A 94,687-nucleotide genomic window follows, 5' to 3' on the forward strand; every position below is an offset into this window, starting at 1 on the left:
CGTCACCGAGGACGTCCCGCCGTACGCCACCGGTCTGGCCGGCCAGGTCGCCGCGGACGGCACCGGCACGGTCCTGCCGCCCGTCGCCGACACCGCCGTCCACGGCGTCGTGCCGGTCGCCGGGCAGGCCGTGGCGGACGCGGACTGGCTGGCCTACGGCGTGGCGGGTGACGTGCAGCCGTTCGCGGGCGGTGTCGTCGGTCAGGTCGACCCCTTCGTGTACGGGGTCGCCGGGCAGGCCGCCCCGTTCGCCGAGGGCGTCGCCGCCCACGCGCAGCCGTTCGCGTACGGCGTCACCGGCGCCGTCCAGCCCCTCGTGGACACGGTCATGGACACGGTCCAGCCGCTCGTGCAGGGCGTCGGCGGCAGCGCCACGACCCTGGCGTACGGCGTGGCGGGTGACGTGCAGCCGTTCGCGGGCGGTGTCGTCGGTCAGGTCGACCCCTTCGCGCACGGGGTCGCCGGACAGGCCGCGCCCTTCGCCGGGGACCTGACCGGCACGGTCCAGCACTCGGCGGGCCCGCTGGCCGGTAACGCCGTCGGCGGCGCGCAGCAGGTCGCCGGGTCGGTCACGCCGGGTTACGCGCAGGACCTCCAGCAGGGCTTCCAGCAGGACCTGCACCAGAACCTCCGCGACGGCGGCGCGTACCGCATCTGACGCGCCACCCACACCGACTCCGCGGGGCGGACGGCCCCGGACGGTCGAAAGCCGTCGGCCGGTTCCGACCGGAACTCCGCGGAAGGGCCGGGTGGTCCCCATTGGGGTGGGGATCACCCGGCCGAGGCCCACAGGGGCGGCCCATTCGTGCCCCTTCGGGCTGGTCAAGGGACCTCGCCGGGTCAACCCCAGCCCGGCGAGGTCCTGGCCCGATACACGACCGGCACGACCGGCTTACATGACCGGCGTACATGACCGGAACATCACCGGCACCTCACCGTCGGCACGCCGTGCCAGTGATCACCGCTGATCGCGGCATCATGTGACAGGTATCACCGCTCAGGTGTGACCCTCGATTTAGGGGCCCTACGCAAGCAGAGATAACCTGCGAGACGGACATGCCGCGCGCTCGGACACCGTGTGCGCCTCCCTTGTGACAGCGGACGTCACGTTGCCCTTCGCGGCACGCCCACGCATCCAACGAACCGCGAGATCACTGATAGGGACGGAAGCGCGTGGACCTGTTCGAGTACCAGGCGAGGGACCTCTTCGCCAAGCACGATGTACCGGTGCTGGCCGGTGAAGTCATCGACACGCCTGAGGCGGCCCGCGCAGCCACCGAGCGCCTCGGTGGCAAGTCCGTCGTCAAGGCTCAGGTGAAGGTCGGTGGCCGTGGCAAGGCCGGCGGCGTCAAGCTGGCCGCGACCCCGGACGAGGCCGTCGCCCGCGCGACGGACATCCTCGGCATGGACATCAAGGGCCACACGGTCCACAAGGTGATGATCGCCGAGACGGCCCCGGAGATCCTGGAGGAGTACTACGTCTCCTTCCTCCTCGACCGTGCCAACCGCACCTTCCTCTCCATCGCCTCCGTCGAGGGCGGCATGGAGATCGAGGAGGTGGCGGCCACCCGTCCGGACGCCGTCGCCAAGATCGCGATCGACGCCATCGACGGCGTGGACGAGGCCAAGGCCCGCGAGATCGTCGAGGCCGCCAAGTTCCCGGCCGAGGTCGCGGACAAGGTCGTGAACGTCCTCATCACCCTGTGGGACACCTTCATCAAGTCGGACGCCCTCCTCGTCGAGGTCAACCCGCTCGCGAAGGTCGCCTCCGGTGACGTCATCGCCCTCGACGGCAAGGTGTCGCTCGACGACAACGCCGAGTTCCGTCACGACTGGGACGAGCTGCACGACAAGGAAGCGGCCAACCCGCTTGAGGCCGCCGCCAAGGAGAAGAACCTCAACTACGTCAAGCTCGACGGCGAGGTCGGCATCATCGGTAACGGTGCCGGTCTGGTCATGTCGACCCTCGACGTCGTCGCGTACGCCGGTGAGAACCACGGCAACGTCAAGCCGGCCAACTTCCTGGACATCGGCGGTGGCGCCTCCGCCCAGGTCATGGCCAACGGCCTGGAGATCATCCTCGGCGACCCGGACGTCAAGTCCGTCTTCGTCAACGTCTTCGGTGGCATCACCGCCTGTGACGAGGTCGCCAACGGCATCGTCCAGGCCCTGAAGCTCCTTGAGGACCGCGGCGAGAACGTCACCAAGCCGCTCGTCGTCCGCCTCGACGGCAACAACGCCGAGCTCGGCCGGCAGATCCTCACCGACGCCAACCACCCGCTGGTCCAGCGCGTCGACACCATGGACGGCGCGGCCGACAAGGCCGCCGAACTGGCTCACGCCGCCAAGTAAGCACTCAGGACGAGGACACAACACACCATGGCTATCTGGCTCAACAAGGACAGCAAGGTCATCGTCCAGGGCATGACCGGCGCCACGGGCATGAAGCACACCAAGCTCATGCTCGGTGACGGCACCGAGGTCGTGGGCGGCGTGAACCCGCGCAAGGCGGGTCAGACCGTGGACTTCGACGGCACCGAGGTACCCGTCTTCGGGACCGTCAAGGAGGCCATCGAGCAGACCGGCGCCAACGTCTCCGTCATCTTCGTGCCGGAGAAGTTCACCAAGGACGCGGTCATCGAGGCCATCGACGCCGAGATCGCGCTGGCCGTCGTGATCACCGAGGGCATCGCGGTGCACGACTCCGCGAACTTCTGGGCGTACGCCGGCAAGAAGGGCAACAAGACCCGGATCATCGGCCCGAACTGCCCCGGCATCATCACTCCGGGCCAGTCGAACGTCGGCATCATCCCGGGCGACATCACCAAGCCGGGCCGTATCGGCCTGGTCTCGAAGTCCGGCACGCTGACGTACCAGATGATGTACGAGCTGCGTGACATCGGCTTCTCGACCGCCGTCGGCATCGGTGGCGACCCGATCATCGGCACCACGCACATCGACGCGCTCGCCGCGTTCGAGGCCGACCCCGAGACCGACCTGATCGTCATGATCGGCGAGATCGGTGGCGACGCCGAGGAGCGGGCCGCGGACTTCATCGCGAAGAACGTGACCAAGCCGGTCGTCGGCTACGTCGCGGGCTTCACCGCGCCCGAGGGCAAGACCATGGGTCACGCCGGCGCCATCGTCTCCGGTTCGTCGGGCACCGCCCAGGCGAAGAAGGAGGCCCTGGAGGCCGCGGGCGTCAAGGTCGGCAAGACGCCGACCGAGACCGCCAAGCTGGCGCGCGAGATCCTCGGCGGCTGAATCGGCCGAGTTGGCTGAGCCGATCGAGGTAAACGGCTGAGTTTCGGTGGGCCTGCTCCCTGCTTGGGGGGCGGGCCCACCGGCGTTTACGGCGGATGCTCCCCGTCGCCGTTCAGCCGGTCTGCGGTACGAGTCTCTCCGGGCCGCTCGCGGTCGATGCCCGCAGCTTCTCCCGCAGTTCCAGCTCCTTCTCCGACAACGGCCCCGGCGCCAGCCTCGGCGGAACCCCCCGCACCGTCTCCCCGGGCGGCACCGGCGGCTCGTACTGGGTCGGAGCCGTGCGCAGTGTCAGCGCCGTCGTGCCGATGAGGGCCACCGTGAACGCGATCGCGGCCCGGGTCCAGAACCGGGCCCGGCGTTCGCCGCCGCTGCGCACCTCCGGGGGCCGGGCGGCACGGAGGCGTTCCGCGGAGGCCAGTTCGGCCAGCCGGTCGTGGAGCTCGGTGGGATCGGACAGGGCCGGCAGCCGGTCGGCGACGGCGGCACGGGCGTGCAGGAGACGCCTCGCGGTCGCCGGAGTGCTCGCCTCCGACTCCGCCGCCGTCTCGGGCAGGTCGAGGCCCACACCGTCGTAGAGGAGAAGCGTGCGGCGCTGGGGCGGCGGGAGTTTGAGGAGTACGTCGAGCAGGGCGCGGTCGGAGGCGTCGGCGGGCGGGGGTTCGGGGTGCCGGTAGCGGGGGCGGAACCGGTGCCAGGGGGAGAGGGCGAAGTCGTACGCCGTCGCCCGCACCCAGCCCGCCGGGTCCCGGTCGCGGGCCACCTCCGGCCAGCGCTGCCAGGCGAGCTGGAAGGCCCGCTCGACCGACTCCCGGGCCAGCTCGCGGCGCCCGGTGAGCAGGTAGGTCTGCCGGACGAGGGCGGGGGCGCAGAAGGCGTAGAGAGCGTCGAAGGCCTGGGCCGGGGTGAGGGCCCGTTCCTTCGTCACCTTGCGCTCCGCCGCGCCCTCCTGAGCCGCCGTCTCTTTCGCCAGGGTGTAGAGCAGTTGGGCGTACGCGTCCCTTCTGATGCCGCGCGGAGTCGTACGGCCGGTCTCCCACGCGCGTACCGTCTCGCGGCTGACGCCCACCCGCGACGCGACCTGAGCCTGCGTCAAGGAACCGGCCTCGCGCAGGCGTCGGCGGTCCTCGGGCGGGGGGAGCTGGGGTGCAGAGCTCTGCGTCACCGGGCGCCCTTCCGTGCGAAAAGGTACATAAACATATATTGGGCGACACTTCGGAGGTTCGCCTGTTACGACGGGAAAGCGCGTGTCGTTGGGAGCATGGCGAGCGTGACCGAACTGACCGCTCGCCGAAGGCCCCCGTCGTCCCCGCTCACGCACCTGCACGGCCGAAGGCCCGGGCTCGGTGTGAGCTTCCTGGGCGGTGCGGTGGCGGCAGGGCTGGGGCTCGGGATGTTCGCCGTACTGGTGATGGTGCTGTGGGTCAGTTCGCCGTATCCGGACAGCGGGCCGGGCGGTGCGCTGCGGATCGCCGCCGTGCTGTGGTTGCTGGCGCACGGCGCCGAACTGGTCCGCGCCGACACCCTCTCCGGCGTCCCCGCGCCGATTGGTGTCACGCCGTTGCTGCTGTTCGCGCTGCCGATGCTGCTGGTGCACCGGGCGGCCCGGGACGCGGCGGCCGACGGCGGCGAGGGGGAGCCGCTCGTGCCCGGGCCCACGGTGTGGGCGGGCGTCGTGCTCGGGTACCTCGGGGTCGGGGCGGCGGCAGCGGCGTTCGCGGCGCGGGGTGAGCTGCGGCCCGACTGGTGGTGGACCGTGCTGTGGGTGCCGGTGGTCGTGACGGTCGCCGCGGGGGCGGGCGTGTGGACGGCGTGCGGGCAGCCGCCCGAGGCGGTGGAGCGGGTGCTGGTCGCGTTGCCGCGATGGGTACGGCGGCTGGTGCCCGGGGTGGCGGCGCGCGCCCGTCTCGGTGTGGCGGCGCGGGCCGGGGGCGCCGGAGTGGCGGTGCTCGTCGGGGGCGGGGCGGTACTGGTGGGTGCGTCCCTGGTGTGGCACGGCGCGGCGGCGCGGGGGTCGTTTCTGCACCTGACGGAGGGGTGGTCGGGGCGGTTCGCGGTACTGCTGCTGTGCGCGGCGCTCGTGCCCAACGCGGCGGTGTGGGCGGCGTCGTACGCCCTGGGGCCGGGGTTCGTGCTCGGGGCGGGGCATGTGGTGGGGCCGGCGTCCGCTGCCCCGGCGCCGCTGCTGCCGCCGTTCCCGCTGCTGGAGGCGGTGCCCGGGGCGGGGGTCGAGGGACCGGTTCGGTGGGGGATCGGGGCGCTGCCTGTTGTCGCCGGGCTGGTGGTGGGGTGGTTCGTGGCTCGGGCTGCGGTGTGGGACGGGGACGTGGGGATCGAGGAGGAGACGGCCGTAGGTGAGGGTGGGTCGGCTTCTGGTGGGGCTCGGACCCGGGGCGGCCGGGCGGTTGAGGGAGTTCGGACGAAGGGCGGGGGAGCCTCTGAGGGTGCTCGGACCCAGGCTGGGCGAGCCTCTGGGGCGGCCGGAGGGCAGGCCGGGCGGGTGCCCGTGGTGCTCTGGTCAGGTGCGCGTACCGCGGGGATCGCCGTGCAGGCCTCCGTCTTCTGCGGGGTCGCCTTCGCTCTGCTGGGCGCGCTGTCGGGTGGGCCGTTGGGGGTCGGGGTGCTCGCGCGGTTCGGGCCGGTGTGGTGGCAGGTGGGGGGCGCGGCACTGGGGTGGGTCCTGGTGACCGCGGTTCCCGTGGCCGTGGCGGTGCGGGGGTGGCGGTGCCGGTCGGGACGGGCGGTGTCGGCGGTGCCGGTTCGCGAGGCGCCGGGGGCGCTGATCGGCTGGCCCTGTGTGGAGGGGTTGGGGGAGCGCGTCTCGGGTGGCGGTGCGCGGCGGTTGCTGGGGAGGCTGCCGCTGGTCGGCGGGTGGCTGTCGCGGGACTCCGGGGCGGGGGAGAGCGACGGTGCGTCTGCCGGGACGGCATCGCGGGCGGGGCGCACCATCTACGACCAGGAGGTGGCGCCGGACCAGGCCGTTCCGCGTCAGGGGGCCGGCGACCAGGGTCAGGACGGTCGGTCCGGGGAGGGCGGCCAGGGCCTTGCGGACGATGCCGACGACGATGAGATCCCGTACGTGGAGTACGACCACGACACCACGTTCGAGCCGTACGACTTCCCGTCCAGCGAGCCGCCCCCGGAGCCGCCGCCTTCACTGCCGTCGGAGCCGTCGGAGCCGCCGGTCACTGTTGAGGACTCGGAGCCGCCGGAGTCGTCGAACACTGTCGAGGACTCGCGGCCGTCTGGCGCCGTTGACGACTCGGAGCCGTCGGACGCCATCGAGACCTCGGACGTGCCGGACGTGCCGGATGCCCCGGAGGCCTCTCAGGATCAGGAGCGCCCCGACCCGCCCAAGGGCACGGCATCGCCGTGAACGATGAGGGGCCCGCCCGGCCCGCCCCTCACTCCGTGTTCCCCAGAACCCCCCGCAACTGCTCCGGCAGAAGCTCATTGCACGACTGCTTGGCCTCGTTGGTCAGCGCGTCATTCGTGCACGTGTAGTAGTCGCTGTACACCATCTGCGCCGTGAACCCGGCCGCCACCACCGCGATCGCGAGGGACGCGGTGACGAGGCCGCTCACCGCCGCCGTCGTCTGGGGGCGGCCGGAGGTCTGAGGTGCCGGGGAGTCCGGGTCGGGGGTGCGCGGCTTGGTGCGCAGGCTGCTGATGCCCCAGTAGAGGGCCAGCGCGCCGAGGAGCAGGGCCACGTACGGCCAGCTGAACAGGGCGAAGAAGAAGGCCCACATGCCGGAGAGCAGGGCGAACCGGGCCCGGCGCTGGGCGGGGTCGGTCGGGTCCCAGCGCATGCCCGTGCCGGGGCTGCCGCCGCCGGGGCCGTCCTGGCCGCCGCGGGGACGGTCGCCGAAGCCGCCGGGGGAGCGGCCCGGCTGGCGGTCGCTCCACTGGTTGCCCCAGGGGGACTCGTCGCCGTCGCCCTCCCCCGAGCTGCCTTGCGGCCGAGGCTGCCAGGGGCGGTCCGGGGTGCCCTCCGGCGGCGGTGCGAAGGGGTTGTCCTGCTGCTTCTGGCCGTCACGGCCCCGCTCGTCGCCGTTCTGCCCGCCCGAGGGCGCGTCCGGCGGTGAGGCGGGGCGCTCCCGCAGCAGCATGCCGCTGTGCTCCCCTCCCTGTACCGACTGCGGGGGGAGCAGGTGGAGTCGCAGGCTGCGGTCCGGCATCAAGTGAGCGTCTTCCCCTTGTGAACTGGTGTCTCGCGTCGAGCTGTCACTTCGTGAACGCACCGCACACCGACCGCGTTCCCGAGCCCGCTCGTCGCAGACGCTACCTTCCGGCCACGCCCCCGTCCCATGGGGGCCGCCCGGTGTGCCGGTATCGTTGCTGACGGTCGGCTGCTTCGTAGACTTCCCCGTATCCCGGGGCGCGATGCATTCGTATGAACATACAGACCGGCCGCACGAAGAACGCACCCCCGAGAAAGGGCCCCACCGTGGCCGCCAAGCCCGTGGCCGAGCGTGCCAAGCGCCTGGTCGTGCTGGTCTCCGGATCCGGCACCAACCTTCAGGCGCTGCTCGACGAGATCGCCGCCGTCGGCACCGAGGCGTACGGCGCGCAGATCGTGGCCGTGGGCGCCGACCGCGCGGACATCGAGGGGCTGGCACGGGCCGAGCGTGCCGGGCTGCCGACCTTCGTGTGCAAGGTCAAGGACCACGGCAGCCGGGAGGAGTGGGACGCGGCGCTCGCGGAGGCGGTCTCCGCCCACGAGCCCGACCTCGTCGTCTCCGCCGGGTTCATGAAGATCGTGGGGAAGGAGTTCCTCGCGCGTTTCGGCGGGCGGTTCGTCAACACCCACCCCGCCCTGCTCCCCAGTTTTCCCGGCGCCCACGGCGTCCGCGACGCCCTCGCGTACGGCGCCAAGGTCACCGGCTGCACCGTCCACTTCGTCGACGACGGCGTCGACACCGGGCCGATCATCGCTCAGGGCGTGGTCGAGGTCCGCAACGAGGACGACGAGAGCGCTCTGCACGAGCGCATCAAGGAAGTCGAGCGAAGGCTGCTCGTCGAGGTCGTGGGGCGGCTCGCCCGCAACGGCTATCGCATTGAGGGACGAAAGGTAGTTATCCAGTGACCGCCGACAGCACTGTCACGGCCGAGAGCAAGCGGGTCATCCGTCGCGCGCTCGTCAGCGTCTACGACAAGACGGGTCTCGAAGACCTCGCGCGCGGGCTGCACGAGGCGGGCGTCGAGCTCGTGTCGACCGGCTCCACGGCCGGCCGTATCGCCGCCGCCGGTGTCCCCGTCACCAAGGTCGAGGAGCTCACCGGCTTCCCGGAGTGCCTGGACGGCCGCGTCAAGACGCTGCACCCGCGCGTGCACGCGGGCATCCTCGCCGACCTGCGGCTGGAAAGCCACCGGCAGCAGCTGGACGAGCTGGGCGTGGCGCCCTTCGACCTCGTCGTCGTCAACCTCTACCCGTTCCGCGAGACCGTCGCCTCGGGCGCCTCGCCCGACGAGTGCGTGGAGCAGATCGACATCGGCGGCCCGTCCATGGTGCGCGCCGCCGCCAAGAACCACCCGTCCGTGGCGGTCGTCACCAGCCCTGCCCGTTACGCCGATGTGCTGGAGGCCGTGCAGAGCGGCGGCTTCGACCTCGGCACCCGCAAGCGGCTCGCGGCGGAGGCCTTCCAGCACACGGCCGCGTACGACGTCGCGGTCGCGAGCTGGTTCGCCTCCTCCTACGCCCCCGTCGACGAGTCGCAGTTCCCCGACTTCCTCGGCGCCACCTGGGAGCGCGAGAACACCCTCCGCTACGGCGAGAACCCGCACCAGCCCGCGGCCCTCTACGTGTCCGGCACCGGCGGCCTCGCCGAGGCCGAGCAGCTGCACGGCAAGGAGATGTCGTACAACAACTACACGGACACGGACGCCGCCCGCCGTGCCGCGTACGACCACGCCGAGCCGGCCGTCGCGATCATCAAGCACGCCAACCCCTGCGGTATCGCGGTCGGCGCGGACGTCGCCGAGGCGCACCGCAAGGCACACGCGTGTGACCCGCTGTCGGCGTTCGGCGGTGTGATCGCCGTCAACCGGCCGGTCAGCAAGGAGATGGCGGAGCAGGTCGCCGAGATCTTCACCGAGGTCATCGTCGCGCCGGACTACGAGGACGGCGCGCTGGAGGCCCTGGCCAAGAAGAAGAACATCCGCGTCCTCAAGGCCCCCGCAGCGCCCGCCAACCCGGTCGAGGTCAAGCCCATCGACGGCGGCGCCCTCCTCCAGGTCACCGACCGCCTCCAGGCCGACGGCGACGACCCGGCCAACTGGACCCTCGCGACCGGCGAAGCCCTCTCCGCCGAGGAGCTGGCGGAGCTGGCCTTCGCGTGGAAGGCATGCCGGGCCGTCAAGTCCAACGCGATCCTGCTCGCCAAGGACGGCGCCTCGGTCGGCGTCGGCATGGGGCAGGTCAACCGGGTCGACTCCGCGAAGCTGGCGGTGGAGCGGGCCGGTGCCGAGCGCGCGCAGGGGGCGTACGCCGCCTCGGACGCGTTCTTCCCCTTCCCCGACGGCCTGGAGATCCTCACCGCGGCCGGCGTCAAGGCCGTGGTCCAGCCCGGCGGTTCGGTCCGTGACGAGCTGGTGGTCGAGGCCGCGCAGAAGGCGGGCGTGACGATGTACTTCACCGGGACCCGGCACTTCTTCCACTGACGGAACACCAGCCTGGGCGGCGCTCCGGCGGTACGACGCTACGTCGAACCGCGCAGCGCCGCCCAGGTGTTGGGCCCGACCTGACCGTCGACCTCCAGCCCCTTGGCGCCCTGGAACTTCTTGACCGCCGAGTCGGTCTCCGCGCCGAACTCACCGTCCACGCCCGCACCGCCCACGCTGTAGCCGCGCTGGGTCAGCATGCACTGCACCTGCACGACGCGCTGTCCACGGTCGCCGCGTTGGGTCAGTTCGCTGCCGGAGTAGTAGGTGCACTGGGAGATCCACGGCGGGGTGGCGGGCTCGGTCGCCGTCTGGGTGGGGGTGGGGGTCGGGGCGCTGCCGCCACCGTCGCCGCCGCCCGCGTCGCCGTCGGAGGTCGCGGAGGGTTTGTCGGCGGGAGTGGCCTGCGTTCCGCCCGCACCGCCTCCGGATGCGTTCGGGCTCTCCGACTCCTTCCCTTCCTGCTTCCCCGGGGCCGTTTCCTTCCCCTTGTCCTTGTCGCCGGAGGGTGAGGCGGAGGAGCTGTGGGTGGGGGAGGCCTCGGCGTCGCCCGGAGTGGCGCTGGCGCTCGCCGTCGGTGTGGCGGAGGCCGTTTCGTCGGCGGCCGGGCGGGTGAGGAAGAAGGCCCCCGCGGCGACGGCGCACACGGCGAGGCTCGCGACGACGGCGAGGGCGACCCTGCGCTTGCGCCGCCTGCCGTCGTCGTCCGGCGTCGGTCCCTGCGCGGGCGTGGCGTACGGCTCCGGCGGTGTCGGCGGCCCATAGGCAGGGGTGGGACCGGGGGCGGCGACGGATGCGGTCGCGGCCGTACTGAACGGCGGCGCGGGCTGAGCGGGCGCGCGCAACTGGACGGTCCCCTGGACGGAGACCTGTTCCAGTACGTCGCAGGCCTGCCGTCGGTCGACCAGCCGGGCATTCAGCGGCTCGTGCCAGGCGGCGGCGCGGCCGTGACCGGCGGCCGTCGCGGCGTCGAGGAGCTGCCGCGGGGTGGGACGCCCGACGGGGTCCTTGGCGAGGCAGGCGGCCAGGAGGGCGGCCAACGCCGGGTCCACGGCGGAGAGTTCGGCCATGATCTCCGGCTTGGGTTCCTCGAACGCGACCCGGTGCATCACGTCGACGCCGGTCCCGTCGCCGAAGGGCGCGTGCCCGGTGGCGGCGTAGCTCAGGCTCCCGGCCAGCGAGAACACGTCCGAGGCGGTGTCGCAGTTGCCCTCGCGCAGATACTCGGGCGACATGAAGGCGGGCGTGCCGACCCGGGCGCCGGTCGTCGTTATGGCGCTGCTGTCGGCGGCCTGCGCGATACCGAAGTCGATGACGTGCGCGCCCTGCAGGGACAGGATCACGTTGGACGGCTTGAGGTCGCGGTGTACGACGTCGGCGGCGGACAGCGCCGACAGGGCCTGCCCCAGCTCCGCCACCAGCCGCCACACCCCGGCGGCGCCGAGCGTGCCGCACTCGCGGACGGCGTCGGCGAGGTTCAGTCCCGGCAGGTACTGCGTCGCCATCCACAGCAGCGAGTCGTCGAACCCGGTGCCGAGCAGATCCGGAGTGCGCGGCGTGTGCACCCGGCCGTGCACGGCGGCCTCCCGCTCGAAGCGCTTGCGGAAGCGGACGTCCTCGGCGTACTCGGGCCGGATCACCTTGACGGCGGCGAGGCCGGGGGCGTTGTCGGCGGGACGGGCCAGGTAGACGTGGCCCATCCCGCCGCTGCCGAGGAGGCCGATCGGGATGTAGGAGCCGATCCGCCCCGGGTCCCTGGACCCCAGCGGACGTGCTCCGGCCTGCTGCAACGCGTCGCCCTCGGACGCGGGAGGGTGCGGCGGCGTCGGCCGTTCGTCTGACATGGGTCCCCCGAAGTGCTGCCTTCTCACAACGCACGCTTGCGTCACGCCAGTCGGCAGAAGGCTACCGCCCCCGACCTCAGGGCCGCTCAGTCGGCAGCTCGCACCACACCGTCTTGCCCGCCGGGGTCAGCCACACGCCCCACCGCCGCGTGATCGCGTCCAGCAGCAGAAGCCCACGGCCGGTCTCGTCGTCCTCGCCGGGATGCCGTGCGATGAGCCACGCGTGGGCATCCGGGTCGGTTACCTCCAGCCGCGTACAGCCGTCCGGGGCGCGGAACAGACGGACGGTCACCGGTGTCGCCTCGCCGACATGGTCGATCACGTTCGTCAGTAACTCGCTGACACAGAGCTGGACTTCGGAACAGGGTGCGCCCAGGTACTCGCGAACGGTGCGACGTACCTCCGGTACGGCCTTGGGGAGCGCGAGCAGTTCGAGGACGAGGGGTGGTCGACTCACCGTTCGGCCGCCCTGCGGAGCGCGGCGGCCAGCGCCTCGGCGGTGGCGAGATTGCAGTTTCCGAGCGCGATGAGAGGGCGTGTGGGCAGCGCGGTGAAGGAGGGCAGGTCGACACCGAGGGAGGGGAGGGTGATGCCGTTCGCCGTGAGCGCGGCGCGGAGTTCTTCGAGGTGGGGGTCGGGCATGGGGGAGGCCTCCGTGTTGCGTTCCGTAGTGAATCGCTCACAGAGTGACGGCAAGTTGCGTACCGTGAAAGGGGTTTCGGCTGTGCATGAGCAAGTAAGAAACGGTGGTGGTGGGTTGTGCCCGCGAAGAAGGACCCTGATGCGTCCACGAGCGTTCCCTGCTTCTACGGCGCCGAGTTGCGCTGGAAGAGGGAGCAAGCGGGGTTGACGCTGGAGCAGTTGGTGGAGGGGAGTTTCCGGGGGATCTCGTTCCTGAGCCAGATTGAGCGAGGGGAGCGGGGGATGCCGCTGGACTTCGCTCGGCATGCGGACGAGCGGCTGGGGACCGACGGGTTTTTCCAGCGGCGGTGTGAAGATGCGGCGAAGGCGCGGCGTGCGGGGCACCCGCTGTACTTCGCGGACGTGCCGGACCTAGAGAAGCAGGCTGAGACCCTGGAGGAGTGGCAGCCCAATGTTGTTCCCGGGTTGCTTCAAACTGCGGGGTACATGCGGGGGCTCATTAAGTACGAGGCGCCGTTTACGCCACCGGAGGTGGCCGAGCAACGAATCAGCGCTCGGATGGCGCGTGCAGAGCTGTGGGAAAGGGAGGATCGCCCGACCTACTGGGTGATCCTGCGAGAGTCGGTCATCCGAAGAGCACCGCACTCACCGGCAGTGATGGCCGAGCAGTTGGAGCACATCGCGGACGTGATCCGGTCCACGCAGAGCATTCTCCAGATCGTGCCGGAAACGACTCCCATGCATCCCCTCCAGCACGGTATGGCCAAGATCATGACCTTTGCTGATGCGCCTCCGCTGGTGTGGGTGGACCGTAACTACGACGGCCAGGCCATCGACTTTCCGGCCCTCGTGAAGGGATACCAGCGCGACTACGATCTGCTCAGGGCCGTCGCACTCCCACCGGAGACGTCCCTTGCCCTGATCGATGAAGCAGCGAGGACCTACAGACATGAAGCGCAGCAAGGGGATTGACCTGAGCCTCGTCGTATGGCGCAAGAGCAGCTACAGCGATGCACAGGGCGCCGACTGCGTCGAAGTGGCCGACAACCTCCCCGGCGCCGTCGTCCCCGTCCGCGACTCCAAGAACCCCAAGGGCCCAGCCCTGGTGTTCCCCCACCAGTCCTGGGCCCTCTTCCTGGATTCCCTCAAGGCGTCCTAGCAGTTCTTGCTGACGACGTCCGTCCACACCTTCCCCGCGCCCGTGTACTGCTTGCCGTTGAAGTGCACGGGCTTGCGGTTGGCCTCGGTCGGGATGCCGTTCGTCTTGTAGCGCTGCTCGTAGTGCATGTGGGCCCAGCCGCCGCTGTTGCTGCCCGTCGCGCCGATGCGGCCGATCTTGGTGTTCGCCTTGACGTTGTCGCCCTTCTTGACGTACTTGTCGTGCCTGTCCTTGAGGTGGTAGTAGGCCGTGTACCAGCCGCCTCCGTGCTTGATGATGATGACGTTCCCGGCACCCCGGTCCCAGAAGGTCTTGGCGACCGTGCCCTTGTAGCCGGGGTACACCGCCAGGCCCGAGGATCCGGGGTTGCCCTTCTTCACGATGTCCAGCGCCGGGTTGTGTCCGCTGTCGTACGTGTTGAGCTGCCAGTGGGTGTTGCAGGCGAACGGCATCTGGAACTTGGGCTTGGCCGCCGCGACCACATCGGCCGCCGCCCGGTCGGTGTTCGGTGCGGCCGTCGCCGTGGCGGCGAGCTGCGCGCCGAGCGTGAGGGCGAGGGCGCCGGTCGTGAGCGCCATGGTCGTCCTGCGGCGGGCGGTCAGGGCAGGTGTCTTCATCACTTGTCTCCCCGTGGTCGTTCTTGGTTGCGGACACGCCAAGCATTGGGCGCCCGTCGCGAGTGCGGTACCTGCAAAGTTGTAGGGAGCCCGTCTCAGCAGGCCGGCACCCACACATGAGAGCGGATCACCAGACCACCCGGGTCAGGGAAATTGATCTTCTGGAGTTCCTGGAGGCAGCCGAACGGCTCCTTCCTGTTGGCCTCGCGGTACAGCTTGACGTCGTGGTGGGGGTCGCCGGTGTAACCGTTGTTGAAGGCCGACCTCGGCCGGGTGGTCTTCGCCCAGTCGCAGGTGACGATGCCGCCGATCCAGTCGTCGTCGTACTCGTACCAGGCGCACATCTCGCCCTGTCCGTCCGGCTTCGTGAAGAAGCAGACGTCGCCCTGGTCGCAGCGCGCGTACCCCTGCGGCGCGGGCTCGCGCAGGGCGAGGAGGCCGGCGGCGGCCAGTGACACCGCCGCGATCGCCGCGAGTGTGCCGAGCACGGCAGGATGCGGGCCGCGCCTCGGCTTCAGCCGGGGCAGACGTGGGGAACGGGCCGCTCCGGCCGCCGACTCGACCCGGCGGAGCAGGGACTGCGCGGTGTGCGCGGCGCGCTCGGCGTGGGTGGGGGCGAGGCAGTCGGTGACGATCTGCCGCCAGACGTCCGGGAGTTCGGACGACAGCCGCAGCTCGTCCCGGCCCTTGGCGTAGCGCTGGACGGCCTCCCGGCGTGCTGTCGGGTTCGTTCCGGGGAACGGCAGGCTGCCGGTCAGCACCAGGTGGGCGAGGACGCCGAAGGCCCAGATGTCGGCGGTGAGGCGGGTCTGGTGGCCGCGTTCGCCGACCTCGGCCCACAGGAGCTCGGGCGGGGTGTAGTCGGAGGTCGTGAACGCGGGGGAGTAGGCATGGGTGCCGTCCAGCTCGGCGGCCAGGTTGAAGTCGGCGAGCCGGACCGAACCGTCCGCCATCAGCAGCACGTTGGCCGGTTTGAGGTCGCCGTGCACCCAGCCCGCGTGATGCAGATGGGCCACCCCCTCGCAGATCTGGGCGACCAGGGACGGCCCGCCCGGGACGGCCACGGCATGGTCGGTCTGTGCCCCGCGACGGCCCCGCAGCCGGGCCGACAGCTGATCGAGCAGCTGGTCGAGGGAGCCCTCTGCGCGTTCCAGTACGAGGACCGTGGCGCCGTCGAGACCGGGGCGGTCGGGGTCGTCCACGGTCAGCGCCTCGTACATCCGGATGAGGCGCGGACGCTGGAGCCGACGCAGCAACTCGGTCTCCCGCTCGGCGAGTTCACGCAGGTGGCGCAGCTGGCGCGGGGTGCGTGTGCCGGTGGGCAGGAACTTCAGCGCGACCTCGTCCGGCCGGTCCTCGGCGGGTTCGGCGCACCGGGCGGCGTACACGCTGCCGAAGCCGCCGGACGCGATGGCCTCGCGCACCTCCCAGGCGCCGACGCGGTAGCCACGTGGCACCTCCACAGCGTGCGCCGACGACTCGCCGCTCATCGGACGACGCTCCGGTCCGCGTCCAGCCGGTCCCCGTTCAGCCGGTTCGCGTCCAGCAGGGCCAGGTCGTCCTCGCGTACGAGGTCGAAGCGCAGGGCCAGGGAGACCAGGCGCTCCTTCTTGCCGTTGAGGCGCGGTCCGCCGCCCGGCACGGTGTCCGGGGCCGGTTTGAGGCGCAGCTTGACCGCGAGGTAGTCGATGTTCCACGCCACCGACGTACGGGAGGCCGCGGGCCACAGCGGGCGCAACTGCTCGGCCAGTTCCTCGGCGGTCGGCAGCGGGGCGTGCGGTTCGCCGCGCAGACGGGCGGCGCACAGGGCGACCAGGACGTGGAAGTACCGCTTGCCACGGTCGAGCGGGAAGGCGCACGTGGTGGGCACCCCGTCCCGTGGACCGGCGCGGTCCAGGAAGTCGTGGCGCGGAGCCCACACGTCGAAGCTCAGCAGCTCGTTCCCGGCGGGCAGCACCACACGGGCGAACTCGAACGGCACCGGGGCGTCGAGCCGGCCCGGCGCGACCTTGATGTGCTCGCCCGCGCCCTCCGGGTTCTCGACCACGTACGTCTGCGCGCTGCTCAGATTGCTGATCCGCCAGTAGGCACCCGCGGCGGTGATCTCACCAGCCGTCCGCGAGACGCCCTCGTGGGCGATGGTCAGATGCGGGCCGTGCGGTCCTGCCACACGGCCGAACGGCAGGGAGTCACCCGGCTCCAGGCGAAGATGATCGTCCGGGCGCGTGCTGTGCATGGGCACGACGATGATGCTGTGCATGGCTGTTTCCTCCCCCGACAGAAACTGCGGTCAGAGTAGGAGGAGACCCCACCGGCATCGCAAGGGCATGCAGAAACGGCGTGTCATGCACAAAGAGTGCGGCCTCCTGCGATGGCTCCCTATAACTCTTCAGGTACCGCTCCCGTGCGTGCCCCCCGAAACTCATCTGTGTCAACGCACGACCACTGAGTTGAACGGGGAAGCACATGCGATCAAGCCTCCTGACGAGGACGCTCGTCAGCGCCGTCACCGTCGTCGGCATCGCCGCCGGGAGCCTGGCGACCGCCGGTACCAGCGTTGCGGCGTCCGAGCCGGTCGCGAAGCCGGCGGCGGTTTCCGGGGACGTCAGCACGCTCGCGGTGAACAACTTCGGCCTGAACGCCACGCAGGCGAAGAAGGTCCAGGCCTGGCTGAAGAAGTACCACGGCTACAGGGGCTCGCTCGACGGGAAGCTCGCCGGCAGCAGCTGGAAGTCGTTCCAGAAGCCCCTCAAACGGTACTGGGGTTACAGTGGCGCGCTCGACGGGAAGCCCGGCAAGAACACGGTGAAGGCGCTGCAGCGCATGCTGAAGAAGGGCTACGGCTACCGCGGCGCGATCGACGGTATCGCCGGATCGGGCACCAAGGCCGCGTTCAAGCGGTTCGCCGACAAGGCCCCCTCCGCCAAGCCGAACGGGCTCCGCTAGCCAACCGCAGTCGAGTGGTGCGCCCCTCGGTGACGGGACCGGGGTCGCGCCACTCGGCAGTCGGTCAGCCGTTCAGTTCGTCCGCACTGTGCCTGACCGCGGCTCCGAGGCTTTCCCGTGGCATGGCGCGGCGCGGCCTCCGACCCTCCCCCGAGGGAGCCGGAGACCGCCGCTCTACGCCGGGTCAGCAGGTCGCCAGGCCCGGAACCGGCTCGTAGTTGTTGCCGCCCGACACCTTCGTCGCCGGGAACCAGCCCCAGCCGCCGTCCGAGTAGGCCTTGTCGCCCTGGGTGTAGAGCCACCAGTTGTTGCGGGCGTCGCCCACCGGCGGGTTCTCGCCGTACTTGACCTGGCAGACGAACCAGTTGTCCCCGGCGTACAGATAGCCGGTGTCGGTGTCGCCGAAGCCGACGACGCCGGCCTGGTAGTTGTGGCAGTAGCGGGCGGTGTACGTCTTGCCGCCCGGCCCCTGCTTCTGGCCCGCGTTCCCCCAGCAGCCGTCCGCCGCCAAGGCGCTCGTCGGCGTCAGGGCGACCGCCCCCGTGGCGAGTACGGCTGCCGCGCCCAGCGAAGCGAGGATGCGCTTCATCGTCGGTGTCCTTCCGGTCCTGCCACCCCCGTTGGTGGACAGGACCACGATGCCGTCGGCCGCTCGCGCGCGGTACCTCAGACGTCTCAGGGTCACTTCTTGCCGGGCGGCGTGTACTCCTTGAGGTAGTGAGCGACGCGGGCGGCGTAGTCGCGGTACTTCGGGGGAACCCCGCCCGCGTTGTTCACCACCTTGGTCGACGTCCGGTACGCCGCCGCCAGCAGCACCTGGCGGTCGCCGGACAGCCCCTTTTTGTCGAGGAGCGGTTGCATGTAGCAGAGGTAGCGGCCGACGGCCGGGATGGACTCGGCGGGAGTGATGGGCGGCCTGGGGGTCTCGGTCGCGGGTACGCCGTCGTCGCGGATCCACCAGCGCAGCAGGCTCGGCGTCCAGCGCGCGATGCCGTACTCGCCCTCCTTGCCCTCGGAGGGGTCGGAGAGGTCCGGGTCGAAGTTGCTCTCCGCCTTCAGCAGGGCGGCGATCAGCGCGGGCGTGACCTCCTCGTGGACGCAGTTGTGGGCCGAGTCGACGATGAGGCGCCGGTAGGTCACCGGGATGCCCTTGTCGGTACGGAGTTCGGCGGCGCCGTAGGAGGCGGCCGTGACCTTGGTGGGCCCGCTGCCCGGCGTGCCACCGCCGCCGTCCGTGCCGTCGCCGGCCCAGGTGCTGATGCCGTAGCCGAGGGCGGACACGGCGACGACGGCGGCCGCGGCGGCCGCCACTGCCGTACGGCGGGAGCGGCGACGGGGGAGGAGGGCCCGCGGCAGGCGCGGTGAGCGACCCGTGCCGGCCACGGCCTCCACACGCCGCAGCAGGTCCTGGGTGTCGACGCGGTCCTCGTGCGTGCGGGTCAGACAGTCGCGGACGATCTCCCGCCAGGCGTCGGGGAGTTCGGAGGACAGACGCAGTTCGTCGGTGCCGCGGGCGTAGGCGGCGGCGGCGTCGCGGCGGGCCGAAGGGGTGGCGCCGGGGAGCGGGAAGGAGTCGGTGAGGAGCAGATGGGCCAGGACACCGAACGCCCAGACGTCCGCCGAGGGACGGATCCGCCGGCCGCGCTCGCCGATCTCCGACCAGAGCAGCTCGGGCGGCGTGTAGTCGGGGGTGGAGAAGGCGGGCGTGTACGCGTGTGTGCCCTCCAGCTCCGCCGCCATGTTGAAGTCGGCGAGCCGCGCCGAACCGTCCGCCATCAGCAGGACGTTGGCGGGCTTGAGGTCGCCGTGCACCCAGCCCGAGTGGTGCAGCTGGGCCAGTCCCTCGCAGATCTGCGCGAGCAGGGCGGGCCCGGCGGCGGGGCGGGGCTCGGCCGCGACCAGGGCGGACAGCGAGCCCTCGGCCCGCTCCAGTACGAGGATGGTGGCGCCGTCCAGGGCGGGGCTGGCCGGGTCGTCGACGACGAGGGTGTCGTACATCCGGATCAGCCGCGGCTGCTTCAGACGGCGGTGCAACTCGACCTCGCGGTCGATGAGTTCGCGCAGGTGGGTGAGTTGGCGGGGGGTTCCGGTGCCGGTCGGCAGGAACTTCAGGGCCGCCGTGCGGGGCAGGTCCCGTGAGCCGTCCGTGCGCCGCGCCTCGTACACGCTTCCGAACGCCCCCGTGGCGATCGGCTCCCGCACCTCCCACACGCCCACCCGGTACCCCTTCGGCACCGGCACGGCGTAAGGCTCGGTCACCGGGCCGCCCGGCCGGACGACGAGGCCGGGGAGGCGGTAGAGGCCGATGCAGAGGAGGTCTCTCTCAGTACGACGAGGTCGTCCTCCCGTACGAGATCGAACCGCAGCGCCAGCGACACCAGGGACTCCTTCTTGCCGTTGAGGCGCGGGCCGGTGTCCGCCGTCTCCGGGGCGGGCTTGAGGCGCAGCTTCACGGCGAGGTAGTCGATGTTCCACTGGACGGAGGTGCGGGACGCGGCGGCCCAGGTGGGGCGGAGCCGGTCCACGACCTGGTCGACCGTGGGCAGCGGGGCGTGCGGTTCGCCGCGCAGGCGGGGTTCGCACAGGGCGGCCAGGACCGCGAAGTACCGCTTCGTGCGGTCCATGGAGAAGGCGGGCGCGGTGGTGGCGCCGTCCAGGCCGCCCGCGATGTTGTAGTCGTGCCGCGGCGCCCACACCTCGATCGCCAGCAAGTCGCCGGCCGCGGGCAGCACGATCCGCGAGAACTCGAAGGGCACCGGCGCGTCGAGCCGGCCCGGCCCGACCTTGATGTGCTCGCCCGCGCCCTCCGGGTTCTCCACGACGTAGGTCTGCTCCCGGCTCAGGTTGCTGAGTATCCAGAAGGCGCCCTGGGCGGTGATCTCACCCGCCCTGCGGGACACCCCGTCGTGCGCGATCGCGAGGTCGTTGTCGGAAACGGAACGCCCGAAGCTGAGCCGCTCACCCGGTGCGAGGCGGAGCTGCGTGCGGTTGGTCTCTTCCTCCGTGGTCGGCGGAGGTACCACGATAATGCTGTACAAGGTGCGTCTCCCCGTGCCTGACAGCTACCGACGTCAGAGTAGGACGACGTGGCGGGGCCGTGTCCCCCTCATACGGGTGAGACACGGCCCTTCGCTGTTATTGGCGTGAACTCAGCCCCTCAGTAACGCGGTCGCCGGAACCATTCTGCGGTGGCGCGCTTCGCGGAGAACACGATCAGCAGGATGGCGGCGATCATGATGAGCAGCCCGAGGCCGTAGGCGGCGAGCATGAATATGCCCGTGACGATGGCGAACGAGCCGTAGACGATCGAGCACACGCGAACGCCGTTGCCGCCCTTGGCGTACTGGAGCAGCAGCACCAGACCGAGGACCGCGAACACCGCGGCGAGCCCGACGAAGAAGACGACGACGCCCTTGCCCACGTCCGCGAAGCGCCCGGCCTCGGTGTCGCCGCTGATGCCCGCGTTCGCCATCTCCTCGTCCCAACGGGACAGGACCCAGATGTACGCGCCCGCGATGATCACATGGGCGAGGACGACCAGCCCCAGCATGATCCGCGCCGCCTTCGTGATGCCCGGCATCACGGCGGGACCGGCCGGAGGGTAGCCGCCGTACGGCTGCTGCACCGGCGGAGCGGTCGGGTAGGCGCCGTACGGCTGCTGCGGCGGGACTCCTGGAGGAGCCTGCTGCGGGTAGCCGTAGCCGGGAGCGGGCGGTTGCTGCGGTGGGGGCCCGTACGGGTTGTTCGGGTCGCCGAAACTCATGGCGGTGTTCCTCCGTCTATGTCCTGCTCTTGCCTGCCGGTGAGGTCAGTAGCGCGGGCGGTTGAACCACGCGGAGCCGTTGGAGTTGCCGACGAAGATGGCGACCAGGATGGCGAGCACGGTGTGAACGAGGCCCACGACGATGAACGGGTAGATGCCGAGAATCGCGGTGAGGATGCCGAAGACCAGCGCCGTGATACGGACGCCGTTGCGGCCGGAGTTGAACTTCACCGCCAGCACGATCGCCCACACGCCCCAGGCGAGCGCGAACGCCGTGACGGCCCACAGCATGCCCGTCGAGTAGTCGGCCAGCTGCTGGAACGCCGCGTCGTCCTGGAGCGTCGAGTCGTTCTTCGCGGCGGTGACGCTGGCCGCGGAGAAGGCGAACAGCGCGACGCCCAGGAGCTGGAGACCGGCGATGACCCACAGCAGAACGCGAGCCGCGCTCACCGTGCCGGGCATGGAGGTCGGAGCCATGGCGCCCTGGTAGGCGCCCACCGGCGGGGCCTGCGGGTAGCCGTAGCCGGGAGCCTGGGGCTGCTGCGGGTAGCCGTAGCCCGGCTGCTGGCCCTGGGGCGGGCCGTAGGGGTTGTTCGGGTCGCCGAAGCTCATGGCGGTCTTTCCTCCGTTGGTTCCTGTGCGGGGACGACGCGCGGCACGGTAAGGAGGAAAGCGTTCTGTATGCGGTCGTCCCCCCGGTGCTGCCCGCGGTATGCGCGTCTCATCGTTCTTTAGGGTCCTCTTTCTTGTCCAGCCGCAGACCGTATGTGTTGTGCAAGTGCAACATCACTGATCATGGGCGGATACGGGCGGAGATGGGGTGACCGAGGCCACGTCAGACCCGGATTGGAACCGGGAGGGCGTCATCCGGGAGGATGGGAGGCATGACCGCCCAGATTCTCGATGGCAAGGCCACCGCAGCCGCGATCAAGTCCGATCTGACCGCCCGCGTGGCGGCGCTGAAGGAGAAGGGCGTCACGCCCGGCCTCGGCACCATCCTCGTCGGGGAAGACCCCGGCAGCCAGAAGTACGTCGCCGGCAAGCACCGCGACTGCGCGCAGGTCGGCATCGCCTCCATCCAGCGCGAACTGCCGGCCACGGCGACGCAGGACGAGATCGAGGCGGTGGTGCGGGAACTGAACGAGGACCCCGCCTGCACCGGCTACATCGTCCAGCTGCCCCTCCCCAAGGGCATCGACGAGAACCGGATCCTGGAACTCATGGACCCGGACAAGGACGCCGACGGACTCCACCCGATGAACCTCGGGCGCCTGGTGCTCAACGAGCCCGCCCCGCTGCCCTGCACCCCCAACGGCGTGCTCACGCTCCTGCGCCGGTACGGCGTCGAGATCAAGGGCGCCGAGGTCGTGGTCGTCGGCCGCGGTGTCACCATCGGCCGCCCGATGCCGCTGCTGCTGACCCGGCGCAGCGAGAACGCCACCGTGACCCAGTGCCACACCGGCACCCGCGATCTGGCGGCGCACCTGCGCGGCGCGGACATCATCATCGCGGCCGCCGGCTCCGCCCATCTGATCCGCCCCGAGGACGTGAAGCCGGGCGCCGCCGTCCTCGACGTCGGTGTCTCGCGCAACGCCGAGGGCAAGATCGTGGGCGACGTCCACCCCGGCGTCGCCGAGGTGGCCGGCTGGATCTCCCCGAACCCCGGCGGCGTGGGTCCGATGACCCGGGCGCAGCTGCTGGTCAACGTGGTCGAGGCGGCGGAGCGCAGTGTCGGCTGAGGGCGGCGCCGACAGGGCGGAGACGACTCGGCGGGCTGAGAGGGCCGAGCGGGCCGACGGCGCTGAGCGGGTCAACGGGGTCGAGCAGGCCGACGGGGCCGAGCGGGTCAACGGTATCGAGCGGGCCGACGGGGCCGAGCGGGTCAACGGTATCGAGCGGACTGAGCGGGTCGATGAGGTCGACGCGGGCGACGGGATCGGCGCGGGCGACCGTGCCGACGCGGGCGACGGGATCGATGAGATCGAGGTCCGGGATGCCGTGAGCGCGCCCGATGCCGAGGGCAGGCCCCGCCGGACCACCCGTCGCTTCCCCCTGTTCACCAAGGACACGGCACGTCCCGAGGGTGGCGGCCGCGCGGCCTCCGGTGATCTGCCGGCCCCCGCCCGGCAGTGGCCGGTCCTTCTCGTCCTCGGCCTGGTCGGGGTGGGCCTGCTGGTCACCGCGCTCGACGTGTTCCGCGCCGGCATCCTGCTGATCGGCAGCGCCCTGCTGGCCGGTGCGGTGCTGCGGTGGCTCCTGCCGAGCGTCGGCATGCTCGCCGTACGCTCCCGCTTCACCGACATCGTGACGTACGGCGTGCTGGGCCTCGTGATCGTGCTGCTGGCGTTGATGGCGCAGCCGGATCCGCTGCTGAAGGTGCCGTTCCTGAAGGACGCGTTGCACTTCACGGTGGACAGCTGACGCCTGCGCCTCGGGCCCGGTGCATGACGGCGGCCCGTCCTCTCCCCCGAGGAAGGACGGACCGCCGTCTGCGTCAACCCTCGGGCACCCTGAAGGCACTGTTCAACGGCTGTCAGTGCGCTGTGGCACGGAGGTGACCGTTCCGGTACGTCGGTGTCGTCGGGGGGCCGTCGGGCGGTGCGTCGGGGGGTGCGTCGGGATGCGGGTCGGGAACCAATGCGCGGTCCCGGATCGTCACCCGATCGGATCTGGTTCGGAGGTGAGCGATGGGTGCCTGGCAGCCGCTGCCCGACGATCTGCCGCCGGAGGTGCGGCATTTCGTGGAGCAGTTGCGGCAGCTCAAGGACCGCACGGGCTTGAGCCTGGCCTCCCTGGGCGCGCGCACCGCGTACAGCAAGTCCTCCTGGCAGCGTTACCTCAACGCCACCCAGCCCCCGCCCCGGCAGGCGGTCGTCGCCCTGTGCCGGGTGGCCGGGATCGGCAAGGAGGAGGCGGAGCGCTTCGGGGTGCGGTGGGAACTGGCCGTGCAGGCGTGGCCGAAGCCGGTGGGGCTGACCGGGGCGGCCAAGCCGGAGGGCGCGGACGGGGAGACGGGCGGGGAGACGGGCGTCGCCGGGGGCGGCGGTGAGGAGTACGAGGACGATCCCACCCTTCCCTGGTGGGAGGAGCCGCCGAAGGAACCGGAGGTGCCGTCGCGGCGGTTGCTGATGGTCGCCGTAGTGCTGGTGGTGGCGCTGGTGCTGACCGGAGTGATCGGGGTACTGGCGCTGGGCTGAGCCCGGTGGGGCTCCCGCGTCTGGATTGGCCTGATTGTCGGCATGGGGCGCATGTGATCGCTTATGTGCGTTCTGTGTGGTGATGTGTTGACAAGTTCGCGGATTTGCAACGAAGTCGTTCAACTGCCGGGCTAGCGTGGTCGGTTGTCGGGCTCGGAGCGATCGATTTGGGGCGGTCCGGGGACGCCCCGCGTGACGGCAAGGGCTTACTGCCAGGGTTGTGTCGGACGGCGACCGGAGCCGGTGGAACACTGGACGGGACCTGCCGGGCGTGCAACGGTGCATGCCCGCAGTCCCAATGCTCCCGTGCGCCCCCACCCCGGGAACTGAGATCCTTGCCGGGCGCATCCCTGTGGGTAGCCAGAACGGGGACTCGGCAGCGGGCACACGCGCGGGGGAACGCGAGAAACACCAGCACGAACCGGGGGGAAGAGGGGGGAAGCAATGCCTCGTTGGAGGGCCTTGCCGGATGAACTCGATCCGCAGGTCAGGGAGTTCGCGAGTCAGCTGCGGCGGCTCGTGGACCGCAGCGGTCTGAGCATCGCGGCGCTGGCCGACCGGACGGGATACAGCAAGACGTCCTGGGAACGGTATCTGAACGGGCGGCTGCTCGCGCCCAAGGGCGCGATCGTGGCGCTCGCCGAGGTCACCGGCACCAATCCGGTCCACCTGACGACCATGTGGGAGCTCGCCGAACGCGCCTGGAGCCGTTCGGAGATGCGCCACGACATGACCATGGAGGCCATCCGGATCTCCCAGGCACGCGCCGCGCTGAGCGAGTTCGGCGCACCGCCCGCGAACGCCAAGGGCAGCGCCAAGGGGAGCACCAAGGCGGCCAAGCCCGCGCGCAGGGGCGGCAATGCCACGGCCGCGCCCACGCCCGGGGTGGCGGGACCGGCCGGGGTCGCCCCGACCGTGCCGCCCGCGGTGCCGGTGCAGCCCACGGCGCCGGAGGTTCGGGACGCGGGGGTCCGGGACTCGGGAGTTCGGGACTCGGGAGTTCGCGATTCCGTCGGGGGCGACGTCCGGGAAGCCGAGGACTCCGGGGGCAACTCGTGGAAGCTGGCCGGGTATCGGGGGCCGGCGCCGACGGGTACCCGGGGGGCCGGCACGACGTCTTCCGGGGCGTCCGCCGGGTCCGGGGCCGCCGGAGCGGAGTCGGGGCCGGCCTGGACGCCCGCGACGCCCGGTCCGTACGGCGAACCGCCGCAGGGGCCGCGTCCGGGAAGCAGAGCCGCCACTCGCGCCGCCGGCGGCGGTGGGAAGCGGCGGCTGACGATGTTCCTCGCGGGGGTCGTCGGTGTGCTGGTCGTGATCGCGGCGGTCTTCTACCTCACCGACAGCGGCAGCGGGAAGAAGAACGAGGACGCCGCCAAGTCGCCCTCGCCGACCGCTTCGGCCGACACCGATCTGCCGCCTGGGGTGAAGTGCAGCGGTGACTCCTGCACCGGCAAGGACGCGGAGGCCATGGGGTGCAGTGGTGACCTCGTGACGACCGCCAAGACCGCGACCGTGGGTACGGCCGTGGTCGAGGTGCGCTACAGCGAGGCCTGTGGCGCGGCCTGGGGGCGTATCACCAAGGCCGCGCAGGGGGACGAGGTCGTGGTGACGGTCGGCAAGGCCAGGGAGAGCGGCTCGATCACCGCCGTCGGGGACACGATCGCGTACACGCCGATGGTGGCCGTGAAGGACGCGGGCGAGGCGAAGGCCTGCGCGACGCTGGCCGTCGGGCAGGAGGGCTGCACGCAGTAAGGAAGGCAGCAAAAGAAGTTCGGGTGGGCAGGAATGGGTGCCGGCAAAGTGGGAACGCGCACCGTACCCCCACGGGAGTCCGGCATCGGTACCCCCACCCGGCGGCCGCCAGGTCCCCCTCTCCCGGACCCGGCGGCCGCCCCCTTTTGCCTCCCGTTTGTCCCCCGCTGTTGTCCCCTTCGCCCCGGCGTTCGTCACTGATCGTCATTCTGTGGGACGGGCCACACGGGACCCGGCCGTGCGAGATCCCGGATGCGCGATAGCCTGACCGGTGGATCTCTCGACGCCAAGAGATCGATCATCTCTAAGTCCCGCACCCGGGGCCGGGATGCCCTCACCGCCAGCTGTCCTACGGAGAACGCCATGACCCGCACTCCCGTGAACGTCACCGTCACCGGCGCGGCCGGCCAGATCGGCTACGCCCTGCTGTTCCGCATCGCCTCCGGCCAGCTGCTCGGCGCGGACGTGCCGGTCAAGCTGCGACTCCTTGAGATCACCCCGGCGCTCAAGGCCGCCGAGGGCACCGCCATGGAGCTCGACGACTGCGCGTTCCCGCTCCTGCAGGGCATCGACATCTCGGACGACCCGAACGTCGCCTTCGACGGTGCCAACGTCGCCCTCCTCGTCGGCGCCCGCCCGCGCACCAAGGGCATGGAGCGCGGTGACCTCCTGGAGGCCAACGGCGGCATCTTCAAGCCGCAGGGCCAGGCCATCAACGCCCACGCCGCGGACGACATCAAGGTCCTGGTCGTCGGCAACCCGGCCAACACCAACGCGCTCATCGCGCAGGCCGCCGCCCCGGACGTACCGGCCGAGCGCTTCACCGCGATGACCCGCCTCGACCACAACCGCGCGCTGACGCAGCTGGCGAAGAAGACGGGTTCGACGGTCGCCGACATCAAGCGGCTGACCATCTGGGGCAACCACTCCGCCACCCAGTACCCGGACATCTTCCACGCCTCCATCGCCGGCAAGAACGCCGCCGAGGTCGTGAACGACGAGAAGTGGCTGGCCGAGGACTTCATCCCGACCGTCGCCAAGCGCGGTGCGGCGATCATCGAGGCCCGCGGCGCCTCCTCGGCGGCCTCCGCCGCCAACGCCGCGATCGACCACGTCCACACCTGGGTCAACGGCACCGCCGACGGCGACTGGGTGTCCATGGGTATCCCGTCCGACGGTTCCTACGGTGTCCCGGAGGGGCTCATCTCCTCCTTCCCCGTCACCACCAAGGACGGCAAGTACGAGATCGTCCAGGGCCTGGAGATCAACGAGTTCTCCCGCGCCCGTATCGACGCCTCCGTCCAGGAGCTCGCGGAGGAGCGCGAGGCGGTCCGTTCGCTCGGCCTCATCTGAGTTCTGTCACGAACCTGCGCGGGCCCTGTTCCGGTTTCTTCCGGGGCGGGGCCCGTGACTGTTTTCGGCGCTAGCGTCGGAAGCGGTAAGCATCAGGTGATTCGGGGGACTTGCCATGAGCGGATGGGACGGCAAACACGAGCCGAGCGAGGAGAGAGGCCAGGCGGCCTGGGCCGCCGCGCGGGAACCGATCACCCCACCGCCCTGGGCGTCGGCCCGGACCCAGACCTTCTCGACGCCCTCCTACGAACCGATCCCCGCGCAGCCCTCGCCTCCCCACATCCGGCCCGCACCTGCCCGCGCCCGCCGCCTCCTGCTCGTCGTCGTCACCGCGGCCGTCCTCGGAGCGGGCGTCGGCACCGGTGTCTGGTTCCTCATCCGCGACGACTCCACGGCCGGGGGAAGAGCCGGAGGGACCCCGCTGCCGAGCGTCGCCGTCGCCACCCCGTCGGCCTCCGCGGGCAACTCCCCGTCGGCCTCCGCCGCCGACTCCCCGTCGGCGTCCGCCTCGCTGTCCTCACCCGCCGGCTACCGCCGCGCCCAGGACCCCGTCGGCTACACCCTCCATGTCCCCGAGGGCTGGATCCGCAGGCAGGAGCAGGGCGAGAAGGCCCCGGTCGTCCGCTACGACTCCCCGGACGGCGAGCGCGGCCTGCAGATCTTCGCCCTCTCGGAGGACACCCCGGCCGAGTCCCTCGACCTCGCCGAGAACGACCCCGGCTACGGCTACTCCGCCCAGCCCGGCTACCAGCCCCTGCAGCGTGCCTCGGCCGCCGGCTGGTCCGAGCTCACCTACCGCTACGACGACCAGAACAAGGGCCCGCGCCAGGTCATCGACCACCGCTTCGAGGCCACCGACGGCACGCTCTACGCGATCCGCGCCGCCGGCCCCGGGTCCCTGGCCCCGGAACTGGTCCGCGAACCGCTCACCGCGGCGCTGGAGTCCTTCTGCCCGGCGGGCGCCGATTGCCGGTGACCCCGGTCGGCCCGGCCACGGGCTCTCAGCGGTCCAGACGCTTCTCGAACCAGTGGCTCGCATAGACGTTGTCGTCGTACGCCGGGATCTCCGTGTACCCGCACGCCCGGTACATCGCCTGCGCCTCCTTGAGCGCGGCGTGCGTGTCGAGTCGTACGACGGTGAAGTCCCGTGCGGCCGCCTCGCGTTCGAGGGCGTCCAGCAGACGGCGGGCCAGGCCCAGGCGGCGGGCCTCGCGGTGCACCCAGACGTGGCGGATCTCGCCGACACCGGGTTCCAGGCGCCGTAGCGCGCCGCTGCCCACGGGACGGCCCTCCTCGTAGGCGACGAAGAACGCGCCGGCGTCGCCGGACACCTCGTGCGGCCGTACCAGGTCGTTCTTGTCGAACCCCTCGGGGAACCGCTCGTCGATGTCGTCCGCGTACGCGTCCAGGCTGGCCAGGGCGTCCGGGGCCGCGCCGTCGACGAGGTCGACGGTGATGCCCGCGAGGCGCAGGAGCCGCTGGGTCGTGGCCATGGCCCGGGTCAGCTCGGCGCGCTGCGGTGCGGTCAGGCCTTCGAGCAGCCCCGCGACGACCGCGCCGGCCCGCCGGTTCTGCTCCTCCAGTTCCACCCGTCCGGCCTGCGTCGGTTCGATCATGCGCAGCCGGTTGTCCTGCGGATGTGCGCTCAGCCGGACCATGCCCTGGGCCTCCAGGGCCTTCGCCATCCGGCTCAGATACCCCGCGTCCAGACAGAGCCGGCTCCTCAGCTCGCGCAGTGACGCGCCGTCCCCGATCTCGAACAGCAGGCGGGCCTCGCCCAGCGGGCGGTCCTGACCGAGGTAGTGGTCGTCCAGTACGCCGATGCGACGCGTGAAATAGCGGTTGAAGTGCCGGAAGGCCGTCACATGCGCCGCCGCCACCGGCTCCGGGGGCTCCATGGGTTCCATATTTCTTTGACTTTAGTCAAAGGTCCCATCGTGGTCCATGGTTGTGCCCTGAGGTGCGTCCCTTTTGCTCATGTTTGGGTGAATGTTCAGTGATGCACCGCACTTTCCACCGTGGATTGCGCATGCAATGCGGGCACGGGGGCAGGCGGAGACGGTCCTATGAGTGACACCTGTGTGACTCAGGGGCGCTGAACAGGAACGGAAGGCAACACCGATCATGACCGGACAGCAGGCGCGGCAGGAGCCGCAGACGATTCACGCGGGCGGCGAGTGGCGCGAGGCCGCCTCGGGTGCCACGCGCGACATTCTCGACCCCGCGGACGCCCTGCCGTTCGCCGTGGTCGCGGAGGGTGACGAGAAGGACGTCGACCTGGCCGTGGCGGCCGCCCGCCGCGCCTTCGACGGAGGCCAGGGCGAGTGGCCCCGCACGCCGGTCGCCGAGCGTGCCGCGGTGCTGCGCCGCGTCGCCGACCTGCTCGTACGCGACCGCGAGACGCTCGGACTGCTGGAGAGCCGCGACGCTGGCAAGACCGTCGAGGAGGGCCGGGTCGACATCGACTGTGTCGCCGACGCCTTCCGCTACTTCGCCGAGCTGGCCGCCGCCGAGGCCCCGGGCCGGGTCGTGGACGCGGGCTCGGCCGACATCCACAGCGTCGTCGTACACGAGCCGGTCGGTGTGTGCGCGCTGATCACGCCCTGGAACTACCCCCTCCTCCAGGCCAGCTGGAAGATCGCGCCCGCGCTCGCCGCCGGGAACACCTTCGTCGTCAAGCCCAGCGAGATCACCCCGCTGACGACCATCGCGCTCATCGAGCTGCTCGTCGAGGCGGGGCTGCCCACCGGTGTCGCCAACATCGTCACCGGCCCCGGTCACTCGGTCGGCGCCCGGCTCGCCGAGCACCCCGACGTCGACCTCGTCTCCTTCACCGGCGGCCTGATCAGCGGCACCAAGGTGGCCCAGGCCGCCGCCCCCGGCGTCAAGAAGGTCGCCCTCGAACTCGGCGGCAAGAACCCCAACGTCGTCTTCGCCGACGCCTGCGCCACCGACGAGGCCTTCGACACCGCCGTCGACCAGGCCCTCAACGCCGCCTTCATCCACAGCGGCCAGGTCTGCTCGGCGGGCGCCCGCCTGATCATCGAGGAGTCGATCAGGGACCGTTTCGTCGCCGAGCTGGCCCGCCGCGCCTCGCGCATCCGGCTGGGCCGCGGCACCGAGGACGGCGTCGAGTGCGGGCCGCTCGTCTCCGAGCAGCAGCGCGCCAAGGTCGAGGCGTACGTCGAGTCCGCGCTCCAGGAGGGCGCGGTGCTGCGCTCCGGCGGCAAGCGCCCCGAGGCCGGCCACACCAGGCCCGCCACCGGCTACTTCTACGAGCCGACCGTGCTCGACCACTGCCACCGCGAGATGCGCGTCGTACGCGAGGAGGTCTTCGGGCCGGTCCTCACCGTGGAGACCTTCCGCACCGAGGACGAGGCCGTCGCCCTCGCCAACGACACCGAGTACGGCCTCGCCGGCGCCGTCTGGACCGCCGACGCGGGCCGGGCCCGGCGCGTCGCCGGCCGGCTGCGGCACGGCACCATCTGGATCAACGACTTCCACCCGTACCTCCCGCAGGCGGAGTGGGGCGGCTTCGGCAAGAGCGGGGTGGGCCGTGAGCTCGGCCCCGCCGGACTCGCCGAATACCGCGAGACCAAGCACGTCTACCAGAACCTCGCGCCCAGGCCGGTGCGCTGGTTCGCGGGCTGACCTCCCCATGAGACCCCCGCGTCAGCCCTGATCAACCCCCTTGGAGTACCACCCCATGCCCGACCCCATGCCCGAGAAGACCCACGAGTACGACTACGTCGTCATCGGCGGCGGCACCGCAGGCTCCGTCATCGCCTCCCGCCTCACCGAGAACCCGGACGTCACCGTCGCCGTCATCGAAGGCGGCCCCAGCGACGTGGACCGGGACGACGTCCTCACCCTGCGCCGCTGGATGGGCCTGCTCGGCGGTGAGCTGGACTACGACTACCCGACCACCGAGCAGCCCCGCGGCAACTCCCACATCCGGCACAGCCGCGCCCGCGTCCTCGGCGGATGTTCGAGTCACAACACCCTCATCGCCTTCAAGCCGCTGCCGTCCGACTGGGACGAGTGGGAGGAGGCCGGGGCCAAGGGCTGGGGCGCGGTGCCGATGGAGGCGTACTACGCGCGCCTGAAGAACAACATCGTCCCGGTCGACGAGAAGGACCGGAACGCCATCGCCCGTGACTTCGTCGACGCGGCGCAGGCCGCGCTCGACGTCCCGCGCGTCGACGGCTTCAACAAGCAGCCCTTCACCGAGGGCGCCGGCTTCTTCGACCTCGCCTACCACCCCGAGAACAACAAGCGCTCCTCGGCGTCGGTGGCGTATCTGCACCCGGTGATGGACGAGCGCGACAACCTCACCATCATGCTGGAGACCTGGGCGTACCGGCTGGAGCTGAACGGCACCGACGCCGAGGGCGTCCATGTGCGCACCAAGGACGGCGAGGAACTGCTGATCCGCGCCCGCAACGAGGTCGTCCTGTGCGCGGGCGCCGTCGACACGCCCCGGCTGCTGATGCACTCCGGCATCGGCCGCCGCCAGGACCTGGAGGCACTGGGCATCCCGGTCGTCCACGACCTGCCGGGCGTCGGCGAGAACCTGCTCGACCACCCCGAGTCGGTGATCGTCTGGGAGACCGACGGGCCGATCCCGGACAACTCCGCGATGGACTCCGACGCGGGCCTTTTCGTGCGCCGCGACCCCGAACTCCAGGGCCCGGACCTGATGTTCCACTTCTACCAGATCCCGTTCACGGACAACCCGGAGCGCCTCGGCTACCAGCGGCCGGAGTTCGGCGTCTCGATGACCCCGAACATCCCGAAGCCGAAGAGCCGCGGCCGGCTGTACCTGACCAGCGCCGACCCGGCGGTGAAGCCCGCGCTCGACTTCCGGTACTTCACCGACGAAGACGACTACGACGGCCGCACCCTCGTCGACGGCATCAGGATCGCCCGTGAGATCGCCAAGGCGGAACCGCTGGCCGGCTGGCTCAAGCGCGAGGTGTGCCCCGGCCCGGAGGTCACCGGCGATGAGGAGCTCAGCGAGTACGCGCGCAAGGTCGCGCACACCGTGTACCACCCGGCGGGCACCTGCCGTATGGGTGCCGCCGACGACGAACTGGCCGTGGTGGACCCGCAGTTGCGGATCCGGGGCCTGAACGGAATCCGAATCGCCGACGCCTCCGTCTTCCCGACGATGACCGCCGTGAACCCGATGATCGGGGTGCTCATGGTCGGGGAGAAGGCCGTCGACCTCATGGGAGGTGAGGCGTGATGAGTACGACCCCTCAGACGGCGCCGCAGAACACGACGCCCGAGACCCGCAAGCCCCCGGCCGAGACGCCGGTCTTCTCCGTCGAGGGCCTGTGGAAGGTCTTCGGCCCCAAGCCGCACCTGGTCCCCTCCGACCCGGAGCTGACCGCGCTCACCCCCGCCGAACTGCGCACGCGCACCGGCTGCACGGCAGCCGTCAGGGACGTGTCCTTCGACGTCCGCAAGGGCGAGGTCTTCGTCGTCATGGGCCTGTCCGGCTCCGGCAAGTCCACGCTGGTGCGCTGTCTGACCCGCCTCATAGAACCGACGGCCGGCACGATAGCCATCGACGGCGAGGACGTCCGCGCCATGGACAAGACCCGGCTGCGCGAACTGCGCCGCCACCGCGCCGCGATGGTCTTCCAGCACTTCGGCCTGCTGCCCCACCGCACGGTCCTGGACAACGTGGCGTACGGCCTGGAGATCCAGGGCGTCGGCAAGGCCGAACGCCGTGAGCGGGCTGCCGCCGTGGTCGAAAAGGTCGGCCTGGAGGGCATGGAGCACCGCAGGCCGGGCCAGCTGTCCGGCGGTCAGCGCCAGCGCGTCGGCCTGGCCCGGGCCCTGGCCGTGGACCCCGAGGTGCTGCTCTTCGACGAGCCGTTCAGCGCGCTCGACCCGCTGATCCGGCGGGACATGCAGGAGGAGGTCGTCCGACTGCACCGCGAGGAGGGCCGCACCATGGTCTTCATCACGCACGACCTCAGCGAGGCCCTCAAGCTCGGCGACCGCATCGCCCTGATGCGCGACGGCGCCGTGGTCCAGCTCGGCACCCCCGAGGAGATCGTGGGCTCCCCGGCCGACGACTACGTCCGCGAGTTCGTCCGCGACGTCCCGCGCGAACAGGTCCTGACGGTCCGTACGGCCATGCGCACCGCGTCGGCCGACGAGGCCGGCAACGGGCCGGCGGTCGCGCCGGACGCGACGGTGTCCGAGGCGATCGAGGCCGTGGCGCGCACCGGTGCCCCGGCCCGCGTCATGGAGGACGGCCGCTGCCTCGGCGTGGTCGACCACGAACGGCTTCTCGGCGTCGTCGCGGGGACGGAGCAGCCCGTCGCAGCGGGAACGGAGCAGGCGAAGGAGGTGGTCTGATGGCCACGGTCACCGCCGCCGCCCCGCGCACCGCTCTGCCCGGCTTCCTCAAGCGCCCCGGCGTGCGCAAGCTCCTGCTGCTCGCGCTCGCCGCCGCGATCCTCGTCCCGCTGGCCGACGCCCGCTGGGCGAGCGGCACCTGGCCGGGCGCGCTCACCGTCGACGTCTCCGAGCCGCTCACCAAGGTCAGCGACTGGATCGTCGACAACCGGGACAGCCACCCGCTGTTCCTCTACTTCTTCGGCCACCTCAGCAACGCGGTCATCGTCGCCGTACGCGCCGTCTACCTGGTGCTGCTCGCCGCCGGCTGGGCCGGCGTCACCGCCGCCGCGTCCCTGATCGCCTGGCGCGTCGCGGACTGGAAACTGGCCGCCGGTACCGGTGTCGCCTTCCTGACCTGCGGGTTCCTCGGCATGTGGATCCCGACCATGCAGACCCTCGCACTCATGGTCGTGGCCGTGCTCGCCTCGGCCGTCGTGGGCGTGCTCCTCGGCCTCGCCGCCGGACTGTCCGACCGTATGGACAGAGCCCTGCGCCCGGTCCTGGACACCATGCAGGTGCTCCCCGCCTACGCCTACCTCCTCCCCGTCGTGCTGGTCTTCGGCATGGGCGTCCCCGCCGCCGTCCTGGCCACCGTCGTCTACGCCGCCCCGCCGATGGCCCGCCTCACCGCCCTCGGTCTGCGCGGCGCCGACAAGGAGGTGCTGGAGGCGGTCGAGTCGATGGGCACCACCGCACGGCAGCGGCTGCTGACCGCCCGTATCCCGCTGGCCCGCAAGGAACTCCTGCTCGGCCTGAACCAGACGATCATGATGGCGCTGTCCATGGTGGTCATCGCGTCCGTGATCGGAGCGGGCGGCCTCGGCGACCGCGTCTACCAGGCGCTGGCCACCGTCGACGTCGGCGCCGCCCTCGCGGCCGGCATCCCGATCGTGCTGCTCGCCGTCGTACTGGACCGGGTGACCGGCGCGGCGGGGGCGCGGCTCGGTGACGAACCCCGGCCCAACGGCCGGGCACGCTCGCTGTACGCCCTGGCCGCCGCCGTGGCCGTGGCCGTCGCCGGACGCCTCGCGGGCCGCCTCGACTGGCCCGACGCCTGGACCCTGAACTTCGCCGAGCCCGTCAACAGCGGCGTCGACTGGATGACCGACCACCTCTACTCCGGCGTCCCCGTCATCGGCGGCACCGCCGACTGGGCCGCCCACTTCACCACCTGGGTCCTCAACCCCCTGCGCGACGGCCTGCAGTGGCTGCCCTGGTGGTCGGTCCTGCTGATCGTCGCCACGCTCGCCTGGCTGATCGGCACCTGGCGCACCGCGCTGACCGCAGTGCTCGCCATGGCCGCGATCGGCGTACTCGGCGTATGGGGCCCGTCGCTCGACACGCTCTCCCAGGTGCTGGCGGCCGTCGCCGTCACCCTGGCCCTGGGCTTCGCCACCGGCATCGCGGCGGCCCGCAGCGACCGGGTCGAGCGGATGCTGCGCCCCGTCCTGGACGTCTTCCAGACGATGCCGCAGTTCGTGTACCTGATCCCGGTCGTCGCGCTGTTCGGCGTGGGCCGCGCGCCCGCCGTCGCCGCGGCCGTCGTCTACGCCCTGCCCGCCGTCGTCCGCATCACCACCCAGGGCCTGCGCCAGGTCGACCCGGCCGCCCTGGAGTCGTCCCGCTCGCTCGGCGCGACCCCCGCCCAGCAGCTGCGGCAGGTCCAGCTCCCACTCGCCCGCCCGGCGCTGCTGCTCGCCGTCAACCAGGGCGTCGTCCTGGTCCTCGCCGTCGTCATCATCGGCGGCCTGGTCGGCGGTGGCGCGCTCGGCTACGACGTCGTCGCCGGCCTCGCCCGGGGCGAACTGGCGACCGGTCTGGTGGCCGGTGCCGCGATCGTCTGCCTCGGTCTGATGCTGGACCGGGTGACGCAGCCGACGGAACGCCGCGCGAAGAAGGGAGCGTGACATGCGTATCCGTATCCGACGTAACCGACGTGTGCGGACGACTGCGGTAGTGGCCGGCGTGTCCTCCCTGGCGCTGCTGACCGGCTGCGGCGCCGCCGACATGACCAAGCAGTCGTCGCCCTTCGCCAATGCGCAGGGCGCCAAGACCGTGACGCTCTCCATCCAGTCCTGGGTCGGCGCCCAGGCCAACGTCGCCGTCGCCCAGTACCTCCTGGAGCACGAGCTCGGCTACCGCGTCGACACCGTCCAGGTCGACGAGATCCCCGCCTGGGACGCGCTCAGCCAGGGCCGGGTCGACGCGATCATGGAGGACTGGGGCCACCCCGACCAGGAGCAGCGCTACGTCAAGGACAAGAAGACGATCGTGCCCGGCGGCGACCTCGGGGTCACCGGTCACATCGGATGGTTCGTGCCGACGTACTTCGCGAAGGCCCACCCGGACGTCACCGAGTGGAAGAACCTCAACAAGTACGCCGACCAGCTGCGCACCGCGGAGAGCGGCGGCAAGGGCCAGCTGATGGACGGCTCGCCGTCCTACGTCACCAACGACAAGGCGCTGGTGAACAACCTGGACCTGGACTACCAGGTGGTGTTCGCCGGTTCGGAGGCCGCGCAGATCACCCAGATCAAGCAGTTCGCCAAGGCCAAGAAGCCCTTCCTGACCTACTGGTACGTGCCGCAGTGGCTGTTCAAGAAGGTCCCCATGACCGAGGTGAAGCTGCCGGCGTACAAGGAGGGCTGCGACGCGGACCCGGCGAAGGTCGCCTGCGCCTATCCGCACACCCCGCTGCAGAAGTACCTCAACGCCGACTTCTCGGAGAAGGGCGGTGAGGCGGCGGCCCTGCTGAAGAAGTTCAAGTGGACGACCGAGGACCAGAACGAGGTCTCCCTGATGATCGCCGAGCAGAAGCTGTCACCGCAGGAGGCGGCGAAGAAGTGGGTGGACAGCCACGAGTCCACGTGGAAGGCGTGGCTGTCCTGAGCGTCGGGATGGCGTGGCCGTCCCGAGCCTCGGGATTGCGTGGCCGTCCTGACGGTCACTTCCCGAGGTCGGCGGCGATCTCGCGCAGCGCCTCGTCGGCCCTGCGCTGGAGCCCCGGCCCGAATGTGATCCGGGTGGCCCCGAGTTCGCCGAGTTCGGCGGGCGAGGGGCCTCCGGTCACCGTGCCGTGCACATTGACCGGACCCTGGATGCCGGACCGCAGCAGCGGCAGTACGTCGACGGGGGCGCCGATCGGATACACGCAGTCGGCACCGGCGGCGACGTACAACGCGGCCCGCTCGATGGCCTGTTCCGCGGCCTGCTTGGGGTCGGTGTCCCGGCGGGCCCGGATGAAGGTGTCGATCCGGGCGTTGAGGAAGAGCCGGTCGGCGGCGGCGTGCCGCACCTCGGCGAGCCAGTCGGCGTGCGCACGCGGGTCCTTGAGGGCCCCGCCCTCGGAGTCCTCCAGGTTGCACCCGACGGCACCCGTCGCCAGCAGCCGCTCCACCAGTTCCCCGGGCGCGATCCCGTACCCGCCCTCGATGTCCGCCGACACCGGCACGTCGACCGCCCGCACGATGCGCGCGACCGCCGCGAACATCTCCTCGGCCGGGGTCTGCCCGTCCTCGTACCCGAGGGAGGCGGCGACCCCCGCACTGGGCGTGGCGAGCGCCGGGAACCCGGCCTCGGCGAAGACGCGGGCACTGGCGGCGTCCCAGGGGCCGGGCAGGACCAGCGGGTCGTCGGGGGAGCGGCGGCGGTGCAGCGCACGTAAGGCTTCGACTCGGGTCATGGTGTGTACCTCCCTGGTGGATGTGCGACGACTGGTCATCACCCTGCGTCACGGGTGGTGCGTGAGCTCACTGATGCTGCCCCGGCTGGTAGTGCCCCGGCGCCATACGGCAGGTCACCCCGAACCGGTTCCAGGCGTTGATCACGGTGATCGCGGCGATGAGCTGGGCCAGCTCGGCCTCGTCGAAGTGCTTGGCGGCCTTCTCGTACACCTCGTCGGGCACGAACCCGTCGGTCAGTACGGTGACGGCCTCCGTGAGCTCGATCGCCGCGAGCTCCTTCGAGGTGTAGAAGTGCGCGGACTCCTCCCAGGCGCCGAGCTGCACGATCCGCTCGACGCTCTCGCCCGCCGCGAGCGCGTCCTTGGTGTGCATGTCGAGGCAGAACGCGCAGTGGTTGATCTGCGAGGCACGGATCTTCACCAGCTCGTACAGCTGCGGTTCGAGTCCCTTCCGGGCGGCCGCGTCGAGTCGGATCATCGCCTTGTAGACGTCGGGGGCGTGCTCGGCCCAGCTGAGGCGGGCGGGGCGCTCGGGGGCGTACGCCACGGTGGTGGTCGTGGCGGCGTTGTCCGTCGTAGTCATGATCTCGACCCTAGGAGCGAAGCAGCCCAGGAGTATGGTCCATTTCCATGGCGAAACCTTGGGCCACTTTGGGCATCGACCTCCACCTGGAACCGGCGGGACCGGGCCTGCGCCGGGGCCTGACCGACGCCCTGCGCGAAGCGGTCCGCACCGGACGCCTCGCCCCGGCCACCCGCCTCCCCTCCTCCCGCTCCCTCGCGGCCGACCTGGGCATCGCCCGCAACACGGTGGCCGAGGCCTACGCGGAGCTGGTCGCGGAGGGCTGGCTGACGGCAAGGCAGGGGTCGGGGACGAGGGTGGCGGAGCGGGTGGTGAGGGGGCCGGTGAGGGAGGGTGCGGTGCTGCCGCAGACCGGCGCCCTGGGCTCACCCAGCGTCGGCGCTGCCGCTGCCGCTGCCCCTCGCACCACCACCCCACCCCGCCGGGACCGCTCACGCCCCCGCCCCCGGCCCCGCCCCGCATACGACCTGGTCCCCGGCACCCCGGACCTCTCCGCCTTCCCTCGCGCGGAGTGGCTCAAGGCGGCCCGCCGTGCTTTCCTCGCGGCCCCGCACCAGGCCCTCGGCTACGGCGATCCGCGCGGCCACGCCGACCTGCGGGCGGCCCTCGCCGGTTACCTCTCCCGGGCGAGGGGTGTGCGCGCCGATCCCGAACGCATCGTGGTGTGCGCGGGTTTCGGGCACGGTCTGTCACTGCTCGGCAGGGTGCTGCGGGCGCGTGGCGCGCAGCGGGTGGCGGTGGAGTCGTACGGCCTGCCGCCGCACTGGAGGCAGCTGACGACGGCGGGCCTGTCCACCCACCCCCTCCCCTTCGACGAACTGGGCACGAGCGTGGCGGAGTTGACGCACGAGAGCGCGGTGCTGCTCACGCCCGCCCACCAGTTCCCGATGGGCGTGCCGCTGCACCGGGACCGCCGGGCGACGGTGGTGGACTGGGCGCGCCGCACCGGTGGCCTGGTCCTGGAGGACGACTACGACGGAGAGTTCCGCTACGACCGCCAGCCCGTCGGAGCGCTCCAGGGGCTGGACCCCGAGCACGTCGTCTACCTGGGCACGGCCAGCAAGTCCCTCGCCCCCGGCCTGCGCCTGGCGTGGATGGTGCTGCCGTCGACGCTGGTGGAGGAGGTGACGGTGGCGAAGGGCCACGTGGACACCTGCGGGGTGCTGGACCAGCTGACCTTGGCGGAGTTCCTGACGTCCGGTGCCTACGACCGTCACGTCCGCGCCGCCCGTCTGCGCTACCGCCGCCGCAGAGACGCCCTGGTCCGCGCCCTGGCCCTGCACGCCCCCCACCTCCACGTCACCGGCATCGCGGCCGGCCTCCACGTCCTCCTCCGCCTCCCACCCGGCACGGAACAGTCCGTGGTCCAAGCGGCGACCTGGCAGGGCCTGGCCCTCCACGGCCTGACCTTCTTCCGCCACGAGTCGGCCACGACGGAGCCGGCGGATGCGCTGGTGGTGGGATACGGGACACCACCGGATCACGCGTGGGCGGGGGCGTTGGAGGCGTTGTGCAGGGTGCTGCCGTAAGGAGGGTGCACACCTCCGGCCGCTCTTCAGCCCGTCCGGCGTTTGAGGACAAGGCCCCTCAGGGGGCCGGAGCGGGGGTCCGGGGGCGGCAGCCCCCAGAAGGCCCCGGGGTCGAAGGGGCAGAGCCCCTGGAGGACGGGACGGGTAGGGGCGGCGGGGGCGAGAACCCACCCACCACGACAGCTCACCGCACAGCCACCCCCGCCCCACCCCCCGCCCCGCCGTCGGAGACAACCGGCGCCTCCCCGAACCGCGCCAACGCCAACGCCCCCACCACAGCCACCACAAACCCCAGCACAGCCAGCCACCCCAACCCCTCCCGCGTCCGGTCCCCCAGCCACACCACCCCCACCACCGCCGGCCCGACCGTCTCCCCGATCACCATCGCCGCGGTAGCCACCGTCACAGACCCCCGCTGCAACGCCGAAGTGAGCGCCAGAAACGCCGCCCCACCCCCCACCAGCAACGCATACGTCGCCGGATTCCCCACCAAGTCCGACACCCCCACCGAATCGATCAGCCGCACCGACACCTCCACCACCCCGAACCCGAACCCGGCCGCCAGCCCGAGCACCAACCCCCGCCCCCGCTCGGGCAACAGCCCACCCGCCAGCCCGACCCCCAACACCCCGACCGCCACCGCGAGCATCGAGAACTTCAACGCGTCCGACCCGCCCAGATCCCCCTCCGTCCCGGACGCGAACCCCAACATCGCCAGCCCGGCACACACCACCCCCACCGCGCCCCACTCACCCCGCCGCAACCGCACCCGCAGCAACCGCGCGGCCACCACCGCGGTCACCGCGAGACTGGACGCCAACGCCGCCGCCACGGCGTAGATGGGCAGCGCCCGCAGCGCGACGACCTGCAACACGAACCCCAGCCCGTCCAGCGCAAGGCCGGCCACATACCGCCACTGCCGCACCGCCCGCAGCAACACCCCCGCCTCGCCGCCCCGCCCCCCCTGCGCGCTCGCCGCCCGCGCGGCCATCGCCTGCAGGACGGTGGCCGTACCGAAACAGACCGCCGCACCCAGCGCACACACCATCCCAAGCAGCACAAAGCGACTGTAGGGGAGCGGACGAAGGGCAGCCCTCCGACAGTCACACGAGCGGCGATCTCTAAGCTGTTCGCCACACGACAACCAGAACATCGGCGTCAACGACGTCATCGGGGGACACACACATGGCGGAATCACGACGCCGGCTGCGCTCCAGCACGGTCGTACTCGGCGGCATGGGAGTCATAGCCGCGGCCCTGACCTCCTGCGGCTCGGAACCGGACCGCCGCTGCGTCGACCGCGACAGCTACACCTACGAGGGCTACAAGGTCATCGCGGACAAGAACTGCAACTCCGGCAGCAGCTCAAGCTCCTCGTACGGCACCGGCGGCAAGGGCAAGAGCGGCAAGAAGAAGACCGGCGGCTCCGACGCCGCCTGGTACTACGAGGCCGACGTCGACGACGGCCGCGCCGACTTCGGCACCTTCAGCCGCAGCGAGGCCGTGGACCGAGGCGGCTTCGGCTGCTCCAGCTCCGGCAGCAGCAGCGGCGGCTGACCGGGCAGAGCAGCCAGGTCAGGCAGAGCAGCCAGGTCAGGCAGGTCAGGTAGAGCAGGCAGATCAGGTCGAGCAGGCAGGGCAGGGCACGTACGAGATGGAACGCCGCACGACAGACCCCCGCCCCGGCTGGCAGCAGACCGTCGAGGAGCAGGGGCTCATCTACCCCCTCACCCGCCACCCCGACAACTCCCTGCGCCCCTACTGGGACGAGAGCGCGTACTACGTCTTCTCGCTCCCGGAGGTCGAGGCGCTGGAGGAGGTCGTCGAGGAACTCCACGCCATGTGCCTGACGGCGGCCGAGCACATCGTCGCCGAGAACCGCTTCGCCGACCTCGGCATCACCGACCCGCGCATCGTGAACGCGGTCACCGAGGCCTGGCGCCGCCGCGCCGAACTCCCCTCCGTCTACGGCCGCTTCGACCTCCGCTACGACGGCACCGGCCCGGCGAAGCTCCTGGAGTACAACGCCGACACCCCCACCTCACTGGTCGAGGCCGCGAGCCCCCAGTGGTTCTGGATGGAGGAGCGCTTCCCCGGCGCCGACCAGTGGAACTCCCTCCACGAACGCCTCATCGCCGCCTGGAAGAAACAGTCCGCCCTGCTCCCGCCCGGCGCCCCGCTCTACTTCGCGTACTCCTCGGCCGACGAACTCGGCGAGGACATGATGACGGTCGCCTACCTCAAGGAGACCGCGGAACAGGCGGGCCTGGACACCGGCTGGATCTCCATGGAGGAGATCGGCTGGGACCCTCTCTCCGGCCGCTTCGTCGACACCCGACTCCGTTTCATCCGCAGCTGCTTCAAGCTCTACCCCTGGGAGTGGCTCACCACGGACCGCTTCGCCGACCACGTCCTGGACACCCTCGACAACGGCGGCGGTACCGGCACGACCCTGTGGATCGAGCCCGCCTGGAAGATGCTCCTCAGCAACAAGGCCCTCCTCGCCATCCTCTGGGAGCTCTACCCGGACCACCCGAACCTCCTCCCCGCCCACCTCGACGGCCCGAGGGAACTGGCGAACACGACGGGCTGGGTCGCCAAGCCCCTGCTGGGCCGCGAGGGCGCGGGCGTGACCATCCACGAGAAGGGCGCCGAACCCGTCGTACGCGAAGAGCCCTGCTGCTACCAGCAGTTGGCCCCACTCCCCACCTTCGACGGCAACCACGTCGTCCTCGGCGCCTGGGTAGTCGAGGACGAGTCGGCGGGCCTCGGCATCCGCGAGTCGTCCGGCCTGATCACGGACGAATACGCCCGCTTCCTGCCCCACGTGATCCTGTAGCACCGCTGCCACCCGGCTCGGGACCGCTTCCGGACCGGCTCGGGAAACCCTGTGGCCACTTCGCCCACCTGTCGACACGATTCGTCTCGTCTCGACTGTGCCGCACCATCACCGCCACACCATCACCGCCACGCCATCGCCGGCACGCCATCAGCGGTACACCGCCACCGGCAAGCCACCACCGGCACACCACAGGGAGCGCCATGGACCACCTCATCGACCTCGACACGGCCCCCGGCATCCGACTCTGGGCGGAAGACCAGGGCGCCTCCGACGCACCTCCCCTCCTCCTGATCACGGGCGCACAGGCCTCCGGCCTCGGCTGGCCCGACGAACTCGTCTCCCTCCTGCCCACCCTCGTCATCTCAGCCCCCGCCGAACCCGTCTACCCCCTCCCGCACGCCCACCACCTGGCCCAGGTCATCCACGGCGCCCACCTGGTCGAGATCCCCGGCATGGGCCACGCACTCCCGCCCGAGATCCACAAGCCCCTCGCCGCCGCGATCCTCGACCACACCCAGCCCGGCTGAAGCCGTCGGCGCCCGCACCCGGCCGACTCACATCCCGAGCACGGCCCGCAACTGGGCCAGCCCCCAGTCCAGATCCTCCTTCCCGATCACCAGGGGCGGCGCGATCCGGATCGTCGCCATGGGGGTGCCGCCCACGCCCCTGAGGCTGTGCGGGAGGGTGTCCTTCACCAGCACACCCCGATCCAGCAACCGCTCGGACACCTCCCGCCCGGTGCCGTACGCCCGGGCGATGTCGACCCCCGCCCACAGCCCACGCCCCCGTACCGCCGTCACGCGGCCCGTCCCGGTCAACAGGCCCAGCTCCCGGTGCAGATGCGCACCCAGCTCGGCCGCCCGCGCCTGGAACTCGCCCGTCCGCAGCATCGCCATCACCTCCAGCGCCACCGCACAGGCCAGCGGATTCCCACCGAAGGTCGACCCGTGCTCCCCGGGCCGGAACACCCCGAGCACCGCCTCGCTGGACACCACCGCAGACACCGGCACGATCCCGCCGCCGAGCGCCTTGCCCAGGACATACATGTCCGGCACCACGTCCTCGTGTTCGCACGCGAACGTGCGCCCGGTGCGCCCCAGCCCCGACTGGATCTCGTCCGCGATGAACAGCACGTCCCGCTCCCGCGTCAGCTCCCGCACCGTCGGCAGATAGCCGGCCGGAGGGACGAGCACCCCCGCCTCGCCCTGGATCGGCTCCAGCAGCACGGCCACGGTGTTCTCCGTCAACGCCTCCCGCATCGCCGTCAGATCCCCGTACGGCACGATCTCGAAGCCCGGCGTGTACGGCCCGAAGTCCGCCCGCGCCTCCGGGTCGGTGGAGAAGCTGATGATCGTCGTCGTACGGCCGTGGAAGTTGTTCCCCGCGACCACGATCTTCGCCATCTCCGCCGGCACGCCCTTGACCCGGTACCCCCACTTCCGGGCGGTCTTCACCGCCGTCTCCACCGCCTCCGCCCCGGTGTTCATCGGCAGCACCATCTCCATGCCGCACAGCTCGGCGAGCTGCTCGCAGAACGCCGCGAACCGGTCGTGATGAAGCGCCCGCGACGTCAGCGTCACCCGCTCCAGCTGCGCCTTCGCCGCCGCCACGATCCGCCGGTTGCCGTGCCCGAAATTGAGCGCCGAATACCCGGCGAGCAGATCCAGATACCGCCGCCCCTCCACATCCGTCATCCAGGCCCCGTCCGCGGTCGCCACCACGACCGGCAACGGGTGATAGGTGTGCGCGCTGTGCGCGTCGACCGCGGCGATCAGGGATTCGGTGGTGCTCGACGTACTCACGGGGCTCTCCGTTTCCGCCACCACGAGAACTCGCGCGCCACCCCTCACGAGGCTCGTGGCCACTTTCCATTTCCGGCCTTACGAGTGTTTTGCGGCTCCCTCCTATCGTTGCTCGCATGGTGGACGCGGGGCCATGCCTGACCGACCCGCCCGGTAGGCTGATCGACGGGCCGTGACTGGCGCGCTGGGATGGGACCGACCATCGGGGAGCGGCCCACTGGACCCAGTTGTCCAGCACCGAGTGCCGTGCGCCTGGGCCGTACCGTGATCGCTGCACACGACGTCCGGAGGTCCCCATGCCCGCCGAGCCCCTCTCCACCGAGTCCACCGCCTTCCGTTCCGCCCTCGACGTGATCCGCGCCGTCGAGCCGCGCGTGGCCGATGCCATCGGCCAGGAGGTCGCCGATCAGCGCGAGATGCTCAAGCTGATCGCCTCCGAGAACTACGCCTCCCCGGCCACCCTCCTGGCGATGGGCAACTGGTTCAGCGACAAGTACGCCGAGGGCACCGTCGGCCGCCGCTTCTACGCCGGCTGCCGCAACGTCGACACCGTCGAGTCCCTCGCCGCCGAACACGCCAAGGAGCTCTTCGGCGCCCGCCACGCCTACGTCCAGCCGCACTCCGGCATCGACGCCAACCTCGTCGCCTTCTGGGCCGTCCTCGCCGCCCGTGTCGAGGCCCCCGCCCTGGAGAAGGCCGGCGCCCGCCAGGTCAACGACCTCTCCGAGGCCGACTGGGCCGAGCTCCGCCAGGCCTTCGGCAACCAGCGCATGCTCGGCATGTCCCTGGACGCCGGCGGCCACCTCACCCACGGCTTCCGCCCGAACATCTCCGGCAAGATGTTCGACCAGCGCTCCTACGGCACCAACCCCGCCACGGGCCTGATCGACTACGACGCCCTGCGCGCCTCCGCCCGCGAGTTCAAGCCGCTCATCATCGTCGCCGGCTACTCCGCCTACCCCCGTCTCGTGAACTTCCGGATCATGCGCGAGATCGCCGACGAGGTCGGCGCCACGCTCATGGTCGACATGGCCCACTTCGCGGGTCTCGTCGCCGGCAAGGTCCTCACCGGCGACTTCGACCCGGTCCCGCACGCCCAGATCGTCACCACCACCACCCACAAGTCGCTGCGCGGCCCGCGCGGCGGCATGGTCCTGTGCGACGACTCCCTCAAGGACCAGGTCGACCGCGGCTGCCCGATGGTCCTCGGCGGCCCGCTCCCGCACGTCATGGCAGCCAAGGCCGTCGCCCTCGCGGAGGCCCGTCAGCCGTCCTTCCAGGACTACGCCCAGCGCATCGTCGACAACTCCCGCGCGCTGGCCGAGGGCCTGATGCGCCGGGGCGCGACCCTGGTGACCGGCGGCACCGACAACCACCTGAACCTCATCGACGTCGCCTCCTCCTACGGCCTCACCGGCCGCCAGGCCGAGGCCGCGCTCCTTGACTCCGGCATCGTCACCAACCGCAACGCCATCCCCGCCGACCCCAACGGCGCCTGGTACACCTCCGGAATCCGCATCGGCACCCCCGCCCTGACCACCCGTGGCCTGGGCACCGCCGAGATGGACGAGGTCGCGGCCCTCACCGACCGTGTCCTCACCACCACCGAGCCGGGCACGACCAAGTCGGGCGCCCCCTCCAAGGCCGCTCACGTCCTCGACCCGAAGATCGCGGACGAGATCTCCCACCGCGCCACCGACCTCGTGGCCGGCTTCCCGCTGTACCCGGAGGTCGACCTGGGCTGACGCCCAGCACGATCGCCGAGGGCTTCACAGGTCCAGGTCGATCAACTCCTGTCGTGGCTCCTCCCGCGGCGGTCCGGCTTCCGGCCGGGCCGCCGCGCGGCGTATCAGCAGCGTGCCGCCCACACCGGTCACGAACCCGGTGGCGAGCCCCGCCACCGCCCACCCGGCACCACCCATCACCGGGCCGGGACGGTCCCCGGCGGCAGCGCTCCCGACGAGCCCGCCCTCCGTCTCACCGAGCAGCCGAGCCAGGTCCAGCCTCTCGAAGACGGACCGCGGCGCCCGGTGCCAGCGGATGTCGTCGTCCTCCACGTCCGGCGCGGTATCCGACCGCACCCACGGTGTGCCGTCCTCGGTCACGAACAGCTGGTCCTGGCGCCGGATGGCCAGGTCCCCTCCCGGAGCGCGGTCCGTCTGCGGCCAGCCACCGACCCCGGTCAGCCCCCAGACCACCGTGATCCGCATCGGCGGATGACGCCCCTCGGTCCACTCCTGCGGCACCCGCTCCGTCCCGACGTACGTCGGCTGCAACAGCTGCCACAGGCGGGCGAAGGCCGGCTCCCCGGAGTGCAGTGCCGTGGTGTGCCCCGTGCCGCCCGTGACGACCATCGCCACGTCGGGAACGTCCCGCACCCGCGCGGGGACCGCCGCGGCCGATGCCGCCGTGCCCCAGAGAGCCAGCGCCGCCGATGCCGCCACGAGCAGTGTCAGCCGCAGCTTTCCACCCAGGCCGGCCCTCATACGTCCCGCAGCTCCTGACTCGGCCCCGGCTCGCCCCGCAGACGGTCCAGCGGCAGCCGCGTGAGGAAGGGGCGCAGCACCAGCGCCAGCACCGCTCCGAGCGCCGCGCCCGGCAACGACCACCACCAGCCGGTGCCGTCACCCCATCCCGAGGCCGATCCCGAGCCCGGCCCCTCCGCCGACCCCGCCTGGGCCGGGGATGCCTCGGTCGCCTCGTCCGCAGCGTCGGCGGCGGCAGACGGGTTCTTCGCGCCGTCGTCCGTCCCGGGCTCCCGCGACGGCGACGGCGACGGCGGGGAGACCGCCGAGCCGCCCTCGCCCGGAGCCTTGCCCATCAGGTCCAGCTTCGTGAGCAGGGCGCGCAGCCGGGCCGGGTGATCGGCGCGGTGCCAGATGCCGTTCGTCGAGCTATCCAGGTCCGCTGCCGTGTGTATCCAGACGGCCTGACCCTTGTCGGCCGAGTAGACCTGGTCGAGGCGCCAGGGCGTCACGTCATGGGCCATCCAGGTGACGTTGATCTGACGGGATGCCGTCAGATCGGCCTCCGGCGGCTTGTCACGTGTGCCCATGCCCGGTGAGCCGAGCAGTCGCGCCAGCTCGTCGTACTCCTTGTCCGAGTAGTACAGCGCGGCCGTCTCCGTGCTCTCCGGTGAGACCAGGAGCACGCTTGTCGGTCCGCCGGCCGACGCGGGGGACGCGGCACCCCACAGCAGCAAGGCGAACGCCGCTCCCAACGCCCCCGTCAGCGCAGTGAGTTCACGCCACCGCGCCCTCCAGCCGCCCCTGCGCTCGGGCGAGCCATCTCCCGAGCGGCCGACGCCCTGTGCCCGCAGCCGGTCTCCCGAGTCACGGACCCCATGTCCGAACATCCCAACCCCCAAGCCGAGTGATCCCCCTGCGGCCCGTCCCCGAGCCGCATGTCACTTCTGGTACACCGCCCGACCCGCCTGGGTTCCCATTCCCGGACCACCTTTTTCCGATGGCTGCTCGGGCCGCTCGGAGGCCGCCCGGACGGCTACCCGAGGGACCGCGCGATCTCCACCGCCCGCTCCTTCGACGCGACCCCTTCCAGCCGCAGCGTCACGGTCTCGCCCCCGGCCCGGTGCATCCACAGCAGCGTGGGCCCCGCTGTGCGCTCCTCGCGTGTGTAGCGCTCCCCGCTCCCGTCCACGAGCCAGTAGGTCAGCAGGTGTGGCCGGGCGAACCACAGGGCCGTGTCGGCTGAGCCGCCCTCCGCGGCGTCCGTGTCCAGGGAGATCCATTCCGGCTGTTCGCGCACCGTCTTGGCGAAACCGATGTCCAGGCTCGCCCTGCGCTCGTCCAGCCGTATCGTGCGTCCGTCCTCGCGCCAGCACAGGCTCACCAGGAAGCGGCCTCGCGGCTCGCCGGCCACCGCCGCCGTGTCCGGAGCCCCGAGCTCATCCGGTACCAGGGGATCGAAGCCGGCCCGGCGCTCCGCCTGCGCGAGCGACGTCGACCGGCCGCAGCCCGGTACCTCGGCGCCGGGCGAGGGCACCGCCGACGGGTCGTACCGCACCTCGACCCCGGCGAAGCCGAACCAGTCGAAGACCGCCGCCCGCACCGGGGGCGTGAGCACCAGCACCGTCAGCAGGCCGCACAGCGCCGCCGTCAGCGACCGCCACCGCAGCCGCGTCCAGCGCCGCACCGCCCGCAGCCGCTCGGCGGCTCCCGGAGGCTCGGCCACCGGAACGGGCAGCTGCTCCGCGAGTATCTGCCCGAGCACCCGCTCGACCATCGTCTCGGCGCCGTCCGCGCCGTCCGCCGCGCCGCGCGCGTCCAGCGACCGCCCGAGCGCCCTCAGCTCCTCGGGCAGCCGCGCGGCTGCCGTGCTCCGCTCCGAGCTCCGCCTGCGATCACCGGCGCCGTCCCGCTCGTATGCCTGCCGTCCGTCACCGTCGTACGGCGTCTGTCCATCACCGTCGTACGGCGTCCGTCCGTCACCCATGCTCATCACCCCCTTCCCGAGGCTGGAAATCCGGCAGCAAGCGCCCCAGCTTCCGCAGCGCGCGGTTCAGCCGGGATTTCACCGTCCCCCGGGGCCAGCCCAGAGCCTGGGCCGTCTCGGACTCGTCCATCTCCAGGAGATAGCGGTAGGTGACGACCAGGCGATGCTCCTCGCTCAGCTTTTCCAGGGCGGCCTGCAGTGCGGCGCGGCGCTCTATCTCCAGCGCGGCGACCGCGGGGTCGGCCGATTCCGGTATCAGCGGCTCCGCCTCCGCGAACGCCGCCTCACGGCCGGCGAGCGTGCGCTGACGGGCTGCCGTACGCACTGTGTTCCTCGTCTCATTGGCGACGATCGACAGCAGCCATGGCCTGAACGCCGAGCCGTCCTTGAACCGGCCCAGCGAGCAGTACGCCTTGACGAAGGCCTGCTGCACCACGTCCTCCGCGTCCGCACCCGCCCCGAGCGCCGCGGCCGCCCTGAGCGCGATGCCCGTATGGGCCCGCACCAGCTGCGCGTACGCCTCCGGCTCCCCGGCGCGTACGCGTGCGATCACCGCGGCCTCATCGACGATGCGGCCCCCCTCCCGCGTCCTCACACCTTTGTTACACCGCCGGGGACGGATCGGTTCCCATCTGTTTCCGACCAGTTCCGAACCGGCCCCCGAGACCTGAGAGAATGATGAGCATGGCCTCTGACCGACCCCGTGTGCTCTCCGGAATCCAGCCCACCGCAGGCTCGTTCCACCTCGGCAACTACCTCGGCGCCGTCCGCCAGTGGGTGGCCCTGCAGGAGTCCCACGACGCGTTCTACATGGTCGTCGACCTGCACGCGATCACGGTCGCGCAGGACCCGGCCGAGCTGCGCGCCAACACCCGGCTCGCCGCCGCCCAGCTCCTCGCGGCCGGTCTCGACCCCGAGCGCTGCACGCTGTTCGTCCAGAGCCATGTCCCCGAGCACGCCCAGCTCGCCTGGGTCATGAACTGCCTCACCGGCTTCGGCGAGGCCTCCCGCATGACCCAGTTCAAGGACAAGTCCGCCAAGCAGGGCGCCGACCGGGCCTCCGTCGGCCTGTTCACCTACCCGATCCTGCAGGTCGCGGACATCCTGCTGTACCAGGCCAACGAGGTCCCGGTCGGCGAGGACCAGCGCCAGCACATCGAGCTCACCCGTGACCTCGCCGAGCGCTTCAACGGCCGTTTCGGCCAGACCTTCACCGTCCCGAAGCCGTACATCCTCAAGGAGACGGCGAAGATCTACGACCTCCAGGACCCGGCGATCAAGATGAGCAAGTCGGCGTCCACGCCGAAGGGCCTCATCAACCTGCTCGACGAGCCCAAGGCCACCGCCAAGAAGGTCAAGAGCGCGGTCACCGACACCGACACCGTCATCCGCTACGACGCCGAGAACAAGCCGGGCGTCAGCAACCTGCTCACCATCTACTCGACCCTCACGGGCACGGGAATCGCGGAACTGGAGCAGAGGTACGAGGGCAAGGGCTACGGTGCGCTCAAGACGGACCTCGCCGAGGTCATGGTCGAGTTCGTGACGCCCTTCCGGGAGCGCACCCAGCAGTATCTGGACGACCCGGAGACGCTGGACTCGATCCTGGCCAAGGGCGCGGAGAAGGCGCGCGCCGTCGCCGCGGAGACGCTCTCCCAGGCGTACGACAAGGTGGGCTTCCTGCCCGCCAAGCACTGAGTCCGCACCACGGCACACGGCCGGAACACAGCCGTACCACCGCACAGCGCTGCACATCACTACGGTTGCGCCTGCCCGCGGCACAGCCGTGGCCGTACAGTCGATAGCCGAATGGCCGCATCAGTGGCCACTCACGCTCACCAAGAGGGCATGAGCTCACAACAGGACGAGCTTCTCGCGACGGGCGAGCTCACCGACAGACGACAGGAGACGACGTGGGGACCGTAACGATCGGTGTGTCGATCGCGGTCCCGGAGCCTCACGGCAGCCTGCTCCAGGAGCGGCGCGCGGGCTTCGGCGACGCCGCTGCTCACGGCATCCCCACGCATGTCACGCTGCTGCCGCCGACAGAGGTCGACGCCGCGCTGCTGCCCGCGATCGAGGCGCATCTCGTCGAGGTCGCGTCGGCCGGCCGCCCCTTCCCGATGCGGCTGTCCGGCACCGGCACCTTCCGGCCCCTGTCGCCGGTCGTCTTCGTCCAGGTCGTGGAGGGCGCCGAGGCCTGCACCTGGCTGCAGAAGCAGGTCCGCGACGCCTCCGGGCCCGTGGCGCGCGAACTGCTGTTCCCGTACCACCCGCATGTCACGGTCGCCCACGGCATCGACGAGGAGTCGATGGACCGCGCCTTCGAGGAACTCGCCGACTACGAGGCCGGCTGGCCCTGCACCGGCTTCGCCCTCTACGAACAGGGCGCCGACGGCGTGTGGCGCAAGCTCAGGGACTTCGCCTTCGGCAGCTCGGTGGTGCCGCCGCAGGCGGGGCATGTGGAGCGGGCCAGCTCCGCCGGCTGAGCCGGGAGGCAGTGCCGCGGTCGGTCGCCGGTCGTCTTCGGGTGCGTTGTGGCTGGTCACGCCCGCGCGGCGGAGCCGCACATCGATACAGCCCCGCGCCCCTCGGCGGCGCTTCACATCGGCAAGCGGCGGAACAGCCCTCGCGGTGCGTGACGCAGGGCCGACATCACCAGGCGTAGCGCCCCCGGCACCCACACCGTCTCCGAGCGGCGGCGCAGGCCCAGCTCGATCGCTGTCGCCACCGCCTCCGGTGTGGTCGCGAGGGGAGTCTCTTCCAGGCCCGCGGTCATCTTCGAGCGGACGAATCCGGGGCGTACGACCATGACGTGGACGCCGGTGCCGTGCAGGGCGTCGCCCAGGCCCTGGCAGAAGGTGTCGAGGCCGGCCTTGCTGGAGCCGTAGATGAAGTTGGCGCGGCGGGCCCGCTCGCCGGCGACGGAGGACAGGACCACGAGCGAGCCGTGGCCCTGGGACTGGAGGGCGCTCGCGCTGACCAGGGCCGCCGAGACGGCGCCCGTGTAGTTGGTCTGGGCGACCCGCACGGCGCTGAGCGGCTCACGCTCGTCGCGTGCCTGGTCGCCGAGGACTCCGAAGGCGAGGAGGACCATGTCGACGTCACCCTCCGCGAAGACCTTGCCGAGCACCGTCTCGTGCGACTCGGGGTCCAGCGCGTCGAAGGCCACGGTGCGTACATGCGCGCCGAGGCCCCGCAGGTCGGCCGCGGCCTGCTCCAGCGCGGGCGACGGACGGCCCGCGAGCCAGACCGTGCGGGTACGGCGCGCGATCAGACGGCGTGTGGTGGCCAGCGCGATCTCGGACGTACCGCCGAGGACGAGCAGGGACTGGGGGATGCCGAAGGCGTCCTTCACGACAGCTCCTAGGGGTCTGGGAGTGCGGGAGATCTGAGGGCGGGTGCCAGGGCCCTTCCGGTGGGCCCTAGAGGCGGAGGCGGCGGGCCAGGTCCGACACGAACACGCCGTGCGGGTCCAGCTCGGCGCGCAGCGCGCGGAAGTCGTCCACGCGCGGGTACATCGCGGCCAGCAGCTCGGGCCGCAGCCGGGCGTCCTTGGCGAGGTAGACGCGCCCGCCGGCCGTGGCCACCTCCTCGTCCAGCTCGTCGAGGAGTGCGGCGAGGCCGGGCAGGCCGGCCGGGATGTCCAGGGCGAGCGTCCAGCCGGACACCGGGAAGGAGAGCCAGCCGGGGTCGGCGTCCCCGAAGCGCTTGAGGACGGCCAGGAAGGACGGACAGCGGTGCTCGCACACGCGCCGCACGATCCGGCGCAGGGTGTCCTCCTGGCCGCGTCCGACGACGAACTGGTACTGCACGAAGCCGCCGCGGCCGTAGATCCGGTTCCAGTGGGGCACGCCGTCCAGCGGGTGGAAGAAGGTGGCGAGCCTCTGCAGTTCGCCGGTACGCGCGCGTGGCGCCCTGCGGTACCAGAGCTCGTTGAACCAGCCCACGGTACGGCGGCTCAGCAGCCCTTCCGGGAGGAGGGCGGGCGCGGCGGGGAGGCGGGTGGGACGGAAGGCGAGCGGGTCTCTACGCGCGCGCGTGCCGTCGCGCAGCGCCTCCAGCGGGGCGTGGTCGCCGCGTGTGAGGACGGCGCGCCCCATGGCCGCGCCGCGTGCCAGCAGGTCGATCCACGCGACCGAGTAGCGGTAGTGGTCGTCGGTGGCGACCAGGCGGGCCATCAGGTCGTCGAGGTCCCGCGCGCGCTCCGTGTCGACCGTCATCAGCGAGGTCTCGACCGGCTGGAGCTGGACCGTCGCGGTGAGGATCACGCCGGTCAGGCCCATGCCGCCGGTGGTCGCGTCGAACAGCGGCGTGCCGCGGCGGACGGTGCGGATCGCGCCGTCGGCGGTCAGGAGCTCCAGGGAGAGCACATGGCGGGAGAAGGCGCCCGAGACATGGTGGTTCTTGCCGTGGATGTCGGCGCCGATCGCGCCGCCGACCGTGACATAGCGGGTACCGGGCGTCACCGGCACGAACCAGCCGAGTGGCAGCAGGACCTCCATCAGCCGGTGCAGGGAGACACCCGCGTCGCACAGCACGGTGCCGCCGTCGGCGTCGATCGCGTGGATGCGGTCCAGGCCCGTCATGTCGAACACCGAGCCCCCGGCGTTCTGCGCCGCGTCCCCGTACGCCCGTCCCAGGCCTCTCGGGATGCCTCCGCGGGCCCCGCAGTCCCGGACGGCGGCCGCGGCTTCCTCGTACGTCCGTGGGCGGATCAGACGGGCGGTGGTGGGGGCGGTGCGGCCCCATCCCGTGACGGAGGAGACGGTCTCGGCAGGCATGTCGGCGACCGTAGCGTCCATTTGCGATCGATTAGTTCTGAAACATTCCCCCTCTCCCCGAAATGGGTGATTAATGGGATGTCGTTCAATATTGCCGTAATTCTCGGGTCCTCGGCGTGAACAGTGAGTCCACATGGATCACCTCGTCGACACGGACCACCGAAGCCGGCCGGGCGCGGACCTTCGAAGCCTCCGGCGCGCGGACTGCCGAATCCTTTCGGCGTTCCATGAACGCGGCCGTGACCCCCGCGTCGCCTCCGCCGCGCGAGCCCTCTCCCGGGCGGGCGAGCACGGCGCGCTGTGGCTGGCGGCGGGCCTGACGGGGGCCGTCGTGGACGGTGGGCGGCGCGGCGCCTGGTTGCGCGGTACGGCGCTCACCGCGGGCGCGCACGTCGTCAGCATGGGGGTGAAAAGGGTGGTGCGGCGTCCACGACCGGCGCATGTCGAGCCCCTTGTGCGCACCGTCGGCCGGCACTCCTTCCCCAGCTCCCACGCGACCTCCGCCGCGGCGGCCGCCATCTCCTTCGGCGCCCTCGGCGCGTACGCGATCCCGCCGCTCGCCGCCGCGATGTGCGCGTCACGCCTGGTCGTCGGCGTGCACTACCCCTCGGACGTGGCGGCGGGCGCCGCCCTGGGGGTGCTCGCGGCATGCCTCGGAGCGGGCTGGATGAGAAGAGGGGGCGCCCATGCCTGAGGCCGCGCCCCTCACGAGTGCCGCACGCACCAGACAGTCGGCGCTCCACGAGCAGCGCACACGCCCCCGTCAGTCCGCACCACCGCCGAGCAGCGGCGGCCTGCGCGCCCTCCGTGCCCTCCCGAAGGGCCTCCTGAGGACCGCACGCCCCAAACAGTGGGTCAAGAACGTCCTGGTCATCGCCGCCCCGGCCGCCGCAGGCCGGCTCTTCTCGGCCCACGCCCTGGCCCAACTCGCCCTGGTCTTCGCCCTGTTCACGGCCTGCGCCGCCGCCGTCTACCTGATCAACGACGCCCGGGACGCCGAGGCCGACCGCGCACACCCCACCAAGCGCCACCGCCCGGTCGCCGCCGGACAGGTCCCCGTGCCCGTCGCCTACGCTGTCGGAGGCACCCTCGCCGTCCTCGCGCCGGCCGCCGCGGTCTGGCTGACCGCGCCCGCCGTCGCCGCCCTGCTCGCGGTGTACATCGGCATGCAACTGGCGTACTGCGTCAGCCTCAAGCACGTCCTGGTCGTCGACCTCGCCGTCGTCACGACCGGGTTCCTGATGCGGGCGATGGTCGGCGGGCTCGCGCTGGGCATCCCCCTGTCGCGCTGGTTCCTGATCACGACTGGGTTCGGGGCGCTGTTCATGGTGTCGGCCAAGCGCTACTCCGAGGCCGTGCAGATGGCCGGGACAGCGGGCGCCACGCGCGCGTTGCTCACCGAGTACACCACCGGCTACCTCCGCTTCGTCTGGCAATTGGCGGCCGGTGTCGCCGTCCTCGGGTACTGCCTGTGGGCCATGGAGGAGGGCGGCGTCCCGCACACAAGTCTGCTGCCTTGGCGCCAGCTGTCCATGGTCGCCTTCATCCTCGCGATCCTGCGCTACGCCGTCTTCGCCGACCGCGGCACGGCCGGCGAACCCGAGGACGTCGTCCTGCGCGACCGCGCGCTCGCCCTCATCGGGGTGGTGTGGCTGGCGATGTACGGGCTGGCGGTGGCCGATTGGTAGGCACACGCGCGTGGACGCCGGAACGGGAAGGCGCACCCACGCGGGAGGGGGAAAACGCACCCACACGGCAGAGGGCCGGCCCGGGCACGACCCGCCGCGAACTCGTCGGCTTCGCCACCGTCGGCCTGCTCGCCTACGCCGTCGACCTCACCCTCTTCACCCTCCTCCGCGGCCCCGCCGCCCTCGGCCCCCTCACCGCCAAGGCCCTCTCTTTCGTCGCCGGCTGCACCGTCGCCTACGCCGGCAACGCCCTCGGCACCTACCGCCACACCCACCCGACGGGCGTGCGCCCCTACGCCGTGTTCGTCGCGGTGAACATCGCCGGAGCGGCCGTACAGCTGCTGTGTCTCACCGTGAGCCACTACTGCCTCGGATTCACCTCCCAGCGTGCGGACACCGTCTCCGGAGCGGGAATCGGTATGGCACTGGCTACTGTCCTGAGGTTTTGGGGCACTCGGACATTGGTCTTCCGGACGGAGGGCAAAGTCGGATCATGGACTGGCTGAAGAAACTTCCCGTTGTCGGGCCCGCGATGGCCCGGCTGATGACCACACACGCGTGGCGCTCGTACGAGCGCCTGGACCGCGTGAAGTGGACCCGGCTGGCCGCCGCGATGACGTTCATCAGCTTCGTCGCACTCTTCCCGCTGCTGACGCTGGCCGCCGCGGTCGCCGCCGCGACACTCAGCCAGGAGCAGCAGGACAAACTGGAGGACAAGCTCGCCGACCAGGTGCCCGGCATCTCCGACCAGCTCAACATCGACGGCCTGGTCCAGAACGCCGGCACCGTCGGTCTCATCGCCGCCGCCGTCCTGCTGTTCACCGGCATCAGCTGGGTCGGCAACATGCGCGAGTGTCTGCGCGCGGTGTGGGAACTGCCCGACGAGGAGGAGAACCCCGTCCTGCGCAAGGCCAAGGACATGGGCGTCCTGGTCGGCTTCGGCGGCGCCGTCCTGGTGACGATCGCGGCCTCCACGGTCGCCTCCGCCCTCGTCGGCTGGATCACCCGGCAACTGGGCATCGACGAGGGCGGCTGGGGCGGCGTGCTGCTGCAGATCGCCGCGTTCCTGGTCGCCGTACTCGCCGACTTCCTGCTCCTGCTGTACGTCCTGACCCTGCTGCCCGGCGTCGAACCGCCGCGCCGCCGGCTGATGGTGGCCGCACTGATCGGCGCGATCGGCTTCGAACTGCTGAAGCTGCTGCTGAGCGGCTATATGCAGGGCGTCGCCACGAAGAGCATGTACGGCGCGTTCGGCGTGCCGGTCGCTCTGCTGCTGTGGATCAACTTCACCGCGAAGCTGGTGGTGTTCTGCGCGGCCTGGACGGCGACGCAGGACAAGGAGACTGAACTCGGCGACGATTCCCAGGGCCGATCCGCCGAGCCGGCCGACTCGGTCGAGTCCGTCGAGTCCGCCGCATCCGAGGAGTCGGCGGAGTCGACGAAGGAGCCCGGGCGATCCGGCGTCAGGAACGACCCCGGCGGCGCACCAGGTCGGGCAGCGGCCACCGGCGGTTGATCAGGAACGCGCCCGCCGCGAGCAGCACCACCACCCCGCCGGCGATCCCGAGCGCGATCCCGATGCCGCCCGAGCCGTTCGCCGCCGAGGCGCCCACCGCCGGCTTCGAGGACCCCTTGCCCGAGCCACCGGCCTCCCCGGAGTCGTTCGCACCCGGCTGGGCGCTGGACTGCGCCGCGCTCTTCGGCGGCACCAGCTGACCCACCGGCTGCACCTTGCCGGCCGCCTTGAAGCCCCAGTCGAAGAGCTTCGAGGTCTCCTTGTAGACCTCGTTGTGCTCGCTCTTCTCCGGGTTCATGACCGTGACGAGCAGCACCTTGCCGTTCCGCTCCGCCACACCGGTGAAGGTGGCGCCGGCGTTCGTGGTGTTGCCGTTCTTGACGCCCGCGATGCCCTGGTAGACGGGGATGTCGCTGTCGCCGGCCAGCAGCCTGTTGGTGTTCTGGATCTCGAAGGACTCGCGGACCGACTTGCCTTTCTTGCTCTTCTTCGTCTCGCCCGGGAACTTGGCGGTGACCGTCGAGCAGTACTCGCGGAAGTCCTTCTTCTGCAGCCCGGAGCGGGCGATCAGGGTCAGGTCGTACGCCGACGAGACCTGGTGCGGAGCGTCGTAACCGTCGGGGGACACCGCGTGCGTGTCGAGGGCCTGCAGCTCCTCGGCGTGCTCGTTCATCTCCTTGACGGTCTTGGCGATTCCGCCGTTCATCTTCGACAGCACATGCACGGCGTCGTTGCCGGAGCGCAGGAACACCCCGAGCCAGAGGTCGTGGACGGAGTACGTCTCGCCCTCCTTTATCCCGACCATGCTGGAACCGGACCCGACGTCCGCCAGGTCGGACGGGACGACCTTGCGCTCCGTGCTCTTCGGGAACTTCGGCAGCACCGTGTCGGCGAACAGCATCTTCATGGTGCTGGCGGGGGCCAGCCGCCAGTGCGCGTTGTGCGCGGCGAGCACCTCGCCGGACTCGGCGTCGGCGACGATCCAGGAGCGGGCGGTCACGTCCTTGGGCAGGACGGGGACGCCGCTCGCGAGATTCGCCTGGGTACCGGGCTGCCCCAGTCGCTCGCCGCCCACGCTCGACATGTTCGCCGGGGGAGTGGCCGACGGGCTCGTACTCGGTGACGGCTTGGGGGCCGCGTGGGAGACGGGCGCGGTCAGCGCGAGGGACGAGACGACGACGGAGGTGACCAGCAGGGTTCGCCTGGCGGTCTTCTTGGGTGCGGGCACGACGGAGAACGTACATGCCGTTGCCATGGAAGTCGCGCTTCTCTCCCCACCCCGCTCGGAGGGCCGGACCGCAGCCGGTGATACTGAACTCATGAAGCTCAGCCGCCCCGTCTCCTGGTTCCTGCTCGCCTTCGGGGTGTGGAGCTGGGTCATCTGGGTCACTTTCGTCAAAAACCTGATCAAGGACAGCAGCGGGCTCGCGTTCGACGACGGGCACCCGACGGCCTACTTCTGGGTGCATCTGTTGCTCGCCGTCGTCTCCTTCGTATTGGGGACGGTCGTCGGCGTCATCGGGTTGCGCGGAGTGCGCGCACTGCGCCGGACGTCATAGGAACTCGACCAGGACCTCAGGCGTTCACTCGTCACACAACGGAAAGGGAACGTCGGCGTGGTCATCGTCTTCGCGCTCGTCGCGCTGCTCGTGCTGTCCGTCCTGGTGGCGGGCAACTGGTGGCTGTGGCGCCGTCTGTTCCGCGACACGACCCGCGCTCCCGGGTTCGTGCGCCGCGCGGGCGTGGTGGCGATCGCCGGCGGATGGGCGCTGACGGTCGGCGCCCTCGTCGCCGAGCGCACGGGCGCGCCGTTCTTGCTCCAGCAGGTCCTGGCCTGGCCGGGCTTCCTGTGGCTGGCCCTGTCGATATACCTGCTGCTGGGTGTGGCGGCCGGTGAGGTCGTACGGCCACTGCTGCGGCGGTGGCTCGAACGGCGGGCACGCACGGAGGAGGTCGTACAGGCGCCGGAAGCGGAGCCGAAGCCGGTGCCGGCGGGAGTGACGGCGGGCACGGAGACTTCCGAGAACCAGCCGCTCGCGTCCCCCTCCGGCCCGATTCCGGCACATACGGCCGCCCCGGATCCGGCGCCGACCCCGACGACCGCCACCCCGACGATCGCCACCTCCACGACCGCCACTCCCACGAGCGCCATCCCCACGACCGACACCCCCTCGGCTCTCACCAGCCCCGCCCCCACCCGCCGTCTCTTCGTCTCCAGAGTCGTCGCCGGTGCCGTCGCCACGGCCGCCGTCGGTACCGTCGGCTACGGCACGTACGGCGTGCTGCGCGGTCCGAAGGTGAAGCGGGTCACGGTCCCGCTGGCCAAGCTTCCGCGTGCGGCGCACGGCTACCGGATCGCGGTCGTCAGCGACGTCCACCTGGGCCCGGTGCTCGGCCGGGGCTTCGCCCAGAAGGTCGTCGACACGATCAACGGCACCCAGCCCGACCTCATCGCGGTGGTCGGCGACCTGGTGGACGGCAGTGTGAAGGACCTCGGACCGGCGGCGGCCCCGCTGGCCCAACTGCGGGCACGGCACGGCGCGTTCTTCGTGACCGGCAACCACGAGTACTTCTCGGGCGCCGGGCAGTGGGTCGACGAGGTACGCCGGCTGGGCCTGCGCCCCCTGGAGAACGCCCGCACCGAACTGCCCCACTTCGACCTGGCCGGTGTCAATGACGTCGCGGGCGAGAGCGAGGGCCAGGGCCCCGATTTCGCCAAGGCCCTCGGCGACCGGGACACGGCACGCGCGTGCGTGCTCCTCGCCCATCAGCCGGTCCAGATCCACGACGCCGTCGACCACGGTGTCGACCTCCAGCTCTCCGGCCACACCCACGGCGGCCAGCTCTGGCCCGGCAACCTCATCGCGGAGCTGGCGAACCCGACCCTGGCCGGCCTGGAGCGTTACGGCGACACCCAGTTGTATGTGAGCCGGGGCGCGGGCGCCTGGGGTCCGCCCACGCGCGTGGGCGCTCCGTCGGACGTCACGGTGATCGAGCTGGCGTCCCGTCAGGCCTGACCGCGCGGGGCTTTGGAAATGCCGACGACCTGTCTGTGAATAGCCTGTGAAATCCGCTGGAAACGCCCGTAGGTAAGTTCTTTCCCATGTCACCAGAATCCCCTTCCCCGTGGTGAAACCCGTGTGATTAGGTGTGCGCGCCACTAAAGGGGAGTGGCGAATTCCATTGCTCATGCGGGGGCCCGTCGAGGGCCTGGGGAGAGGGCACCCATGCGTTCTGTTCGCATGCGGATTCTCGCGACGCTGCTCGTCCTGGCGGCCGTCGCTGTGGGCGGCTGGCAGTTGCTGCCGTCGCAGGACGACCAGGGCGGGACCATCACGGTCGGTACGACGGACGCGGTGACGTCACTCGACCCGGCCGGCGCCTATGACGCGGGATCCTGGGCGTTGTTCAACAACGTCTTCCAGTCACTGCTGACCTTCGAGCCGGGCGGCAGCACACCCGTGCCGGACGCGGCCCGGAGCTGTGTGTTCGTCGGCACCGAACTGAGCACCTACCGCTGCGAACTGCGCGACGGCCTCACGTTCCCGAGCGGGCGTGCCATGACCGCGCAGGACGTCAAGTACTCCTTCGACCGGGTCAAGCGGATCAAGTCGGATGTCGGTCCGTCCTCGCTGCTCGACACCCTCGGTTCGGTGACCGCGAGCGGCCGTACGGTCACCTTCCATCTGTCGTCGCCCGACGCCACGTTCCCGCTCAAGGTGGCCACCGGGGCGGGCTCCATCGTCGACCGCGAAAAGTATCCGGCCGACGGTCTGCGCACCGACAACGGTGTCGACGGCACCGGCCCGTACACCCTGACCGAGTACACGAAGGAGAAACAGGCGGTCCTCGACCCCAACTCGCGCTACCAGGGTGCCCTCGGCGGCACCGGCCGCCCGGTCGAACTGCGCTACTACGCCGACGCGGACGCACTCGACAAGGCCTGGAAGGCGAAGCGGATCGACGTCGCCACCCGCACGCTGCCGCCCGAGGTGCTCGCCGGCCTGAACGCCGCCGACCCGGGCCAGCGTGTCTCCGAGGCCGACAGCTCCGAGGTCCGCAACCTGTACCTCGACACCCGCGCGGACTCGCCCCTGCACGACGTCCGGGTCCGGCAGGCCCTGGCCTGGCTGATCGACCGCGGGAGGCTCGCGGCCACGGTGTACAAGGGCACCGTCGACCCGCTGTACTCGCTGATCCCGACCGGCATCACCGGGCATACGACGTCGTTCTTCGACACGTATCCCCAGCTCAGCACCGCCAAGGCGCGCGCTCTGCTCACCGAGGCCGGCGTCAGCCTGCCCGTCCGCTTCACCTACGGCTACGCCACCGGCCGCGGTGCCGCGAGCGCCGAGGAAGCCGCCGAGCTCAAGCGGCAGTTGGAGGCGGGCGGTCTGTTCAAGGTGACGGTCAAGGGCTACGAGTGGACCGACTTCCAGAAGCGCTGGGCGAGCGGCAGGCTCGACGCGTACGCCGTCGGCTGGGTCGCCGACTTCCCCGACCCGGACACCTACGGCGGCCCGCTCATCGGCACCGACGCCACCATGAACACCGGCTACAGCAACAAGACCGTCGACCAGCTGATCACGGCCAGCCAGCAGTACGCCGACCGCGGCGAGGCCACCCGGGACTTCCGCTCGGTGCAGGAGGCCGTGGCCCGCGACGTCCCGGTCATCCCGCTGTGGCAGGCCAAGGAGTACGTCGTCACCAGTGAGGACGTCGGGGGCGGCCAGTATCTGTCGGACGGCACCGGTGTCTTCCGCCTCTGGCGCCTCAGCTGGATCTGACGCGATCTCGCCGCTGGACGTTACCCGCGGTGATGCCAGAGCGTAGCCCGGCGCTGCACCATGTGACGGAGGTGTGCGCGGGGTGAGGAGCAAACGTGTTGAGACGCAACGCCTTTCGGCTGCCCCGGCACCCGGCTTCCGTCGGTCTCGCCCGGCGCCGGGTCCGGGAGCACCTGGCCGACTGGGGGCACGGGCCCCGGGATTCGGCCCTGGAGGACGCGGTGCTGCTCGTCTCGGAGCTGGCCACCAACGTCGTACGCCACGGACCCCTTCTGGAGCGCGAGTTCGAGGTCGCCGTGACCGCGCTCGCCGACGGTTCCTGCCTGATCGAGGTGTCCGACGAGGGGCAGGTCGAGCCCCGGTTGCGGGTGGTGGGGGAGTGGGACGAGACCGGCCGGGGCCTGCATCTGGTGGAGAACCTGGCCGCGGCGTGGGGGGTGTGGAGCCGGGGACGGCACGGCAAGACGGTGTGGGTACTGATCCTCGCCAACGTCGGCCCATGAGCCATCCTGTGAAACCCGACAAAGTTTCACGGCCGTAAAGCCGCACCCGCCGAAACCGCCCCCGCGACGGCAAAAGTCACCACCCCTGCGACGGCAGAGTCACCGCCCCCGCGACGGCAAAGCCACCAGTCACCGCGACGGCAAAGCCACCAGTCACCGCGACGGCAGAGTCACCGTCACCGCCAGCCCCTCACCCGGCGCCGTCCGCACCGCCACCGCACCCCCGTGGGACTCCACCACCCCCTGCACGATCGCCATCCCCAGCCCGCTCCCCGCACCCCCGCCGGCCCGGAAGAACCGGTCGAAGACACGCGCCGCGTCCTCCTCGCACAGCCCCGGCCCCTCGTCCTCCACACACAGCCGTACGACGCCGTCGACCCGCTCCACCCCCAGCCGCACCGGCACCTCGGAGGGCGTGTGGGTGCGGACGTTGCTCAGCAGGTTGCCCAGCACCTGGCGCAGCCCGGACTCGTCGGCGCGCACGAGCAGGGCGCCGTCGGCGCCGACGGATATCGGCCGCTCCGGCTGCTGGACCCGCAGATCCTCGGCGGCGTCGCGCACCAGACGGCTCAAGTCGACGTTGCGGAACCGCAGTTCGGGCCGCTGGTCGAGGCGGGCGAGGGTGAGCAGCTCGTCGACGAGGCGGCCCATGCGGTCGACCTCGCCGTTCATCCGGTCCCAGACCCGCTTGCGCTCGGCCGGGTCCGGCAGCATCCCCTTGTCGTACAGCTGGAGGTAGCCGCGTATCGCGGACAGCGGGGTGCGCAGCTCGTGCGAGGCGTCGCCGACGAAGCGGCGCAGCTGGGCCGTGCTGCGCTCGCGCGTGCGGTACGCCGACTCCACCTGGTGGAGCATGGAGTTGAGGGCCACCCGCAGCTGTTCGACCTCCAGGGTCGGGTCGCTGTTGGAGGGGATGCGCCGGGTCAGATCACCCTCGGCTATCGCCGACGAGGTCTCCACCATGTCCTCCAGCGGCCGCATCCGGCGGCGCACACTGAACATGGTCAGACAGCCGAGCAGCGCCAGCAGCAGGGTGCCGACGGCCAGGTCCATCCTGAGCGCCTTGCCCATGCCCTCGTGCAGGCCCTCGGTCGGGACGGCGATCAGCACGACGGTGCCGTCCGACAGCCGGGCGCCGACCATCCGGTAGCGCTCACCCTCGACCCGTACGTCCCGCGGCTCCTCGTCGGCGGCGAGGGCCGCCGGGTCCTCGGCGGCGTCGGCGAGCGCGTGCTGGCGGGGGGTCGGCTTCAGCGGGCCCAGGGCCACCGGCTGCCCGGCGGAGTCGACCGCGACGTACACCATGGACGGGCTCGGCAGCGGATCCGTGTCGGTGGCTCCGTCGCCGGTGAACTTGTCCAGGGCGATGCCCAGTTCGCTCAGCGACTCGATCTGCCGCAGGGTGAATCCGGCGTTCCCCAGCGTCGTGCGCGCGCTCTTCAGTTCGGTGTCGACCTTGTCGAGCAGATAGAACCGCGCGGTCATCAGGCTGACCGCGGTCGCGACGACGATGCCGACGGCCAGCAGCGCCACGTTCGCCAGCGTCAGCTTGCCGCGCAGCGAGTGGATGCCGCGCCGGCGGCAGAACTCGAAGATCCTCAGGGCCCTCATGCCAGCCCGTATCCGACGCCCCGCCGGGTGGTGATCACCGGCGGGCCCAGGGCGTCCAGCTTGCGCCGCAGATAGCTGATGTAGGTCTCCACGACGGTCGACTCGGGCGGGGTGTGCTCGTACTGCCAGACATGGCGCAGGAGCTGCTCCTTGGGCACGATCCGGCCGCCGTTGCGCACCAGGAACCGCAGCAACGCGTACTCGGTGGGGGTGAGTTCGACGGTGCGGCCCGCGCGGCGCACCGAGTACGTCGTCTCGTCCAGTTCCAGATCGCCGTAGCTGAGCGGCGGGCGCTGCGGCAGGACGTCGGCCGGGCGGGTGCGGCGCAGTACGGCCGTGATCCGGGCGATGACCACGTCGACGTCGAACGGCTTGGTGATGTAGTCGTCGCCGAAACCGAGGGCGCCGACGATCTCGGCGGGCGAGTCGCGCGCGGTGAGGAAGACCAGCGCCAGGTCGGGGCGGCGCTCGCGCAGCTCACGGCCGAGGGCGCGGCCGTCGCCGTCCGGGAGCATGACGTCGAGCAGCGCCACGTCGGGCCGGGTGCGCCCGGCGAGGGCGAGCGCCTCGCGGACCGTGCCCGCGATCATGACCTCGAAGCGGTGGTAGCGCAGGGCGATCGCGAGGACGTCCGCGATGCTCTCCTCGTCCTCCACGACCAGCACGGTGCCGTAAGCCGTCGTCATGCCCCCAGTATCGGCGGCACCACTGACAGCGGGGCGGGCCGTCGCTTTGGAGTTCCTTGAGAGTCATGGCCGTCGCCTGCCACACGCGCGTGCCACCGCCAATCCTGTTGCCCAGGACCTGGGGGACCGACCGAACCGAATAAGGAGCGTTGAGCGTGGCGGCATTGGCACGGTGGTGCTATCGGCACCGGCTGGTGGTCCTGTTGCTGTGGGTGGGGGCACTGTTCGGCCTGGGCGCGGCGAGTTCGGCCGCGGGCACGAACTACGCGAACGTCTTCTCCCTCCCGGACACGGACTCGGCGACCGCGTACGACCTGATGGAGAAGGCCTTCCCGGAGCGCGCGGGCGACACCGACACGGTGGTGTGGAAGGTGGACGACGGATCGGTACGGGACGATTCCGTACGGTCCCGGATCGAGCCCGCGCTGGATGAGATCGGGCGGATGAAGGGGGTCGGCGAGGTCACCGACCCGTACGCGGCACAAGGGGCCGCGCAGATCAGCCGGGACGGGCGGATCGCCTACGCCCAGATCACCTTCACCGAGCAGGCGAACGCCGTCCCCAAGGAGCTGATCGAGGACGTCGTAGACAAGGCGCAGGCGGCCGAACGCGACGGGCTCCAGGTCGAGCTGGGCGGCCAGGCCATCGCCCGCACCCAGGAGCCGCCGCAGGGCACCGCGGAGGCGGTCGGCATCCTCGCGGCGGCGGTCGTGCTGTTCCTGGCCTTCGGCTCGCTCTTCGCGATGCTGCTGCCGATCGTCGTGGCGATCGCGGGCGTCGGCACCGGCATGATCGCGACGATGCTGATGAGCCATGTCACGGACGTGCCCGAAGTGGCCCCGCTGCTCGGCTCGCTGATCGGCCTCGGCGTCGGCATCGACTACGCCCTGTTCATCGTCACCCGGCACCGGCGCGGCATCCTGCGCGGCATGAAGCCGCAGGAGGCGGCCGTGACCGCCCTCAACACCTCCGGCCGCGCGGTGCTGTTCGCGGGCGGCACGGTGTGCATCGCGCTCGCCGGAATGCTGGTGATGAACATGCGGTTCCTGGACGGCGTGGTCGTCGCGACCTCGCTCACCGTCGTCCTGAGCGTGCTGGCCGCGATCACCCTGCTGCCCGCGCTCCTCGGACTGCTCGGCATGCGGGTGCTCAGCCGCCGGCAGCGGCGCCGGCTCGCCGCGGCGGGACCCGAGCCGGCCGAGGCGAGCGGCCTCGCGGCGCGCTGGTCGTCGTCCGTGCAAAGGCGCCCGGGCCCGGTCGCGGCGCTGGCCGTCGTGGTGATGGCGGTCCTGGCGATCCCCGTGCTGTCGCTGCGTCTCGGCGCCACCGACCAGGGCAACCACCAGGAGTCGCAGACCACCCGGCAGGCCTACGACCTGCTCGCCGAGGGCTTCGGCCCCGGCTTCAACGGGCCGCTCCAGGTGGTCGTCGAGGGCGACGCGCCCGAAGGCCTGGTCAACGGCATCCGGTCCGCCGACGGCGTCGCCCAGGCGGCCGCCGTGCCGCCCGCCAACGGCGTCACGGTGATCCAGGTCGTACCGACCACCTCGCCCCAGTCCGAGCAGACGGACCAGCTCATCGACCGGCTGCGCGACGACGTGATCCCGCGGTCGGGCGCCGAGGCCCATGTCGGCGGCGTGACGGCCGTCTTCAAGGACTTCGCTTCCGTCACCGGCGATCGCCTGCCGTACTTCGTGGCGACGATCATCGCGCTCGGCTTCCTGCTCCTGCTGGTGGCGTTCCGCTCGCTCGTGGTGCCGCTGACGGCCGCCCTGATGAACCTCATCGCGGCCGCCGCGTCCTTCGGCGTCCTGGTGGCGATCTTCCAGTGGGGCTGGGGCACCGAGCTGATCGGCGTCGGCAAGGAAGGGCCGATCACGTCGTTCCTGCCGGTCATCATGCTGTCCCTGCTGTTCGGCCTCTCCATGGACTACCAGGTGTTCCTGGTGAGCCGGATGCACGAGGAGTGGGTGCACACGAAGGACAACGCGCGCGCGGTGCGCGTCGGCCTCGCGGAGACCAGCCGGGTCATCAACTCCGCCGCCCTGATCATGATCTGTGTGTTCAGCGCGTTCGTGCTGAGCGGCGACATGGAGGGTGCGATGGCGGGCATCGGCCTCGCGGCGGCCGTCGCCCTGGACGCGTTCATCCTGCGTACGGCACTGGTGCCGGCCGCGATGCACATGCTCGGCAACGCCAACTGGTGGCTGCCGGACTGGCTGGAGAAGCGGCTGCCGCATCTCGCGGTCGAGCCCAAGGAGGAGGCGGCTCCGGAGGCCGCGCCGGAGCCGGTCGTGACGGGCCGGGCCTCCGTCGTCCACGGGTTCGTCCGGGGCAGCGACGGTGAGCCGGTCGACGGCGCCGCGGTGACGCTGCTGACGAAGGGCGGGCGTCAGCTGGACCGGGTGTCCTCCCTGGCCGACGGCTCGTACATCGTCTCGGTGCCCGCGCCGGGGACGTATCTGCTGGCGGCGAGCGCCGAGTCGTACGGCTCCCGGGCCGGGCAGGTGGTCGTGGCGGACGGGCCGCTGGTGTACGACGTGGAGCTGGCCGAGGGCGAGGTGGACGCCGTCAACTGAGCATCGCCGGAGGCGGTTTCAGGGGCGCTCGTCCTCGGCGGGCGCCCCCTTGCCGTCGGCGCCCCCGCCCGGCTTGACCGCCTTGTTTGCCTTGTTTGCCTTGTCCGTCTTCTTCTTCGCCGTCTTCTTCGCCGGATCCGGAATCGCGTTGGTCATCCCCGGCAGGAAGTCCGTGAACAGCTCATGCACCTCGCGCACCAGAGGCCGCAGCACCCGGAACCGCGCCAGCGAGACACCCCGCGCGGTCAGCCGGGCGCCCCGCTCGGCGAGCCGGTAGCTGCGCTCGCGGCCCTCGGTCCGGTCGTAGATCCAGTACATGACGAGCCCCATCTGGGCGAGCCACATCAGCTCCGGCAGGACGTCCCGCAGCTCCTCGGGCACCTTGGTCTTCGTCGCGCCCGCCAGCACCTGCCGCTGGATGTCGATGGCCTCCACGCGCGCGTGCTCCGACTCGGCGGAGAAGGGGCTGAGCGGGCTGTCGGGATCGGCGGCGTTCTTGAAGAACTGCACCGCGAACTCGTGGTACGGCGTGGCGATGTCCAGCCACACCTTCAGCACGCCCGAGAGCCGCGCCTCAAGGTCGGTCTCGGTTGCCAGGACGTCCCGGATCGCCGCCCGGTGCTCGGCGGCGAGCCGGTCGTAGAAGCCCTGGATCAGGTGTTCCTTGCCCGCGAAGTAGTAGTACGCGTTGCCGACGGAGACCCCGGCCTCCTGGGCGATCGCCCGCATCGTCGTCTTGTCGTAGCCCCGCTCCTGGAACAGCCGCATGGCGGTCTCCAGGATCAGCGCACGGGTCTGCTCGGACTTGCTGGGCGAGTCGCCCTGTTCAGGGCTGTCGTTCTTCGAGGGCACGGAACGAGAGCCTAACGAGTGCTGTTTCGGCCGTCCGTCAGGAGGACCGTCTGTCAGGTGGACCGTCGGTCAGGAGGCCTGTGCCGTCTGGTAGAGGTTCTGGGCGTCGGCCCCGAAGTACGGGCCGTACATCCGGTTGGGCAGGAAGTTGTACTTGAAGCTGTTCACCGAGGACAGCAGGCCCGTGCCCGTGGACTCGTTGAACTGCGTGAACCAGGGGCCGCCGCTGGAACCGCCAGTCATGTTGCAGTTCATGCCGTGGTCGTTCGACAGCAGGAAGTCGCGGTTGGTGGTGCCGCTGCAGTAGATGAACTTCTCGCCGTCGTACGGGGCGGCGGCCGGGAACCCGAACGAGTACATGCGCAGGTTGTAGCCGGTGTTGAAGGCCAGCCCCTGCCCGCCGACGACGTCCGTGAGCTGCTTGCCGTCCAGCGGGGCGACGACGGCCGCGCCGACGTCGTAGTTAATGTCCTCGCTCGCCGTCCACTGCGGCGTGGACAGGGTCTTCGACGCGGTCCACCGGCCGTACGGTGCCTGTCCGTCGTGGTAGCCGGGCACGAAGACCCAGTTGGTGTGCCAGGCGCCGTCCAGTTTCACGCAGTGGCCGGCCGTGATGACGGTGCTCTTGTTGGCGCTGGTGACGGCGTTGCCGGAACACGACGCCGTACGGCCCTGGTAGGTGAAGAACACGCGGCCCGCCGTGTTGACGACGGCGCCGCCGCCGGTCCATTGGCCACCGGCGTTCGGGAAGGCCATCAGGCCGATGTCGGAGGCGGCCTTCTTGAGTGTCTTGGCCGGGGTGCTGGGCGCGACGGTGGCCGCCTGGCCCTTGAGGGGTGCCGAGCCGCCGTCGAAGTGGCCGTCGACGCTCACCAGGTCCAGCGGGGCGGCCTCGCGCATCCGTTGCGCCGTCCAGAAGTCCCGGGCCTGGGTCTGCGCGCCGGCCGAGACCGAGCTGACTGCGTTGGAGCTGTCGGCCTTCGGCGCGGCGCCCGCGGGTGTGGCCAGGGCACCTGCGGTGAGCAGTGCGGTGACGCCGACCAGGGCGCCGAGCAAGGGGCGGGGTATGCGGGTGACGTGGGTTGTGCCTCTCACGCGTACTCCTTCTGCGATGGGGGGACCGGGCGACCGGGCGGGCCGCCTGGCTGACCGTCAGTCGGTGCGAGTGCGGAGTGGAGAACCGGGTGGCAGCGTGCCAACCCCAGCACCTTTTTGGAAGGGCGCATGCCATAACGGAGTTCGGCGCAGAGGTGTTCAGGACGGATTCGGGCTAGCCGGCGCAGGTGCCGTCGTCGCAGTTCGGCGGGTAGTACGTCCAGCCCTGACCCGGGTCGTACGACCACCCCTCCGCGCGCCGGTAACCCCGCCCGCCCCACGGGGCCTCGCCCTGCTGCGCCCCGCGCCACTTGGCGGCGGCGAGCACGGCACCCTTGGCGAGCCGTGCCCCGGCCGGGGTGCTGAGGCGATGCGCGAGTCCCCTGTGCTCGCGCAGCGCCCACAGCGTGACGATCCAGGCGGCGGTGCCCCGGTAGACCTGCCCGGCGTCGCCGACGACGGTGATGTCGTCGAGCGTGGCGTCGTGGTCGAGGTCGGGGTGGCGCCGCCGGGCCTCCTCGGACCCGGCCGGCACCATCTCCAGCGGCACCAACTGCGGCTGCTTCACGAGCCAGGCGCGCAGGAAGGTGCACAGGGAGCACTCGGCGTCGTAGAGGACGGTCAGCCGGCGGACCGGGGCGGCGGGCCCGGTCTTCTCGGCCACCGGGTCACGCCCCGGCCGACGGGGCGACCCAGTCCTGCGGGGCGACCGGAGGCACCTGTTCCCGCTCCAGCACGCCGCGCCGCCGGATCTTGTTGAGCACGTAGACGTTGGCCAGGTGCATCACGCCGAGCACCAGCAGCACCACGCCGAGCTTGGTCGACAGGGCCTCGAAGATGCCGCGCGTGTCGAGGACGGTGTCGTCGTCGCTCAGGTACAGCGCGACGAAGCCGAGGTTGACGAGGTAGAAGCCGACCACCAGAAGGTGGTTCACGGCGTCGGCGAGCTTCTCGTTCCCGCGCAGCACGTCCGCGAGGAAGATCCGGCCGTTGCGGCTGAGAGTGCGGGCGACCCAGATGGTCAGGCCGATGCTGACGACCAGGTAGATGACGTAGGCGATGACCGTGCGGTCCATGGCCTCCCCCTTCTTGAACGCGTTCAAAACGCTGACAAGGAAGACTGTAGGCCCTGTCTTTGAACATGTTCAACTCAATGGAGTGAGGCCTCCGTCACCCCCCCCGCCGGGGTGTGGTGTCACGGCCTGCGACCGAGCTCCGGCCGCTTGTTGTAGTCGGTGAACCCGACGACATTGCCCCAGGGGTCGGCGATCTCGACGGTCCAGCCGGTGGCCATGGAGATGGGCTCGTCGAGCGGCTCGACACCCGCCTCGGCCAACGCCCGTGCCGCCGCCCGCGCGTCCGGCACCTCCAGCCACAGCCGTGGGCACAGCCAGGGCGGCGACCGGTGGGCCAGAGTCTCCTCGTGCCGAAGCAGGATCCCGGGCGTCTCACCCCCGACCTTCAGTCCGGCGATCCCGGCCTCGTCCAGCCGGAACCCGACCGTGAACCCGGCCCGCTCGTAGAACTGGACGGCCTCGCCGAGGTCGCCGACCGGCAGCAGCACGTTGTCGAACCCGAGCAGCTCGTACGACTCGTCATCTGACATGGCGTCAGAATAAGGGGATGATCCGCCGGAATCCGTGATTGTCAGTGCTGACTCGTACTGTCGTCGCCATGGGAATCGTGATGTTCGTCGACGAGACGACAAGCGGGAGCCGCAGCGACGGCTGGGGGCTGGAGATCGCCGAGGAGCGGCTCACCGTGCGCGAGTTGATCCGGCGCCGGGTGTTCCAGGAGGTCGCCGAGTACAACGCGCGTACGCCGGAGGTCTTCCAGGGCCTGGTGCAGCCTCGGGACGCCGAGCGCGTGCTGAACGGGTACGCGCTGCGCACCGCCCGCCGGATAGACCCCGAGGCCCAGACCGAGCTCGCGCTCAAGGCCTTCGCGGGCAACGGCTTCCTCGTACTCGTGGGGGACCGTCAGGTCACCGAGCTCGATGCCGAGATCGAGCTCGCGCTCGGCACCGAGATCACGTTTCTCAAGCTCGTACCGCTGGTGGGTGGCTGATGACCGAGAAGAATCCCGAACTCGCGCGACGGGCCCGTGCCGCCCTCGACCTGATCGCCGCCGAGGACGCCGACGGTCTCGTCCCCGAACTGCTCGCGCTCGCCGAGATGGTCCACGACCACTGGGGCATGGAGCGTCGCAAGGTCCTCGACGCGGCCGTCGCCGCGGACGACCGGTTCCAGGCGGAGCTCGTGCACCGGCTGGCCGCCCGCTACCACGAGGTGGAGCCCGGCGCGCCGGCGCGCCGCAGCATCGTCGTCCTGCTCGCCAACCTCGGCAGGATGCAGCCGACGATCGAGATGCAGCGACTCGACACGCGGTCCGCGCTGATCGGCCTGGCCGCGGAGCAGGACATGCACTACGACTCCCCTCAGCTCATCCGGCTCGCCGAACTGGAGCACGCCGACGGGCGCGAGCTGCCCGGCGAGTTCGTCGCCGTCGTCCGCCGCACGTACCTGTCGCAGTGGCACGGCGGGAAGACGCTGGGCCCACTGGTCGCCCGGCTGCACACCCCCGCAGTGAACCCCGGCGAGGCATGGGCCGACCGGGCCCTCGCCGACGCGGACGAGCTCGGCGAGGGCTGGCGGCGGCTGCTCGCCCACGCGGCCACCGCGACCGCCGCCCGCCCTTCGGCCAAGTGGGACAAGACCGGCCGCGCGCTGATCGAGTCGCTCGGCGCCGACCAGGTGCGCGAGCGGCTGCTGTCCTGGCTGCGGCTGGTCGGCAGGCCGCGCACCCGCCTGCTGCTGGAGCAGCGCTATGGCCCGGACGTCAACGCCGTCTTCGACCCGTACAACGCCGATGCGCTGCGCGGCCTCGCCTGGCTGCTCTCCCTCCTCCCCGCGCACCCCGATACCGCCCGCACCCTGGGCGCCCTCGTCGAGACGTCGTTGCGCAAGGTCGCGGGCCTCGGACCGGTGAACCCCAAGGTCGCCAACGCGGCGGTCAACGCCCTGGCACGTATCGACGGCGAGGCCGCCCTCGCCGAACTCGCCCGCCTGGCCACCCGCGTCACCTTCAAGGGCACCCTCAAGCTCCTCAACACCGGCCTGGACGCCCGCGCGCAGGCGCTGGGCCTCGGCCGCGAGGAAGTGGAGGAACTGGCCGTACCGGCCTACGGCCTGACCGAGGTGGGCCGCGCGGAGCACCGGCTCGGCGAGGTCACGGCACTGCTGGAAGTGCGGGGCCCCAAGGCCGTGCTGAGCTGGCGCAACGCGCACGGCAAGGCGGTCAAGAGCGTCCCCGCCGCCGTACGCCGCGACCACGCCGACGAGCTCAAGGAGCTGAAGGCGGCGGTCAAGGACCTCGACAAGATGCTCTCGGCACAGAGCGAGCGCCTGGACCGCCAGTTCCTGGCCCGCCGCACCTGGCCGTACGCCGTGTGGCGCGAGCGCTACCTCGACCACCCGCTGGTCGGCACCCTGGCCCGGCGCCTGCTGTGGACGGTCGACGGTACGACGGTCGGGTACGCGGACGGTGAGCTGCGGACCTTGGCGGACACGCCGGTGACCGAGGGCACGCGGGTCGCGCTCTGGCACCCGGTGGGCCATGAACCCGCCGAGATCGTCGCCTGGCGCGACTGGCTGGAGCGGCACGGCATCACCCAGCCCTTCAAGCAGGCCCACCGCGAGGTGTACCTGCTCACGGACGCCGAGCGCGCTACGGGGACGTACTCCAACCGCTTCGCCGCGCACGTCCTGCGCCAGCACCAGTTCCACTCCCTGGCCGCGATCCGGGGCTGGCACAACAAGCTGCGCCTGGCCGTGGACGACGAGGCGCCGCCCGCCGTCCGGGAGCTGCCGCAGTGGGGTCTGCGTGCCGAGTACTGGATCGCCGGGGACGGGGGCGAGCACTACGAGGAAATCACCGACTCCGGCAGCTTCCTGCGGCTGCGCACCGACCAGGTCCGCTTCTACCCCCTCGACGCCCCGCAGAACTCGGCGCACTGCTACGGCGGCGAGTACCGCATGTGGCTGCGCGACGGCACGGCCCCGGTCGACCCGCTGCCGTTGTCGGACGTCCCGCACCTGGTCCTCTCCGAAGTCCTGCGCGACGTGGACCTGTTCGTCGGCGTGGCGAGCGTCGGCAACGACCCGACCTGGCAGGACGGCGGCCCCGACGGCCGCTTCCGCGAGTACTGGACGTCGTACGGCTTCGGCGACCTGAACCAGAGCGCGGAGACCCGCCGGGCCCTCCTCGAACGCCTGATACCGCGGCTGGCGATCGCCGACCGCTGCACCGTCGAGGGCCGGTTCCTGCACGTGAAGGGCGAACGCCACACGTACAAGATCCACCTCGGCTCGGGCAACATCCTCATGACCCCGAACGACCAGTACCTGTGCATCGTCCCCAAGTCCAGCCCGGCCGCCCCGCAGACGGGTTACCTGCCCTACGAGGGCGACCGGATGCTGGCGGTGATCCTGAGCAAGGCGATGATGCTGGCCGACGACATGAAGATCACGGACCCGACGATCCTGAGCCAGCTATGAGCAGGGCATCCGCCGCGTGCCGACCGCGATGTCATCCATCCGGATGTCGTACGACGACGGCGTCGGGTCGGCCTGGTAGAGCTGCCAGCCCAGCTTCAGCTTGTCGAAGGCCGGGAAGGTGAAGGGGCCCGGGGCGCCGCCGTGCTGGTTCGTGGAGACGGTCAGGTCGGGCTGCTCGACGCCGTCGAAGTAGACGGTGACGCGGTTGTCGGCGGCGTCCAGGTGGAACTCGGCGCACTGCCAGGTCCCCGCCGTGGCCGGCGCCGAGGTCTTCCAGGACGTCCAGTCCCCCGTGGGGCCGAGATCGGAGCCGACGCCCCAGAAGTTGCCCTGGTCGGTGGGGGCGTACTGGCCACCCAGGGGACGGACCAGCGTCGCCGAGCCCGATCCGGCCGCCTCGGCGATCGTCCAGTGCGCCCAGTCGGGCGCCGTCGGGAAGGCGTCCACGCGCAGACGCAGACGGGCCCAGTAGCTGTTCCCGGGGGCGGCCAGGCCGGGAAAGACGAGGAAGGCCCGGCCGTTGCCCTCGGTACGGATGCGCAGTTCGCGGCCGGGGCGTCCCGTGGTGCTCGGGGTGACGGTCAGGGTGCCGTTCGCCGCGTCCGTCGTCCAGCCCCTGCCCGCCGTGACCGGGCCCAGGGGGAGGCGGTCGAAGTTCTCGTGAGCGAGCGCCGGGCGGGAGACGGGGGCCGCGGAGGCAGTGGGGGGTATCGCGAGGAGTGCGGCAGCCGTGACCGACAGGGCGGCGGCCGCCTTTCTCAGAAGTGCCATGACCGGAGTCTGACTTGAAGTCTCAACTACCTCAACCGCCTTTCCAGCCACAGGCGTTGAGGAGCACGGAGACGCGCGAGGGCCCCGCCCCCGGTACCGGACCGGGAAACGGGGCCCTCACAGCCGTACGGGAACCCGTACCTGATACGACCTCAGAAACGGCGCGTGATCAGGGCCTTCTTGACCTCGGCGATGGCCTTGGTGACCTCGATGCCGCGCGGGCAGGCGTCCGTGCAGTTGAAGGTCGTGCGGCAGCGCCAGACGCCGTCCTTGTCGTTGAGGATCTCCAGGCGCTGCTCGCCCGCCTCGTCACGCGAGTCGAAGATGAAGCGGTGCGCGTTGACGATGGCGGCCGGGCCGAAGTACTGGCCGTCGTTCCAGAAGACCGGGCAGGACGACGTGCACGCGGCGCAGAGGATGCACTTCGTGGTGTCGTCGAAGCGCTCGCGGTCCTCGGCCGTCTGGAAACGCTCACGCGTCGGCTCGTTCGTGTCCTTCGTGATGAGGAAGGGCATGACGTCGCGGTACGCCTGGAAGAACGGCTCCATGTCCACGACCAGGTCCTTCAGGACCGTGAGGCCCTTGATGGGCTCGACCGTGATCGGCTTCTCGGGGTTGATGTCCTTGATCAGCGTCTTGCACGCGAGGCGGTTCTTGCCGTTGATCCGCATCGCGTCGGAGCCGCAGATGCCGTGGGCGCACGAGCGACGGAAGGTCAGCGTGCCGTCGACGTCCCACTTGATCTTGTGGAGGCCGTCGAGGACGCGCTCCTTGGGGTCGATCTCCAGCTGGAAGTCTTCCCAGACCGCCTCGGCCGAGACCTCCGGGTTGAAGCGGCGGACCCGGAAGGTGACCGTGATGTACGGGGACGCGGCGGACTCGGCCTCCACCTTGTCCAGAACAGGGGTTGCCATCAGTACTTACGCTCCATCGGCTGGTAGCGGGTCTGGACGACCGGCTTGTAGTCGAGACGGACGGACTCGGTGCCGTCGTCGCCCACCTCGCGGTACGCCATGGTGTGGCGCATGAAGTTGACGTCGTCGCGGTTCGGGTAGTCCTCGCGGTAGTGACCGCCGCGCGACTCCTTGCGGGCCAGGGCGGACACGGCCATGACCTCGGCCAGGTCGAGCAGGTTGCCCAGCTCGATGGCCTCCAGCAGGTCGGTGTTGAACCGCTTGCCCTTGTCCTGGATCGAGACGTTCTTGTAGCGCTCGCGCAGCTCCGCGATCTTCTCGACCGCCGTCTTGATGGTCTGCTCCGTGCGGAACACCATGACGTTGGCGTCCATGGTCTCCTGGAGCTCCTTGCGGAGCGTCGCCACCCGCTCGGTGCCCGTCGACGTGCGCAGGCTCTCGACCTGGTCGATCACCAGCTCCGCCGGGTCCTCGGGCAGCTCGACGTACTCCGCCTTCTGGCTGTACTCGGCGGCGGCGATACCCGCACGGCGGCCGAACACGTTGATGTCCAGCAGGGAGTTCGTGCCCAGACGGTTGGCACCGTGGACCGACACACACGCGACCTCGCCGGCGGCGTACAGGCCCGGGACGACCGTGGTGTTGTCCAGAAGGACCTCACCCTCGACGTTCGTCGGGATGCCGCCCATGGCGTAGTGCGCGGTGGGCTGGATCGGGATCGGGTCCGTGTACGGCTCGATACCGAGGTAGGTACGCGCGAACTCCGTGATGTCCGGGAGCTTGGCGTCCAGCTGCTCCGGCGGGAGGTGCGTCAGGTCCAGGTAGACGTGGTCGCCCTCGGGACCGCAGCCACGGCCCTCACGGATCTCCGTGTAGATGGAGCGCGAGACGACGTCACGGGACGCGAGGTCCTTCATGACCGGCGCGTACTTCTCCATGAAGCGCTCGCCGTCCTTGTTGCGGAGGATGCCGCCCTCACCACGGGCGCCCTCCGTCAGCAGGATGCCCATGCGCCAGATGCCGGTCGGGTGGAACTGGAAGAACTCCATGTCCTCCAGCGGCAGACCCCGGCGGTACACGGCCGCCTGGCCGTCACCCGTCAGCGTGTGCGCGTTCGACGTCACCTTGAAGAACTTGCCGCAGCCGCCGGACGCGTAGATCACGGCCTTCGCCTGGAAGACATGGATCTCGCCGGTCGCCAGCTCGTACGCCACGACACCGGCCGACTTCTTGACGCCGTCGACCTCGGTGATCAGCTGGTCCAGGACGTAGAACTCGTTGAAGAACTCCACGCCCTCCTTCACGCAGTTCTGGTACAGCGTCTGGAGGATCATGTGGCCGGTGCGGTCCGCGGCGTAGCAGGACCGGCGGACCGGGGCCTCGCCGTGGTTACGGCTGTGACCGCCGAAGCGGCGCTGGTCGATGGTGCCGTTCGGGGTGCGGTTGAACGGCAGGCCCATCTTCTCCAGGTCGAGGACCGAGTCGATGGCCTCCTTCGCCAGGATCTCGGCGGCGTCCTGGTCGACCAGGTAGTCACCGCCCTTGACCGTGTCGAAGGTGTGCCACTCCCAGTTGTCCTCCTCCACGTTGGCCAGCGCGGCGGCCATGCCGCCCTGCGCGGCGCCCGTGTGGGAGCGGGTGGGGTAGAGCTTGGTCAGCACGGCGGTGCGGCTGCGCTTCGTCGACTCGATGGCCGCGCGCATGCCCGCGCCACCGGCGCCGACGATGACGGTGTCGTACTTGTGGATCTTCATGTCGGTTGCCTCAGCCCCGTGCCTAGCGGATGTTCGGGTCGAAGGTGAAGATCACCAGCGTGCCCAGCAGGATGGTGAACACCGTGGCGGTGTAGAGCAGGCCCTTCAGCCACAGCCGGGTGTTCGCGCGCTCCGCGTAGTCGTTGATGACCGTGCGCAGGCCGTTGGCGCCGTGCAGCATGGCGAGCCACAGCATCAGCAGGTCCCAGACCTGCCAGAACGGGCTCGCCCAGCGGCCGGCCACGAAGGCGAAGCCGATCTTGGACACGCCGCCGTCCAGCACGAGCTGGATCAGCAGGTGGCCGAGGACCAGGACGACCAGCACGACACCGGACAGACGCATGAACAGCCAGGCGGCCATCTCGAAGTTGCCCCGGGTGGACCTCGGGGTCTTCTTGGTGCGCTTGCGCGGGGCCTCGATGTAGGGGGCCGGGTTGTCGACGTTGTAGAGGTCGGCGCCCTCGACGGGGCCGATCCCTGACACGTCGGCGGTCTTCTCGGTGGTGGACATACGCGTCAGCTCCCGAACAGTTCACGAGCGGCGTGGCCGAGCACGGGGTAGAGCGCCCCGAGCATCAGGACCAGCCAGAGGCCGACTACGGACCAGAGCATCTGCTTCTGGTAGCGAGGGCCCTTCGACCAGAAGTCGACGGCGATGACGCGGAGCCCGTTGAGCGCGTGGAAGAGGATGGCGGCGACGAGGCCGTACTCCAGCAGCGCGACGATCGGCGTCTTGTACGTGGCTACGACCTTGTCGTAGTCCTCGGGGGAGACGCGGACGAGAGCGGTGTCCAGCACGTGAACGAACAGGAAGAAGAAAATGAGGACGCCGGTGACTCGGTGAGCCACCCAGGACCACATTCCTTCCCGGCCGCGGTACAGCGTTCCAGCCGGCACGGAAGTTCCTCCGGGAGCGGGGATTGGGGCCGCGCCGGCTTGTGCTGTCGGTCGGGCCCGGCCGGGTACGGTCCACCGGCCCTCAGCATCGTATCCACGTGGCGCCGCGCGGCTTAGCGGGGGGCTGGGTATGTGATCAAAGTGGCACGCGGATGGGTTATTGGCGGCTAATGGGGTGGTGTGCGCTGTCAATTGCCGGGTGCGACGCCGTTGTGGCTGGTCGCGCAGTTCCCCGCGCCCCTGAGGGCGGCCATCAACCGTCCTTTTGCCAGACGGCGGAGTTCCTCTGCTGCCACCACCCGCTCCTCCTCCGGATCGTTCGCCAAACGTGACCGGATGCCTGCCAGTACGTTGTCCAGCGCCTCGCTCGGTGCCAGGCCGTCCAGGCAGATGACGAACGCGTGGCCGAATTTCGCCTCGTACGCGGCGTTCGCGGCACTCATCGCCGTATGGGCCGCTCCGTACGCCCCCTCCGGCAGCGCTGGCAACGTTTCTCCTGCCAGTGCCTGTGACAGATCGCCCGGGCTCAGGTCGTACGCCGCCTCGTCCGAAGCCGCCAGCAGGGAGTCGACGTCGGGATACGGGCGGTGGTCCGCGATGCGGTCCGCCCAGCGGGGGCTGCGCAGACAGGTCAGGAGGGTCTGCCGGACCTCTTCGGCGGAGGCGGTGTTGAAGGACTCCAGGGCCGTCGGGGACGGTGGAGTGCGGGTCTGCTCGGGGAGCGACGGTATGGCGACTCGGCCAGGAAGGTGTGTGGGCGTCACGTGGGTTTCGGCAGAGGATTTTGGGAAAGGAGTGACGCTCACGTTATCGAGAGTGGACGTGACGTGTCCGACGGATGCCCGAATTTCAGTCGAACGGGAGAGTTTCGGAACGTGTGGTGGACGTGTGAAAGTGGCCGCAGGGCCTAGGTTGGCGCCGTGAGCCAGCACAAGCACAGGCGCCGGTCACCGGCGAAGAGGGCGCTGAAGCAATCGTGGGTGCTGATCGTCGCGGTGGTCGTCGTGACGGTCGCGGCCGGGGTGAGCCTCGGGCTCCTGGCCACCGGCGGCGACGGCGGATCGGGCCGTTCGGAGCAGGGGCGCACGGCGCCGGGCAGCTCCGAGTCCGCGTCGCCCGCCGCGCCGAAGGAGCCGGCCGCGCCGACTCCGTCACCCACCCGGTCGTATCCGCTCTCGAAGGCCCCCCGGACCATCCCCGCCGTGAGTTCCCACACCGCCGCGCGCGGCCCCGGCTGGCGTCCCGCGCGCGGGGAGCGTGTCGTCGTCAGCGACTCGAAGCTCGCCGACGAGGGACGGCTCATCGCCGGTGAGCTGGGGCTGACGTACGCCGGTGAGAAGGAGGACGTGCGCGCCGGGGACGTGCGGCTGGCGTTGAGCGGGGGCAAGGGCTCGGGCCCGGAGTCGTACACGATGACCGTGCGTGCCGGGCGTGTCGACATCAGCGGGCCGGGTGAGGCGGGCGTCTTCTACGGGACCCGGACGCTGAAGCAGGAGGTGCACGGCGGGGGTACGGCGCCGGAGGGCGTGGTGCGGGACGCGCCGGCCAAGCCGGTGCGCGGGTTCATGCTCGACATCGCACGCAAGCACTTCACCGCGGACTGGATCGAGGACCGGGTGCGCGAGCTGGGCGATCTGAAGTTCAACCAGTTGGGCCTGCACTTCTCCGACGACCAGGGATTCCGGATCGAGTCCGACTCGCATCCCGAGATCGTCTCCCAGCAGCACCTCACCAAGGCCCAGGTCAGGAAGATCGTCAAGCTGGCGGCCGCCCGGCACATCACCGTCGTGCCCGAGATCGACTCGCCGGGGCATCTGGGTGCCGTCATCGCCGCGCACCCCGATCTGCAGCTGCGCAATGTCTCGGGGGTCGCCACGCGCGGGGCCATCGACATCTCCAAGGGCGAGTCCGCCCGGATCGTCGACGACCTGCTGAACGAGTACGCCGGTCTGTTCCCCGGCGGCCAGTGGCACCTCGGCGGCGACGAGTACCAGGCGCTGGTCGTGTCCGACCCCCAGGCGTCCTACCCGCAGCTCGCCACCGCCGCCCGGAAGGCGTACGGCTCCGGCGGCACCGTCGCCGACCTCACGACCGGGTGGCTCAACGACCGCGCCGCCACCGTCCGCGCCCACGGCACGGCGCGGGCGTGGAACGACGGGTTCTTCCAGGACACCTCGGTCCAGCCGGACAAGCGGCTCCAGGTGGCGTACTGGACCGGCAAGGAGATCGGCGCGCGGGTGCCGCTGGAGTATCTGCGGGCCGGGCGCAAGGTGATCAACTACAACGACGAGTTCCTCTACTACGTGCTGGGGCAGCCGCAGACCTTCGTCTATCCGACGGGCGAGCGGATCTACCGGCAGTGGACGCCGCGGGTGGTGCGGGGCACGGTGGCCGTGCCGAGCGGCTACGACGGCCAGATCCTGGGCGGCTCCTTTGCGGTCTGGTGCGATCTGGCGAACTCGCAGACACAGGCCCAGGTCGCCGCCGGAATCCGGATGCCGCTGCGGGCGACGGTGCAGAAACTGTGGGACTCGGGACGCCCCGAACTGTCCTGGGCCCAGTTCAGGGCGCTCGCCGACCGGCTCGGCTGAGGGCTGTGGATTGCCCCATACGGCTGCGGACCTCCGTACGAATGTGGTGTATTCGGCCGGAGCCGAACCGAACAGCCAGGGGGAAAACGGGATGGGCTACTGGGGGTACTTCGTCGTGGGCCGCGGGGAGCGGCCGCTGACGGAGCTGGACGCGCTGGCGGGCGCCGACGGCATGGCCCTGCGCGACGAGGCGCCGGGCGGCTGGCAGGTGTGGGAGTACCCGAGCAGCGGCGGTGACATCGGGAGCATGAACGCACTGGCCCAGGAGACCGGGGCGCCCGCGCTCTTCGGGTACGTCATGGACAGCGACTGCGTCGTCGTGGAGGCGGCGGCGCCGCAGAGCGGGGCGTGGACGACGTGTCTGGCGCGGGCCGCGATGGCCGGTTACCTCGCCGCCGGGGACGCGAGCCTCACGCTGGAGGACTACTTCCTCGAACCCGGTGACGCGGCCGACCGGGCGGTCGCCTGGGCCGCCGAGGCCGGGCACGAGGTGAACGCCGAGTCGCTCGTCGACGTACTCACCGCTGATGCGGACCCTTTGGCCGAAAACATCTTCTTCCGGCTGCTCGATCGGCTGGGCGTCGTGCCGCTGTGACAATCACGGGCCGTCGCACGCAGTAAGGGGAGGTGTGGCCTCCGTAAGGGAAGGGGCCTGCCAGGGGCCTGTGCGGGGACCCCGACCCTCGAAGATCACCCGCTTAGGGAGGCGTGGATGAGCCTGGTGGAACTGATCGCTCAGGCCGACGAACGCGGACTGGCCACCAGCGGGTTGGCTTGTTTGGACCGGTGTGTGCCCTTGTTGGGCGGTGACGACGAGGTGCTGCGGCCGCTGTGGGCCAACCTCGCGGCCGGCGGGGACCCCGCCGCCTGGGGCGGGCTGCTGGAGCAGGTGCGCGCCAAGCTGGGCATCGCCGAGGTCGTGGACGACGAGGACCTGGAGGACGAGGCCGCGCTGCTCGCCCGGCGGATGCTGGCCGCGGCCCCGGCCGTACGGTCCGCCGCCGAGGCACGGATATGGGCCGACGCCTGCTCGGTCGCCTCGCTGCAGATACACCGGCTGCTCGACCCGGCCAAGGAAGACGCGTCCTGCGGCGACCGAGTTCCCCAGGCCCTGAACTCCGTGCGCGCGAGCGGGGCGCCCGTCGTGGGCCGTGCCGAGGGCATGTCGCCGCTCGTCGCCGCCGAACTGCGCCGCCAGGTCAGCGTGCTGGAGATCCTCGCCGGGCATGGCGCGGCCGGGTTGCGCCGGGCGCTGGAGGTGTCGACCGAGGGGCGCCGGGTGCTGCGGGCCGTGGTGTCACGGCGGGCCCGGGGGAAGGGCTGACGCGCCGCGCCTCCTGGGGCCGTCAGTTCATCGGGGACCGTCGGATCATCCGGGGCCGTCAGATCATCAGCCACTTCACCACCGCATCCCCGTACTCCGCCGACTGCGCGTAGAAGGCGGTCAGGTCGCGGTGGGTCGCCGCGAAGAGGCCGCGCGCCGCGGGCTCCGCGTCCGGCACGCTGTACGGCCGCAGCAGATGCACCCGCGTGTGCCGCCACAGGTCGTCGAAGTCGGCCGTTCTGAGGAACTCGGCGACGCCGGTCACCTGGGACGCGGTGAGCAGCATGAACGGGGGCAGGGCCGGGTCGGAGTGGAACACCGGTCGGCCGCCGAGCACCACCTGGGTGCGGGGGCCTTCCAAGGCGTGGTTCGGGGGGATGCCGCAGTAGAGGAGTTCGACGTCGCCGTAGAGCTTGTCGAGCACCTCCTCGCGATGGCGGCCTATCCGCTCCCGCACGGTGTCCCAGTCGTCCTCGAACAGGCGCTGGAACCAGGTGGCGCTGTTGCGCAGTGCCGAGGGCGGCACCGCCCGGAGATGGAAGTACATGCTCATCAGTGACTGGAGCGCACGGGAGCGGCGAATCGTCACCCTCCTGTCAACTCGGACTCCTGCGTAAACCTGGTTCCTGAGAGAGTCCTGTGCCGGTCGTGAGGCCGCTGTGGGGCGGTCCTGCACCGGTCCTGGAAAGCCCCCCGATCCGGGTGACGAAAAGCCGTTCGGCCACGCTCTTCCTGGATGTGACGACTCAGCAGGAGACCAGGCCCCCAGCCGCCGCCAAGCCGGTGCGCTGGGCGGCGGACGCGGTGGCGGTGATGCGCGAGGGAGCGCGGCTGCGGCTCGACTACTCGGCGCAGAGCCTGTGGCGGGTCGACCGGATGATCGAGGGCCTGCGCGGCGAGGGAACGCCGTACGCCGCCGTGGAGAGCACACTGCGCGGTCTCGGCGCGTACGCCGGTGAGGTGATCGTCCGTCAGTCCGGCGCCGAGTGGTGGGCGACGGGCGGCGATCACTGGATCCGTACGCCGGACGGCCGGATGTGGGACCCGATCGACGAGGCGCGCCGGTGTTTCGAGGCCGACGGGTCGCTGCGGCTGCTGTGCCGGGACGCGACGCGGCCGTAGGCGCAGGTGGGACATGACTCGGCCGGGACCCCGTGAATGGGCGGGGCCCCGGCCGGGTCGGACGGGCCGGACGGTTACGGCGTCAGTGTCTGGCCCAGGTGGCCGTCCGTCGGAGTGCCCAGGGCGGTCTTGCTGTGGATGACCGCCTGGCTGTAGCCGAGGCCCGTGCTGTTGCTCGGCAGGTACAGGAGGATGCCGTCCGTGCCGTCCTCGCCCTCGGCGCCGAGCGTCAGGTCCGCGCGGCCGTAGCCCGACAGGTCGCTCAGCGAGACGGACGAGCCGAACAGGTCGCCGCTCTCCGCGGTGCCGGGGACGCCGGACGAGTCCTGCGAGAGGCGGATCGAGCCCGTGCCGGTCAGGCCGGTCGACGTGCCCTTGACCAGCAGTACGTCACCCGCGTCGGACTGGTTGACGCCGCCGCGCGGGAAGTCCTCGCCGGGGACGCCGGTGAGGGCGTCGGCGAAGCCGTCGGCGTTGTAGTCGCCGACCGAGACGGAGGCGCCGAACAGGTCACCGGACTCGTTGCCGCCCGCGACGTTCGCGCTGTCCTGGTGGAGGGTGGTCATGCCGGTCGTGGTGAAGCCCGTCGACGTGCCCGGGACCATCGTGATCTGGCCGCCCGAGAGGCCGCCCGACTCCGACGCGACCGGCTGGCCGATGACGATGTCGTCGTAGCCGTTGCCGTTGACGTCGCCCGCGGCGAGGGAGCGGCCGCCCTTGACGGAGAGCACGCCCGCCTTGGTGAGGCCGGTCGCCGAGCCCGCGAAACGGACCACGCGGGAGATGCCGCCCGTGTCGCGGTAGTTGAGGGCGACGTCCGCGTAGCCGTCCCGGTTGAAGTCGCCGCTCGCGGCGTCCAGGTAGGCGACGGCGCCGGTGGCCGTGGTGAGCGTGCCGGTGGCGGTCTTGCCGTCGGTCAGCCGGGCGTTCCAGTTGCCGCCCTTGCCGGTGCCGGCCGCGAACACGTCCGCCTTGCCGTCGCCGTTGAAGTCGCCGACCGCGACCGTCGAGCCGAGCTTGGCGCCGGCCGCCGTGACAGTGCCCGAGGTGGTGTACGCGAAGCCGGTGTTCAGCGCCGGGCCGTACAGCACGGTGACCTGGCCCCGGTCCGCGTTGCCGCTGGTGTCGTCCTCGCCGGGCGCGCCGATCGCGAGGTCGGCGTAGCCGTCGCCGTTGACGTCGCCCCAGGCGGACGCGGCACCGAAGTTGTCGCCGGACTCGTGGGAGCCGGGGACGCCGGGGCTGTTCTGGGTGAGGGTGCGCCTCGCGGCGGGGACCGGGCCGTCGAGGCCGCCCGGGACGACGGTGACGGTGCCGCCGTTGCTCAGCGCGCGGGGCGTGCCGGCGACCAGGTCGGTGATGCCGTCACGGTCGAAGTCCGAGGTGGCCAGGGCGTGCGAGATGCCCGGGGTCTTGGCGACCTGGGCGATCCGGCTGAGCTTGGCGTACAGGTTGGCGCCGGGGCAGGCCGTGGTGTTGGTGTCCCGGTGGCCGAAGACGCGGGGCAGGGTGACCGACGTGTCCTTCGGGACCTTGTTGCCGCTGTAGCCCTGGTCGACACCGGACGTCAGGGTCACCTTGCCGGTCGGGTCGACGCCGTACATGCCGAACTTCCAGGCCACGATCCGCGCGATCGCGTCCAGGCCGGCGCGGCTGGGCGTGGCCGACTCGTAGTTGCCGATGTACGAGATGCCGACCGTGTTGGTGTTGAACCCGGCGTCGTGCGCGCCGATCACCGGCAGGTCCGTGCCGCCGCTGCGGCCCTCGAAGATCTGGCCGCACTTGTCGACGACGAAGTTGTAGCCGATGTCGAAGTAGCCGCGGGAGAAATGTTCCTGCTGAATGGTGCGCAGCCGGGCCCGGGACTCGCCGCAGGACAGGGTGTTGTCGCTGTCGACGCCGGTGTGGTGCACGACGGCGGCCTTGATCTCAGTGCCGTACTCGGGAGTGCCGTCGTAGTCCGTGGACGCGCCCCACTCGGCCTGCGTGATGACCGGCGGCTTGACGGCCGTCGAGGGCCGGGGCGCCGGGACCGTGGAGGTCGGGGTGGGGGAGGCGGTCGGGGAGGCGGACTCGGTGGGCGTGCCGGTCGGCGTCACGGTGTCCGTCGGCGCCGGGGGGTCGGTCGGCGTGACCGGGTCGGTCGGAGTGGCCGGGTCCGTGGGGGTGGCCGGGTCCGTCGGTGTGAGCGGGTCGGTCGGCGTCGGGGTTTCCGTGGCCGGCGCGGTGGTCTCCGCCGCGAAGGCGGCCGGGCTGATCGCGCTCGCGCCCGCCGGGTCCGTGCCGGGGTCGAGCAGCCTGACGTCCATGCCGGCGGGCTGGCCGCCGGCCTCGGTGCCGGCCGCGTTCACGACACGCACCTCGATGCCGTCGGAGTCACCGGTCCACACCGACTCCGTACCGCCGCGCAGGGCGGCCCGTGCGCCCTCCTCGCCGTCCGCCTGGCTCGGCTCGGCGGTGACCTTCTGCCAGCCCGACCACTTGCCGGTCTCGATGTCCCGGGTACGCACCTCGGGTGTGCCCTTGGCCTGCGCCTCGGGGTCGTTCCAGGTCAGCACGACCGCGCTGAAACGGTCGGTGCCCTGCTGGGCCAGGCCCCTGCGGCCCGAGCCGCGGTCCTTGAGCTTGAGCGTGTGCACCGACGGCTTGCGGCTCTCGCGCTTGGCGTCGGCCGGCGCGGACTGATCCGCCATGGCGTACGTCACGACGCCCGCCCCGCTCAGCACGACGGCACCCACCGTCAGCCATGCACGTCTCTTCAGACTGAGCGGTTTGTAGGCATGGGTCCTACGAGGACTCAACTGTCCCACCCCTGGTAAATGGTCACGGTCGCATCACCTGTCACACAGGTGGCACCTACAGACAGCGCACGACTCGCGGAAACCGTCACCCACTGACAACAAGCGGCGGGGCCGCGCCCTGGACGGACGCGGCCCCGCGGGCGGAGACGGGTGTCAGCTCGCCCAGACCTCGGCCTCGTCGGCCGGGACCGTCGTGGCCAGGCCCAGCTCCTTGCGGGCGGCGACCGTCTTGTTGGGGTCGATGCCGGTGAAGGCGGAGTCGTAGGCGATGTAGAACGCGTCGGCGTCGGCGGCGTTCGCGGCCTTCTGCCACTGCCCGGCGGTCTTGCCCAGCTGCGCGCGGAGCTTGGCGACCTCCGTGCCCTTGACGTCCTTGAGGCCCTTGAGGTGGGCGTCGAGGGCGGCCGCGACGGCCTTGGCCTGCGCCTTGTAGCCGGGCAGGTCGTCCTCGACGGTCTCCTTCTCGGGCTGGTTCGCCCACAGGGCGTCGTAGACGGCGTTCGAACCGTTCAGGAACGTGGTCTGCTCGGGCTTGAGGGAGCCGGGCTTCAACGAGCCGGTGACCGTGCCCGATTCCTTGGTGTAGGTGCAGCTCACGGCGCGGTCGCCGGTCGCCCAGCTCTCCTTGGTCGGGGTGTAGTAGAAGACCGCGACACCCTTGGGGAGCGCCCAGGTGTCCGGGGCGAACTTCCCCGCCTCGACGGGGCAGCGCTTGTCGGCGATCGCCGAGACACCGTCGTCGCCGGGGTACGTCTTCACCTCGTCGATCGAGAACTCGCCTACGACCTGGGCCTCGTGGGCCTCCTCGCAGGGCACGATCTCGACGGCGACCGCCTCGCCCTCGGCCTTGCCGTTCGGGTTGTAGCAGTCCCCGATGTCCAGCGAGAACACCGACCGCTGGCGGGCCACCTTCTTCGCGCCGTCCTGGGCGCTGTCGACGGCATCCGAGATGTCCGAGCACCCCACGGCGCCGACCGCGAGGAGGGCGACGACGGCGGATATGCCGCCAAGGGGGCGGAATGCACTGCGGCTAGACATGACGTGTACATCCTCTTATGAGAATTTTACGAGGGGTGGCGGGCGCATCGTATGCCACTGGTCTCGTGCTCGGTTGACTCGCCTGGACCGGCGATGGTTGTACGCGACCGCCGGTGTCGCGGACGCGTGAGGCGCCGAATGGTTGTACGGATCCTGTGACTTCGCTGTGTGCGAATGAACACGTCCACCACCCGTGATGTTCATGCGGTGACGCCCGCTTGATCAGCGGAAGGACCAGAAGAAGGCCTTCCGTCGACCGAGACGAGGGGTGGGGTCCCATGAGGACAGTGGACGAACGCATGCCGTGCGCCCGGGAGATGCGCCGCTGCGCGGCGAGCTTCGTCACCCGGGCCACCGCCCGCAGCCGGCTGCCGCTGGACTACTCGGTGGCCAGCCTGCGCATCGTCGACTTCCTGATCGACGGCCTGCGCAAGGGCGGCGCCGACCGGGAGCGGGCGAGGGAGCCGCTGCTCGGCCTCGGGGCCTACGTCGGCGAGGTGCTCGTACGCCGCGCCGGGGCGGTGTGGGTGGACTTCGACGCGGACCAGTGCGCCTACTTCGACCAGCGGGTCGGGGTGCGCATGCCGGACGGCCGGGTCTGGAACCCACTCGGCAAGGTCCACAACCGCTTCGACCTCGGCGGCCCCGACGAGTCGCTGCAGACCTTCTATCTGACCCTGCACGGCCGGGCCCGGGGAGCCGTCGCATGAGCGGCCGCGGGGCCGGGACGGCCGTACTCCGCGTCTCCCTCCCCGTCTGCCTCCTCGTCTCCGCCGCACTCACGGGCTGCGCGGCGGACGACACGCGCCCCGCCGATCCGGCCCGCCGGGCCGCCGCCGAGAGCGCCACCGAGACCTCGGCCGCGCCCTCCGCCGAGCCGGTGAAGCCGACGACCGCCGCGGACCACCTCGCGCTGGCCGAGAAGGTGATGGCCACGCAGAAGGGCTGGCGGTTCGCGGTGCGGGGGAGCGAGAACCTGGTCCTGCAGGGCCGGACCAGCGGCGCGACCTACTCCGCGACCGTGCGCCGCACGACCGGCGAGCCCTGGGCGCTGCACTCCTCCGGCAGCATCCGCAGCAGCAAGGGCGTGACCAGGTCCGAGGCGGTCTACGTCGTCGACGGCGTCGGCTACGTCAAGGAGGGCGACGCCGGCTGGCGGCACGGGCCCCTGTCCGACCCGGAGATCGCGGCCAAGGTTGAGGACCCGATGGCCGCCCTCGACACGTTCGGGGATTACGGCGACGCGGTCTCCCTCACCACCTCGGGCCCGCGGACCGAGCTGCGCGTCCGTACGGCGTCCGCCGCGCTGCCCGCCGTACGGGACCAGGGCGTCGTACGCAAGGCGCTGCGCGAATTCACCCCGACCCTGAAGCAGTTGCGCGCGGCGGGGGTCTCGGCGCCGGAGAGCGCGATCACCGTGGAGCGCGCCGAGGAGTCGCTCGTCCTCGACTCCTCGACGTACCGGGTCCTCTCGCACACCTTCCGCTGCGTCCTGCGTATCCCGAGCGGGACGGGGAGCATCCGCTACGGCCAGGAGGTGACCGAGCGGACCTCGGGGCCGTACACGGGAGCCGTCGTGCTGCCGGAGGGGGCGGTGACACGAGGCCTGTGACACTTCTGTGAGGCCGGGCGCTGATGTGCGTGGAGGGACGTCGACAGGAATGGCGTACCGCACGGTGCGGATTCGTCACGAACCGGTACGGACGAGGACAGTTCTTGGGCCAGGGAGGCGAACCCCGCCGCGTGCGCGCGCACGACGGGGAATTGGGCGCGGCCGTCGCGCGGGCCCAGGAAGGTGACGAGACCGCCTTCGCGGTCGCGTACCGGCTGGTGCAGCCAGGACTGCTCGGGTACCTGCGCGGGCTGGTCGGGGACGACGCGGAGGATGTCGCGTCGGACGCCTGGCTGGAGATCTCCCGGGATCTCGGCCGGTTCAAGGGTGACGGAGCCGGGTTCCGGGGCTGGAGCGCGACCATCGCCCGGCACCGGGCGCTGGACCATCTGCGCAGGCAGAAGGTACGGCCCCGCTCGTCGGCGCTGGAACAGGACGTGCTGGACCTGCCCGGCCCGCACAGCACGCACGACCAGGCGTTGGAGTCGATCTCCACGGAACACGCCCTCGACCTGGTGCGCGGGCTGCCGCGGGACCAGGCCGAGGCGGTGCTGCTCCGGGTCGTCGTCGGACTCGACGCGCCCGCCGCGGCACGCGTCCTGGGCAAGCGCCCGGGCGCGGTGCGGACGGCCGCGTACCGCGGTCTGAAGCGCCTGGCGAAGCAGCTGGGCGTCGCAAGTGTGACGGATGACGGCCCCCGGACGCTGGGGGAATCGAAATGAACAGTGAGGGCGACGGCGGCGGCCAGGACGGCGCATCGGCGTTTCGGTGACACGAGACGGCGTGCGATGAGTCGTACGGGCCGTGTCGGACGTACTGGCTCTACGAGCACGTGTGTCCACAGCTGTCACACAGGTCACGTAGATCACGTACGTCACGTGCATCACGCAACCCACATACAAATCAGGTCGGACAGGAACGGAAGCGGACATGGGTGAACAGCAGAGCGGCGGTGGGTCCTCCGGCCGTCGGCGTGTGCACCCTGACGGCCTGGCCTCCGGCACCGGGCCCGGTCACCGGGCCGGTCGCACCGCCGGGCGCGGGTCCGCCCCGGCCGCGGTGTTCGACGACGCCGCGCTGGAGGCGCTGCTCTTCGCGGCCGTGCTACGCGGGTATCGCGTGGACAGCGAGGGCGAGCAGCGTGCCGTGGCCGCGTTCCGGGCCGCCCGCGACGCCGGGGTCCACCAGGCGCGCACCCGGCGCCGGGACGACTGGCGGCCCAGGACGCGGCGGCGGCTGGCGCTGTCGCTGAAGACCACGCTCTCCCTGTTCGCCGCGAGCCTCACGCTCGGCGGCGTGGCCTTCGCGGCGATCGGCTCCTCCGATTCGTCGGACGGCCCCGCCGACGACAAGGGCAGGTCCACCCCGTCGGCCACCGGCCCCGACCGGCCGGCCTCCGGGCCCTCCTCCGCGACGTCCGGCAGCGCCTCCGGCAGGAACGGTCACCCGACCACGGCCCAGGACACCGAGGCCAAGTGCCGCGCCTACGACCAGGTCAAGGACAGCGGCCAGGCCCTGGACTCGACGGCCTGGCAGCGGCTCGTCGCCGCGGCGGGCGGCACGGACAAGGTGGCCGCGTACTGCGCCGAGCAGCTGGCGGCGGCGAAGAGCAAGCCGACCAAGAAGCCCGACGGAAGCAGTGCCACCAAGGACAACGGCACGACGGGCAACGGCACCGCGGGCAACGGCACGACGGGCAACGGCACCACGGGTAACGGCGCCACCGGCAACGGCCAGGAGGCGGGCGGCGATGACAAGACGTCCGGGACCGGCAAGAGCACTGGGAGCACCGAGGGTGCCGAGGGCACCGAGGGCGCCGCGAAGACCGAGAAGAAGAACTGACCTCGGTGTTCCCGCGCTAACCGCGGTCCAGGTCCTCCGCGCGGCTCACCTCGGAATCCGCCGCGGCTCAGCTGTCGGCAGGGGGCGGACGGTGAGGATCTGCTGGGCGTGGCCGACCGGGCCGTCGACGTCGTGCAGGACCGTGCTGGTGATGCCCTGACCGGAGGGGCCGAAGGTGACCGTGGTGTCCAGGCCCGTCCAGGGACCTTGTGGCTGGCGGTGCAGGTGGACGGTCAGGTCGACGTTGGGGAACATCCACTGCGTGGGCGGCTGCCGGACGGCGATGCCGTTGGCGGTGTCGACCAGGGCGAGATACGACGCGAGCGGGCCGACCGGCACACCGGCGACCAGATCGAGCGGCGTGGAGAGCCAGGCGGACGTACGGCCCGGTCGCGGCGGCGCGAGGGGGCGGACGTCCAGGGAGGCGACGTAGCCGCCCGGCCAGACGTCCGACATCGGCCACGGGGCCAGCGACTCGGGCGGGGGGAGCCGGTCGTCGGAGCCGCCCGCGACCTTGGTGGTGTCGACGGCGGCGAGGAACCAGGCGCGGGCCCGGACCACCGGGCGCCCGGCTATGCGTACGACCGCTTCGAGGAGCTCGATGGTCCGGCCGGGCCGGACGGTCTCCACCTCGATCTCGCACTCGTCCAGGGCGAGGCGCCCGAGGATGTCGTAGCTGATCCGGGAGAGAAGCAGTCCGGTGTCGGGACCGGCGGCCCGGTGGCGGTCGAGGGCGTGGACGACGAGTCCGCCCAGCGGACTGAAGTGCTGCTCGTCCGGATCCCAGGCGCCGCCCGCGTGTGCGGTCGGCTTGTACCGGTGGTCGTCGATGGCCTCGAAGTAGCTGTCGGAAGACAACGGGCGTTTCTCCAAACGGGGGTGTTCAAAGGGGGGTGTTCAGAGTGTTCAGAGGGGGCTGTTCAGAGTGGGCTGTTCACAGGGCGTTGAGCAGGGCGACGTAGACGGCCGTACCGGCGCCGACGCTGAGGATGGTGCGGCGGCCGAAGGCCAGGTGGACGCCGATGGTGACGGCGACGGCGAGCGGCGCGTACCAGGTGCCGTCCGGGTCGGTCGTGATCGTGCCGTGCAGCGCGGTCACGGCGAGGATCCCGAGGATGCCGACCGGCATCCACACCGCCAGGCGCCGCACGATCGCCGAGTCGCGCAGCCGGCCGAGCACGGCGAAGGGGACGGCGCGCAGGGCGAGGGTGATGGTGAAGACGATCGCCAGGACGGCGATGAGGTACGAGGTACTAGGCATCGTTGGACTTCTCGTTGGACTTCTCGTTGGAGTTCTGGGCCGTGGTGAGGTGGCGGACCAGCAGCAGGCCGACGAACAGCAGCAGCGCCGTGAACATGGCCGTCCCCGGAGTGAGGACCAGCGCGACCGTGACGCTCGCGCCCGCGAGCAGCAGGGACGGCAGCTCCGCGCGGGAGCGGAAGGCGTCCAGGGTGAGCACGGTGAACAGGGCGCACAGCGCGAACTCCAGGCCCTCGACCGGCGCGGGCAGGGCCGCTCCCAGGGCGACACCGACCAGTCCGCCGCCCACCCAGTACGCCTCGGACGCGATCTGCATGGCCAGCAGCCGGGGTGCCGAGCGCTCGTGCTCGGGCAGGGAGGCGCTCACGGCGTACGCCTCGTCGATCATCGCGTAGACGGCGTACGCCTTGGCCGCGGGGTGCCTGACCAGGTGCAGCGGGAAGTTGAAGGCGTAGAACACATGCCGGAAGTTGACCACGAGCACGGTCAGGGCGACCGCGGCGAGCGGTGTGACGGCGGCCATCATGCCCACGAGCAGGAGTTCCAGGGAGCCGGCGAACGCGGCCAGGGACAGCGCGGGGGCGAGCCACCAGGGCAGTCCGGCCTGGATGATCAGCAGGCCGAGGGCGATACCCAGGGGAAAGATGCCGAGGCCCGCGGAGAAGGAGTCGCGGACGCCCAGGGATATCCGGGTCCGGCGGATGGCCGCGGGCGGGGCGGCCGGGCGGGTGAGTACGTCTGGTACGTCGTGTCGCACCCGTCCATCGTCTCGTAGAAGCCCTGACACATGGTTGCGAATATTGCTCGGATCGACCGGGTGCGTGCAACAATCTCGCTATGGATGCCATTGACGAGGCAATCATTGCCGAGCTGGAGCGGGACGGGCGGCTGACCAACGTGGAGCTGGCCCAGCGCGTCGGGCTGACCACCGGGCCCTGTCTGCGCCGGGTACAACGGCTGGAGGCCGAGGGTGTCATCCAGGGCTATCGGGCCGTGGTCGACCCGGCTTCCGTCGGCCGTTCCTTCGAGGTGCTGCTCGACCTCAGCCTTGAGGCGCAGGACGCGGAGACGGTCGAGCGCTTCGAGGGGACGCTGGCGCAGGCCGAGGAAGTCCTGGAGCTGCGCAGACTGTTCGGGAACCCCGACTATTTCGTGCGCGTGGCCGTGGCCGATCTCCCCGCGTACGAGGCGTTCCTCAGCCGGCGGGTCATGACGATCCCCCGGGTCAAGAACGTCACCTCGCACTTCACGATGAAGACCGTGAAGCCGGGTCCGTAGGGGAGTCGGTGGTGAACGGTGGCGCACTCGGCGACCACGGTGTGTCGCGGAGACGGCCGAGGCCGCCACCCCCCACAGGAGAGGCCCCGGCCGTCGCGCGGCACGGGCCGCGCGGCGGCCCGTACTCTCTACAGCGCCATGACTGCGTTTTCTGTCACACCTGGGGAGACACTTTCGCGGATTCCCAGGTAGTTGCATGTTGTACGGACATGGACGGGCAGCGGTTTCAGGCCGTAACGTGCCTTTCGCGCCGGACGCGGAGGCTGTAAGACCACCGCAACGACCTGCGGTCTTGGCACCGCAACCATCAATTGAGGTAATCCAGTGCTGGGGGACGACGCGGAGTTGACTGCCGCGGTGCTTGCGGCACAGGACGGAGACGAGACCGCGTTCCGGACTGTGTACCGCTCCGTGCACCCGCGGCTGCTCGGGTACGTGCGGACGCTGGTCGGCGACCCCGACGCCGAGGACGTCGCGTCGGAGGCGTGGCTGCAGATAGCGCGTGACCTGGAGCGATTCAGCGGGGACGCGGACCGTTTCCGGGGCTGGGCCGCCCGAATAGCCCGCAACCGCGCGCTGGACCACATACGGATGCGCGGCCGCCGCCCCGCGATCGGCGGCGACGAGACGGAGCTGACCGGCAAGGCCGCCGAGTCCGACACCGCGGGCGAGGCCATGGAGGCCCTCGCCACCGACGGCACCCTCTCCCTCATCGCACGGCTGCCACAGGACCAGGCCGAGGCCGTCGTCCTGCGGGTGGTCGTGGGACTGGACGCCAAGACGGCCGCGGAGACCCTCGGCAAACGGCCGGGTGCCGTACGGACCGCCGCGCACCGGGGTCTGAAGCGGCTCGCCGAGCTGCTCGGCGACGATCCGGAATCGGCCGGGATCCTCGATGCCCTGCCTCCCCAGCGAGACCCCCGCGACCGTGCGGTGACGTCTGCGAGTGTGACGCATCTGCGTTCGCGGACGCAGAAGGATGTGTGATGGCCGACGAGCAGTACAGGTGGCTGGACCGCGAAACGGCGGAGCGCTTGCTGAGCGGAGAGTCACTCGAAGCTGTCGAATCGGCCCATCGCGACGAGGCCGAACAGCTCGCCAAAACGCTTGAGGCGCTGAGCGTCGAACCCGCGCCGAGCAGCGCCGAACTCCCCGGAGAAGCGGCCGCGTTGGCGGCGTTCCGCGCCGCGCGCGCGAACCATGACGACGTTGCCATCACCGCCGGTCACCGCTCCGGCTCGGCCGCCTCCGACGCCTCCGACGCCGCCGATGTCGGGCTCGTCCGGATCGGCGCCCCCGGCCGTGCCGCCCGTCGCCCCCGCTGGGGCCGTCCCCTGCGGCTCGGTCTCGCCGCCGCGCTGGCCGTCGGCATGGTCGGCGGGGTCGCGGTCGCGGCCGGAACCGGAGTGCTGCGGACACCGTTCGGCGGGGACGAGCCGGGCCGTCCCGCGGGTACCGCCTCGGCGGCCGTACCGCCGGACCGTCCCTTCGTCTCGCCCTCGCCGGAGATCGGCGGGCGCGACGTGCCCACGCCCGACGGCACCGACAGGACGCCCACCGGTCCCGGCAGCAGCCGGGAGACGGCACCCGGCGGCGCGGCGAAGGACCGTGAAACCGCCGGCGAGGACCAGAAGGGGCCGTCCGGCAGCTGGCGGAAGGCCGTCCCGGCCTGCCGTGACGTACGCGACGGCAAGGATCTGTCCCGCGACCGCCGGCGCGCCCTGGAGAGCGCGGCGGGCAGCTCCGCACGCGTGTGGAAGTACTGCAAGGGCGTCCTGACCGGCGCGGGTGAGAGCACCCGGGCCCAGGGCGGCCAGGGCCAGGACGACGACGATCAGGGCAAGGGCCAGGGCAACGGCAAGGGCGACGACGACCACGACGACGGCAAGGGCCCCAAGGGCCGCGGCATCGGTCACCACACGGGCCGCACCGCCAAGACGCCGTCGACCGGGCGCCCCCGCCTCCTCCCGGACCCCCTCCAGCTGCCTGCGCCCCTGGTGCCGAAGCCGTCGTACAGCGCGCTCTGAGCGGGACGTCTCTCTCGCGGACGCCGTGGTGGCTCGTTGCAGCGGGTCGGCCTGGCGGGTCGGCGTGGTCACTCTCGTAACAAGCCTCTGACCTGCGAGTTTGTAACTCGTTGAAAAATCTTCGGATCGGGAGTGACGTTTTCAGCCCCACCGGCGCTGATGAGAGTGAGCCGACTGGTCATCGGCCGTCGCACAGAGCCGGGGTTCCCCCCCTTGTCTCTTATACACATATCCGATCCCACGAGACTCCTATATATCTATTTTTGCGTATTTTTGGTTTTAAGAGTTGGTTGGGTG

The 94,687-nt window shown here is 71.1% G+C and carries 92 protein-coding genes, 1 pseudogene and 1 riboswitch (1 of these 94 only partly in view); of the genes and pseudogenes, 49 read left to right on the forward strand and 44 right to left on the reverse strand.

Features of this window, described 5'->3' with window-relative positions; genetic code table 11:
• From ACFWYS_RS01670 to sucD, 3 genes are all read left to right on the forward strand, one after another.
• On the forward strand, positions 1–658 hold the 3' portion of the coding sequence (locus ACFWYS_RS01670) for a hypothetical protein (RefSeq protein WP_384762022.1). Its footprint begins 1,469 nt before the window's first position; only the last 658 of its 2,127 coding nucleotides appear in the window; the start codon falls outside the window, past its left edge; its stop codon occupies positions 656–658.
• 515 nt (positions 659–1,173) lie between these two features.
• Positions 1,174–2,352 carry an ADP-forming succinate--CoA ligase subunit beta gene (gene sucC / locus ACFWYS_RS01675; RefSeq protein WP_384762024.1) on the forward strand — a complete coding sequence of 393 codons (1,179 nt, stop codon included), beginning with the start codon at positions 1,174–1,176 and terminating at the stop codon, positions 2,350–2,352.
• 27 nt (positions 2,353–2,379) lie between these two features.
• On the forward strand, positions 2,380–3,264 hold the full coding sequence (gene sucD, locus ACFWYS_RS01680) for a succinate--CoA ligase subunit alpha (protein WP_384762026.1): 885 nt from the start codon (positions 2,380–2,382) through the stop codon (positions 3,262–3,264).
• 112 nt (positions 3,265–3,376) lie between these two features.
• On the opposite strand, the gene ACFWYS_RS01685 is transcribed toward sucD, so the two are convergent.
• A complete protein-coding gene (locus ACFWYS_RS01685) occupies positions 3,377–4,426 on the reverse strand; it encodes a helix-turn-helix domain-containing protein (RefSeq protein ID WP_384762028.1) in 1,050 nt (349 codons plus the stop codon).
• 96 nt (positions 4,427–4,522) lie between these two features.
• Here ACFWYS_RS01685 and ACFWYS_RS01690 point away from each other — a divergent pair, with 96 nt between their 5' ends.
• Entirely contained in the window at positions 4,523–6,637 is a 2,115-nt protein-coding gene (locus ACFWYS_RS01690; RefSeq protein ID WP_384762030.1) for a DUF6350 family protein, read from the forward strand.
• 28 nt (positions 6,638–6,665) lie between these two features.
• Here ACFWYS_RS01690 and ACFWYS_RS01695 read toward each other — a convergent pair whose 3' ends face one another.
• Positions 6,666–7,439: a hypothetical protein gene (locus ACFWYS_RS01695; protein WP_384762032.1), complete on the reverse strand. Its 774-nt coding sequence runs from the start codon at positions 7,437–7,439 to the stop codon at positions 6,666–6,668.
• 269 nt (positions 7,440–7,708) lie between these two features.
• Between ACFWYS_RS01695 and purN the strand changes: the two genes are divergently transcribed.
• Entirely contained in the window at positions 7,709–8,347 is a 639-nt protein-coding gene (purN, locus tag ACFWYS_RS01700) for a phosphoribosylglycinamide formyltransferase (protein WP_384762034.1), read from the forward strand.
• Positions 8,344–9,921, forward strand: coding sequence for a bifunctional phosphoribosylaminoimidazolecarboxamide formyltransferase/IMP cyclohydrolase (gene purH, locus ACFWYS_RS01705; protein ID WP_384762036.1), 1,578 nt, complete (start codon positions 8,344–8,346; stop codon positions 9,919–9,921). Before purN ends, purH begins: the two co-directional genes overlap by 4 nt.
• Before the next feature lie 38 nt (positions 9,922–9,959).
• Here purH and ACFWYS_RS01710 read toward each other — a convergent pair whose 3' ends face one another.
• The 3 genes from ACFWYS_RS01710 to ACFWYS_RS01720 form a co-directional block, all read right to left on the reverse strand.
• Entirely contained in the window at positions 9,960–11,765 is a 1,806-nt protein-coding gene (locus ACFWYS_RS01710) for a protein kinase (RefSeq protein ID WP_384762038.1), read from the reverse strand.
• A 76-nt stretch (positions 11,766–11,841) separates the two neighbouring features.
• Positions 11,842–12,222 (reverse strand): ATP-binding protein, encoded by a 381-nt coding sequence (locus tag ACFWYS_RS01715; RefSeq protein WP_384762040.1) that lies wholly within the window; start codon positions 12,220–12,222, stop codon positions 11,842–11,844.
• Positions 12,219–12,407: a hypothetical protein gene (locus ACFWYS_RS01720; protein ID WP_384762042.1), complete on the reverse strand. Its 189-nt coding sequence runs from the start codon at positions 12,405–12,407 to the stop codon at positions 12,219–12,221. The genes ACFWYS_RS01715 and ACFWYS_RS01720 overlap by 4 nt, the downstream gene beginning before the upstream one ends.
• 117 nt (positions 12,408–12,524) lie before the next feature.
• On the opposite strand from ACFWYS_RS01720, the gene ACFWYS_RS01725 reads away from it, so the two are divergent.
• The gene (locus ACFWYS_RS01725; RefSeq protein ID WP_384762043.1) at positions 12,525–13,379 is read left to right on the forward strand and encodes a helix-turn-helix domain-containing protein; all 855 of its coding nucleotides are present in this window, start codon (positions 12,525–12,527) and stop codon (positions 13,377–13,379) included.
• Positions 13,357–13,566, forward strand: a complete 210-nt coding sequence (locus ACFWYS_RS01730) for a DUF397 domain-containing protein (protein ID WP_384762045.1) — start codon at positions 13,357–13,359, stop codon at positions 13,564–13,566. Before ACFWYS_RS01725 ends, ACFWYS_RS01730 begins: the two co-directional genes overlap by 23 nt.
• On the opposite strand, the gene ACFWYS_RS01735 is transcribed toward ACFWYS_RS01730, so the two are convergent.
• The 3 genes from ACFWYS_RS01735 to ACFWYS_RS01745 form a co-directional block, all read right to left on the reverse strand.
• A complete protein-coding gene (locus ACFWYS_RS01735) occupies positions 13,563–14,183 on the reverse strand; it encodes a M23 family metallopeptidase (protein WP_384762047.1) in 621 nt (206 codons plus the stop codon). The genes ACFWYS_RS01730 and ACFWYS_RS01735 overlap by 4 nt on opposite strands.
• 95 nt (positions 14,184–14,278) lie before the next feature.
• Positions 14,279–15,673, reverse strand: coding sequence for a protein kinase (locus tag ACFWYS_RS01740; protein WP_384762049.1), 1,395 nt, complete (start codon positions 15,671–15,673; stop codon positions 14,279–14,281).
• Entirely contained in the window at positions 15,670–16,443 is a 774-nt protein-coding gene (locus ACFWYS_RS01745; protein WP_384762051.1) for an FHA domain-containing protein, read from the reverse strand. Before ACFWYS_RS01745 ends, ACFWYS_RS01740 begins: the two co-directional genes overlap by 4 nt.
• Positions 16,444–16,649: 206 nt before the next feature.
• Between ACFWYS_RS01745 and ACFWYS_RS01750 the strand changes: the two genes are divergently transcribed.
• On the forward strand, positions 16,650–17,129 hold the full coding sequence (locus ACFWYS_RS01750) for a peptidoglycan-binding protein (RefSeq protein WP_384762053.1): 480 nt from the start codon (positions 16,650–16,652) through the stop codon (positions 17,127–17,129).
• Positions 17,130–17,313: 184 nt separating this feature from the next.
• Here ACFWYS_RS01750 and ACFWYS_RS01755 read toward each other — a convergent pair whose 3' ends face one another.
• The 5 genes from ACFWYS_RS01755 to ACFWYS_RS01775 form a co-directional block, all read right to left on the reverse strand.
• Positions 17,314–17,718: a hypothetical protein gene (locus ACFWYS_RS01755; RefSeq protein WP_384762055.1), complete on the reverse strand. Its 405-nt coding sequence runs from the start codon at positions 17,716–17,718 to the stop codon at positions 17,314–17,316.
• A gap of 92 nt (positions 17,719–17,810) precedes the next feature.
• Positions 17,811–19,388 (reverse strand): serine/threonine protein kinase, encoded by a 1,578-nt coding sequence (locus ACFWYS_RS01760; RefSeq protein WP_384762057.1) that lies wholly within the window; start codon positions 19,386–19,388, stop codon positions 17,811–17,813.
• Positions 19,385–20,167 carry an FHA domain-containing protein gene (locus ACFWYS_RS01765; RefSeq protein ID WP_384762059.1) on the reverse strand — a complete coding sequence of 261 codons (783 nt, stop codon included), beginning with the start codon at positions 20,165–20,167 and terminating at the stop codon, positions 19,385–19,387. Before ACFWYS_RS01765 ends, ACFWYS_RS01760 begins: the two co-directional genes overlap by 4 nt.
• Before the next feature lie 119 nt (positions 20,168–20,286).
• A complete protein-coding gene (locus ACFWYS_RS01770; protein WP_384762061.1) occupies positions 20,287–20,892 on the reverse strand; it encodes a hypothetical protein in 606 nt (201 codons plus the stop codon).
• Between the two features lie 45 nt (positions 20,893–20,937).
• Positions 20,938–21,504: a proline-rich domain-containing protein gene (locus ACFWYS_RS01775; RefSeq protein WP_384762063.1), complete on the reverse strand. Its 567-nt coding sequence runs from the start codon at positions 21,502–21,504 to the stop codon at positions 20,938–20,940.
• 272 nt (positions 21,505–21,776) lie between these two features.
• On the opposite strand from ACFWYS_RS01775, the gene ACFWYS_RS01780 reads away from it, so the two are divergent.
• From ACFWYS_RS01780 to ACFWYS_RS01805, 6 genes are all read left to right on the forward strand, one after another.
• Positions 21,777–22,631 (forward strand): bifunctional methylenetetrahydrofolate dehydrogenase/methenyltetrahydrofolate cyclohydrolase, encoded by an 855-nt coding sequence (locus ACFWYS_RS01780; protein WP_384762065.1) that lies wholly within the window; start codon positions 21,777–21,779, stop codon positions 22,629–22,631.
• Positions 22,632–22,827: 196 nt separating this feature from the next.
• Positions 22,828–23,313: a DUF3017 domain-containing protein gene (locus ACFWYS_RS01785; RefSeq protein ID WP_384762230.1), complete on the forward strand. Its 486-nt coding sequence runs from the start codon at positions 22,828–22,830 to the stop codon at positions 23,311–23,313.
• 266 nt (positions 23,314–23,579) lie between these two features.
• Complete coding sequence (locus ACFWYS_RS01790; protein WP_384762067.1) at positions 23,580–24,089, forward strand: helix-turn-helix domain-containing protein; 510 nt, start codon at positions 23,580–23,582, stop codon at positions 24,087–24,089.
• 444 nt (positions 24,090–24,533) lie between these two features.
• Positions 24,534–25,841 carry a DUF2690 domain-containing protein gene (locus ACFWYS_RS01795; RefSeq protein ID WP_384762069.1) on the forward strand — a complete coding sequence of 436 codons (1,308 nt, stop codon included), beginning with the start codon at positions 24,534–24,536 and terminating at the stop codon, positions 25,839–25,841.
• A 363-nt stretch (positions 25,842–26,204) separates the two neighbouring features.
• Positions 26,205–27,194, forward strand: a complete 990-nt coding sequence (locus ACFWYS_RS01800) for a malate dehydrogenase (protein WP_384762071.1) — start codon at positions 26,205–26,207, stop codon at positions 27,192–27,194.
• Positions 27,195–27,309: 115 nt separating this feature from the next.
• Complete coding sequence (locus ACFWYS_RS01805) at positions 27,310–28,170, forward strand: hypothetical protein (RefSeq protein WP_384762073.1); 861 nt, start codon at positions 27,310–27,312, stop codon at positions 28,168–28,170.
• A gap of 25 nt (positions 28,171–28,195) precedes the next feature.
• On the opposite strand, the gene ACFWYS_RS01810 is transcribed toward ACFWYS_RS01805, so the two are convergent.
• A complete protein-coding gene (locus ACFWYS_RS01810; protein ID WP_384762075.1) occupies positions 28,196–29,092 on the reverse strand; it encodes a GNAT family N-acetyltransferase in 897 nt (298 codons plus the stop codon).
• Positions 29,093–29,318: 226 nt separating this feature from the next.
• Here ACFWYS_RS01810 and ACFWYS_RS01815 point away from each other — a divergent pair, with 226 nt between their 5' ends.
• The 5 genes from ACFWYS_RS01815 (at position 29,319) to ACFWYS_RS01835 (ending at position 36,500) form a co-directional block, all read left to right on the forward strand.
• Positions 29,319–30,845 (forward strand): aldehyde dehydrogenase family protein, encoded by a 1,527-nt coding sequence (locus ACFWYS_RS01815; RefSeq protein ID WP_384762077.1) that lies wholly within the window; start codon positions 29,319–29,321, stop codon positions 30,843–30,845.
• A 67-nt stretch (positions 30,846–30,912) separates the two neighbouring features.
• Positions 30,913–32,442, forward strand: coding sequence for a GMC family oxidoreductase (locus ACFWYS_RS01820; RefSeq protein ID WP_384762232.1), 1,530 nt, complete (start codon positions 30,913–30,915; stop codon positions 32,440–32,442).
• Positions 32,442–33,569, forward strand: a complete 1,128-nt coding sequence (locus tag ACFWYS_RS01825) for a glycine betaine/L-proline ABC transporter ATP-binding protein (RefSeq protein WP_384762079.1) — start codon at positions 32,442–32,444, stop codon at positions 33,567–33,569. Before ACFWYS_RS01820 ends, ACFWYS_RS01825 begins: the two co-directional genes overlap by 1 nt.
• The gene (locus ACFWYS_RS01830; protein WP_384762081.1) at positions 33,569–35,518 is read left to right on the forward strand and encodes an ABC transporter permease; all 1,950 of its coding nucleotides are present in this window, start codon (positions 33,569–33,571) and stop codon (positions 35,516–35,518) included. The genes ACFWYS_RS01825 and ACFWYS_RS01830 overlap by 1 nt, the downstream gene beginning before the upstream one ends.
• A 1-nt stretch (position 35,519) precedes the next feature.
• Positions 35,520–36,500: an ABC transporter substrate-binding protein gene (locus ACFWYS_RS01835; protein ID WP_384762083.1), complete on the forward strand. Its 981-nt coding sequence runs from the start codon at positions 35,520–35,522 to the stop codon at positions 36,498–36,500.
• 55 nt (positions 36,501–36,555) lie between these two features.
• On the opposite strand, the gene ACFWYS_RS01840 is transcribed toward ACFWYS_RS01835, so the two are convergent.
• Both ACFWYS_RS01840 and ACFWYS_RS01845 read right to left on the reverse strand, forming a co-directional pair.
• Positions 36,556–37,293: an isocitrate lyase/phosphoenolpyruvate mutase family protein gene (locus tag ACFWYS_RS01840; RefSeq protein WP_384762085.1), complete on the reverse strand. Its 738-nt coding sequence runs from the start codon at positions 37,291–37,293 to the stop codon at positions 36,556–36,558.
• Positions 37,294–37,360: 67 nt separating this feature from the next.
• On the reverse strand, positions 37,361–37,876 hold the full coding sequence (locus ACFWYS_RS01845; protein ID WP_384762087.1) for a carboxymuconolactone decarboxylase family protein: 516 nt from the start codon (positions 37,874–37,876) through the stop codon (positions 37,361–37,363).
• A 47-nt stretch (positions 37,877–37,923) separates the two neighbouring features.
• On the opposite strand from ACFWYS_RS01845, the gene ACFWYS_RS01850 reads away from it, so the two are divergent.
• A complete protein-coding gene (locus ACFWYS_RS01850; RefSeq protein WP_384762089.1) occupies positions 37,924–39,405 on the forward strand; it encodes a PLP-dependent aminotransferase family protein in 1,482 nt (493 codons plus the stop codon).
• A gap of 184 nt (positions 39,406–39,589) precedes the next feature.
• Here the strand turns inward: ACFWYS_RS01850 and ACFWYS_RS01855 are convergent, their stop codons facing one another.
• Entirely contained in the window at positions 39,590–40,453 is an 864-nt protein-coding gene (locus ACFWYS_RS01855; RefSeq protein WP_384762234.1) for a hypothetical protein, read from the reverse strand.
• A gap of 137 nt (positions 40,454–40,590) precedes the next feature.
• On the opposite strand from ACFWYS_RS01855, the gene ACFWYS_RS01860 reads away from it, so the two are divergent.
• The 3 genes and pseudogenes from ACFWYS_RS01860 to ACFWYS_RS01870 all read left to right on the forward strand — a co-directional run.
• The gene (locus ACFWYS_RS01860) at positions 40,591–40,962 is read left to right on the forward strand and encodes a hypothetical protein (RefSeq protein WP_384762091.1); all 372 of its coding nucleotides are present in this window, start codon (positions 40,591–40,593) and stop codon (positions 40,960–40,962) included.
• A gap of 97 nt (positions 40,963–41,059) precedes the next feature.
• Complete coding sequence (locus tag ACFWYS_RS01865; RefSeq protein WP_384762093.1) at positions 41,060–42,244, forward strand: glutathionylspermidine synthase family protein; 1,185 nt, start codon at positions 41,060–41,062, stop codon at positions 42,242–42,244.
• A gap of 347 nt (positions 42,245–42,591) precedes the next feature.
• Positions 42,592–42,774: pseudogene (locus ACFWYS_RS01870) on the forward strand (alpha/beta fold hydrolase); the annotation flags it as partial.
• A gap of 27 nt (positions 42,775–42,801) precedes the next feature.
• Here the strand turns inward: ACFWYS_RS01870 and rocD are convergent.
• Positions 42,802–44,049: an ornithine--oxo-acid transaminase gene (gene rocD, locus ACFWYS_RS01875; protein WP_384762095.1), complete on the reverse strand. Its 1,248-nt coding sequence runs from the start codon at positions 44,047–44,049 to the stop codon at positions 42,802–42,804.
• A gap of 162 nt (positions 44,050–44,211) precedes the next feature.
• A riboswitch (ZMP/ZTP riboswitch) is annotated at positions 44,212–44,314 on the forward strand.
• Between the two features lie 31 nt (positions 44,315–44,345).
• Here rocD and ACFWYS_RS01880 point away from each other — a divergent pair.
• Positions 44,346–45,794, forward strand: coding sequence for a glycine hydroxymethyltransferase (locus tag ACFWYS_RS01880; protein WP_384762097.1), 1,449 nt, complete (start codon positions 44,346–44,348; stop codon positions 45,792–45,794).
• Between the two features lie 24 nt (positions 45,795–45,818).
• Here ACFWYS_RS01880 and ACFWYS_RS01885 read toward each other — a convergent pair whose 3' ends face one another.
• The 4 genes from ACFWYS_RS01885 to ACFWYS_RS01900 all read right to left on the reverse strand — a co-directional run bounded on the left by ACFWYS_RS01885 (position 45,819) and on the right by ACFWYS_RS01900 (position 49,096).
• Positions 45,819–46,535 carry a hypothetical protein gene (locus ACFWYS_RS01885; protein WP_384762099.1) on the reverse strand — a complete coding sequence of 239 codons (717 nt, stop codon included), beginning with the start codon at positions 46,533–46,535 and terminating at the stop codon, positions 45,819–45,821.
• Positions 46,532–47,404, reverse strand: coding sequence for a hypothetical protein (locus tag ACFWYS_RS01890; RefSeq protein ID WP_384762101.1), 873 nt, complete (start codon positions 47,402–47,404; stop codon positions 46,532–46,534). Before ACFWYS_RS01890 ends, ACFWYS_RS01885 begins: the two co-directional genes overlap by 4 nt.
• A 146-nt stretch (positions 47,405–47,550) precedes the next feature.
• Positions 47,551–48,507, reverse strand: a complete 957-nt coding sequence (locus tag ACFWYS_RS01895) for a hypothetical protein (RefSeq protein WP_384762103.1) — start codon at positions 48,505–48,507, stop codon at positions 47,551–47,553.
• On the reverse strand, positions 48,494–49,096 hold the full coding sequence (locus tag ACFWYS_RS01900) for an RNA polymerase sigma factor (protein ID WP_384762104.1): 603 nt from the start codon (positions 49,094–49,096) through the stop codon (positions 48,494–48,496). Before ACFWYS_RS01900 ends, ACFWYS_RS01895 begins: the two co-directional genes overlap by 14 nt.
• A gap of 89 nt (positions 49,097–49,185) precedes the next feature.
• Between ACFWYS_RS01900 and trpS the strand changes: the two genes are divergently transcribed.
• The gene (gene trpS / locus ACFWYS_RS01905) at positions 49,186–50,199 is read left to right on the forward strand and encodes a tryptophan--tRNA ligase (RefSeq protein ID WP_384762106.1); all 1,014 of its coding nucleotides are present in this window, start codon (positions 49,186–49,188) and stop codon (positions 50,197–50,199) included.
• 215 nt (positions 50,200–50,414) lie between these two features.
• Positions 50,415–50,990: a 2'-5' RNA ligase family protein gene (locus ACFWYS_RS01910; RefSeq protein WP_384762108.1), complete on the forward strand. Its 576-nt coding sequence runs from the start codon at positions 50,415–50,417 to the stop codon at positions 50,988–50,990.
• A 113-nt stretch (positions 50,991–51,103) separates the two neighbouring features.
• Here ACFWYS_RS01910 and ACFWYS_RS01915 read toward each other — a convergent pair whose 3' ends face one another.
• Positions 51,104–51,859 carry a decaprenylphospho-beta-D-erythro-pentofuranosid-2-ulose 2-reductase gene (locus tag ACFWYS_RS01915; protein WP_384762110.1) on the reverse strand — a complete coding sequence of 252 codons (756 nt, stop codon included), beginning with the start codon at positions 51,857–51,859 and terminating at the stop codon, positions 51,104–51,106.
• A gap of 67 nt (positions 51,860–51,926) precedes the next feature.
• On the reverse strand, positions 51,927–53,285 hold the full coding sequence (locus tag ACFWYS_RS01920; RefSeq protein ID WP_384762113.1) for an FAD-binding protein: 1,359 nt from the start codon (positions 53,283–53,285) through the stop codon (positions 51,927–51,929).
• Positions 53,286–53,418: 133 nt separating this feature from the next.
• Between ACFWYS_RS01920 and ACFWYS_RS01925 the strand changes: the two genes are divergently transcribed.
• Genes ACFWYS_RS01925 through ACFWYS_RS01940 form a run of 4 tightly spaced genes read left to right on the forward strand, consistent with a single transcriptional unit; the run spans position 53,419 to position 56,489 of the window.
• Positions 53,419–53,979 carry a phosphatase PAP2 family protein gene (locus ACFWYS_RS01925; RefSeq protein ID WP_384762115.1) on the forward strand — a complete coding sequence of 187 codons (561 nt, stop codon included), beginning with the start codon at positions 53,419–53,421 and terminating at the stop codon, positions 53,977–53,979.
• On the forward strand, positions 53,972–54,973 hold the full coding sequence (locus tag ACFWYS_RS01930) for a decaprenyl-phosphate phosphoribosyltransferase (RefSeq protein WP_384762117.1): 1,002 nt from the start codon (positions 53,972–53,974) through the stop codon (positions 54,971–54,973). The genes ACFWYS_RS01925 and ACFWYS_RS01930 overlap by 8 nt, the downstream gene beginning before the upstream one ends.
• A complete protein-coding gene (locus ACFWYS_RS01935; RefSeq protein ID WP_384762119.1) occupies positions 54,967–55,479 on the forward strand; it encodes a GtrA family protein in 513 nt (170 codons plus the stop codon). The genes ACFWYS_RS01930 and ACFWYS_RS01935 overlap by 7 nt, the downstream gene beginning before the upstream one ends.
• Complete coding sequence (locus tag ACFWYS_RS01940; protein ID WP_384762121.1) at positions 55,467–56,489, forward strand: YihY/virulence factor BrkB family protein; 1,023 nt, start codon at positions 55,467–55,469, stop codon at positions 56,487–56,489. The genes ACFWYS_RS01935 and ACFWYS_RS01940 overlap by 13 nt, the downstream gene beginning before the upstream one ends.
• Here the strand turns inward: ACFWYS_RS01940 and ACFWYS_RS01945 are convergent.
• On the reverse strand, positions 56,437–57,717 hold the full coding sequence (locus tag ACFWYS_RS01945) for a D-alanyl-D-alanine carboxypeptidase family protein (protein WP_384762235.1): 1,281 nt from the start codon (positions 57,715–57,717) through the stop codon (positions 56,437–56,439). The genes ACFWYS_RS01940 and ACFWYS_RS01945 overlap by 53 nt on opposite strands.
• 91 nt (positions 57,718–57,808) lie before the next feature.
• Here ACFWYS_RS01945 and ACFWYS_RS01950 point away from each other — a divergent pair, with 91 nt between their 5' ends.
• The 4 genes from ACFWYS_RS01950 (at position 57,809) to ACFWYS_RS01965 (ending at position 61,779) form a co-directional block, all read left to right on the forward strand.
• On the forward strand, positions 57,809–58,048 hold the full coding sequence (locus ACFWYS_RS01950) for an SCO4848 family membrane protein (protein ID WP_062702372.1): 240 nt from the start codon (positions 57,809–57,811) through the stop codon (positions 58,046–58,048).
• A 57-nt stretch (positions 58,049–58,105) separates the two neighbouring features.
• Positions 58,106–59,506, forward strand: a complete 1,401-nt coding sequence (locus ACFWYS_RS01955; protein ID WP_384762124.1) for a metallophosphoesterase — start codon at positions 58,106–58,108, stop codon at positions 59,504–59,506.
• Positions 59,507–59,716: 210 nt separating this feature from the next.
• The gene (locus ACFWYS_RS01960; RefSeq protein WP_384762126.1) at positions 59,717–61,276 is read left to right on the forward strand and encodes an ABC transporter substrate-binding protein; all 1,560 of its coding nucleotides are present in this window, start codon (positions 59,717–59,719) and stop codon (positions 61,274–61,276) included.
• 95 nt (positions 61,277–61,371) lie between these two features.
• Positions 61,372–61,779 carry an ATP-binding protein gene (locus tag ACFWYS_RS01965; RefSeq protein ID WP_384762128.1) on the forward strand — a complete coding sequence of 136 codons (408 nt, stop codon included), beginning with the start codon at positions 61,372–61,374 and terminating at the stop codon, positions 61,777–61,779.
• 153 nt (positions 61,780–61,932) lie between these two features.
• On the opposite strand, the gene ACFWYS_RS01970 is transcribed toward ACFWYS_RS01965, so the two are convergent.
• A complete protein-coding gene (locus ACFWYS_RS01970; protein WP_384762130.1) occupies positions 61,933–63,390 on the reverse strand; it encodes a sensor histidine kinase in 1,458 nt (485 codons plus the stop codon).
• The gene (locus ACFWYS_RS01975; protein ID WP_384762132.1) at positions 63,387–64,076 is read right to left on the reverse strand and encodes a response regulator transcription factor; all 690 of its coding nucleotides are present in this window, start codon (positions 64,074–64,076) and stop codon (positions 63,387–63,389) included. The genes ACFWYS_RS01970 and ACFWYS_RS01975 overlap by 4 nt, the downstream gene beginning before the upstream one ends.
• 164 nt (positions 64,077–64,240) lie before the next feature.
• On the opposite strand from ACFWYS_RS01975, the gene ACFWYS_RS01980 reads away from it, so the two are divergent.
• Entirely contained in the window at positions 64,241–66,655 is a 2,415-nt protein-coding gene (locus ACFWYS_RS01980) for an MMPL family transporter (protein ID WP_384762236.1), read from the forward strand.
• A gap of 18 nt (positions 66,656–66,673) precedes the next feature.
• On the opposite strand, the gene ACFWYS_RS01985 is transcribed toward ACFWYS_RS01980, so the two are convergent.
• The 5 genes from ACFWYS_RS01985 to ACFWYS_RS02005 all read right to left on the reverse strand — a co-directional run bounded on the left by ACFWYS_RS01985 (position 66,674) and on the right by ACFWYS_RS02005 (position 70,208).
• Positions 66,674–67,507 (reverse strand): TetR family transcriptional regulator, encoded by an 834-nt coding sequence (locus tag ACFWYS_RS01985; protein WP_384762134.1) that lies wholly within the window; start codon positions 67,505–67,507, stop codon positions 66,674–66,676.
• A gap of 69 nt (positions 67,508–67,576) precedes the next feature.
• The gene (locus ACFWYS_RS01990) at positions 67,577–68,602 is read right to left on the reverse strand and encodes a trypsin-like serine peptidase (protein WP_384762136.1); all 1,026 of its coding nucleotides are present in this window, start codon (positions 68,600–68,602) and stop codon (positions 67,577–67,579) included.
• Between the two features lie 175 nt (positions 68,603–68,777).
• Positions 68,778–69,266 (reverse strand): thiol-disulfide oxidoreductase DCC family protein, encoded by a 489-nt coding sequence (locus ACFWYS_RS01995; RefSeq protein ID WP_384762138.1) that lies wholly within the window; start codon positions 69,264–69,266, stop codon positions 68,778–68,780.
• A 4-nt stretch (positions 69,267–69,270) separates the two neighbouring features.
• Positions 69,271–69,678, reverse strand: coding sequence for a hypothetical protein (locus tag ACFWYS_RS02000; RefSeq protein WP_384762140.1), 408 nt, complete (start codon positions 69,676–69,678; stop codon positions 69,271–69,273).
• 119 nt (positions 69,679–69,797) lie between these two features.
• Entirely contained in the window at positions 69,798–70,208 is a 411-nt protein-coding gene (locus ACFWYS_RS02005) for a VOC family protein (RefSeq protein WP_384762142.1), read from the reverse strand.
• A gap of 68 nt (positions 70,209–70,276) precedes the next feature.
• On the opposite strand from ACFWYS_RS02005, the gene ACFWYS_RS02010 reads away from it, so the two are divergent.
• Entirely contained in the window at positions 70,277–70,669 is a 393-nt protein-coding gene (locus ACFWYS_RS02010; RefSeq protein WP_384762144.1) for a hypothetical protein, read from the forward strand.
• The gene (locus ACFWYS_RS02015; protein WP_384762146.1) at positions 70,669–73,158 is read left to right on the forward strand and encodes a DUF4132 domain-containing protein; all 2,490 of its coding nucleotides are present in this window, start codon (positions 70,669–70,671) and stop codon (positions 73,156–73,158) included. The genes ACFWYS_RS02010 and ACFWYS_RS02015 overlap by 1 nt, the downstream gene beginning before the upstream one ends.
• Here ACFWYS_RS02015 and ACFWYS_RS02020 read toward each other — a convergent pair.
• From ACFWYS_RS02020 to ACFWYS_RS02045, 6 genes are all read right to left on the reverse strand, one after another.
• On the reverse strand, positions 73,153–73,929 hold the full coding sequence (locus tag ACFWYS_RS02020) for a hypothetical protein (RefSeq protein ID WP_384762148.1): 777 nt from the start codon (positions 73,927–73,929) through the stop codon (positions 73,153–73,155). The two genes, ACFWYS_RS02015 and ACFWYS_RS02020, sit on opposite strands and share 6 nt — an antisense overlap.
• Before the next feature lie 152 nt (positions 73,930–74,081).
• Entirely contained in the window at positions 74,082–74,843 is a 762-nt protein-coding gene (locus ACFWYS_RS02025; protein WP_155054334.1) for a succinate dehydrogenase iron-sulfur subunit, read from the reverse strand.
• A complete protein-coding gene (sdhA, locus tag ACFWYS_RS02030; protein ID WP_384762150.1) occupies positions 74,843–76,597 on the reverse strand; it encodes a succinate dehydrogenase flavoprotein subunit in 1,755 nt (584 codons plus the stop codon). The genes ACFWYS_RS02025 and sdhA overlap by 1 nt, the downstream gene beginning before the upstream one ends.
• Positions 76,598–76,619: 22 nt before the next feature.
• Positions 76,620–77,108: a succinate dehydrogenase hydrophobic membrane anchor subunit gene (locus ACFWYS_RS02035; RefSeq protein ID WP_384762152.1), complete on the reverse strand. Its 489-nt coding sequence runs from the start codon at positions 77,106–77,108 to the stop codon at positions 76,620–76,622.
• Positions 77,109–77,113: 5 nt separating this feature from the next.
• Positions 77,114–77,494: a succinate dehydrogenase, cytochrome b556 subunit gene (gene sdhC, locus ACFWYS_RS02040; protein ID WP_384762154.1), complete on the reverse strand. Its 381-nt coding sequence runs from the start codon at positions 77,492–77,494 to the stop codon at positions 77,114–77,116.
• Between the two features lie 188 nt (positions 77,495–77,682).
• Positions 77,683–78,258: a 2-oxo-4-hydroxy-4-carboxy-5-ureidoimidazoline decarboxylase gene (locus ACFWYS_RS02045; RefSeq protein ID WP_384762156.1), complete on the reverse strand. Its 576-nt coding sequence runs from the start codon at positions 78,256–78,258 to the stop codon at positions 77,683–77,685.
• A 216-nt stretch (positions 78,259–78,474) separates the two neighbouring features.
• Here ACFWYS_RS02045 and ACFWYS_RS02050 point away from each other — a divergent pair, with 216 nt between their 5' ends.
• The 3 genes from ACFWYS_RS02050 (at position 78,475) to ACFWYS_RS02060 (ending at position 81,409) form a co-directional block, all read left to right on the forward strand.
• A complete protein-coding gene (locus ACFWYS_RS02050) occupies positions 78,475–80,085 on the forward strand; it encodes a glycoside hydrolase family 20 protein (RefSeq protein WP_384762238.1) in 1,611 nt (536 codons plus the stop codon).
• 91 nt (positions 80,086–80,176) lie between these two features.
• Positions 80,177–80,680 carry a hypothetical protein gene (locus tag ACFWYS_RS02055; RefSeq protein WP_384762158.1) on the forward strand — a complete coding sequence of 168 codons (504 nt, stop codon included), beginning with the start codon at positions 80,177–80,179 and terminating at the stop codon, positions 80,678–80,680.
• 117 nt (positions 80,681–80,797) lie between these two features.
• Complete coding sequence (locus ACFWYS_RS02060) at positions 80,798–81,409, forward strand: hypothetical protein (protein WP_384762160.1); 612 nt, start codon at positions 80,798–80,800, stop codon at positions 81,407–81,409.
• A gap of 58 nt (positions 81,410–81,467) precedes the next feature.
• On the opposite strand, the gene ACFWYS_RS02065 is transcribed toward ACFWYS_RS02060, so the two are convergent.
• Complete coding sequence (locus tag ACFWYS_RS02065) at positions 81,468–81,956, reverse strand: DUF1877 family protein (protein WP_384762161.1); 489 nt, start codon at positions 81,954–81,956, stop codon at positions 81,468–81,470.
• A 191-nt stretch (positions 81,957–82,147) separates the two neighbouring features.
• Here ACFWYS_RS02065 and ACFWYS_RS02070 point away from each other — a divergent pair, with 191 nt between their 5' ends.
• Positions 82,148–82,531 (forward strand): hypothetical protein, encoded by a 384-nt coding sequence (locus tag ACFWYS_RS02070; RefSeq protein ID WP_384762163.1) that lies wholly within the window; start codon positions 82,148–82,150, stop codon positions 82,529–82,531.
• Positions 82,532–82,605: 74 nt separating this feature from the next.
• On the opposite strand, the gene ACFWYS_RS02075 is transcribed toward ACFWYS_RS02070, so the two are convergent.
• Positions 82,606–85,224: an FG-GAP-like repeat-containing protein gene (locus ACFWYS_RS02075; RefSeq protein WP_384762240.1), complete on the reverse strand. Its 2,619-nt coding sequence runs from the start codon at positions 85,222–85,224 to the stop codon at positions 82,606–82,608.
• 261 nt (positions 85,225–85,485) lie between these two features.
• Positions 85,486–86,370 carry a septum formation family protein gene (locus ACFWYS_RS02080; RefSeq protein ID WP_384762165.1) on the reverse strand — a complete coding sequence of 295 codons (885 nt, stop codon included), beginning with the start codon at positions 86,368–86,370 and terminating at the stop codon, positions 85,486–85,488.
• A 278-nt stretch (positions 86,371–86,648) separates the two neighbouring features.
• Here ACFWYS_RS02080 and ACFWYS_RS02085 point away from each other — a divergent pair, with 278 nt between their 5' ends.
• The 4 genes from ACFWYS_RS02085 (at position 86,649) to ACFWYS_RS02100 (ending at position 89,824) form a co-directional block, all read left to right on the forward strand.
• Positions 86,649–87,080, forward strand: a complete 432-nt coding sequence (locus tag ACFWYS_RS02085; protein WP_384762167.1) for a hypothetical protein — start codon at positions 86,649–86,651, stop codon at positions 87,078–87,080.
• Complete coding sequence (locus ACFWYS_RS02090) at positions 87,077–87,982, forward strand: hypothetical protein (RefSeq protein ID WP_384762169.1); 906 nt, start codon at positions 87,077–87,079, stop codon at positions 87,980–87,982. Before ACFWYS_RS02085 ends, ACFWYS_RS02090 begins: the two co-directional genes overlap by 4 nt.
• Positions 87,983–88,086: 104 nt before the next feature.
• The gene (locus ACFWYS_RS02095; RefSeq protein ID WP_384762171.1) at positions 88,087–88,704 is read left to right on the forward strand and encodes an RNA polymerase sigma factor; all 618 of its coding nucleotides are present in this window, start codon (positions 88,087–88,089) and stop codon (positions 88,702–88,704) included.
• Between the two features lie 208 nt (positions 88,705–88,912).
• Positions 88,913–89,824 (forward strand): hypothetical protein, encoded by a 912-nt coding sequence (locus tag ACFWYS_RS02100; RefSeq protein WP_384762173.1) that lies wholly within the window; start codon positions 88,913–88,915, stop codon positions 89,822–89,824.
• A gap of 45 nt (positions 89,825–89,869) precedes the next feature.
• Here ACFWYS_RS02100 and ACFWYS_RS02105 read toward each other — a convergent pair whose 3' ends face one another.
• The 3 genes from ACFWYS_RS02105 to ACFWYS_RS02115 form a co-directional block, all read right to left on the reverse strand.
• The gene (locus tag ACFWYS_RS02105; protein ID WP_384762175.1) at positions 89,870–90,682 is read right to left on the reverse strand and encodes a thioesterase family protein; all 813 of its coding nucleotides are present in this window, start codon (positions 90,680–90,682) and stop codon (positions 89,870–89,872) included.
• Between the two features lie 76 nt (positions 90,683–90,758).
• The gene (locus ACFWYS_RS02110; protein ID WP_384762177.1) at positions 90,759–91,085 is read right to left on the reverse strand and encodes a branched-chain amino acid transporter permease; all 327 of its coding nucleotides are present in this window, start codon (positions 91,083–91,085) and stop codon (positions 90,759–90,761) included.
• Positions 91,078–91,842, reverse strand: a complete 765-nt coding sequence (locus ACFWYS_RS02115) for an AzlC family ABC transporter permease (protein WP_384762179.1) — start codon at positions 91,840–91,842, stop codon at positions 91,078–91,080. The genes ACFWYS_RS02110 and ACFWYS_RS02115 overlap by 8 nt, the downstream gene beginning before the upstream one ends.
• An 80-nt stretch (positions 91,843–91,922) precedes the next feature.
• On the opposite strand from ACFWYS_RS02115, the gene ACFWYS_RS02120 reads away from it, so the two are divergent.
• From ACFWYS_RS02120 to ACFWYS_RS02130, 3 genes are all read left to right on the forward strand, one after another.
• Positions 91,923–92,363, forward strand: coding sequence for an Lrp/AsnC family transcriptional regulator (locus ACFWYS_RS02120; RefSeq protein ID WP_384762180.1), 441 nt, complete (start codon positions 91,923–91,925; stop codon positions 92,361–92,363).
• A 324-nt stretch (positions 92,364–92,687) separates the two neighbouring features.
• Entirely contained in the window at positions 92,688–93,350 is a 663-nt protein-coding gene (locus tag ACFWYS_RS02125; protein ID WP_384762182.1) for an RNA polymerase sigma factor, read from the forward strand.
• Complete coding sequence (locus ACFWYS_RS02130; protein WP_384762184.1) at positions 93,350–94,390, forward strand: hypothetical protein; 1,041 nt, start codon at positions 93,350–93,352, stop codon at positions 94,388–94,390. Before ACFWYS_RS02125 ends, ACFWYS_RS02130 begins: the two co-directional genes overlap by 1 nt.
• Positions 94,391–94,687 lie beyond the last annotated feature (297 nt).

The sequence above is a fragment of the Streptomyces sp. NPDC059010 genome (assembly GCF_042740355.1).
Taxonomy (GTDB): Bacteria; Actinomycetota; Actinomycetes; order Streptomycetales; family Streptomycetaceae; genus Streptomyces.

Bases quoted from the DNA above. Each gene is read 5' to 3' on its own strand.
- ACFWYS_RS02090 (WP_384762169.1), top strand. From the start codon at position 87,077: ATGAGCGGCCGCGGGGCCGGGACGGCCGTACTCCGCGTCTCCCTCCCC.
- sucD (WP_384762026.1), top strand. From the start codon at position 2,380: ATGGCTATCTGGCTCAACAAGGACAGCAAGGTCATCGTCCAGGGCATG.
- ACFWYS_RS01750 (WP_384762053.1), top strand. From the start codon at position 16,650: ATGCGATCAAGCCTCCTGACGAGGACGCTCGTCAGCGCCGTCACCGTC.
- ACFWYS_RS01790 (WP_384762067.1), top strand. From the start codon at position 23,580: ATGGGTGCCTGGCAGCCGCTGCCCGACGATCTGCCGCCGGAGGTGCGG.
- ACFWYS_RS02060 (WP_384762160.1), top strand. From the start codon at position 80,798: ATGAGCCTGGTGGAACTGATCGCTCAGGCCGACGAACGCGGACTGGCC.
- ACFWYS_RS02015 (WP_384762146.1), top strand. From the start codon at position 70,669: ATGACCGAGAAGAATCCCGAACTCGCGCGACGGGCCCGTGCCGCCCTC.
- ACFWYS_RS01895 (WP_384762103.1), bottom strand. From the start codon at position 48,507: ATGAGCATGGGTGACGGACGGACGCCGTACGACGGTGATGGACAGACG.
- ACFWYS_RS02055 (WP_384762158.1), top strand. From the start codon at position 80,177: ATGGGCTACTGGGGGTACTTCGTCGTGGGCCGCGGGGAGCGGCCGCTG.
- ACFWYS_RS01970 (WP_384762130.1), bottom strand. From the start codon at position 63,390: ATGAGGGCCCTGAGGATCTTCGAGTTCTGCCGCCGGCGCGGCATCCAC.
- ACFWYS_RS02010 (WP_384762144.1), top strand. From the start codon at position 70,277: ATGGGAATCGTGATGTTCGTCGACGAGACGACAAGCGGGAGCCGCAGC.
- ACFWYS_RS02085 (WP_384762167.1), top strand. From the start codon at position 86,649: ATGAGGACAGTGGACGAACGCATGCCGTGCGCCCGGGAGATGCGCCGC.
- ACFWYS_RS01775 (WP_384762063.1), bottom strand. From the start codon at position 21,504: ATGAGCTTCGGCGACCCGAACAACCCCTACGGCCCGCCCCAGGGCCAG.
- ACFWYS_RS01780 (WP_384762065.1), top strand. From the start codon at position 21,777: ATGACCGCCCAGATTCTCGATGGCAAGGCCACCGCAGCCGCGATCAAG.
- ACFWYS_RS01800 (WP_384762071.1), top strand. From the start codon at position 26,205: ATGACCCGCACTCCCGTGAACGTCACCGTCACCGGCGCGGCCGGCCAG.
- sdhA (WP_384762150.1), bottom strand. From the start codon at position 76,597: ATGAAGATCCACAAGTACGACACCGTCATCGTCGGCGCCGGTGGCGCG.
- ACFWYS_RS01795 (WP_384762069.1), top strand. From the start codon at position 24,534: ATGCCTCGTTGGAGGGCCTTGCCGGATGAACTCGATCCGCAGGTCAGG.
- ACFWYS_RS01745 (WP_384762051.1), bottom strand. From the start codon at position 16,443: ATGCACAGCATCATCGTCGTGCCCATGCACAGCACGCGCCCGGACGAT.
- ACFWYS_RS01855 (WP_384762234.1), bottom strand. From the start codon at position 40,453: ATGGTGTGTGCGCTGGGTGCGGCGGTCTGTTTCGGTACGGCCACCGTC.
- ACFWYS_RS01920 (WP_384762113.1), bottom strand. From the start codon at position 53,285: ATGCCTGCCGAGACCGTCTCCTCCGTCACGGGATGGGGCCGCACCGCC.
- ACFWYS_RS01755 (WP_384762055.1), bottom strand. From the start codon at position 17,718: ATGAAGCGCATCCTCGCTTCGCTGGGCGCGGCAGCCGTACTCGCCACG.
- ACFWYS_RS01925 (WP_384762115.1), top strand. From the start codon at position 53,419: ATGGATCACCTCGTCGACACGGACCACCGAAGCCGGCCGGGCGCGGAC.
- ACFWYS_RS01710 (WP_384762038.1), bottom strand. From the start codon at position 11,765: ATGTCAGACGAACGGCCGACGCCGCCGCACCCTCCCGCGTCCGAGGGC.
- ACFWYS_RS01960 (WP_384762126.1), top strand. From the start codon at position 59,717: ATGCGTTCTGTTCGCATGCGGATTCTCGCGACGCTGCTCGTCCTGGCG.
- ACFWYS_RS01805 (WP_384762073.1), top strand. From the start codon at position 27,310: ATGAGCGGATGGGACGGCAAACACGAGCCGAGCGAGGAGAGAGGCCAG.
- ACFWYS_RS01720 (WP_384762042.1), bottom strand. From the start codon at position 12,407: ATGCCCGACCCCCACCTCGAAGAACTCCGCGCCGCGCTCACGGCGAAC.
- ACFWYS_RS02025 (WP_155054334.1), bottom strand. From the start codon at position 74,843: ATGGCAACCCCTGTTCTGGACAAGGTGGAGGCCGAGTCCGCCGCGTCC.
- ACFWYS_RS02110 (WP_384762177.1), bottom strand. From the start codon at position 91,085: ATGCCTAGTACCTCGTACCTCATCGCCGTCCTGGCGATCGTCTTCACC.
- ACFWYS_RS02065 (WP_384762161.1), bottom strand. From the start codon at position 81,956: ATGTACTTCCATCTCCGGGCGGTGCCGCCCTCGGCACTGCGCAACAGC.
- ACFWYS_RS01840 (WP_384762085.1), bottom strand. From the start codon at position 37,293: ATGACCCGAGTCGAAGCCTTACGTGCGCTGCACCGCCGCCGCTCCCCC.
- ACFWYS_RS01820 (WP_384762232.1), top strand. From the start codon at position 30,913: ATGCCCGAGAAGACCCACGAGTACGACTACGTCGTCATCGGCGGCGGC.
- ACFWYS_RS02100 (WP_384762173.1), top strand. From the start codon at position 88,913: ATGGGTGAACAGCAGAGCGGCGGTGGGTCCTCCGGCCGTCGGCGTGTG.
- ACFWYS_RS02035 (WP_384762152.1), bottom strand. From the start codon at position 77,108: ATGTCCACCACCGAGAAGACCGCCGACGTGTCAGGGATCGGCCCCGTC.
- ACFWYS_RS01930 (WP_384762117.1), top strand. From the start codon at position 53,972: ATGCCTGAGGCCGCGCCCCTCACGAGTGCCGCACGCACCAGACAGTCG.
- ACFWYS_RS02120 (WP_384762180.1), top strand. From the start codon at position 91,923: ATGGATGCCATTGACGAGGCAATCATTGCCGAGCTGGAGCGGGACGGG.
- ACFWYS_RS02005 (WP_384762142.1), bottom strand. From the start codon at position 70,208: ATGTCAGATGACGAGTCGTACGAGCTGCTCGGGTTCGACAACGTGCTG.
- ACFWYS_RS01825 (WP_384762079.1), top strand. From the start codon at position 32,442: ATGAGTACGACCCCTCAGACGGCGCCGCAGAACACGACGCCCGAGACC.
- ACFWYS_RS01830 (WP_384762081.1), top strand. From the start codon at position 33,569: ATGGCCACGGTCACCGCCGCCGCCCCGCGCACCGCTCTGCCCGGCTTC.
- ACFWYS_RS01810 (WP_384762075.1), bottom strand. From the start codon at position 29,092: ATGGAGCCCCCGGAGCCGGTGGCGGCGGCGCATGTGACGGCCTTCCGG.
- ACFWYS_RS02130 (WP_384762184.1), top strand. From the start codon at position 93,350: ATGGCCGACGAGCAGTACAGGTGGCTGGACCGCGAAACGGCGGAGCGC.
- ACFWYS_RS01850 (WP_384762089.1), top strand. From the start codon at position 37,924: ATGGCGAAACCTTGGGCCACTTTGGGCATCGACCTCCACCTGGAACCG.
- ACFWYS_RS01940 (WP_384762121.1), top strand. From the start codon at position 55,467: ATGGACTGGCTGAAGAAACTTCCCGTTGTCGGGCCCGCGATGGCCCGG.
- ACFWYS_RS01890 (WP_384762101.1), bottom strand. From the start codon at position 47,404: ATGTTCGGACATGGGGTCCGTGACTCGGGAGACCGGCTGCGGGCACAG.
- ACFWYS_RS01690 (WP_384762030.1), top strand. From the start codon at position 4,523: ATGGCGAGCGTGACCGAACTGACCGCTCGCCGAAGGCCCCCGTCGTCC.
- trpS (WP_384762106.1), top strand. From the start codon at position 49,186: ATGGCCTCTGACCGACCCCGTGTGCTCTCCGGAATCCAGCCCACCGCA.
- ACFWYS_RS01770 (WP_384762061.1), bottom strand. From the start codon at position 20,892: ATGAGTTTCGGCGACCCGAACAACCCGTACGGGCCCCCACCGCAGCAA.
- ACFWYS_RS01730 (WP_384762045.1), top strand. From the start codon at position 13,357: ATGAAGCGCAGCAAGGGGATTGACCTGAGCCTCGTCGTATGGCGCAAG.
- ACFWYS_RS01885 (WP_384762099.1), bottom strand. From the start codon at position 46,535: ATGAGGGCCGGCCTGGGTGGAAAGCTGCGGCTGACACTGCTCGTGGCG.
- ACFWYS_RS01695 (WP_384762032.1), bottom strand. From the start codon at position 7,439: ATGCCGGACCGCAGCCTGCGACTCCACCTGCTCCCCCCGCAGTCGGTA.
- ACFWYS_RS01950 (WP_062702372.1), top strand. From the start codon at position 57,809: ATGAAGCTCAGCCGCCCCGTCTCCTGGTTCCTGCTCGCCTTCGGGGTG.
- ACFWYS_RS01865 (WP_384762093.1), top strand. From the start codon at position 41,060: ATGGAACGCCGCACGACAGACCCCCGCCCCGGCTGGCAGCAGACCGTC.
- ACFWYS_RS02000 (WP_384762140.1), bottom strand. From the start codon at position 69,678: ATGGACCGCACGGTCATCGCCTACGTCATCTACCTGGTCGTCAGCATC.
- ACFWYS_RS01860 (WP_384762091.1), top strand. From the start codon at position 40,591: ATGGCGGAATCACGACGCCGGCTGCGCTCCAGCACGGTCGTACTCGGC.
- ACFWYS_RS02020 (WP_384762148.1), bottom strand. From the start codon at position 73,929: ATGGCACTTCTGAGAAAGGCGGCCGCCGCCCTGTCGGTCACGGCTGCC.
- ACFWYS_RS01845 (WP_384762087.1), bottom strand. From the start codon at position 37,876: ATGACTACGACGGACAACGCCGCCACGACCACCACCGTGGCGTACGCC.
- ACFWYS_RS01880 (WP_384762097.1), top strand. From the start codon at position 44,346: ATGCCCGCCGAGCCCCTCTCCACCGAGTCCACCGCCTTCCGTTCCGCC.
- ACFWYS_RS02075 (WP_384762240.1), bottom strand. From the start codon at position 85,224: ATGGCGGATCAGTCCGCGCCGGCCGACGCCAAGCGCGAGAGCCGCAAG.
- ACFWYS_RS01815 (WP_384762077.1), top strand. From the start codon at position 29,319: ATGACCGGACAGCAGGCGCGGCAGGAGCCGCAGACGATTCACGCGGGC.
- ACFWYS_RS01735 (WP_384762047.1), bottom strand. From the start codon at position 14,183: ATGAAGACACCTGCCCTGACCGCCCGCCGCAGGACGACCATGGCGCTC.
- ACFWYS_RS01835 (WP_384762083.1), top strand. From the start codon at position 35,520: ATGCGTATCCGTATCCGACGTAACCGACGTGTGCGGACGACTGCGGTA.
- ACFWYS_RS01740 (WP_384762049.1), bottom strand. From the start codon at position 15,673: ATGAGCGGCGAGTCGTCGGCGCACGCTGTGGAGGTGCCACGTGGCTAC.
- ACFWYS_RS02080 (WP_384762165.1), bottom strand. From the start codon at position 86,370: ATGTCTAGCCGCAGTGCATTCCGCCCCCTTGGCGGCATATCCGCCGTC.
- ACFWYS_RS01975 (WP_384762132.1), bottom strand. From the start codon at position 64,076: ATGACGACGGCTTACGGCACCGTGCTGGTCGTGGAGGACGAGGAGAGC.